Consider the following 114782-nt stretch of genomic DNA (forward strand, 5'->3'; position numbering starts at 1 on the left):
CCGTGCCGGCCGTGGCGCACCCACGGGGGATTCCGGATCGGTTCATGTTGCAGCCGGACGACCTGGGCGGTGCGGTGCCCGGCCCGGTTGAGGCGGGGCTGGCGTGGCCGCTGCTGCCACAACCGTGTGCGGACCGGCCGATCCCGCGCCCGGTGGTGAGCCGGGCACAGGCCGCCGACTACAACACCCGGTTCCGCGTCTACCAGAACGTGGCCCGGTTCCGGGGCGACGGCGCTCAGCGCTATCTCACCGAGCTGAAGTCTCAACTCGCCGAGTGTGGTGTCGGCGGCGGCGACGACGGTTTCGACCCGATCGCCGAGGACCACCTCGGCCCGGACACCGTGCTGTTCCAGGGCAACTACGACCAGGGCGACCGCTGGGTCGCCTACGTGGCGGCAGCGGTGGGCCGCCACGTCGTGGTCATCATGGTCTCCGACTCCTACCTCGGCGCCGGCGACCCGACCGTCGCGAACGGCCTCGCCCAGGCGGCGATGGCCCGCCTCCGATAGGCAGCAGCCCGGCCCGGACCGCACGGTCCGGGCCGGGTCCGGATCAGGTCGCCGGGATCGGCCGGTCGAGCATAACGCAGACGGCCGCGTCGACCACCGCCTGGTCCGCCACCGCCACCTCGGGGAACTTGGCCCCGAACTGCGTGGTCGACACCACGGTCATGGTGCGGCGGCCGGTGCTGTCGGTGTAGTTCTGGCTTCCGTATCCGGGGATGCCGCCCGTGTGGCCCCACACGGTGCCGCACGAGTTGGTGTACTCCATGACGCCCAGGCCGTACCGCATACTGCCGTCGCCGGCCGGGTCCTCCACGGTTACCCGCATCTGGGCGAGCTGCGCGGCCGGGAGCAGGCGGCCCGAGAACAGCGCACTGAGGAAACGCGTGAAGTCGCGCGGGGTGGAGACGACCGCGCCCGCGGCCCAGGCCCAGCTCGGGCTCAGGCCGGTCACGTCGGTGTGCTCGTGGCGGGTGGGCCCGGCGAAGGCGGTTCCGGCCGGGGCTCCGAACTGCTCGAGCAACGGCGCGAGGTGAGCCCCGTCCGGCTCGTACCCGCGGGCGAGCCGGTTGCCGTCACGGGAGCGTCCATCAGTCGCGAAGTAGGTGTCGCGCAGACCGAGCGGCCGGACGATCCGGTCGCGCAGAAGGACGGGAAGGCTCTTGCCGGTGGCCTGCTCCAGGATCATGCCGAGCGCGATGTAGTTCGTGTCGCTGTAGGAGAAGCGCTCTCCGGGTGCACCCTTGGCCGGATATCGCGCGGCGATGTCGAGGAGCTGCTGCGGCGTGTAGTCGCGCGGCTGCTCGCCGGTCACCGCCCGCAGCACCTCGGTGTCGAACCGCGCCTCCTCGACGTCGACGAGGTAGTCGGGCAGCCCGCTGGTGTGGTTCAGCAACATTCGTACGGTGATCCTCCGCCCGTCGGCGAGGGCGCCGGGCAGCCACCTGGCCACCGGATCGTCGAGGCGCACCCGCCGTTCCGCGACCAGCTGCATGACCAGCGTCGCGACCATGACCTTGGTGTTGGAGGCCATCCGGAACTGGTCGTCCACGGACAGCCGATGATCGGCCCGGGTCCAGGACGCCTGCCGGGCCACCTCGATCGTCCGCCCGCTGCCGTTGTCGATGCGGATGACCACTCCGGGCGCTCCGCTTCGCACTTCGCGGTCGGCCAGCGCGGCCAGTGATGTGCCGGCGACGACCGGGTGGGCGCCGAGGCCGAGCAGGCCGGCCAAGGCGACGGCGAACGCTTTCATGCGGGCACTCCTCTATGGCGATCGATATGTCAAAAAAGAACGCTACCCATGCCCGTACGGAAGGAATAGTTGCTGTCTTTGCTTTGGTGGCTAGATTATTAACGTGGATTCGATCGATCGTCAGATTCTTAACCAGCTCACCGTCAACGCCCGGACGAGCCTGACCGACATCGCCCGGACGGTCGCGTTGTCGATCCCGGCGGTGAAGCGGCGGATCGACCGCCTGGAACGCGACGGCGTGATCCGCGGCTACACCACGATCGTCGAAGAGCCGGGCACCCGGAAACTGCACGCCATCGTCGAACTGTTCTGCACCGCCCGCACGGAACGGGACGACGTCATCCGGGTCTTCGAGGGCCGGCCCGAGGTGCTGATCGCCTTCTCGGCGGCCGGCGACAGCGACGTGGTCATGCTGGTGCAGACCGACGGCACCGACCATCTGGAGTCGTTCCTGATCGATCTGCGCCGCAATCCGCACGTCGCCCAGACCCGGTCGCGAGTCATGCTCAACACCCTGATGGGACGCATCCCTCTCGGACAGAGCTGACCACGGATCGGGGTTTGCGGCGGCTGATCACCGCCCATGAGGCTCTCCAGCACCGCCTCCTGCAACCGCAATAGTGTGTGTCCGGAGGGGGACTTGAACCTCCACGTCCATCCGTGCCGACGTCCAGTGCTCCGGCTTCAGCGGGACTGCCAGGCCGACCACAAGTCGGCGTACCGGCCGCCCGCCGCCACCAGGTCGTCGTGGGTGCCGGACTCGACTACCTGGCCGTGCTCCAGGACCAGCACCCGGTCGGCCGCCGCGGCCTGGGTCAGGCGGTGAGCCACGACCAGCGTAGTGCGGCCCCGCGTCGCGGCCAAGGCAGCCTCCTCCAACCGCCGCGCACCGGAACTGCCCGCCTCAGCCGTGGCCTCGTCGAGCACCGCCACCGCCGGGTCGAGCAGCACCAACCGGGCCAGCGCCAGCTGCTGAGCCTGCGCAGCGGTCAACGGATGCCCGCCCTCGCCGACCACGGTGTCCAGACCGGACGGCAGCGCCGATGCCCACTCCAGAGCGCCGACCGTGGCCAGCGCCGCCGCCACGTCCCCATCGGGACGGGCCAGGCGCAGGTCCTCGATGAGCGGGCCGGCGAACACGTGCGTCTCCTGGCTCACGACGGCCACCGCGGACGGCGGGACTTCGTGGGACGGGACTCCGCCGACCAGGGCCTCACCGCGATCGGGACGTAGGATGCCCGCGGCCAGGGAAGCAGCAGTGGTCTTGCCCGCCCCGGTCGAACCGACCAACGCGACCCGCTCTCCCGGCTCGATGCGCAGGTCGACGTCCGTCAGTACGGGAGTCGTTCCGTCGTAGGTGAACGACACTCCGCGGAGCTCCAGCGAGCTGTCTGACGGCGTACGGGAAACCGGGGTTGGTTGTTCCAGTTGCCGGACGCCGACCAGGCGGGCCAGGCTCGCGCCGGCCGACTGGATGTCGTCGAAGGTGAACATGACCAGGGCGACCGGGTTGAACAGGCGGTGGAAGAGGACCGCGGCCGCCGCCGTCTCGCCGACCGTGACGTAGCCGCCGTCGACCAGGAAGAAACCGACGGTGAGGATGGCAGCCAGTCCCAGGAACTCGCTGCGGTTGATGCGCCAGCCGAAGCGCATGAACAGGCCGAACACGTTGCGTTCGACGTCGCGGGCGCGTTCCGACGTGGTGCGCAGGGCGTCCAGGTGCTGGTCGGAGACGCGGTAGGCGTGGACCGTACGGGCGCCCTGCAGGCTTTCGACCAGCTGCTGGGCCCGGGCGCCGACGGCTTCGCGCTGGGCGGCGTACTGGGGGCCGGAGCGGGGGAGGTACCAGCGCAGTCCCAGGACATAGGACGGAACCGCGGCCAGGCCGGCCAGGCCCAGGCGCCAGTCGAGGCCGAACATCGCGACCAGGCTCAGCGCGCCCAGCAGCAGCGCCGAGACGACCTGGGGGAGGACGCCCGAGGCGGCGCGGCCGATTGCGGCGACGTCGGCGCCGACGCGGGAGAGCAGGTCGCCGCGGCCGGTGCGGTCGAGCACGGTGGCGGGCAGGTGCAGGGCGACGGTGAGGGTGCGTTCGCGGAGGGCGGCCAGGATGCTCTCGCTGAGCCGGGCGATCAGCCACCAGGACAGGCCGGTGGTGATGCCCGCGACCGGCGCGGCGGCGACCACGACGACGGCGATCGGCACGATGGCGTCGACCCCGGCGCCGTCGCGGACGTCGTCGACGAGCAGGCCCAGGGCGTAGACGGCGATGATCGAGGCGGCGCCGGCGGCCAGGCCGGTGAGCAGAGTGAGGGCGACCTCGCCGGGGCGGGCCTTCAACTGTCCGCGCAGCCAGCGCCAGGTCTCCGTGGCAGTGGCGATGGGCAGGCCGGTCATCGCAGCACCACCGCCCGGTAGGCCTCGTTCGACGCGGTCAGTTCGGCGTGCGCCCCGGAGGCGCTCACCGCGCCGTCCCGCAGCATCACGACCCGGTCGGCCTGGGCCAGCAGCGCCGGGCTGCCGGTCAGGACCAGGGTCGCGCTGCGGGAGCCGGGGGCATGCCGCAATTCCCGTACGCCGTGGGCCACCGTGTGCTCGGTCACCGCGTCCACCGCGGTGGTCGGATCGTGCAGCACGAGCACCGGGGGAGCGGCGAACAGCGCGCGGGCCAGCGCGATCCGTTGCCGTTGCCCGCCGGAGAGGCCGGTGCCGCGTTCGGTGACCGCGCCGTCCAGGCCGTCGGGGTGGGCGGTGACGACCTCGTCGGCCGCGGATGCTTTCAGCGCGGCCTTCAGGTTCGCCGGTGATTCGCCGCCGATCGCCACGTTGGAGCGGAGCGTGCCGGTGAACAGATCGGCGTGGTGCGGTTCGACCAGCACGTGGCGTGACGGGTCGGCCAGGTCGGCCAGCGCGGTGCCACCGAGGGTGACGGTGCCCGATTCGGCCACCGTGTCGACCGCCAGTAACCGGATCAGTGCGTCGGCCTCGGCGGGCGAGCACACGACCCCGACCAGCTCGCCCGGTGCGAGATGCAGATCAAGACCTTCCAGAGCGCCCGCCCGTACGCCGTTCAGCTCCAGCCGCGCATCCGGCGCGACGCCGGTCGTGTCGCCGTGCGGGCGGGCCGGTTCGGCGGTGAGCACCCGGTTGATGCGCGCGGCCGAGGCCTTGGCGTCGGCCACCGAACCGGGCAGCCCGGCCAGCGCGCCCAGCGGCTCGATCAGGAACTGGGCCAGCCCGATCACCGTGATGAACTGGCCCACGCTGATCCGCCCGGTCAGCGCGAACCAGCCGGCGAGGATCGCGACCCCGCCCGCCAGCAGTGCGCTGACCGTGGTCGAGACGGCCCGGTAGACGCCCTGCACGCGGGCCGCGCTCAGGGTTGCGTCCAGCGAACGGCGGCTGACCTCGTGGTAGCGGCGTGCGGCCGCGTCCTGGGCGCCGATGCCCCGGATCGGCCGCAGCCCGGTGACCAGGTCGGTGGCCAGCGCGGTGGCCCGTCCGGCCTGTTCCTGCTGGTCGGCGACCCGGCGGGTGATCCGCGGGCCGATCAGCTGCAGGCCGCCGAGCAGCAGGGGAGTGGCCACCAGCACGGCCAGCGCCAGCGGCACCGAGATGAGGAACAGCGAGACGGCCGAGACGATCACGGCCACCAGCGAGCCGGCGAACCGGGGGACGTAGTCGAGCAGGTACGACGTACGGTCGGCGTCGCTCGTCGAGACGCTCAGCACCTCGCCCGCGCTCAGGCCGGTGCGGGCGCCGCGCGGGTCGAGCACCTTGGCCGCGACCTCGAGACGCAGCCGGTGCGCCTCCTCGGTGATCGCGTCGACGAGGCGGCGGGCGCCCAGCCGGTAGACCGTGTTGAGCAGGAAGAACAGCAGGGCCAGGGCGGCCACGCCGAGCGCCAGGCGGGCGAGGTTCCCGGTCGCCACCGCTTGGTCGACCAGCACCCCGATCATGATCGGGACCAGTGCCTCGCAGGCCTGGTGACCGCTGACCAGCGTGGTGCCGACGGTCAGCCGGCGGGCATTGCGCGTGACCGCGCGCCGCAGCACGCTTGTCTGTCCTCCGTTCACGGGCGCAGCTTAGGTTGGCCTTACCTGGGCGCCGCGGCAGGGCGGGCTTTACGTGGCGGAAATCATCCGGCATCGTCCGTAGGGATCGATGTTTGCCGATATCAACGGGGAGACACCATGAAAGCTCTCGTCACCGCCCTGCTACTCGTCACCGCCGGCCTCACGGTCGGGCAACCGGCCTCGGCCGCCCCGGCCTGCCGCGGGCAGATCCAGCCCAACCCGGGTTTCGAGCGGGGCACAACCGGCTGGACCGCGGGCCCGCGCATCGTGGTGCTCGGCGCGGCGCACACCGGGCGCGCCTACGCGGCCCTCGGCGGTCTGGACGTCACCCACAGCGACCTGCTCCGGACCACCGTCACCGTTCCGGCCGACTGCACCCTCACGGTCAGTTTCTGGGTGCGGGCGACGACCACCGAGACGATGCGCGGGGACTACCTGAACGTCGGCTTCTCGGTCACCGGGGTGCCGCCCAAGACCTACTACAGCTTCGCGTACGACCACCCGGCGTCCTGGACCCAGCACACCAGCCCCGTGTCGGCGGCGGCGACCGAGCGAACCGCTTCGGTGAGCTTCTACGCCGGCGAGACCGAGGGCGGTGGGTCCACGGCCTTCGACGTCGACGACGTGACGTTCACGTTGAGCTGACCTGGGCCTTTCCGGGCTGCGATGCTCGGGAGGTGCGTTTTTGCCGTACGGTCCGCGGCGCGGCGATCGCAGTGATCGCCGCGCTGACGGCCGGGTGTGGTGACGAGGCACCCGCTCCGGCCTGGGTCGCCGGTTCGCCCTCGGTGCGGCCGGCGCCCTCGCTGCTGCCGGCGCCGTCGTCACCCGGGGTGCGGAGCCTGGGGGAGCCGTGGAGCTTCTGGCGGTCGAGCACGCAGCCCGCCCCGTCCTCGGCCCCGGCCCCCGCTCAGGTCAGTGCGGGCTGGGAGATCACCGTCTACTACACCGCGGTCGAGCGCTTCCACGACGGCGACCCGGAACAGGTCACCGGCTGCCTCAAACTCGACTGCAAGAACGGCGGCGACGACCTCGGCACCTATCCGGGCGACTTCGTGCAGGCGGTGCACGACGAGGGAACCGGGCACACCACCGCCGGGAAATACCTGAACTGGTCGTACGACATCGGCTACTGGCTCGACACCGAACCGCGCAGCGCCGACGGGAAGGCGCTCACCCCGTTCGTGTCGTCGGCCGCCGATCCGGACGTGCTGGCGTACGGGAGCCGCTTTGTCATCTCGAGTTGCGGCCGCCAGGAGGACGGGTCGAGCCCGCCCGCCGCGACCTGTGCCGCGCTGCGCCGGGCCTCGTGGCGGATCACCGACGAGTTCACACCCGGGCTCGGCGGCAGCCGCCACATCGACGCCTACATCGGCCCCGAGACCGGCCCCAACTTCACCGGCTCCGACTGGTACGTGACCTTCACCGGCGCCCGCCTGACACTTGGCTGACCACGTCGCGGCTTACTTTCAGCACCTCGTCGGGGTGGGTGAGCTGCACGTTGTGGTCGGCGCCGGGCCACGACACGATCGGCGCGCCCAGGGCGGCGGCAATACGTTCGTGCGCCCGCCGGATCGGCGCCTCCGGCTTCCGGTCGGCGGTCACCACCACGGCCGGCACCCGCGGCAGATCCTGCTCCCGGAACCCGGCCGCCAGCTCGTCCAGCCCGCTCGCGGCCCTCGCCAGCTGCGCGACGTCCATCTCTTTCATGCGTTCCCAGGCTTCCCGTACGTCGGGACGGGTCGCCTGACGCAGGTGCTTGTTGACCCCGGTGGCGGCGATGAGCGTCGGGACGGCCCGGCCGAGCACCGGGAGGCGGTGCAGGGCCTCGACCGTACGCATCGTCTTCGCGATCTGCCGGCACCGGGCGACGTCGTTGACCGGCGACGCGTCGAGCAGCACCAGGCCGGCCACGTCGTCCGGGTGATCGCGCGCGAGCAGCAGCGCCACCGCGCCGCCCAGGCTCTGCCCGATCACCACCACCGGGCCGAGCCCGACTTCGGCGATCGTGGCGTGCAGATCGCTCGTGGCCCCGGCCAGGGTCGGGACCCGGTCGTACTCGATCACCCGCGCGCCCGGCTCGGCGATCAGTCCCTCGGCCAGGCCCGGGAAGAACCCCTCGACCGCAGCCGCACCGCCCGGGAGCAGGAGGACGGCGGGTCCGGTCTCACCGCGTACGCGAAGCATCGCTCCAGCCTATTCACTCGTCTTCCACTCGGCCTGCCTAGCGTTCGGCCCGGACCGACATCGAGGGGGCAGGACATGGCCGAGTTCACGACCGGGGACGGCACGCGGATCTTCTTCAAGGACTGGGGGACCGGGCAGCCGATCGTCTTCAGCCACGGCTGGCCGCTGTCGGCCGACGACTGGGACGCGCAGATGCTGTTCTTCCTGCAGCACGGCTACCGCGTGATCGCGCACGACCGCCGCGGGCACGGGCGCTCGGCCCAGGTCGGCGAGGGCAACGACATGAACCACTACGCGGACGACCTGGCCGCGCTGGCCGACCACCTCGACCTGCGCGACGCCGTGCACGTCGGGCACTCCGCGGGTGGCGGCGAGGTGGCCCGCTACCTCGGGCGCCACGGCGAGGACCGGGTGGCCAAGGCGGTGCTGATCAGCGCGGTGACCCCGTCGGTGCTGCGCACGGACGCCAACCCGGCCGGCGTACCGGCGGAAGCCTTCGCCGGCATGCACGGCGGGGTGGCCGCCCACCGCGCCGACTTCTTCCGGGCGCTGCCGTCCGGGCCGTTCTATAACTTCGACCAGCCCGGTGTAGAACCGTCGGAAGCGATCATCGAGAACTGGTGGCGTCAGGCGATGATGGGCGGCGCGAAAGGCCAGTACGACTGCGTCACCGCCTTCGTCGACGAGGACTACTCGGAAGACCTCCGCAAAATCACCGTCCCGGTCCTGGTCATGCACGGCACGGCCGACCAGATCGTCCCGTACGGCACGGCGGCGCCCCGCGCGATCGAACTGCTCAAGAACGGCGTGCTGAAGACCTACGAGGGTTTCCCGCACGGCATGCCCACCACCCAGGCCGACACGATCAACGCGGACGTGCTGGCCTTCATCCGCTCCTGACGCGACGCGGCTTGACACATCGGGGCTGACGTCTGCCCGAGCCCGGCGGCGTGGTCATTGGGGGCCGGCGGTTGCTTGGCTCGGGCGGCGTGGTCACTGAGGGCTGAGGCCCGTGACGGTCAGGGCCAGCAGCCGGTGCGCGCCGGCCGGGTCGTGCTCGGTGGCCAGGGCGATGCCGGTGACCAGGTCGAGCAGGTCGGTGATGGTCACACCGGCGGCCAATGCGGGCGCGGCCCGTCGCACCAGGGGGCGACCGGCCTCGGCCAGGCTCGCGACGGCGCCATGTTCGTGCGCGTCGCCGGGGCCGGTCGAGCGGTCGCGTTTGAGGGCCTCGGCCAGGCCGCGCGTCTCGGCGGCGACCGTCAGCACGTCGCCGAGCCATGCGAGCAGAGCGGCGCGGTTGTCCTCTCGAGCATCGGCCAGGGCCTGCGCCCGTACGGTCAAATGGTCGATCTGCTTTCGGAACACCGCCTCGAGCAGCGCGTGCCGCGTCGGGAAGTGCCGGCGCACGGTGCCCGACCCGACCCCGGCCGTCCGCCCGATCTGCTCGAGCGACGCGTCGGGCCCCTGCTCGGCGACCGCCCGCTCGGCCACGGCCAGCAGCAGCGCGTAGTTGCGGCGGGCGTCGGCACGCTGACCGGTCATCGCGTCACCTCGGCGTCGGCGAAATGGCGGGGGCCGCCATATCCTAGCGCCGGACGGTCCTCACACGATGGCCGGGTTGAGGCGGGCGAAGCCTTCCTGGCGCTGGTAGGGGAAGTACGGGTAGGGCGCGGTGCGGGTGCTGGCCGCGTCCAGGCGGGCGATCTGGTCGGGGGTCAGGGACCAGCCGGCGGCGCCCAGGTTCTGGCGCAGTTGTTCCTCGTTGCGGGCGCCGATGATGACGGTGGCGACAGTGGGGCGCTGCAGCAGCCAGTTGACGGCGATCTGCGGGATCGCCTGGCCGGTCTCGTGGGCCAGCTCGTCGAGCACGTCGACGACGGTGAACAGTTGCTGGTCGTCCACCGGTGGGCCGAAGTCGGCGGTGGCGTGCAGACGGCTGCCCGGTGGCAGGGGAGTGCCGCGGCGGATCCTGCCGGTCAGGCGTCCCCAGCCGAGCGGGCTCCACACCATCGCGCCGACGCCCTGGTCGCGGCCGAGCGGCATCAGCTCCCACTCGTAGTCGCGGCCGACCAGTGAGTAGTAGACCTGGTGGGCCACGTAGCGGCGGCGGTGCTCGCGGTCGGCGGTGGCGAGCGACTTCATCAGCTGCCAGCCGGCGAAGTTGGAGGCGCCGAGATAGCGGATCTTGCCCGCGGTCACCAGGTCGTCCAGCGTGGACACGACCTCGTCGACCGGGGTCGCGGCGTCGAAGGCGTGCAGCTGGAACAGGTCGAGGTAGTCGGTGCCGAGGCGGCGCAGCGCGGCCTCGACCGAGCGGATCAGGCGGGAGCGCGAGGTGCCGAGGTCGTCCGGGCCGTCGCCGATGGGCAGGCCCGCCTTGGTCGACAGCAGCACGGCGTCGCGGCGGCCCTTGATCGCCTGCCCGAGCACCTCCTCCGACGCGCCGCCGGAATAGACGTCGGCGGTGTCGAACATGGTCACGCCCGCGTCCAGGCAGATGTCGATCAGGCGCCGGGCCTCCCGCGCGTCGGTCGTACCCCAGTGGCCGAAGAGCGGCCCGTCGCCCCCGAAGGTGCCCGCCCCGAAGCTCAGGGCCGGCACGGTCAGCCCCGACGTCCCCAGTCGCCGATACTCCATCGCCACTCCTTTTTTAATGGAACCATGGTTCCGTTAAGATGCGGACTACGATAGCAGCGAGGAGCACTTAACGAGACTGGAGACCCGTTATGACGGTCGGCACAGTGCGGCCCGGTGGGCGGACCGCCCGGGTCCGGGCCGCAGTTCTGCAGGCCGCGGGCGATGCGCTGGTCGAGGACGGCTTCGACAAACTCGACCTGGCCGAGATCGCGCGGCGGGCCGGCGTCGGCAAGACCACGGTCTACCGCCGCTGGGGCACGGTCGCGGCCCTGGTCGCCGACATGCTCGACGACATGGCCGACCAGTCGACCCCGCGCGCCGACACCGGTTCGCTGATCGGCGACCTGCGCGCCAACGCCCACCTGGTGCTGCGCACGCTGACCGACCCGAGGCAGGGCGCACTCTTCCGCGCGATCATCGTCGCCGCTGCCTGCGACGCCCGCACAGCCACGGCGTTGCGGACCTTTTATGCCGTACGCATCGCCGAGTGGGCCCCCTGCGTAGAGCAGGCGATCTCGCGGGGCGAACTACCCGCGGGCACCGACGCCACCGAGGTGATCCGCGCGGTGTCGGCCCCGCTCTACTACCGCCTGATGATCAGCCAGGAGCCCCTCGACCCCACCGCAGCCGACCGGGCCGCCGAGGCCGCCGCCGCAGCCGCCCGCGCCGGCGCTTACGCGCAGACCGGTTGACCGGCCGGCTCCACACCGCCGTGGCGATGACTTGCCGCGTTCGCGTGCGCGACCGGCTGCACCGGGGCTGCGCCGCTCATGCGCGGAAGGCCGACTGGTGACGGCGTTGGCCGGATGATTGCGAAGAGGCGGACCGGATGCCGTTGGCCGACGACGAGATACGCGCACGTATGGGCCCGCTCGAGGTGAAGTCGATCGTCGGTGGCGGTCTCGAGGACAAGCGCTGGACCCGCGCGATCGAGTCGATGCACGGGCCGCTGACGGAGTTCCCGGGTATCTCCGACGTGCCCTTCAACGTGACGGTCACCTTCTTGGTCCCCGGGGAAGTGTGGGGTCCGAAGTTCTCCGGCATCCGCATCGGAACGTTCCTCGGCGACTACCGGTCGCTGGTTGTGCAGGTCGCCCTTCCGGCGCACCCCGAGAACGATGCCCGGGCGGAGCTCCTCGATCTCGTCGACGCGGCCATCGCGAGAGCCGAGGGTTGGGGTAGGCGGAAGAAGCTCCTGGACGGCGGCTTGGCCGAGGCACGAAAGGCGGCCGACCGCCTGCGAAAGAGCGAGTAGCGCCCGACCGCGAGATCGCCCAGCGGGGCTATCCCGTCTCGGCGGGCGAGCAGCAGCCGTCCGCGCAGGCAGTCCCGGGCCGTTCGGCGCCGACCGGGACAACGCCGACCGGGACAACGCCGACCGCAACCGGGCGGGACGCGACGGCCGGGGTGCAGCAGGTGTCGCCCCGCCACGCCTCGCGGCCCTCCTTGACCGCGACCACCGCGATGGCCAGTGCGGCCAGCGGATCGGCCCACCACCAGCCGAACAACGAGTTCACCGCGAGCCCGGCCAGCAGCACCGCCGACAGGTAGGTGCACAGCAGCGTCTGTTTGGAGTCGGCGACCGCGGAGGCCGAGCCCAGTTCGCGGCCGGTTCGGCGTTGGGCCGCTGACAGGCCCGGCATCACCAGCAGCGACACCGCTGCCAGCACCAGGCCGACCGGTGCGTGTGAAGCCCGCTCGCCGGTCACCAGGGAACGGATCGATTCGACCGACACGTAGGCCGCGAGCGCGAAGAACGACAACGCGATGATGCGCAGCGCGGTCCGCTCCCGGCGCTCGTGGTCGGGGCCGGAGAACTGCCACGCCACCGCCGCGGCCGACGACACCTCGATGATCGAGTCGAGCCCGAACCCGACCAGCGCCGTCGACGACGCGACCGTGCCCGCCGTGATCGCGATGACCGCCTCGACGACGTTGTACGTGATGGTCGCCGCGACCAGCCAGCGCACCCGTCGCATCAGGACAGCCTGTCGGCCGGGGGCCGGCGCGACCATCAGCAGCACTCCGCGTCGGGGGAGGAGGCGGAGACCGGGCACGCCGCCGGGTCGACCGCCAGCACCAGGCCGAGCAGGTCGCCCAGGGCGTGCGCGAGCCGGGCGTCGGCCAGCTCGTACCGGCTGCGCCTTCCCTCGGGCACGGCCACGACCAGGCCGCATCCGCGCAGGCAGGCCAGATGGTTGGACAGGTTCTGCCGGGTCGTGCCGAGAAGATCGGCCAGTTCGGCCGGATAACCGGGTCCGTCGCGCAGGGCGAGCAGCAACCTGGCCCGTACGGGATCAGAAATCGCATGCCCGAAGCGGGCCAGCACCTGACCGTGCGTCAACGTCTCCACGCTGACGACAGTACAGCGTCGAATGTACTAACGGAATCAGGTCGTCGCGGCGAATCTCTGCACGAGCTCGGTGCTTCCGGCCACCACCAGTTCGGCGTGCTCGGGCACCACGGTTTCCGGCGCGGCGAACCGGAAGTCGGTCCCAGAGGTCTTGATGCCGACCACGGTGACGCCGTGTTGGGTGCGCAACGCCAGCTCGGCCAGGGTGCGGCCGGCCGCGTTGTGCGGGGCCCTCGTGCGGGCGATCGCGAAACCGTCCTCCAGCTCGAAGAAGTCGAGCATCCGGGTCGCCATCAGGTGGGCCACCCGCTCGCCCATGGTGGCCTCGGGATAGATGACGTGGTGGGCGCCGACCGAGCGCAGGATCCGCCCGTGCTTGGCCGAGACCGCCTTGGCCCAGATCTCGCGCAGTCCCAGCTCGCTGAGCGTGAGAACGGTGAGCACGCTGGCCTCGATGTCGCTGCCGATGCCGACGACGGCCCGGGAGAACTCCTTGATGCCGATCTGCAGCAGCGCGTCCTCGTCGGTGGCGTCGGCCTGCACCACGTGGGTCAGCTTGTCCGACCACTGCTGCACCAGGTGTTCGCTCTCGTCGACGCCGAGCACCTCGTGGCCGAGCTGCAGCAGCGAGTCGGCCACCTGGCCGCCGAACCGGCCCAGGCCGATGACGACGATGTTCTCGTCCTTGGCGATGTCCTTCTCAGCCAACGATGGGTCGCTCCTCCGGGTAGCGGTACAGCCGATGGCGGGTGTTGAGGGCCAGCGCGGACGCGACGGCGACGGTCCCGACGCGGCCGATGAACATCATCGCACTGAGGACGAGCTGGCCGCCCTCGTGCAGTTCGGCGGTGAGCCCGGTGGTCAGCCCGGACGTGCTGAACGCGGACATCACCTCGAACAGCGCGCGGTCGGTGGTGACGCCGGAGGTGATGCCGAGCAGGACGAGCGTGCCGGTGGCGACGACGGCCACGCCGAGCAGGGCGACCGCGGTGGCCTGGCGCTGCGTGGCTTCGGCGATCCGGCGGCGCCCGATGACGACGTCGCGTTCGCCGCGCACCTCGGTCCAGATCACGTACGCGAGCAGGAAGAACGTCGTCACCTTGATGCCGCCGGCCGTGCTGGCGCTGCCGCCGCCGATGAACATCAGCCCGATCATGATGGCCGAGGTGTCCTCGTTCATCGCGCCGTAGTCGACCGTGTTGAACCCGCCCGACCGCGGGATGGTGCCTTGCACAAAGGCGGCGAGGATCTTTCCCGGTACGCCGAGGGGGCCGAGCGTTCCGGAATTGCGCCACTCGAGAGCGAGTACGGCCACGAACCCGACGGCCAGCAACACGAGCGAGCCGCCGACGGTGAGCCGCGTGTGGGTCGTCCAGGCGGCCGGCCGGCGCGACTGGCGGCCGATCTCGTGCAGGACGGGCACGCCGATGCCCCCGACGATCACCCCGAGGGTCAGCGGGACGCAGATCCACCAGTCGCTGACGAAGGTGCTCAGCCCGGTGCCGCGCAGCGAGAAGCCGCAGTTGTTGAACGCCTGCACGGCGTTGAACACGCCCTCCCACGCCGCCGCGCCCAGTGGGACGTCGTAGGTGACCCGTAGTCGTACGGTGAAGATCGCCGCGATCACCATCTCGGTGGCGAACATGACCGCCGCGGCCAGGATGACCACCTGCCGGACCTCGCCGTGGGCCAGCCCGGAGTTCGTCTCGGCCCCGGTCATCATCCGGCCGCGCAACCCGAGCCGTTGCGAGACGATCAGGCCGGCCAGGGTGGCCAGCGTGGTGATCCCGAATCCGCCGGCCTGGGTCATCACGGCCAGCAGCACGTGCCCGAAATCGGACCAGTAGGTGGACGTGTCGACGACGGTCATGCCCGAGGTGGTGATGGCCGAGGTCGCGGTGAAGAACGCGGTCAGCAGCGACGCCGACCCGCTCCCGGCCCGCGACACCGGCAGCAGCAGGAGCACCGTGCCGACGGCGATCGCGCCCAGGAACGCCACCACGACGGTCCGGGCCGGATGCGGGCGGGCCGGACGCATCCCGCAGTTATACCGCACCAATGATCATGCCCGGCGCGGGTACCGTCGATGAATGGTGCAGCGTCAGGTCCCGAAGCCGGCCGAGATCTTCGAGCTCATGCGGTTCAAGAAGCCTCAGCTCAACGGCCGCACGCGCCGGCTCGAGGCGGCGCTCACCATCGAAGACCTGCGCCTCGTCGCCAAGCGCCGGACGCCGCGGGCCGCCTTCGACTACACCGACGGCGCCGCCGAGGACGAGTTGTCGCTGGCCCGGGCCCGGCAGGCGTTCCGCGACATCGAGTTCCACCCGTCCGTGCTGCGTGACGTCGCGAAGGTCGACACCTCGGTGACGGTGTTCGGCGGCCGCTCGGCGTTGCCGTTCGGCATCGCGCCGACCGGGTTCACCCGGCTCATGCAGACCGAGGGCGAGGTGGCCGGGGCCGGTGCCGCGGCCGCCGCCGGCATCCCGTTCTGCCTGTCCACGCTCGGCACCACCAGCATCGAGACGGTCAAGGAGGTCAACCCGGCCGGCCGCAACTGGTTCCAGCTGTACGTGATGCGGCAGCGCGAGATCTCGTACGCGCTGGTCGAACGCGCCGCCAAGGCCGGCTTCGACACCCTCTTCTTCACCGTCGACACCCCGATCGCCGGGGCACGGCTCCGCGACAAGCGCAACGGCTTCTCGATCCCGCCGCAGCTGAGCCTGCGGACGATCGCCAACGCCGTGCCCCGCCCCTGGTGGTGGTACGACTTCCTGACCACCCCGAAGCTCGAGTTCGCCTCGCTGTCGTCCACCGGCGGCACGGTCGGCGAACTGCTCGACGCGGCCATGGACCCGACGATCAGCTACGAAGATCTGCGGATCATCCGGGAGATGTGGCCCGGCAAGCTGGCGGTCAAGGGCGTGCAGACCGTCGACGACGCCAGGAAGCTGGCCGGCCTCGGCGTCGACGGCATCGTCCTGTCCAACCACGGCGGCCGCCAGCTCGACCGCGCCCCGATCCCGTTCCACCTGCTGCCCAAGGTGGTGCGCGAGGTCGGCGCCGACGTCGAGGTCATGGTCGACACCGGCATCATGCACGGCGCCGACATCGTCGCCTGCATGGCTCTGGGGGCCCGGTTCACCCAGATCGGGCGCGCCTACCTGTACGGGCTGATGGCCGGCGGTCGCCCGGGCGTCGACCGGACCATCGAGATCCTGACCGAGCAGATCGTCCGTACGATGAAACTGCTCGGCGCCCACACGATCGACGAGCTGACGCCGGCGCACGTGACCCAGCTCCGGCGCCTGCTCCCGATCGACTGAAACTGATCAGCGTGGCCAGCGCTCCCGCGCCGACGGCAGGGCCGGAAGTGCAGCGGCCGGAGCGTTCTGATACCAGTACGCGGTGGTCGAGATGTCGTCCTGCCGTTCGAACAGCCCGTGGTCCCACGCGCCGATCTGCTGCAGCGTCACCCGCAGCCGCTCGTCGAAGTAGATCGGGTCGGGCACGTGGAACCGGTAGAGCCCGTGCATCGGCGCGGTCGGCGTCGAGAACGGCGACGCCTTGGTCGTGTCCGCGATCGACCGGTACGGGTAGCCGAAGTAGGGCGCGCTGAACGTCTGGACGACGGGTTCCGGGGAAGCGCGCAGTTCGTCCTGGAACGCCCACGCTCCGCCCGCGTAGTCCTCGAGACCCGTGCTGCACAGCGTCGGAAAGTCGGAGTCGCCGTCGACGTAGAACTTGACCTCGCCCTCACCCCACCAGAAGCGGGTCAGCGACGCGAGCGCCACATACGTACCGAGGTAGACGCCGCTGCCCTCGACCCCGTCCAGGATGACGTGGTCCTCACCCAGCGCAGTGGTGCCGTTGGACCGCCGCCACTGCGCGTGGAAGTAGCCGGCGTCCGCCTCCACCGGACCGGTCGTGTAGTCGATCTGGAAGAAGATGTGCTCGAGGTCGCCCGGGTGCTGGCTCTCCAGGGTGATCCGGGCGCCGGTGCGGAACGGCATCGGGATGTACGAGTTCATCCCGCCGGTCGGCGCGACCACGATCGGCACCGACGTGACGAGAGCCCGCGTCGCGAACCCGTTGCAGAAGAAGTCACCCAGCGGCACCTCGACCGACGGCGTGTCCGAGCCGTCCCAATAGGCGCGCAGCACCAGGTCGCGCAGGACAAAAGGCCCGGCTTCCGTACGGTCGGCCACCGTGATCCAGATGTGCCGGATGACGCCGGGCCCCTCGATGTCGGCCAGGGTCAGCGTCTCACCGGCCGGCAGCGGCAGATACGCCGTGCCCTTGCGCCCGGGGCCGAGCGGGGACGCGGTCCGCGCGCCCAGACCGGGGGCGCCGGTCGGGTTCTCGGCGTTGATCGACCGGCTGCGGACGCCGGGCATGAGGGTGCTCCACGAGTTGAACAAGGGGGGTCCTTACTTGATCGAGCCGGCGGTGACGCCGTGGCTCAGGGTGCGCTGGAAGATCAGGAAGAAGACGAGCGTCGGCAGCAGCGACAGCAGCGAGCCGGCGTTCAAAGTGGTGATGTCGATCGAGTGCTGACCACGCAGCGTGGACAGGGCGATCGGCACGGTCTGTGACGACGCGTCGGAGAGCAGCACGACCGGGATGTAGAACTCGTTCCACGTCCAGATGAAGAAGAAGACCACCAGCACCGAGAGGGTGGGCCGCAGCACGGGCAGGATGATCTTCCACAGGATCGTCCACCGGCCGGCGCCGTCGATCCCGGCCGCGTCCAGCAGCTCCTTCGGGACGGTGCTCATCACGCTCGACAACAGATACGTGCCGAAGGCGGCCTGCAGCACGGTGAAGATGATGATCACCGACCACACCGTGTTGAACGTGCCGGTCTCCTGGGCGCCGTAGAACAGCGGGTAGATCAGGGCTTCGTGCGGCACCATCGTGGCCAGCAGCAGGACGGCCAGGATGACCGCGCTGCCTTTGACCCGGCCGATGCCGATCGCGTACGCACTGATCAACGCGAGCCCGGTGCCGGCGAAGGCGACCACGGTCGAGATGAGGATCGAGTTCCACAGGGCGCGCGGAAAGTCGACCATCGACATGTAGTCGCGGAAGGCGTCCAGCGTGAACGATTTCGGCCACGCGACCGGGCCGCCCGACGAGTAGTCCGCGCCCGACTTGAACGCGTTGAGCACGAGCAGCAGGAACGGCGCCAGCATGACCACGGCGAACACCGCGCACAGGCCGAGAACGAGCCACTGCATCGGCGTACGGGAAACGCGGTTTTGACGTGCGGCCGCAGCCGGGGGCGCGGTTGGCGCGGACATCAGGCGCTCCTTTCCGAGCGGCGCTGCCAGATCAGCATCACCGCGGCCACCGCAAAGATCACCAGGGACATCACGGTCGCGATGGTCGAGCCGTACCCGACCTGGGAGAGCTCGAAGAAGTTCCGGTACGCGTAGTAGGACGGCACCACGGTCGAGCCCTCGGGCCCGCCCCCGGTCAGGATCAGGATCGGCGCGAACACCTTGAGAGCGCCCACGGTCGCGGTCAGCACCACGATGAACAGCTCGGGCCGGATCTGCGGGATCGTGATCGCCGCGAACTGCCGCCACCAGCCGGCCCCGTCGAGCTCGGCCGCCTCGTAGAGCTCGGGGTCGACCCGGGACAGCGCCGCGATGAAGATGACCACCGGATAGCCGATCTGCAGCCAGACCAGCATCAGCATCACCGAGTAGAGCGCCAGGTCGGGATTGCCCAGCCAGTCCGGGGGATCGGCGACCCCGACCTTCTGCAGGAACGTGTTGATCGAGCCGTTGCCGCTGTCCAGCACCCAGCTCCAGATGAAGCCGGCCACCGCGATCGGCAGGATCTGCGGCAGGTAGTACGTGGCCCGCAGGAACGCCGCGATCCGGCTGCCGAACCGCTTGCCGATGTAGTCGTAGAGCACCGCCGCGAGCAGGATGCCGATCATCGTCGGGATCACCACGATCGCGATGATCATGAAGATCGAGTTGCGGAACGACATCCAGAAGTTCTCGTCGTGCAGCAGCGCGTCGTAGTTGCCGAGCCCCTCCCAGCGGAAGGGGGCCATGCCGCCCTTCCACCGGAAGAAGCTGAACACCACGTTGACCACGAACGGGATCAACACGATGGCGGTGAAGCCGATCAGGATCGGCAGCAGGTAGAGCCACCAGCCCCTTTTGTTGCGCATTGCTACTTGCCCTTACCGTCGTCGTAGAACTTCTGCAGCGTGTCGATGTACTGGTCGGCCGTCTCGTTCTTGTTGCTCATGGCCTGCATGTGCTGCTGGATGAAGTCGAGGAAGCCGGGCACCGGGTAGTCCGGGTAGAAGGTCAGCGTGTCGGCCTGCACCAGCTCGTTGAACCGCTCGGTGAACTTCTTGGTGATCGGGTCGGTGATCACGCTCGCGTCACCGGCCAGCGGGAGTCCGCCGAGCTTGCCGATCTCGTTCTGCACCTCGGGGCTCAGCGTGGTGTCGATCCACTCGTACGCGAGTTCCTTGTTCGACGCCTTGGCCGGCACGCCCCACAGGTGGCCCGAGGAGCCCATCGTCATGTTCGCGCCCGGCATCGTGAAGTAGTCCCAGTCGAACTTGGCGTCCTTGCGGATCCGCGCGAACTCACCGTTGTTCCAGATCAGCATGGCCGCCTTGCCGCTCAGGAAGTTGACCGTGGCCTGCTCGAACGAGAGCCCGCCGAGCTTGTCGCCGACGTAGCCCTTGTCGATCCACTCCTGGAACTTCCTGGTGCCGTCGCCCCACGGCGCCGCCTTGAAGTCGACCGGCTGGCGCACGAACATGAAGTCGTCGATCTGCTGCCGGCTGGCCTGGGCCGAGACGAGCGAGTACCAGACCCACATCTGGTTGAAGCCCTGGCTGGTCGCGGCCGAGCTGGAGATCGGGATGATCTTCGCGGCGATCAGCTTGTCCATCGCGGCCTCGAACTCGGCCTGCGTGGTCGGCAGCGTGGTGATGCCGGCCTTCGTGAACAGCTCCTTGTTGTAGTAGAACATCACGTACTCGCCGATGTTCGGGATGCCGTACCACTCGCCGTCGCCCGCGTAGCCGTCCTCGCTGTACTTCGCGAACGCCGACATCGCGCCGGTGACCTTCTTGTCCCACCCGTACTTGGTGACCTGCTCGGTCAGCGGCTCGAGCAGCCCCTGGGCGGCGAGCTGACCACCGTCGGCGTTGCCCTTGTTGAACTCGACCACGTCCGGCACGTCGTTCCCGGAGAGCGTGATCTTGGCGTTCTGGCGGGCCGCGTCGAAGCTGGTCTGCTCGAACTTGACCTCGACGTCCGGGTGCTTCTGCTTGAAGATCTCCAGGGCCTTCTGCCAGCCCTGGCCCTGAGCGCTGGTCGGGTTCTCGTACTGGACGATCCGGAGGGTCTTGCCGTCACCGCTGCCGCCGTCGTCTCCGCCGCCGCAGCCGAACGTGGCGAGGGCGAGCGCGGCCACGCCGAGGAGCGCGCCGGCCTTGCGTAGTGTTGTCACAGAGATACCTCATTCTCGGGCAAAAGGGGTGTCCATCAACGTCAAAGGCTGTGTTTTCCCGTACGGGATCTCTAGCTGGGGCGTGTCACCGACGTGCGCTCGACGAGCGGGCACGGCATCAGGCAGTTCTTCGGGGCCGGATCGTCCGCGCCGCGCAGCCGGGCGATGGCCTGCCGGGCGGCCCACGCCCCCATAGCGGAGTGCGGCAGCTGCACGGTGGTCAGACCGGGCAGCAGGCTGTCGGCCACGAACTGCTGGTTGTCGAACCCGACGACCGACACGTCCTCGGGGATCCGCAGGCCGAGCCGGTGGGCGGCCTGATAGAGGCTGAACGCGAGCTGGTCGGAGAAGCAGAACACGGCGGTCGGCCGGTCCGGGCGGCTCAGCAGACGCTCGGCCGGTTCGCGGCCGGCCACCGTGCTGGGTTCGGCCGCCACCACGATCAGCTGGGGGTCGACCGGGATGCCGGCCTCGGTCAGCGCGCGCTGATAACCGGTCAGGCGCAGCTCGCGAGCCACGAAGACCGGGGTCTCGATGGTCAGGAAGGCGATCCGGCGGTGGCCGGCGTCGATCAGGTGACGGGTCGCGGCGTACGCGCCACCGGTCTCGTCCGGCACGACCCAGTCGACCCTGAGGGTGGGGTCCTTGGGACGGCCGTCGAGCAGCACGGTCGGGATCGGGGTGGACACCGGCGGCAGCTCCATCTCGCGGTGGAACTTCGAGGCGAGGATGAGCCCCTCGACGTGCCGCTGCAGCAGCGCCGTCGTGGCCGGGCGTTCCAGGTTGCGGTCGCCCGCGGTGTCGATGAGCAGCAGCAGGAAGCCCTCCTCCCACGCCGCGACCTGCGCTCCGGCCAACATCTCGCCGGCGAAGGGTATGGTCGCGACCTGGTCCGAGAGCAGCCCCAGGGTGTGTGTCTGCCGCGTCTTGAGGCCCCGCGCGAGCAGGTTGGACGCATAGCCCATCTCCTCGGCGGCGCGGCGGATGCGGTCGGCGATCTCGGGCTTGATGCGCCCCGAGTCACGGTCGTTGAGCACGAGAGAGACGCTGGAGATCGACACCCCGACTTCCCGGGCGATGTCCTTGAGCGTGATCATTTGCGCCGTCCTCCGTGCTACCCATAACGTGTGTCAAACGTTTGATGTGAAGCTAGGCACGTCAAACGTTTGACGCAACGGCGTAACGCAACCGTGATCTCCGGAGACCACCACCCGAAACGTCGATCGGCGGCCGTTGCATGGTGAGCCAAGCTATGCGTAGTGTGAAGTAACGCTACTCATTATGGAGGCCGCCGTGAGCCGGAGAGCCGAGATCGCCACCCGAGCCGCCCTGATCGGCATGGGTCTGTTCACCGCGGTGCCCGTGATCGCCGTGGTCCAGCCGGGCCAGCTCGAATCGAGCTACGGCGTCACCGACCCCGCGCCCATGGTGCTGACGCTGCTCCAGCATCGCGGCGTCTTTCAGTTGCTGGCCGGGCTGGCCCTGATCTGGGCCGCGTTCCGTCCTGCGGTACGGGTCCCGGTCGCCATCGGGGTGATCGTGGCCAAGAGCTCCGCCCTGCTGCTCACCGTCACCCGTCCCGAGGCGCAGGCCCTGGTCAGCACGCCGATCCAGGTGTTCGACGTGGCCTGCATCGCCCTGCTGGCCCTGATCGCGGGTGCGGCCCTGATCCCGGTCCGCCGCCCGGCCCCGAACCCGGCCGCGCCGTGATGCTCTCTACTATCAGCCCGGTCGGGGCATCGAGCGGGGGAGGGGAACAGCAGCGTGCGCATGGGGGAACTCAGCGAGCGGTCCGGGGTGGCCATCCCGACGATTCGCTTCTACCAGCGTGAGGGGCTGCTCCCGGCGGGCCGGCTGACCAGCCCCAACCAGGCCGTCTACGACGAATCGCACGTACGGCGGCTGGGTCTGATCCGGGCCATGGTCGAGGTCGGTGAGATGCCGATCGCCGCGGTGGGCGCCCTGTTCAAGCGGCTGCGGGAGAAGGACGCGGACGAATACGTGACGTTGGGGCTGACCCAGTACGCGCTGGTCCGTGAACCGGAACAGCCGGCCGACGAGAGCGCGGTCGACGAACTGCTGTCCGAGTTGGGCTGGGAGGTCCGGGCTCACCATCCGGCGCGGGCCGCTCTGGCGTCGACCATCGCCACCCTGCATCGGCTGGGGCGTCCGGAGCTGGTCGCGCTGCTGCGTCCGTACGCGCTGGCCGCCCACGAACTGGCCGAGCGCGAGGTCCCGATGCTGGTGAACGACGACGATCTGGACGAGAAGGCCGAGACGGTCGTGCTGATCAACGTGCTGGGCGACGCGATGCTGGGTGCCCTGCGCAAACTGGCCCAGGAAGACGTGACCACCCGCGCCCGGTCATGAAGATCGTCGAGCTGACGGGCCGGCGGTCAGGGTGAACCGCTTGCCGGGGTTCGGGCCGGGAGTGGCGGTGATCCGCAGCGGCCGGGCCGGCGTGGCCGGGCTGACGATCAGACGGCGGACCAGCATGGCCATCGTCGCCACCGACAGCACCTCGGTCATGCCGGCGCCCAGGCACGTGTGGCTGCCGACCGAGAACGGCGCGTACACCGAGGCCTTGCGCGCCGAGCCGAAATCGCGGTCGATGTCGAAGCGCTCGGGGTTGGGGAAATGCTCGGGCAGTTGGTGTGGAACCGAGGTGGCGACCAGCACCCGCCGGCCCTGAGCGATGTGGAAGCCTTCGAAGTCGAAGCCGGTCACCGCCGTACGGGCGGAACCCGGCGCGGGCGGATAGACGCGCAACGTCTCCAGGGCCAGCCCCTGCAGGGCGGGCATCCGGCGCAGACGGTCGAACGTCAGCGGCCCGTCGTTCGCCTCGGCGGTGACCCGCGCCAGCACGCCGGGGTGGGCGGACAGCGCGTACAACATGAAGCTGTACAGGTAGGCCAGCGTGTTGATGCCCGCGAAGTAGCCCTGCAACGCCATCCCCGCCCGTACGTCCATCGGGTAGGGCTCGCCGTGCTCGTCGACCGCGGCCAGCGCCCGGTCGAGCAGATCGGGGGCACGGCCGGTGGGATGGGTGGCGCGGTGATCGAGCGCCTCGCGGGCGAACGCGAGAATCGAGGCGCGCGCCCGGCGGTAGGCGGGCCACTGCAGCGTCGCCCGCGGCCACTTGCCGGCGATGGTGACGTCGAGAACCAGCTCGAACGCCGACCGCAACGTCTCGAACCGCTCGGCCGAACTCGCCCCGGTCAGCGCGATCGACAACTGGGCGGCGGCCAGGCGCTGACACCGGTCGACCACCCGCACCGTTCCCGGCCACGTGTCGAACTGCCGCTCCGTCTCGGCGGCGACGTCGTCCCAGCGCGCGGCCAGCAGATCGCGGGACAACCCCGACCCGAGAACCTTGCGCAGATGCCGGTGCGGCCGCCCGCGCAACACGTGCACCCGCATCCCGAACTCGGAGTTCAGCCCGCCGAAACTCTCCTCGCTCGTGAACACCTCGTCGCCGCGCTCGAGCAGAAACCGGTTGGCCCGCTCCCCGGCCATGATGACGAACGACTGGTTGAGCGCCCGCACCCGATAGACCGGCCCCATCTCACGATAGGTGTCCACGAAGAACTGCTGGACATCCCCCATCATCCGAAGAGCGTTTCCCAGTACGGGAATCCCGGGCGCAGCGGGCGGCGGAGTCATCCCTCCAGTCTGGACCGCGGGCGCGCCCCGATCCAGGCCCTGTCTTCGTCTGCCGGGCGGTGCCAGGCAGCGCCGGACTGTGCCGGGTGCTCGCTATTCGAGCCAGGTCACGGGGCCGGTGCGGTCGGGGGAGAGCCGGTCGCGGGCCTCGGGACGGTCGTGTGGTCCGCGGCCGATGACGTCAGTGCCGGCCGGCGTGACCAGGGACTTGTCGAAGGTGAGCACGACCAGTTCGCGGTCGTCGCTCAGGTGTGTCACGCGCCAGCGACTGGTCAGCAGGCCGAGCAGACCGTTGCCACGCCACGTGAAGACGCCGCTCGCCGGGTCGAGCCGGTCGACGCCGGTGATGCGGCGGGTCGCCCCGGACCGGGTCTGATAGCTGACGACGTCGCGCAAGGCGAGGGCCGGGGCGGGCATGACCTCGTACGAGAAAATGGGGTGAAGCCGCCGCCCGGAAAGCCACATCGGAAACGTGGTGGCGAGCACCCGCCATTGCCCGGGCAGGGTTTCGCGCAGCAGATCTTCATCCAACACCGCTTGCTTGTACGCCGTACGCGTCCCCAAGGTCAAATTACCAAGGCTAGGTTCCTAGGATGCTTAAGGCATGGTGGGCGGTGCCCTACGCGTTGCGTGGACGGCGAAGGTGCTTGCAGCTGTCTCGGTGCGGGCTGAGCGAGGCACTAGCCTGCGGTGGTGGGCGGAACCGAGTTGGACGAGTTGATCGTGGTGGATGGGGCGGCTCTGCGGGCGTGGCTGGTGGACAACCATGCGGTGTCGCCGGGGGTGTGGCTGGCCCTGGGACGCAAGGGCGGTTCGGTGACCACGCTGACCTGGCAGCAGGCGGTCGACGAGGCGTTGTGTTTCGGGTGGATCGACGGGCAGGCGCGTAAGCGGGACGACGAGAGTTCGTGGCGGCGGCTCACCCCGCGCCGGGCTCGCAGCGTCTGGTCGCAGCGCAACGTCGACAATGTGGCCCGGCTCGAGGCGGCCGGGCTGATGATGCCGGCCGGGCACGCCGCGGTGGACGCCGCCAAGGCCGACGGGCGATGGACGGCCGCCTACAAACCGCCTTCGGAGATGGAAGTGCCGGCCGATCTGCTGGCCGCGGTCGCCGCGGAACCGGCGGCGCAGGCGATGTTCGACGTGCTCACCAGGGCCAACATCTTCGCGCTGATCTACCGGGTCAACGGGGTCAAACGGGCCGAGACCCGAGCCCGCAAGATCACCGAGATCGTGGCGATGCTGGCCCGGCACGAGACGCTCCATCCGCAGAAGGCCCGCCCCTGATTCAGCCGTAGCGCTCGGTGAGCGCACGACCGATCGAGGCCAGCTTTTCCCGTACGCCGGCCGGGCCGGTCACCTGGAGCCATGCGATGTATCCGGCGACTTCGACGGCGAGCGTGTACTCGTCGTAGCCGCGGATCACGACCTCGTTGCGACCGTCGGCCGTGACGGTGCCGACCACGAGCCGGTCGCCGAGCGCCATCCGGAGCGGGCCGATCGCGTCGGGCACACACAGCGCCTGGGCCTCCAGCGGGGTCCGGCGGCGTTCGACCTCGTCGGCGATCTCCCGCCAGCTCGCGGCCAGGTCGAAGTCGGCCGGCCGGTGCACGGGATCGCCGGTCCGGTCGGCTGACGACACGCGGTCGACCCGGAAGGTCCGCAAGCCGGCGTCGGTGCAGGCGACGAGATACCACGACGAGCCTTTGGCGACGATGCCCAGTGGGTGGACGGTTCGCGCGGTCTCGGCGCCCCGGCCGTCGACGTAGCCGAGCCGCACCTGGATGCCGCGGATCACCGCGTCCTGGAGTTCGTCGAGAAAGCGCGGCGGCCGATGCTCGACGGGCCCCGAACCCCATCGTTGCGGATCCGTCACCAGCGATGACGCCGCCGCCTCGGCCTGCACGCGGAAAGGCTCAGGCAGCGCCCGTACGAGTTTGCGCAGCGCTGCTTTCACGGCCGGTGTGGCGGCCGAGGCCGGTCCGGCCACCAGGAACAGGGCGCGGGCCTCGCTCGCGGTCAACCCGGAGAGGTCGGTGCGGGCGCCGCCCATGAGCCGCCAGCCGCCACCCCGGCCCTGCAGCGAATACACCGGCACGCCGGCCATGGCCAGGGCGTCGAGGTCGCGGCGGGCGGTGCGTTCGGAGATCTCCAGTTCGCGGGCGACCTCGACGGCGGTCACCTGTTCGCGCCGTTGCAGCAGAAGGAGGATGGCCATCAGACGGTCGGCTCGCATGCCGACCAGAATGCCGGGAAAACCGGTCAGGAGATGACCGGTTCTGGTCGGCACGATGGCGCCATGACCAACGAATTTCCCGAACCCGAGATCCTCTCCGTCAACGGTGTCGAGCTCGAAGTCTTCGAAGCCGGACAGCACAACGCCGGACGGCCGATCGTGCTCTGTCACGGCTGGCCGGAGCACGCCTACTCCTGGCGTCACCAGGTGCCCGCCCTGGTCGCCGCCGGCTATCACGTGATCGTCCCGAACCAGCGGGGCTACGGACGGTCGTCGCGTCCGGCCGACGTGACCGCGTACGACATCGGGAATCTGTCGGGTGATCTCGTCGGGCTGCTCGATCACTACGGGTACTCCGACGCCACGTTCGTCGGGCACGACTGGGGTGCGTTCGTCGTCTGGGGACTGACCCTGCTGCACCCGGACCGGGTCAACCGGGTGATCAATCTGAGCCTGCCCTATCAGGAGCGGGGCGAGAAGCCGTGGATCGAGTTGATGGAAGAGGTGCTCGGCGGCGACTTCTACTTCGTCCACTTCAACCGGCAGCCGGGCGTCGCCGACGCGGTGCTGGACGGGAACACGTCCCGCTTCCTGCGCAATCTGTACCGCAGGAACGTGCCGCCCGCGCCGCCCGAGCCCATCAGCCTGGCCACGGCCGAGCCGGCGCCGGGTGAGCCGTTGATGAGCGACGAGGAGCTGGCGGTTTTCATCGCCGCCTTCGAGGAGTCGGGGTTCACGGGCGGCATCAACTGGTATCGGAACCTGGACCGCAACTGGCACCGGCTGGCCGGGGTGGACCCGATCATCCACCAGCCCACCCTGATGATCTACGGCGACCGGGACGCGGTGCGGCCGTCCGAGCGACTGGCCGACTTCGTGCCGAACGTGGAAGTCGTCAGCCTGGACTGCGGTCACTGGATCCAGCAGGAGAAGCCCGAGGAAACGAACCAGGCGATCCTGAAGTGGCTCGACCAGCAGTAAGCCGCAGGGGACGGCCGTGTGCACAGCATGATCTTGCGTAGAGTCCGGGCCATGAGTTACGACCTGACCTTCCTGATCAAGGAAGCATGGCAGTCCTGGGAAGAGGCCCTCGAGGCCTTGGAAGACGCGGAGCCGGACGGCCTGCCCGACAGTCAGGTGTGGGCCGGCGTGCTGCACCATGCGCGCGCGGTGCTCGGTGAGGTCTCCGAGCACCGCGACGACGACTATTACGAACTTGATCACGAGCCGACCGGCATCCAGCTGACTCTCTTCACCGGTGAAGCGGGCATCACCGTGCCGTACTGGTACAAGGGCGAAGACGCTCGGCGCATCGTGCGGACGATCTACCAGCTCGGCCGGATCGTGGAGGAGCAGACCGGCCTGTCCGGCTATGACGGGCAGGTTGAGCTGCCCCTGGCCGAGGCCGTGAACCGGCCTGACCTCGCCTCCGCGGTCTTCGACCAGGTCGCCGCTTCGTTCGCCCGGCGGGGCATCAGCAGTCCGAGCAACGACGATCAGTCCTGAGGCCGCGTTCACGGCGTCGGTTGCGCGAGCCGCGTGCCCGGGCTGGGCGCACACCTGCTGCTCCTGCCGTTCGCGGGCGCGGGGCGCATCGCAAAGCTTGAGCTCGTCGAATTGTCAGCCGCGCCGCCGCGGGCTGGAGGGCCGCTATCGCCAGTCGGGGGGATCGGCCGCCTCGAGCGCGGGGTCGTCGACGGGAAAGGTGCGGACCGGGCCGGGCGGTGTGTTCGGGCCCTCGAAGCGGACCGTCACCCGGCCGCGGCCGCTGCCCCACACCCAGCCGGCGCCGTGGATCTCGTGCCGGACATCCTGGCCCGGCCGCCACACGACGAGAGGAGTCGCTGACGGGTCAACGCCGACCCCCGGGGAAACAGCTTGAACAGGCATCGAGTCCGACCCGCCCCGATGATCGCCGACCGGCACGGGTGTCGAGGCAGCGCCCGCCTGATGGTCGCCGCCCCACGCGGGTGTCGAGGCAGCGCCCGCCTGATGGTCGCCGCCCCACGCGGGTGTCGAGGCAGCGCCCGCCTGATGGTCGCCGCCCCACGCGGGTGTCGAGGCAGCGCCCGCCTGATGGTCGCCGCCCCAAGCGGGTGTCGAGGCGTTGTCGGTGTGATGGTCGCCCGACGCGAGTGTCGAGTCGGCGCCCACCTGATCGCTGCTGAACAGCGAAGGCGTCGGGTCACTGCCCGCGCTGGTGGGGGAGGCGCCCGCGCTGGTGGGGGAGGCGCCCGCGAGTGCTGCGGCGAACAGGTCGTCCTGCACGAAGTCGGCCAGCGTCGTGGCGCCGACGCCCAGCAGGCGGATGCCGGCCGACGTGTCGACCTCGGCCAGCAGCCGGCGGGCCAACTGGGCGACGAGTTGCGGGTCGTCGGTCGGCTGGGGGCGGGTGGCCGAGCGGGTGATCGTCGTGAAGTCGTGGTGGCGGACCTTGATGGTCACCGTGCGGGCCGACAGCCCGCCCGAGCGCAGGCGGCCGCCGACCCGGGCCGCGAGCAGGTCGAGTTCGGTGTTGAGCCGGGCGCGGTCGGTCAGGTCGACGTCGAACGTCTCTTCGGCCGAGACCGACTTGGCCTCGCGTTCGCTGACGATCGGGCGGTCGTCGTCGGCCCGGGCCAGGCGGTAGAGCCCGGCGCCGTGGGCCTGGCCGAACCAGTCGATCAGGTCGGGCAGCGTGATCGCGAAGAGGTCGCCGATCGTATGCACACGGGCCCGGCGCAGCCGTTCGGCGGTGGCCGGCCCGACGCCGGGCAGGCGGGTCACCGGCAACGGGTGCAGCAGCGCCTGTTCCTGGCCGGCGGGGGCGACGGTCAGGCCGTCCGGCTTGTTCAGATCGGAGCCGATCTTGGCGACCAGCTTGGAGCTGCCGACGCCGATCGACGCGGTGACCCCGCCGGTGGCGTCGGCGATCGACGCCCGGATCTGCTCGGCCAGGGCGGTCACCCCGGCCGGCGACAGGTCGTGGTGGCCGGCCAGGTCGACGTAGGCCTCGTCGATCGAGACCTGCTCGACCAGCGGGGACACCTCGGCCAGCAGGGCCATGACGATCTCGCTGGTCTTGCGGTAGGCCGGGAAGCGGGGCGACAGGAAGGCCGTGCCGGGCGGGCAGCGGCGCCGGGCCTCGGCGGTCGGCATCGCTGACCGGGCGCCGTAGCGGCGCGCCTCGTAGGACGCCGTGGACACGACGCCCCGCCCGGCCACGCCGCCCACGATCACCGGACGGCCCCGGAGCGACACCTTGTCGCGTTGCTCGACGGCGGCGAACATCGCGTCGAGATCGACGTGGGCGATGCTCGCCTGCGCCCTCATCGATCCCATGAACTCATTGTCCGCCGGGGGTACGACAAGAATCCCCGTAGCGGCGGACGGCACGCCGGGCCAGGGACATCCGGTGCACCTCGGAAGGCCCGTCGTAGATGCGGAACGGCCGGATCTCCCGCGCGATCCGGGCCACCGGCAGGTCGGCCGACACGCCGGCCCCGCCGCACATCTGCACCGCCCGGTCGGCCACCCGGTGCAGCGCCTCGGCCCCGAACACCTTGGCCAGCGACGTCTCCTCCCGCCCGGGGCCGCCCGCGTCGAGTACCCGGCACGCCGTGAGCAGCAACGATCGGGTCGCCGCGAGGTCGATCTCGTTGTCGGCGATCATCAGCTCGACCATGCCCTGCCGGGCGAGGGGGCTGCCGAAGGCGGAGCGTCCGCTGACGTAGGCCACCGCGGTCTCGTGGGCGCGCTGGGCCGCGCCGAGCCATCGCATCACGTGGGTGAGCCGGGCCGGGCCGAGGCGCACCTGGGCGTACCGGAAACCCTGGTCCACCTCGCCGAGCACGTCGGCGGCGTCGACGCGTACGGCATCGAAGGAAAGCTCGCAATGCCCGCCGAGCATTGACTTGTCCATGGTCGTGACATGCCGGACAAGTCCGATCCCAGGTCGATCGGCCGGCACCAGGAACATGGTCGCGCCGCCGGAAGTGCGCGCCATCACGATCAGGAAGCCGGCCCCGTCGGCCCCGGTGATGAACTTCTTCCGGCCGTTGATGACCCAGCCGTCGCCGGTGGGAACAGCCGCGGTGAGCAGCGCCGACGGATCGGACCCGGCACCCGGTGGCGGCTCGGTCATCGCGAACGCCGAACGCACCGTTCCGTCGGCCAGCGGCGCGAGATAGCGGGCGCGCTGGGCGTCCGACGCGACCTGGTCGAGCAGGTGCAGGTTCCCCTCGTCGGGCGCGTTGATGCCGAGCGCCATCGGCCCGAACAACGAGCGCCCGGCCGCCTCGAAGATAGGCGCGCGATCGACCATGTTCAGACCCATTCCCCCGTACGCCGTGGGGGCGTGGGGCGCGAACACACCGGCGGAACGCGCGAGCGCCTGAAGCGAGGTGCGCACCGGCTCGCCCCCGGCCGCCGCGATGTCGCCGTCCGATTTGTCCTCCACGGGGATCACATGCTCGTCGATGAAGGCCCGCGTACGCGCCGTCAGATCGTCGATTCGGCTGGTCATGAGCGCCCTCGGTTCCCGTGTCGAACTGATTGCGAAAAAGTTTCCGGGAGTGTTGCTTCTCACTCCGTCGTAGGTCCACACTCTGCCTACCGAGCGATCGCTCGGGCTGTATCACTCTGATACGGACGGGAAGGGCGCGTCAATGGCGACGGAGACACATCAAGCCATGACTACCGAGGTCACGGCCGAATCCACGTTCGCCGCCTGGCTGGACAAGCTGACGGTGGCACTCGAATCGGCCGACGTCGCGGCGACCACCGCGCTGCTCGACGCCGACTGCTGGTGGCGCGACCTGCTCGCGCTGACCTGGGACCTGGGCGTCTACCACGGGCGCGACAACGTGGCGGCGATGCTGACCGGGCACCTCACCCCGGACTCGGTCACCAACCTCACGATGACCACCGAGTTCGGTCCGCGATTCGCCGGCGACGACGTCGTCGAGGGGTTCATCGGGTTCGAGACGCCGCTCGGGTACGGGCGTGGAGCCGTACGGCTGAGGAATGTCGATGGTGCCTGGGCCGCCTGGACGGTGCTCACCGAACTCGACGATCTGCGCGGCCACGAGCGCCGGATCGGCCCGCACCGGTCGAAGGGCCCGCGCCACGAGGCGACCACGCGCAACTGGCGGGACAAGCGCGAGGAGCACGTCCGCTACGAGAACTCCGACCCCGACGTCGTGGTGATCGGAGCCGGTCAGGGTGGTCTCGCCGTCGCCGCCAACCTCGGGCTGATGGGCGTCGACACGCTGATCCTGGAGAAGAGTGAACGGGTCGGCGACGGCTGGCGCAAGCGCTACCACTCGCTGGTGCTGCACGACCCGGTGTGGGCCGACGCGCTGCCCTACATGCCGTATCCGGAGTCGTGGCCGGTCTACTGCCCCAAGGACAAGATCGCCGACTGGTTCGAGTCGTACGCCTCGGCGATGGAGCTCAACGTCTGGACCTCGGCCGAAATGACGTCGAGCAGTTACGACGAGACGATCGGCCGCTGGACGCTGCATGTCTCTCTGCCCGACGGCGAGCGGGTCATCCACCCGCGTGACGTCATTCTGGCCACGGGCGCCGCGGGCGAGCCCAACGTCCCGTCCGTGCCCGGCGATTTCGAAGGCACGAGTTACCACTCCAGCCAGCACCGGAACGCCAAGGACTGGGCCGGCAAGAGGGCCGTTGTCGTCGGCGCCTGCAACAGTGGCCACGACATCGCCCAGGACCTGTACGAGGCCGGCGCCGACGTCACCCTCGTCCAGCGCTCGTCCACGCACATCATCAGCCAGCAGCACGGCATTCCGGCGATCTTCGGCAGCAACTTCGTCGAGGGCGGCCCGCCGACCAAATACGCCGACCTGCTGGCGGCCGGAACCCCGTGGCCGCTCGTGCTCGAGATGGCCAAAGAAGGCGTACGGGAAACCGCTCGTAAGGACGCTGATCTTCTGGCGGCGCTCGACGCGGTCGGCTTCAAACGCAACGACGGCCCCGACGGCACCGGCCTGATGGGCTACGCCCTCGCCTACGGCGGCGGCTACTACATCGACGTGGGCGCTTCGGGGCTCATCGCCGACGGGAAGATCAAGCTGGCCCAGGGATCCGGGCTGGCCGAGTTCACCCCCGACGGCATCCGTCTGGAGGACGGCCGCACTCTGGAGGCCGACCTCGTCGTGCTCGCGACCGGTTATCGGAACATGCGCGAGACGGCTCGCCGGCTCTTCGGTGACGAGGTCGCCGACCGGCTCCCGCTCGTCCTCGGCATCGGCGAGGACGGCGAAATCGGCGGACTCTACCGGCGCACCGGGCATCCGGCGTTCTGGTACATGGGGGGACCGCTCGCCTGGGTACGCATCTATTCCAAGCACCTGGCGCTCCAGATCACCGCCAAGCACGCGGGGATTTCGCCGGAGTAATCGCTTTTTCTGTCGCCGTTTTCATGATCGCGTTTTGGAGCAGCCACCACCTCCCCCACCCACCCGGGAGAGAGGGGCGACTCTAGACCGCGACGAGGAGACGGCGCGATCCCCCATGCCCTGTAACCGCCGAAACAGGCGGAAGAGCAGAGGAGTCACCAAATGAAACGTTCCCTCGGAGCAACCGCCATAACCTGTCTTCTCCTCCTCTCGGCCTGCGGAAGCGGCGACTCGGGCGACGGCAGCACCGCGAGCGGCGGCGGCGACGGCCCCAAGCTCGTCTACTTCATGGCCCCCAACACCACCCCGACCCGCTACATCCAGCAGGACGGCCCCGCCTTCGAGAAGGCGATCAAGGCGCTCGACCCCAGCGTCGAGGTCAAGTTCGTCAACGCCGGCGGCGACTCCAACCAGCAGCTCGCCCAGGCCAACGCGGCGATCGCGGCCGGCGCCAAGGCCCTCGTGGTGGTGGCGGCCGACCCGAACACCAGCGCCGGCCTGCTGCAACAGGCCGAGCAGGCCCAGGTGCCGGTCATCGGCTACGAGAACCCGCCGGTCAAGGGCAAGCTCTACGCCCAGGTCATCTTCGACCCCGAGAAGGTCGGCGAGCAGCAGGCCACCTACTTCGCCGAGCAGGTCAGCAGCGGCAAACTGGGCGCCAAGCCGGTCAAGATCTCCCGCCAGTACGGCAACAAGGGTGACGTCTACACCACCCAGATGCTCGCCGGGCAGAACAAGATCATCGAGCCCCTGATCGCGAGCGGCGACATCCAGGTCGTCTGCGAGGACTACATCAAGGACTGGGCGCCCGACAACGCCACCAAGGCGACCGAGCAGTGCCTCACCAAGACGCAGAACGGGGTCAACGCGTTCTTCGGCTTCTACGACGGCATCACCGCCGGGATCATCGCGGCGCTCAAGGGCAAAAACCTCAAGCTTCCCGTGTACGGGGGACAGAACCCCGAACTCACCGGCCTGCAATACATGTTGACGGGTGACCAGCAGGACAACGTTCTGAAGGCGTTCTCGGTCGAGGCGGAAGGAGCGGCCAAGGTCGCGCTCGCCGCCATGAAGGGCGAGCAGCCGCCGGCCGACCTGGTCAAGGACACGATCGACAACGGTGCGATGCAGGTGCCGACGGCCAAGCTCGAGTCGACGCTGATCCACCTCGAGGACGGCAAGGACCCCGGTGACGCCGTGCAGAAGGCGGTCGACCTCGGCATCTTCACCTGGGCGCAGATCTGCGTGGGCCCGGCCGAGGGCACCGAGACCTGCAAGACCCGCAACAAGTAGCCGCTAGGGGAGAGGTGGCCGGCCCGCGCCGGCCACCTTCCGGGGAGGACACCATGAGTCTGCTCGAGCTCACCAAGATCTCGAAACACTTCGGCGGCGTACGGGCCCTGCACGAGATCGACATGTCGGTGCACCCGGGCGAGGTCGTCGCGCTCATCGGCGACAACGGCGCCGGGAAGTCGACCCTGGTCAAGATCGTGTCCGGTGTGGAGTCGCCGGACACCGGCGAGATCCGGGTCCGCGGCGAGAGCGCCCGCCTGGTGTCACCCAAAGCGGCGGCCGACGCCGGCATCCGCACGGTGTTCCAGGACCTGTCCCTGTGCGACAACCTCGACGCCGTCCAGAATCTGTTCCTCGGCCAGGAGCGCTACGGCCCGATCTGGACGGGCCGCCGCATCCGCCGGCACGTCATGGAGGAACAGGCCCAGCGGATCCTCGAGTCGCTGTCGGTCAAACTGCGCTCGCTCAGCACCCCCGTCGTCGCCCTGTCCGGCGGCCAGCGGCAGGGCATCGCGATCTGCCGCGCGCTGATCAGCGACCCGGCCGTGGTCATCCTGGACGAGCCGACCGCCGCCCTCGGCGTCTCCCAGCGCGGCGAGGTGCTCGACCTGATCCACCGGCTGCGCGACCAGGGCCGCGGCGTGGTCGTCATCTCCCACGACATGAAGGACGTCCGCCAGGTCGCCGATCGGGTCGTGGTGCTGCGCCTGGGCACCAAGGTGGCCGAGTTCCGGCGCGGCGAATACACCCCGTCCGACCTGGTCAGCGCCATGACCGGCGCCCACGAGGAAGGTCCTGTTCAGTGAGCCTCACGACCACACCCACCTCCGCGCCGCCGGAGAGCCCCCGCAGCCCGGTCGCCCGGTTCATCGACGTGGCCGCGCGCGGGCACCGCAGCATTCCCGTGCTGGTCGTGCTGGCCATCATCTGGATCGTCTTCTACAGCCAGAGCCCGGCCTACCTGAGCTTCCGCAACATCACCAACCTGACACTGCAGATCGCCACCACCGCGATCCTCGCCCTGGGCGTGGTCTTCGTGCTGCTGGTCGGCGAGATCGACCTGTCGTCGGCCGTGCTTTCGGGTGTGTGCGCCGCCCTGGCCGCCGGCCTGGCCGTCAACAGCGGACTACCGCTGGGTCTGGCCATCGTGGTCGCGATCCTGGCCGGCATGGCCATCACCTTGATCGAGGCCCTGGTCATCACGTTCGGCGTGCCATCCCTGATCGTCACGCTCGGCGGCATGGTCATCCTCCAGGGCCTGATCCTGGTCGTGCTGCCACCCGAGTTCACCGTCAGCGTCGCCGGCACCCCGTTCGCCAAGATCGCGAGCACGGCCATCCCCGCCGGCACGAGCTACCTGCTGGCCGCCGTAGCCACCCTCGCGTTCGCCGCCTACCGCCTCTACCAGTTCCGCGAACGCCTCTCCACCGGCACCCGCACCTCCCCGATCGCGGTGCTCATCCCCGCGGTAGTGGCCGGCGTGGTCCTGTTCGGCGGCGTCTTCATCCTGACCCGCCAGCGCGGCCTGCCCATGCCGGTCCTGATCGTCGCCGTAATGCTGCTCATCGCTTGGTATTTCACGACGCAAACCCGATACGGCATTCACCTGTACGCCGTAGGTGGCGACCGGGAAGCAGCCCAAAGAGCAGGCGTTCCCGTACGCCGCATGGTCCTCTACTCCTTCCTCATCCTCGGTGCGTGCGCCGCGGTGGCCGGCATGATCGACGCCTCCCGCCAGCTGGGCGTCTCGGTGACGTCGGGCGGCGGCCCGTTGATGCTGAACGCGATCGCCGCCGCAGTGGTAGGCGGCACCAGCCTCTTCGGCGGCCGCGGCTCCATCTGGTCGGCAATCCTGGGCGCCCTGGTAATAGGTTCCATCAGCAACGGCGTGCAGCTGCTGGGCCTGACCACCGAGGTCCAGTACTTCGCCACCGGCGCCGTCCTCATCATCGCCGTAGCGGTAGACGTAGTGCTGACCCGCGGTTCCCTCTGGCCCGGGCGGCGCTGATGCCCCCCACTCCCGACCCGGCCCCTACGGCCGGCCTCCCCGCCCAGCCCCAGGAGCCCAGCGCAGCCCCCGCGGCCGAGCCGCCCGACGGCGTGCCGACGCCCAGCGCGGCAGCGGTCAGTGGGTTGCGTGACGGCGTGTCGACGTTCAGCGCGGCGGCGGTCAGTGGGTTGCCCGACGGCGTGCCGACGCCCGGCGCGGCGGCGAGTAGCGGTCTGCCCGACTGGTTGCAGGCGCCCGGCGCGGCGGCGATGAGCGGGTTGCCCGGCGGGTTGCGGCCGCCCGGCGCGGCGGCGGTCAGTGGGTTGCCCGACGGCGTGCGGGCGCCCGGCGCGGCGGCGAGTAGCGGTCTGCCCGACTGGTTGCAGGCGCCCAGCGTGGTGGCGGTCAGCGGGTTGCCCGACGGTGTGCGGGTGCCCGACTCAGCGGCAAGTAGCGGGTTGCCCGACGGGTTGCAGGCGCCCGGTGCAGCGGCGATGAGCGAGTTGCCCGACGGCGTGCCGACGCCCGGCGCGGCAGCGAAAAGCGGGCTGCCCGATGAGGCGGCGATCCCCGGCGCGACAGCGATGGCCGGTCTGCCTGATGTGGCCGGGACCTCGGACGCGGCAACGGACTCGCGGCTTGCCGAGGCGGAGCCGGCGGTCTGGCGGCCCGATCCGGTTGCGGTTCGTGGCACCCGGATCGTGCGGTTCGCTCAGTGGCTGGTCGATCAGGGGCGGGCGCCGCTGGACGATGTGAGCGACTATCGCGCGCTTCATGCGTGGTCGGTGAGCGAGCCGGGCGACTTCTGGGCGGCGGTGGCCGAGTTCTTCGCCGTCGACTGGGACGCGCAGCCGCGGACGGCGCTGGCTGAGCGAACGATGCCCGGCACGGACTGGTTTCCCGGCGGAACGCTCAACTTCGGCCACCACCTGGTGCGCGCCGGTGCCGACGACCAGAACGCGGTGGTCCTGGTCGGCGAGGGCGGCGTGCGCGAAACGCTCACCTACGCACAGTTACGCGAACAGTCGGCCGCCGTCGCCGGGCACCTGCGGGCACTCGGCGTCGAGCCGGGCGACCGGGTGGCGGCCTACTTGCCCAACTGCATCGAGGGCGTGGTCGCTTTCGTTGCCACCGCGATGGTCGGCGCCGTGTGGGCCCAGACCGGACTCGACTACGCAGCACCATCGGCCGCCGAACGGATGGCCCAGCTGTCACCGCGGATCCTGTTCGCCGGCACCGGCTACCGCTTCGGCGGCAAGGTCCACGACCGCCGCGCCGAGGCCCGCAAACTGCGCACTCTACTGCCCGGACTTGAGCACACGATAACCATCGAAACCGCCGGGCTGAGCGCAACGGACAATGCCGGAGCCGCGCGTGTGAGCGACACGGTCACTGCCGGGACTGCGGGAATGAGCGCTACGGACAATGCCCAAACCGTTCATGTGAGCGATCCGCTCACCGCGGTGACAGCGAACGCCGAGGCGAACGTCGCGCCCAATCCGGTGAGCGACGCGAACACCGCCGCGACCGATGGACTGAGCGATGCGGTCACTCATGGCGTGACCGGGTTGAGCGGCCCGAGAAGTGTTGGGTCTGCGGCGGTGAGCAGCACGGACAATCGCGGGATCGCGGGTGTGAGCGACACGGTCAATGCCGCGACTGCACGACTGAGCGTTACGGACGACGCCGATGCCGCGCATGTGAGCAAGACGGTCGCCGTCGGGTCCGCGGGATTGAGCGTTACGGACAACGCCGAAGCCGCGCACGTGGGCGACACGAGCGGGACCTGGGCGGAGGCGCTCGCGGGGGAACCCGTACGGGGGAGCCTGTCTGTGGGGTTTGGGCATCCGTTGTGGGTGTTGTTCACGTCGGGGACTACCGGTAAGCCCAAGGGCATTGTGCATGGGCACGGCGGGGTGCTGCTCGAACAGCTCGTGTCGCCTGGGCTGCATATGGATCTGCGCGCTTCCGACGTTTTCTTCTGGTACACGACGCCCAACTGGATGATGTGGAACGCGCAAGTGTGTGGGCTTCTGCACGGGGCGACCATCGTGCTGTACGACGGGCGGCCTACCTCGCCGGGGACGGATGCGCTCTGGCGGATTGTGGTCGATGAAAGCGTGACCGTTTTTGGGACCAGCCCGGGATATCTCGAAGCGTCGCAGAAGGCCGGGCTCGAACCGGGGGCCGGGGAACTGCGGATGGTCGGGGTCACCGGGTCGGTGCTGCCGGCCGGGTCGAACGCGTGGTTTCGGGCGGCGGTCAGCGATCGGGTTCAGTTGGGCTCGATGAGTGGCGGGACCGATATCTGCGGGATCTTTGTGTCCAGCGCGCCGAATACGCCGGTGTTCGACGGGGAGATCAGTGCGCCTGCGCTGGGGGCCGCGGTTGAGGTGTGGACCGTTGACGGGCAGCCGGCGGCGGACGGGGAAGCGGGGGAGATGGTGATCACCGCGCCTATGCCGTCGATGCCGCTGCGGTTCTGGGACGACGCGGATGGCACAAAGCTGCGGGAGACGTATTTCGAGACGTTCCCGGGCGTGTGGCGGCACGGCGACCTGATCGAGCGGACCACCCGGGGCACCTACGTGATCCACGGACGGTCTGACGCGACCATCAACCGGCACGGGGTTCGGCTGGGGTCGGCCGAGATCTATGCGGCTGTGGCCGATCTGCCCGAGGTGGTCGACGCGCTCGTGGTCGGGGTCGAGGAGCCGGGCGGCGGGTACTGGATGCCGCTGTTCTTGGTGACGAAAAACGATCTCGACGTGGAGAAGGTGCGCCAGGTGATCGCCGAGCGGGCCTCGCGCCGGCACGTGCCCGACGAAGTGATCGTGGTGGCGGGTTTGCCGCACACGCGTACGGGAAAGCGGCTCGAAGTTCCCGTCAAACGCATCCTGCAGGGGGCCGATCCGGCCCGGGTGATCGATCGGGGAGCCGTGGACGACTCGGCGGCCCTGGATGCGCTGATCGAGGTGGCCCGGGCACGACGGGGAGCCCTGCAACACCGCGGCACCGAGCGGGCGGGCAAGCTGTGAGCCGCCCGGGTTCCACCACGAGAGAGGTCCAGACCGAGCCGATGAACGCCGAGAACGACTGGCGGGAGTACGGGGAACTCGACTTCTCCCGGATCCTCGACGCCGCGCTGCACGCCTTCTACGAGCACGGCTACCACGGCACCACGACGCGGGATCTGGCGCGCCGGTCGGGGCTGTCCGTGCCGGGGGTCTACCACTACTATCCGTCCAAACAGGACATCCTGTTCGACCTGATGAACGTCATCATCGACGAACTGCTCGAGCGCAGCAGACAGGCTCTGGCCTCGGCCGGGACAGGTCCGCGGGCGCAGTTCGACGCGCTGGTCGAGTCGCTGCTGCGGTTCCACATGTACCGGCGTACGGGAGCAACCGTCTCCACCGCCGAACTGCGCAGCCTCGAACCGGCCAACCGCGAGCGCTACGTGGCCAAGCGCGACGAGCAGCAGCGCATGCTGGACCAGGTGATCCTCGACGGCGTACGGGAGGGGATCTTTTCGACGCCCTATCCGAAGGACGCCAGCCGGGCCATCGCGTCGCTCTGTGTGGGGGTGGCGTCGTGGTATCGGCCGGACGGGTCGCTGCCGGTCGAGGCGCTGCTCGAACGCTACCTGTCGATCGCACGGTCGATCGTCGAGCGTGCGCCGTGAGGTCGGCCCTGATCACCGGAGCCTCGCGGGGGATCGGGCGGGGCATCGCGCTCGCGCTGGCCGCCCAGGGCTGGCGATTGACTTTGGTGGCCCGCGATCCCGTACGCCTGCAGGCAGTGGCCGACGAGATCGGCGGCGCTGATCGGGTGGTAGCCGTCGACCTCGCCGATCCCGGAGCGCCGGCCGCGATCATGGAAGAACAGGGTGATCTCGACGCGCTGATCCTGGCCGCGGGAGTGGGCTCGGCGGCGCCGCTCGACGGCTATCCGATGCGGCGGTTCGACAAGCAGTTCGCGTTGAACACCCGGGCGCCGTTCGAGCTGGTCAGCCTGGCTCTCCCCAAGTTGCGGGCCGCCCGCGGCGGTGGCCGGGTCATCGCGCTCAGCTCGATCACCGGACTGCACGCGGAGCCCTCGCTGACCGCGTACGGGGCGAGCAAGGCGGCCCTCCTCGCGTTGTGCCGGGGGATCAACGCCGAGGAATCGGCACACGGAGTGACGGCGACCGCCATCGCGCCGGGTTATGTCGACACCGACATGAGCGCCTGGGTCCACGACACCGTGCCACCCGAGGCGATGATCCCGGTGGAGGACATCGCCCGGACGGTGACCACGCTGCTCGACCTGTCGGCCCGTACGGTGATCAACGAGATCGTGATGAGCCGCGCCGGCACCCCGGGATACCGGGCGTGAGCGCCCTCGACGTGCGCGGTGTGCGCGCCTTCCTCGAGAGCGCGGGCGTGCCGGTTGCCGGGCCGCTGACCAGCACGCTGGTGAGCGGCGGACGGTCCAATTTGACGTACGAGGTCACCGACGGTCCCCACCGCTGGATCGTGCGCCGCCCGCCGCTGACCGGGCTCACGCCGTCGGCCCACGACGTGGCGCGCGAATGGCGGGTCACCCAGGCCCTGCAGTACAGCGCGGTCCCGGTGCCGCCCGCGGTCGCACTGTGTGAGGACCCGTCGGTGATCGGGGCACCCTTCGCGGTGTCGGCCTTCGTCACCGGCCGTGTCGTGCGTACCCGGTCGCAGCTCGACCGGTTCACCGACCGTGAACTCGAATCGTGCGTGACCGAGCTGGTGCGGGTGCTGGCCGACCTGCACTCGCTCGACGTCCACGACGTGGGGCTGGGCGCGCTGGGCCGCCCCGACGGCTTCCTCGAACGCCAGGTGCGCCTCTGGTGGCGGCAGTGGACCGAGGTCAAGAGCCACGACCTGGCCGACGCCACGACCCTGCACGCCCGGCTGGTCTCCGCGCTGCCCGCCGCGAGCACCCACATCGGCGTGGTGCACGGCGATTTCCGGATCGACAACACGCTGCTCGACAATGCCGACATCAGCAAGGTCCTGGCGGTGGTCGACTGGGAACTGGCCACGGTCGGCGACGTGCTCACCGACATCGCGTTGATGTGCGTCTACCGCCAGCCGCAGCTCGACCCGATCCTCGGCCTCGACGCGGCCTGGGCCAGCGACCGCCTGCCCTCGGCCGACGCGATCGCCTCGGCCTATGCGCAGCGGCGCGGGATATCGCTCGACCATTGGCCGTTCTATCTGGCGCTGGCCAACTTCAAACTGGCCGTGATCGCGCAGGGGATCAGCTATCGCGCGGCCGACCGGGCCTCCGCCTCGGCCGAACAGGCCGTCCCCGAACTGCTGGCGGCCGGGCTGCGAGCGCTGGGGAAGCCGCCGGATCTTCCATCGTGACCTGACCGAAAGGTGGGCCGGGGCCGGGCGTGGCGATTCGTAGGGTGACGATTATGTCGTACGGATCCGCACCCAGCCCGGAGTTGCAGGACTATCTGAACGAGCAGCTGCAGAATCTGCGCTCGAACAATGATCCGGCCATCGCCTCCCGCATGGTGCTGCGTGGTGATACGGACGAAGTCGGATTGAACGACGGCGCGATCTTCCCACCCGACTATTACCGGCCCGGAACGCCGGCCGCGACGATCCGGAACGCGGCCGCGGCCCGGACTCCGTTGCGCGGCACCATTCGCGCCGTGGTCGTCCTCGTCGATTTCGAGGATCAGCCGATGACGGCGACCGCCGATCATTTCCGCGAACTGTTCTTCTCCACCGGCCTCCTCGAGCACGGCAGCGTCCGGGAGTACTACCGCGAGGTCAGCCACGGGCTCATCGACCTCGACGGCGAGGTGCTCGGCCCGTACCGGATGCCCGAGACCATCGCCTGGTACGCCAACGGCGACTACGGCTGCGGTGTCGGCAATCCGCTCGGCACCAAACGCGCCCGCGACATGGCCGTCTCCGCCGCCGCGGCGGCCGACCCGGACGTGGACTTCGGGCCCTACGACAACGACGGCAACGGGCTGGTCGACGCGTTCATCATCGTGCACGCCGGTCGCGGGGGCGAGACCCGGCCGTCCGACCCGGACACGCAGATCTGGTCGCACAAGTTCGCGCTGCGCGAGCCGCGCCGGACCGACGGCATCACCGTCTACGGCTACCTGACCGTCGGCGAGGACGCCAAGCTCGGCGTGTGCGCCCACGAGCTCGGTCACCTGCTGTTCGGCTTCCCCGACCTGTACGACGCCGACTACTCCTCGGCCGGCGTCGGCTCGTGGTGCCTGATGGGCGCGGGCGAGTGGAACGGCGGCGGTGACGTGCCCGCCCACCCGTCGGCCTGGTGCAAGGCCGGTCAGGGCTGGGTGTCGGTGACCAATGTGACCGCGGCCGGCGACGTGACCCTGCCCGACGTCAAGGACAGCCACAACGTGCTGCGGCTGTGGCACGACGGCGCCTCCGGGCCGGAGTACTTCCTGGCCGAGCATCGGCGGCGCACCGGCTACGACGCGAAACTGCCCGGCGACGGGATGCTGATCTGGCGGATCGACGAGGACCAGCCGGACAACCGGGACGAGAACCATTACAAGGTCGCGCTGGTGCAGGCCGACGCGGCGCTGGATCTCGAGCTCAACCGCAATCGGGGCGACGGCGGCGATCCCTATCCGGGGACGTCGGCCAACACCTCCCTCACTCCGACGTCGACGCCGAGCTCGGCCTCCCACCTCGGACAGGCGACGGGAGTGTCGCTGACCGGGATAGCCGAGCAGGGGGAGACGATCGTGGCGACGATCGCGGTCGCCGGGCCGCCGCAGCGGGTCTCCCAGGTGCCGCGCCCCTCGGCGGTCAGCAAGCCGCAGAAGGACGGCAACGATATCTGATCAACCGCGCTCAGCCGGAGATCTCGGCGTAGGGGAGCCACCGCTCGCGCGGCGACAACCGCAACCGGATGCGGCTCGGGTCGACGCGGCAGATGGCCGGCAACCTCTCCCGGATGCGTTCCTGCGCGGTCTCGGCCGCGTCGGCCAGCAAGCGTTGCACCGCGGCGTGATCGCGATGTTCCTGGGACAGCATCACGATGATTTTGGCCCGCCCCCGGACGACATCGCCCCGGCACAACCGGGACTGGGCGTACGCCACCTCGCACCGTCGCGTGTGCGGGCGTAACGCGGCCTGCACCTCGGCCAGCAGAGCGGGCGTGTCGACCGTACGGTGGGGAAGTTGCCACCACAGCCAGATCGGGTAGGGCACACGACCGGTGGTGGCGGCGCCGGTCTGGCGGCTCGACGGGGGGAAACTGCAGCGCATCGCCGGGCTCACGGCGGCCATCCAGTCGGCTATCGGGCTCTCGTCGGCCGACCGGGCCGCCGACTCGGCTTCCAGATCAGCCGCGAAACCGGCCGCCAGGTCGGCGGCGAAACCCGTGGGCGCGGCGACGAAACCGGCCGCGTCGGTGATGCGGGGCAGTGCCTCGAGCCAGCCGCCCGACCACGGCGGCAGGGTGCTCGGGGCATGGTCGGCGACCGGCACGACCAGGTTGATGAACGTCGTCTTGCGCATGCTGGAGATCGATGCGGCGAGCACCCCGATGCCGCGCGCCCGTAACGTGGCTACGGCGGCGGCGGTGGTACCCGTACGGGAAGGACCCACCACCGAGACGATCAGCGCTCGCTTCGGTGTGGACATGGGGGCGTCGGGGAAGAGCTGGGTGCGCGTCTGGCGGTAGCGTTCGCGGTCGAAGCCGCGGATGGTGAACCACTCGCCGCGTACGCGGTTGAGGCGCTGGTCGTCCAGGCGCAGGCCGAAACCGTACTCCTCGCTCAGCGCGGCCAGTTCGGTCTCGAAGTCGAGGCGGGTCTCGCTGCGGGCCGGGTCGATGCCGATCGAGAAGCGCATGCACGGGCCGATCGCGTCGCGCAGGCGTTCGTTGGAGCCGTCGCCGGGGTCGGAGCGGCCGGTCTGCGCGACCGGGGCGACCGGCGTGTGCAGGTGCAGGACGGGGACGCCGCGCTCGCCGGCCAGGTTGGTGAGCTTTTCGATCAGCAGGGCCTGCATCAGCGTCTCGCGGTAGGTCGGCGACCAGTGCGCCGTGCCCATCGTGATGAGCACCTCGACCTTGCGGGTCGAATGGTTCAGGAAGCCGGGGTTGGGCACCGAGTGACCGCCGAACGAGAAGGAGCCCCGCCGGCCGTTGCCCTCGACCCGGCCGATCCGGACCCGGCCGCTGAACGCCGACATCGCCGACGGCCAGGTCGACGTCGACATGGACAGCCCGGCCGCGGAGAAGTGGCAGAAGTCGGTCGGCCACGAGTTCGGGTCGTCCTTGTCGTCGTCGCCCGAGGTCACGTAGGCCATCGGCTGGGTGCCGTCGTATCCGGTGGCGGTGCCGTGGGTCAGCGTGAACTGCACCGAGAACGTACGCGTCCCGGCCGCCTCGGCCGCGATCCGGGCCAGCTCCGAGGACTTGGTGGAACTGGCCGTCATCCCTCACCTCGCGCGTCGAAGAAGTCGTCGGGTTCGACCGTCCGGCGGGAACTGCCCCGGGAGCTGAGAAGCCACTGCGGCACTCGGGCCGACCTCGGCACCGAGCTGCTGCGGTGCGCGCGACGGGCGTACAGCTCGCTCAGACAGCAGACCAGGATGCCGATCAGCGCGCCCAGGGCCAGCTGGAACATCCGGGTCAGGTCGTGGCTGTCCCGCACCGTGCCGACCGCGATGGCCAGCGCCGTGGTCACCACCACCGACGCGGCCGCGAGCATCCGCTGATACTTCTGCAGCGCCCACAGGACCGAGCGGGTGCTGGGCAGGTCGAGCCGGGCCAGCAGCAGGCCGGGCACCAGCAGCAGGACCGCCACCACGGCGTCGGCCTGGTCGGGGGCGAAATGGGGGTTGACCCGGGCCGAGAACAGCCAGGCCAGGCCGCCGGACAGGAACGTCCCGATGCCCAGCACGACCAGGCCCAGCCCGGCCACCATCCGGGTGATGCTCTCGATCAGCGCCGGGGCCTCGTCGGCCAGGGCCATCACGGCCGCGACGCGTACGGGCTCGGTCGACTGCGGGCTGAGCTCGGTCGGTGGCCGGCGCCAGTGTGCATGGGCGCCGTGCTCGCGGGGATCGTTGTCGATGGTCAGGTCGCGGCCGGTCTGTGTGGTGCGCAATCCGGCCGCGATGTTGAGCAGGGCCTCGCCCGGCAGCCCGCTCTTGGCCAGGTGGCGCAGCCCGTCCGACGAGTAGTGCGCGCAGAACGCGGCCAGAACGTGCAACGAGCAGTCGCCGGCGGACAGCGCGGCCAGAGTCTCGTCGGCGGTCAGGCGGCGCGGCGGCGGCGACGAACCGGGCCCGACCGGGATCGGCAGCCGGGCCAGATAGGCCTCGTAGCCGGTCAGGTCGACCAGCCGCCGCCGGCCCAGCTCGGCCAGCCGCGACGCGATGCTCTGCATCTCGAGCTCGAGCAGCTTGTGGTGGCCGCCCAGCCGCTCGGCCCGCCGGGCCACCGACTCCAGGTCCTGCGCGAGCACCTCGACGAACTCGTCGTCCACATCGCTCGACATCAGGAACCGCCGGACGCTGATCTCCTGACGGACCTCCAAGGTCAGGTGGTACGCCTTCACCGAGCGCGGGATCTCGGTCGCGTACTCGACGACGAACTCGCGATTGACCGGCAGCACGTTCTTGGCCAGATTCCGCAGCGGCGCCGGGCGGTGCCGGGCCGGCAGCAGCGGCGCGTCCCACGTCAGGAACCGCCGCGGCCGGTCCAGGCCGAGCTGCGCGACCAGGATGTACTGCCGCGTAGCCAGTTCCAGCAGCCGCGCGAAGGGCACCAGCAGGGGATCTCCGCCGTCGGCCGGGAAGAGCGAATCAAGAGCGTTCAGGGCCAGGTCCCGTACGGGATGAGCCTGCTCGACAAGCGCAGCGTGATCCAGCGGCGTGTGCAGGCGCCGGCCCAGGGGCGCCCCGACCATGACCAGTTCGGCGATCGCGGCCTCGATCAGCCAGCGCGACTTCTGATGCGTGTGCCGCACCCGGTGGATGTCACTGCCCGGCGCCGACACGTCTTCGTGGGCGTTGACCAGCATGAACAGCAGCTTCACGAAGGCCGCGGCGGTGACCCGGTTGGCGTCGCGGTGGGACAGTCGCGGCACCAGCTCGCCGCCCTCGTCGCGGATGACCATGGGCGCCAGGTCGCTCCGGCTGTACCGCGACACCGGCACCCACAGCGAGGCCCGGCGCTCGCCGTCGCCCGGCACCAGCAGGGTCTCGCGCTGCCGCCCGGAGATCTGGTCGAGGTCGACGTCGACGCTGATCGACCGGCTCATGTGGCCGCGGTCGACCAGCGTCAGGTGCTCGGACAGCCGGGGCAGATGATCGAGCCGGAACGACAGGTCCATCAGGGCCAGTCCGAGCGCCGCCTCGCGGCTCGGGAAGGTCAGCGGCGCGGTCGGCACCGGCAGCGCCCGGATCAGCGTCCGCAGATGGTCGAGCGGGCCGTCGGCCTCGATCGTGCCCCTGAGCTGGACGGTCATTCGGTCGCTCCCCGAGCCGACAAGGTCGTCACCGCCATCCTTGCCGCAAGCGGCTGCCCGATCACCCATCTGTCGTCATGACGACTGCGCTCCCGGGGCGATCGGCCTTGACGGATGCGCCGGCCGAGACCAGCAGCGCGCCCCCGATCTGCAACGGCAGCGCGAAGTGTGCCACCTCGTCGGATCCGAAGGCGACCCCCATCGCCACCAGATACACCGTGAGCAGGACAGCCGCCGCGATACCGGCCCAGCGTCGCCGCCATCCGGAGAGCAGCCAGACGGCCAGCCCGATCTCGCCCACGGTCGCCGAGACCGCCGCCGTCCCGACCAGAGAATCAGGGACGAAGGGCAAAAGCGTTCCCGTGTACGCGGTGAAGGCGTCCCACGATCGCCAAGCCGTCCCCACCGCACCCGGCCACCCGAGCCGGTCGGCGACCGCACCGGCGAAGTCCAGGGCCAGCAGCACCGCCACCACCGTGACGAACGCGCGCCGCCGGATGACGGCCGCCTCGTCCCGGGCCCGCGAGCCCACCGGCAGAGCGGCCAGCAGCAGGATCGCCGCGATCGACAGCCACGTGACGACGCCGGGCCGGGCGCGCCCGAGCATGACAATCTGGAATACCGCGCCGGCCACTACCAGGATCAGTCCGGAACGCCGCATCGCTGCCACCGCCTTAGCGTGTTGGTAAGGTGCCTTACCAACACGCTAAGGGGAGCACGACGAAATGGTCAAGCGCCTTACTAACCCGTTTCTCGGCGCCCCGACGCCTCTCGGATCGTTGATGACCGCGGCCGGGCAGCGGCTGGCGGCCGAGCTCGACGCGGCCCTGAGCGCGGCCGGGTTCCCCGATCTGCGCTCGGCCCACGCGCCGGTCTTCATGGCCATCGACCCCGAGGGCACCCGGGTGACCGAACTGGCCCGGCGCACCCGGATGACCAAACAGGCGGTGGGGGAGCTGATCCGGTATCTGGCCGGCTGCGGCTACGTGACCGTCGCCGCCGACCCCGAGGACGGCCGGGCCCGGCGCGTCAGCCTCACCGAGAGCGGCTGGCGCGCCATCGACACCGGCGAACAGGTGATCGGCGGCTTCGACCGCTGGCTGGCCGACGCCGTCGGCGCCGACGAGGTCGCTCACCTGCGCCAGGTGCTCGACCGGATCATTGCTACCGACCCGGCTGACCGGCGTGAGCCGCCGTCCACCGCCTGATCTGGTTCACGTCGATCGTGCCGCCCATCGCCAGGAAGCCGGCCCGGTTCGGGTGCAGGTGGTCACCCGCGCCGCCGACGCTGCTGTTGGTGTCGTACGCGGGAAGCAGGTGACCCGGATTCGCCGGATCCTCGGTGACGGCCGAGAAGTCGGCCACCCCGTCGAACTGCCCGCTTGTCCGGATGAAATCGTTGACCGCGCGGCGCTTGGCGTCGGTCTCGGGCGTGCCGTAGAGACCGAACGCGGTGCCGCCCGACGGTGTCAGTGTGGCGCCGATGATCTTGATGCCTCGAGCTTGGACGCGACGGATGATCTCCTGGTAGCCGGCGATCACCTGCGCCGCCGTGGCGTTGCCGCCGCCCAGGTCGTTGATGCCCTCGAGCAGGATCACGACCCGTACGGACGGCCGGCTGAGCACGTCGCGGTCGAGTCGGTCGAGCGCGGGCGGCCCGTCGCACGGCGTGCAGCCACCCGGCGTACGGCCGATGCGGGTCACCATGTTGCCGCCGATGGCCTGGGTGACCACCGCCGTGTTGCCGCCGAGCCGGCGTTGCAGCACGTCGGGCCAGCGGTCACTGCCGTTGACGGTGGCGAAGAAGCCGTCGGTGATCGAGTCGCCGAACGCCACCACCACCGGACGGCTCTGCGCCTGCACCTCGGAGACGAAGAACCACGAGGTGGTCGAGTGCGGGAACGCGGCATCGGTCACGTCGGCGGTGTGATCACCCGCGTGCTGGCCGGACAGATAGGACGTGGTGAACGCGGCCGCATGCCATGTCATCGGTCCGCTCGCCCCGGACACGTACAGACTGATCGCAAGCCTCTCGACGGCCGACAGCCGGACCGCCACCGGGTCGCTGAGCACGGTCTTCCCGGCCGGCACGGTGACCGACCGCCGACCGTCGAAGGTGAGCGCGCGGTTCGTGCCGGGAGAAACCAGAGCGCCGATCAACTGCTTTCCCGCGTACGCCCGGGCGAAGGTCACCGGCTTGGTCCCGTACTCGTTGGTCAGCCTGATGCGCCACGATGAACCCTCGACACCCGGGTGCACCATCATGCGCAGGGTCTGGTCGTTGGCCTGGTTGTCCGGGAAGGCCCCGGTGAGCAGGGGCGCGGTGTTGCCCGGCCCGGCCGGACCGACCGGGCCGGGTTGCCCGACCGAGTATCCGACCGGGTAGACGCCCTGCGCCGACCCGGCCCAGGCGCCGGCCCAGGCCCGCTGTCCGGTGGTTGGCTGAGCCACGGCCGCCGCTGGTGCGAGCAGCACCAGGGTGGCGGTGGCAACGATGGCTCGACTGATCCGGGTAACGCGCATGTCACTGCCTCGTTTCACGGCGCGGATCGATATCTATCGATAGCCATCGTTACCACCACGGCGTACGGGAAGCAATCAGACGTTGCGATAGGCCAGCCAGACCAGGGCCATCCGGACGCTCTGGCCCAAGGTGAAGCGGTCGAGACACGGGTCGTCGCCGTAGCTCATGAAGTTGTGCACCGGGTCCTTGCCGGGCGCCGGACAGGTGTCGTCGGCCTCGTTGCACTCGAAGATGTTGTCGCCGTCGGCCTGGTACGGGGTGTCGAACACCTGGTCGCCCGGAGCGGTGCAGCCGTTCTCGAAGGTGTGGTAGAGCCCCAGCCAGTGCCCGACCTCGTGGGTCAGGGTGTCGCCCTCGTTGTACGGGGCCGCCGCGCCACCGGGCAGACTGTCGTTGAGGATCACGACGCCGTCCTGGATCAGGGTCGCCTCGTTCGGGAAGTACGCGTAGCCGAGCAGGCCGTCCTCGAGCCCGGTGATATAGATGTTGAGGTCGTCGTAGCCACCCTTGTGCAGCGCGGCCTTGGCCTCCTGGTCGTCGGCCGGGTCGACGTCCGGGTCGGCCCAGGCGAACCAGTCGTCGTTGGCCGTGTAGTCGATCGACTTGGTGGCGAACCGGAAGATCGTCGGAGCGTCCTGCCGGGCCGTCTTCCCGCCGTAGCCGTCGTTGAGCACCTTGATCTGATCGGCGATCTGCTTCCTGGTCACGCCGCCGGTGCCGTCGGCCTTGGTGATCACGTGCACCCGCACGTCGATGGTGACCTTGCCTCGGTGGATCTTCGATCCCCAGTTCAGGCCCTTCGACCGGAGCTTGGCGGTCATCTGCTTCTCGGCCTTGTCGGCCTCGCTGCGGGTCAGGTCGTTCGGGTCGGACCCGTCCCGGCCGGTGCGGACGCGGTCGGCCGACACGTCGGTGCATTCCGCGACCGAGTGCACGCCCGGCGCCGCCGAAGCCGCCCCGGCCGCCGGCACCGCGAGCAGCGCGGTTCCGAGAAGGCCGGCCGCGACCAGGCTGAGGGAAGTTCGTTGCATGGATCCTCCTGGCTCAGTCGAGCTGATGTCCGATCAGAGCGCTCGGAGAGAGCCGGGAGACGTGGCCTCGGTCGGAGATCCCGCGCCCGGCCAAGGTCAGCGCACAAGGTATCAGAGACGCTGTGAGCGGACCGTCCCTGGAACGTAAAGGCTCCGCATAGACGGACGACACCATCCAAGAGGACGAATATGCCCACCCGCTCAGCGGAGGCTGCGCCGCATCCGAAGACTGTCGGCGTCTGTCGATCACGCTGCCCCGGTCGCCGTTCGGGCTGGTCAGTGAAACGTGGCGGCCACGTGCGGGGGCTGAATGTAACGACAAGGTAAACAGCTCGGCGCGGGTCTAGATCATAAGAAAATAAACTCATAATCTTTCGCGCATGACCTCGTCAGGCTCGCTGCGACCGCGCGGACTGCCCCTGTGGGAGCAGATCCGGACCCTCGTGCACGAGGAGATCCGCTCCGGCAAGTACCAGCCGGGCGACCAGATGCCGACCGAGAAGGAGTACGCCGACCGGTTCTCCGTGTCGGTCGCCCCGGTCCGGGCCGCGCTGGCCGACCTGACCAGCGCCGGCCTGATCGAGCGCCGCTCCGGCAAGGGCACCTTCGTCAGCGCCCGCACGGTCAACCACGAGATCAGCCTGCTGCGCAGCACCACCGACGCGCTCCGGGCGTCCGACGTCGCGTTCACCGTCGACGTCACCGCCTGCGGACCGGTCAAGGCCGACGCTGAGGTCGCCGAGCAACTCGGCCTCGGCCCCCGCGAGCGCGCCTTCCACCTGCGCCGCACGGTCGGGATCGGCGGTCAGGGCGCCGTCATCCTCGAGACCTGGCTGCCGCGCGACGTCGGCGACAAGCTGCCCGGGGCCGACTTCTTCGCCGGCGGCGGCTCGCTCTATCGCGCGCTCGGCGAGCACGACATCCACCTGCGCACTGCCGAGGGCACTCTGCAGGTCGTCCGGGCCGACGACGAGCAGGCGCAGCTGCTCGGAATCGACTTCGGGGCGCCCCTGCTGGCCTTGCGCTCGTTCGCGGCCGACGAGTCCGGCCGGATCGTCGAGGTCGCCCGCGCCACCTACGACTCGAATCGCTTCACCATGCGGTTGCAGATCCCTGCCACCGCCGCCACGGTGGACCGCCCGACGGCCGCCGCACCCGACCGGAAAGGCAACTCATGACCGAGCTCGAGGACCTCACCCGAGCCGTGGCCGACAACACGGTTCCCGGCGGGAGCCTGTACGGCCGGACGGTCGCGCGCATCATCGAGCTCACCCTCGAGCCGCTGCGTGACGCCGAGCCCGACGTGGCCCGGGCCGAGCTGGAGAACGTCTGCGCCTGGGCGGCCCGCACCAAGCCGTCCATGACCAGCGTCCGCAACGTCGTCGACCTCGCGCTGGCTACTGCGGCCGGCACCGACGGCTCGGCCCGTTCGGTCGTCGAGTCGGTGTCCGAGACCATGCGTATCTTCGTCACGCGTTCCGAGAAGGCGGTCGAGGCACTCGCCGACGGCATCAGCGAGATCGTGAAGCCGGGTGCCCGCGTGCTCTACCACTCGAACTCGGGCTCGCTGCGCAGCGTCATGCGCCGGGTGGTCGACACGATCCCCGAGGTCTCGATCAATGTGACCGAGTCACGCCCGTACCGGGAATCCCGGGGTCTCATCGAGGGAATCGCGGAGTCGGGCGTACCGGTGACGCTCTTCTCGGACGCCGCCATGGCCGTCGCCGTCAGCAAGTCGGACATCGTGCTCGTGGGCGCCGACGCCGTGCTCTCCGACGGCACACTGGTCAACAAGACAGGCACGCTCCCGCTCGCACTCGCCTGCAAATTCCAGGGCGTTCCCCTGTACGGCGTCACGGAGCTGTTCAAGGTCTTCGACGGCGACCCGGGTGAGGTGGCCATGGAGCTGCGCCCAGCCGGCGAGATGAGCGCCGGATGGGACCTCGTGGACAGCGGGCGGGTCGCCGTCTGGAACCAGTTCTTCGAGCCGACCCCGCCCGAGCTCGTCACCGCCTACCTGACCGAGACCGGGCTGGTGGCGCCGGAGAGCATGCTGGCGGCCTACCGAGACAGCGTCCGGCCATGACCATGGACCGGGTGCTCGGCGGGCTGGCCGGGGCGGTGATCGGGGACGCGTTCGGCGCGGCCACCGAGAACTGCTCCCGCGAGTTCCTGACCGAGCGCGGCATCTGGGTCGAGACGTTCACCGAGCCGGCCGAGGGCGCCTACGCCCACGGCCGCCCGGTCGGCGCCTTCACCGACGACTCGTCGCAGACGCTGATGCTCGCCGAACTGCTGGTCGAGCAGCGGGGCGAGCTGCGCACGAGCGACATGGTCCGGATGCTGCTGGCCTGGTCCGCGAACGAGGAACTGGCCGGGCGGTTCACCGGCCCGTCGACCAGGGCGGCGCTGCAGCGCATCGCCGGCGGCGAGGACCCGGCGGTCGTCGGCCGCGGCGACTCGCACCACCGCACCGGCGAGACCAACGGGGCCGCGATGAAGGCGGCCCCGGCCGGGTGGGTGCACCCGGGCGACCCGGAGGGCGCGGTGCGGATGGCGCAGACCATCGCCCGGGCCAGCCACAACACGACGTGCGGGATGGCCGGGGCGTGTGCGATCGCCGCCGCCGTCGCGCAGGCGTCCGTGACGGACGACTTCGACACCGTGGTCGAGGCCGCCCGCTACGGCGCCGAAGCCGGCGAACGGGCCGGTCGCTCGGGCGGCCGGGATGCCGGCGGCCCTAGCCTGGCGCGACGGATCGAATGGGCCGTGGGCCTGGCCGACCCGGAGCGCCGGATCACGGAAGTGGTCGACGACGTGGCGTATCTGGTCGGCACCGGCATGGCCGCGGTCGAGTCGGTACCCGCGGCGATCGCCTTCGCCGCCTACGGACAGGGCGATCTGCGCACGACAGTCATCGCGGCGACCAACGCCGGAAGCGACTCGGACACGGTCGCCTCGATGGCGGGGGCGATTGCCGGAACGTTTGCAGGACGTCCCGGCATCGACGCCTCCTGGCTCCAGCTCGTCAGCGAGGTCAACAAATTGGACCTTGCGAATCTCGCTGATGAATTGTCCCGCCTTTCGTAAAAGGCAGTAACCACACGGGGATCCAGGAATTCGTATCTTCGGAGGGACTTTAGCATGCGCATAAACGGATCGAGGGCCGCCGTTGCGAGCCTCGCGACGGCCGCGCTGCTGGCGCTCAGCGCCTGTGGCGGCGAATCTTTGAACACCTCGGCGAGCAGCGCGGACAGCAGCGCCGCGGCCGGTGGCAAGAGCGTCCTGATCAGCAGCCAGCCCGAGGGGGACGCGTTCGGCGACCTCGTCTTCTCGGGCCTGCAGAAGCTCAATGGCGAGACCGGCATCGAGGTCAAGCAGATCGCCGGCGTGCAGCCGAGCGCGTACGAGCAGCAGGTGCGGGCGGCCGTGCAGCAGGGCTACAACCCGGTCGTGGTGCTGTGGGACGACCTGGCCAACGTGGTCACCAGCCTGGCCCCGAGCTTCCCCGACACCAACTTCATGATCGTCGACTCGTACATCGACCCCAAGCTGGCCAACGTCGAGACCGTCGTCATCGACCCGACCCAGGCCGCCTACCTGGCCGGCATCTACGCGGGCAACGCCACCAAGACCGGCACGATCGGCTTCGTCGGCGGCGCCGAGCAGCCGGTCATCGAGAAGTACCGCTGCGGCTACCTGGCCGGGGCCGAGGCCGCCAAGCCCGGCGTGAAGCTGCTGACCAGTTACTCGGGCAGCTTCACCGACCCGACCAAGGGCCAGCAGGTGGCCAACTCGCAGATCAGCCAGGGCGCCGACGTGCTGATGCACGCGGCCAACAAGAGCGGCCTGGGCGTGCTCCAGGCGGCCGCCGCGGCCAAGAAGACCGGCATCGGCGTCGACTTCTGGCAGGGCGACGTCGCCGCGGGCTCGGTGCCGTGGTCGGCGCTCAAGGACGCGGGCACCGGCACCTACACCGCGGCCAAGAACGCCACCAGCGGCAACTTCAAGTCCGGCATCTTCACCTGGGGAGCCCAGGAGGGTGCCGAACTGTTCGACCAGCGCGACCTGGACGGCCTCCCGGCCGACCTCAAGCCCAAGATGCAGACCGCCATCGACGACCTGAAGGCCGGGAAGATCACCCTCAACTGCTGACCCAGAGACCGGCGCCCGCCCCGCGCGGGCGCCGGCCTCGACCCAGGGAGACGCGATGCCAGATCAGCAGTCCCCGGCCGTGAGCTACGTCGAACTGGCCGGCATCTCCAAGAGCTTCGGCGACGTGCGCGCCCTGGACGACGTGACCGTGACCGCGCCCCAGGGCCGGGTGACCGCGATCGTGGGCGAGAACGGCGCCGGCAAGAGCACCCTGATGAAGGTGCTGTCCGGGGTCGTGACGCCCGACCGGGGCACGGTTCGGATCGGCGGGGTGGAACGCCACTTCCGCACCACCCGGGACGCGACCCTGGCCGGGGTCGGCATGGTCTATCAGGAGACCGCCCTCGTCGCCGCGATGAGCGTGTGGGAGAACGTGGTGCTCGGCTGGGAGCCGGGTCAGCGCGGGATCCTGCGCCGCAAACACGCCCGCCGTACGGTCGGCGAGCTGGCCGAGCGCTATTCGCTGCCGGTGCCGCTGGACGCCCACGCGGGCGACCTCCCGGTGAGCATCCAGCAGCAGGTCGAGATCCTGAAAGTGCTCTACCGCAACGCCGACGTCGTGATCCTGGACGAGCCGACCAGCGTGCTCACCCCGCAGGAGCGCGAGGGTCTGTTCGCCGCGATGCTCAACCTGCAGGCCGAGGGCAAGACGCTGCTTTTCATCAGCCACAAGCTGGACGAGGTGCTCGCCTCGGCCCACCACGTCACGGTGATGCGGCACGGGCGGATCGTCTCGAGCCAGCGCAACGACGAGCTCGACCGGCGCGGCCTGGCCCGTAGCATCGTCGGCCGCGACATCGCGCCGATCGATCTGGGCACCCGTCCCGAACGCGGGGCGACCGTGCTCAGCGTCCAGCACGTCGAGCTCGGTGCGCTGCACGAGGGACCGGGCATCCGCGAGGCCTCGTTCGAGGTGGCCCGGGGCGAGGTGGTCGGCGTGGCCGGGGTTTCCGGCTCCGGCCAGCACGAGCTGCTGCAGGTCATCAGCGGGCTCGTGGCCCCGGATGCGGGAACCGTGGTGCTCGACGGGCGTACGCGCAAAGAAGTTGACTCTGCCTCTGATCCCGCGGCCACGCTGCCCGCACTGCGCAAGGCCGGCATGAGCCACATCCCGGCCGACCGCAACGCCGTCGGGACGCTGCGCCGCCGCCCGCTGTGGTTCTCGGCGCTGGTCGGCCGGCTCGACGACCCGGAATACTGCCGACGCGGGGTGATCCGCCGCCCGGCCGCCCGCGCGCTGGCCGAGCGCATCATCCGCGAGGGCGGCGTCAAGGCCTCCGGGCCGGATGCGCTGCCCGAATCGCTGTCCGGCGGCAACCTGCAGAAGTTCATCGTGCAGCGCGAGCTCCTCAGCGACCCGGTGCTGCTCGTGGCCGAGGAACCCACCCACGGCATCGACATCGGCGCCGCCCGCGACCTGCGCCAGAAACTGCGCGACGTGGCCGCCGACGGGGGAGCGGTGCTGCTCGCCTCGACCGACCTGGACGAGCTGCTCGAGACGTGCGACCGCATCATCGTGGTCTTCGACGGCCGGATCGTGCTCGACGCCGACCGCCAGGACTGCACCGAGGAGAGCCTGGGCGCCGCCTTGACCGGTCTGTCGGCGGTGCCGGCATGAGCCGTGTCCTGAGATATGTCGCCGCGGCGGCCATCGGCCTGTTCGTCGCCTCGCTCATCCTGTCGCTGCAGGGGTACTCGGCCGGCGCCTTCCTCGAGGTGCTGCGAATGGCGACGATCGGTTCCCCGTACGCGTTCCTGGACGTGCTCCGCTGGACAACGCCGCTACTCCTGTCCGGCCTGGCCTTCCTCATCGCCGCCCGGGTCGGCTACTTCAACCTGGGCGTCGAGGGCCAGATCTACGTCGGCAGCCTGTTCTCCGCGCTGATCAGCCATCTGCTCCCGCTGCCGCCGGTGCTCGCGATCCTCGCCGGCATCGTGGCCGGGATCGCCGGTGGCGTGCTGTGGGCGCTGCCCTGCGCCTGGCTGGCCAAGCGGTGGGGCGTCAACGAGGTCGTCACCACGCTGATGCTCAACTACGTGGCCGTGCTGCTGTGCACCTTCTTCGTGAAGCAGTTCTTCCTGGCCAAGGTGGCCGGCGGCGGCACCATCCAGACCATCACCACCGACAAGATCGAGGCCAACGCCGAACTGCCGGTGTTCACCCCGTTCAGCGGCCTCAATCTGGGCCTGCTGCTGGCGCTGATCGTGGCCGCCGTGGCGGCGTTCGTGCTCATGCGCACCCGTACGGGCTACGAACTCAGCGCCGTCGGCGAAGGACCGAGATTCTCGCAGTTCTCCGGAATCCCCGTACACAAACGCCGTTTCCAGGCTTTCCTGGTCTCGGGGGCGGTGGCCGGACTAGCCGGGGCCATCGAGACGCAGGGCGTCCTGCACTCCTTCATCGCCGGATCGCTCGACAACATGGGGTTCAACGGGATGCTGGTCAGCCTGGTGGCGATGAACAACCCGATCGGGCTGGCCGCGTCCGCGTTCTTCTTCGGCATTCTGCAGAACAGCCAGCTCGTCATCTCGCAGGCGACCACCGTGTCGAGCTACCTCGTCACGGTCGTCTCGGCCCTGTTCATCCTGGCCTTCGCGGCCAACCCGACCCGCTTCCTCGTCGACACCTGGAGGGCGCGCCGTGAACGGTGAGTTCGCCTCGATCGGGGCCCTGCTGCTGTTCGTCGTCGTGGCCGGCTTCCAATCGGCCACGCCCATCATGTTCGCCGCGACCGGAGGCTCGTTCTCGGCCCAGGTCAACGTCTTCAACGTGGCGCTCGAGGCGCTGCTGCTGGGCAGCGCGTTCGCCGCGTTCCTGGTGGCCGACGCGACCACGAGTGTCTGGCTCGGGCTGCTGGCCGCGATGCTGACCGGCACGCTGCTGGCCGCGCTGTTCGCCTTCCTCACCGTCACCCTCGGCGCCAACGAGATCGTCATCGGTTTCGCCATGAACATCGCCGTCGTCGGCCTGACCGCGGTGCTGCTGACCACGATCTTCGACAGCCCCGGCTCCTACCTGTCGGCCACAGCCGGCAAGTTCCCGATGCTCTACTCCGACATCGGCTGGCTGGCCGTGCTGGCCGTCGCGCTGGTGCTGCTGGGTCACCTGCACACCTTTCACACCCGGGCCGGGCTGCGGATGCGGGCGATCGGCCAGGACCCGGCGGCGGCGCTCGCGGCGGGCCTGCGGGTCAACTCCTACAAATACCGCGCGGTGCTGATGAGCGGCCTGCTGTGCGGCATCGGCGGCGCGGTGCTGCCGCTCTCCGGCCTCCAGCTGTTCAGCGTCGGCATGACCGCGGGCATCGGCTTCATCGCCATCGCGGCGGTCATCCTGGCCGACGGGCGGCCGCTGCTGGCCGGGGCCGCGGCGTTGTTCTTCGGCTTCACCTCGGCCATCGGGATCGCACTGCAGACCTATGGGTTCCCCAACGAGCTGGTTCTTTCCCTCCCGTACGTCGCCACGGTCGTCGCCTTGTTCGTGAAGGCTTACGTGACGCGCCGGCGAGCGGCCGCCGCCAAGGCCGCCCAACGCGAGCGGGGACAGGCCCGGATCCTGGTGAACGCATGAGCGGGGGACTCGAGGCGCTTGCCCGTGGCGAGCGCACGATCGGCGATGTGGTCGGCCGGGTTCGGGATCTGACGATCGTCGACAACGGCAGCACGACGATCGTCATCGCCTGCGACTCCAACGCGTCGATCGGGGTCAAGCCCATGGACGCGCTGCAGCAGGATCCGCAGGAGACCGGGTACAGCGCCGCCAAGGTGCCGCTCATGGAGGTGCTGGCGACCGGAGCGACCCCGTTTCTGCTCGTCGACAATCTTTGTTGCGAGCTGGAGCCGTACGGGAAAGAGCTCTTGATCGGGGTTCAGGCGGCGGCCGACCGCACGGGACTGCCGATCGCCATCACCGGCAGCGACGAGACGAACATGCCCACCGTGCAGACGGGCATCGGCGTCACGGTGATGGGTGTCGTCGTCCGCGCGGGGCTACGGTGCGGTTCGGCGCGTGACGGCGACCTGGTTTTCGCCGTCGGATTGCCGCGCGACGGCCGCGAAGTGCCGTTCGTCGACGGAACGGCCGGCATCGCGAGCCCGGCCGACATCATCGTCGCGCGCGATTCCCCGTACGCCTCCGAGGTGTTGCCGGTCGGCAGCCGCGGAATCGCCTACGAGGCCGGGGAGCTCGCCCGCGTCGCCGGCCTCACCTTCGCCTCTTCTGACAGTGACGTCTCGCTGACTCGATCGGCCGGGCCGTCCACCTGCTTCCTCGTCGCCGCCTCGGCGGAGTTCGGCCCGTGGATGGCCTCACGCACCGAGTGCGCTGTCGCCGTCGTCGGCCGCCTTTCTCTGCGTGGTCCGGCGGGCGGCGCCCTCCCTCCCGGAAAGGACCCCTCGTGACCCAGCTCGAGATTCCCGTCGTCGACATCTCCCGCGACCCACTTACCGTCGGCCGCGAGATCGACGAGACCCTGCGCACGGTCGGCTTCTTCCAGATCGTCGAGCACGGCGTCGACCCGGACGTCATGGACCGCTGCTGGAAGCTCACCCGCGCCTTCTTCGATCTGCCCGACGCCGACAAGCTCGAGATCGAACGGCAAACCGGTTCCTCGTACGGCTACTTCCCGATCGCCACCGAATCGCTGGCCCAGTCGCTGGGCGGCATGGGCGCGGGCGACCTCAAGGAATCGCTCAACGCCCTGGCGAGTCCGGCGCTGCGGCACACGCCGGTGGACGACGTCGAGCGGGAGCTGTTCACCCCGCCCCGCTGGCCGTCGGCCCTTCCCGGACTGAAGGGCGCCTGGGGGGCGTACGGGAGGGAAATGAATGTCCTGGCCGAGCGGCTGATGTCGATCTTCGCGCTCGGGCTGGGACTGGACGCCACCTTCTTCGCCGACAAGATCGACCAGGCGCCGCAGGCGTTGCGGGCCATCAACTATCCCGAGCAGGCCGCGCCGCCGGCCGACGGGCAGCTGCGCGCGGGTGCCCACACCGACTACGGCACGCTGACGATCCTGCGCCAGGAGATGGGCCGCGGCGGTCTCGAAGTGCACGACTCCCGCACGGATTCGTGGATCCCGGTGCCCGCGGTCGACGGTGCGTTCGTCATCAACATCGGCGACCTGATGGCACAGTGGACGAACGATCGCTGGACCTCGACCCTGCACCGGGTCGTCAACCCGGACGCCGGATCCACGGTGTCCACCCGCCGGCAGAGCATGCCGTTCTTCCACAACGCCAACTATTCACAGCTCGTCGAATGCTTGCCGACGTGCCTCGGTTCCGGTGCTCGCTACGAGCCCGTTCTGGCCGGGCCGCACCTCTCGGGCAAGTCTCGCAAGAGCGTGGTTACCGCTTAGGGAAAGGGATTTCATGGCCATCGTTCGAGCCGCCATCACCCAGACCACCTGGACTGGTGACAAGGCATCGATGCTGGACAAGCACGAGCAGTTCGCCCGGGACGCCCAGGCGCAGGGTGCGCAGGTCGTCTGCTTCCAGGAGCTGTTCTACGGCCCCTACTTCGGCATCGTGCAGGACAAGAAGTACTACCGCTACGCCGAGCCGGCCGACGGGCCGATCGTGCAGCGCTTCGCCGATCTGGCCCGCGAGCTGGGCCAGGTGATGGTGCTGCCGATCTATGAGGAGGCGCAGACGGGGGTCTACTACAACACGGCCGTCGTGGTCGACGCCGACGGCACGATCCTCGGCAAGTACCGCAAGCACCACATCCCGCACCTGGACCGGTTCTGGGAGAAGTTCTACTTCCGGCCGGGCAACCTGGGCTGGCCGGTGTTCGAGACGGCGGTCGGCAAGGTGGGCGTGACCATCTGCTACGACCGGCACTTCCCGGAGGGCTGGCGGGTGCTCGGCCTCAACGGCGCCGAGCTGGTGTTCAACCCGAACGCGTCCAAGCCGGGCCTCTCCAACCGGTTGTGGGAGCTCGAGCAGACCGGGGCGGCCGCGGCCAACGGCTACTTCGTGCTCGTGCCCAACCGGGTCGGCACCGAGGACAACGAATTCGGCGACCAGGCGGTCGACTTCTACGGCACCTCGTACGTGGCCGACCCACAGGGCAACTATGTCGGCGAACTCGGGTCGAGGCATGACGAGCAGTTGCTCGTACGGGACCTCGACCTTGATCTGATCCGGGCCACGCGCGACGACTGGCAGTTCTATCGTGATCGGCGCCCGGACGCCTACGGCCCGATTGTCGCGCCGTGAGCACGCTCATCCAGGGCGGCCTGGTCATCAGCGCGACCGGCTCGGTGCCGGCCGATGTGCTCGTCGACGGCGAGACGATCGCGGCAATCTTCGCTCCGGGGCGCGGCCCGGCCGAGGGGCCCAACGTGATCGACGCGACGGGCAAGTACGTGATCCCGGGCGGGGTCGACGCCCACACGCACATGGAGATGCCGTTCGGCGGGACCTTCGCGTCGGACACGTTCGAGACCGGCACCCGGGCCGCGGCCTGGGGTGGCACCACCACGATCGTCGACTTCGTGGTGCAGTATCCCGAGCAGCGCGTGCTCGACCAGTACCAGGCGTGGCACGCCAAGGCGGCCGGCCACTGCGCGATCGACTACGGCTTCCACCAGATCCTGTCCGACGTGCAGGACGAGTCGCTCAAGGCCATGGACGAGCTGATCGCCGAGGGCGTCACGAGTTTCAAGCTGTTCATGGCGTACAAGGGCGTCTTCCTCTCGGACGACGGGCAGATCCTGCGCGCGTTCCAGAAGGGCGCGGACAACGGCGCCATGATGATGATGCACGCCGAGAACGGCGCCATGATCGACGTGCTGGTGCAGCAGGCCCTCGCGGCCGGCAACACGTCGCCGTACTTCCACGGGCTCACCCGGCCCTGGCAGGCCGAGGCCGAGGCCACCCACCGCGCGATCATGATCGCCGACCTGACCGGGGCGCCGCTCTACGTCGTGCACGTCAGCGCCAAGCAGGCGGTCGAGCAGATCGCCGCCGCGCGTGACCGGGGCTTGAACGTGTTCGGCGAGACCTGCCCGCAGTACCTCTATCTGTCGCTCGAGGAGCAGCTCGGCGCGCCCGGCTTCGAGGGGGCCAAGTGGGTCTGCTCGACGCCGCTGCGGTCCCGGGCCGAGGGCCACCAGGACCACATGTGGCAGAGCCTGCGCACCAACGACATCCAGATGGTGTCGACCGACCACTGCCCGTTCTGCATGAAGGACCAGAAGGAGATGGGGATCGGCGACTTCTCGAAGATTCCCAACGGGATCGGCTCGGTCGAGCACCGGATGGACCTGATGTACCAGGGCGTTGTCACCGGGCAGATCACGCGCGAGCGCTGGGTCGAGATCACGTCGACGACGCCGGCCCGGATGTTCGGTCTCTACGGCCGCAAGGGTGTCATCCAGCCGGGCGCCGACGCCGACATCGTCGTATACGACCCGCAGGGGCACACGTCCATCGGCGTCGGTCGCACGCACCACATGAACATGGACTACTCGGCCTGGGAGGGCTTCGAGATCGACGGCCATGTCGACCTCGTCATGTCGCGCGGTTCGGTGATCGTCGACTCGTCGGGCTACGTCGGCCGGGCGGGACATGGTCGCTATGTCCCGCGTGGTCTCTCCCAGTACCTGGCTTAGGGGTTCTCATGGACTTTGGGGTTGTCGTGCAGGTGAACCCGCCCGCGCCGCGGATCGTCGCGCTCGCCAAACGGGCCGAGGAACACGGGTTCAGCCACTTCTGGACCTACGACTCGCACGTGCTCTGGCAGGAGCCGTACGTGGTGCACTCGCAGATCCTCGCCCAGACCACGCAACTGACCGTCGGGCCGATGGTGACCAACCCGGCCACCCGCGACTGGACGGTCACCGCGTCGACGTTCGCCACGCTCAACGCCTACTTCGGCAACCGCACGATCTGCGGGATCGGTCGAGGCGATTCGGCCGTACGCGTCACGAACGGCCGGCCGACCACGCTGAAGACGCTGCGCGAGTCGGTGCACGTCATCCGCGAACTGGCCAACTCCCGCGCCGTGGAGATCAACGGTTCGCGGATCCGGTTCCCGTGGAGCCGCGCCTCCCACCTGGAGGTCTGGGTGGCGGCGTACGGACCGATGGCCTTGAAGCTGGCGGGTGAAGTGGGTGACGGTTTCATCCTGCAGTGCGGTGACGTGGACATCGCCGAGTGGATGATCGGCGCGGTGCGCGCGGCGGCTTCGGCGGCCGGCCGGGATCCCTCGTCGCTCGCCTTCTGCGTCGCGGCACCGATGTACATCACCGACGGCACCGCATCCGGGCGGCAGCACGCGCTCGACCAGTGCCGCTGGTTCGGCGGCATGGTGGGCAACCACGTCGCCGACATCGTGGCCAAGTACGGCGCGGACGGGTCGGTGCCGACGGCCCTGACCGACTACATCCGGGGCCGCGAGGGCTACGACTACAACGAGCACGGCAAGGCCGGCAACAGCCACGTCGACTTCGTGCCCGACGACATCGTCGACCGCTTCTGCCTGATCGGCACGGCCGCCGAGCACGAGGCCAAGTTGCAACGGTTGAAGGCGCTGGGCGTGACCCAGTTCGCCGGTTACCTCGACCACGACAACAAGGAGGAAACCCTTCGCGTGTACGGGGAAACCGTGATCCCGGCCCTGACCGACCACCTCACGGCGAAGAACTGACGGTCCTCATACCCGGCTCAGCTCCTCCTCGATCTCGGTCATCGCGGAGTCACACCACAGTGTCCTTCGCCGTGTGCGTGTGAGTCTTTGATCAGAGCCAGGCGGGCGGGTCAGTCTTTGGTCACGACCAGGCGGGCGGGTCAGTCGTTGGTCGGGGCCGGGTGGGCGGGTCAGTCTTTGGTCATGGCCAGATTGGCGACCAGACGAGCGGGCGGGGACGGATCGCGGGGCATGAGGATCTCCAGCGGTACGGTGGCCGGCCGTGACAGGGGGATCGCCCGGGTGCCCGGGACGGGCCGTTGGGCAGTCGACTCGGGTACCAGAGTGAAGGCGCGGCCGTCGGAGATCAGGTAGGAGCGGGCGCCGACCAGCTGGGGCGGGCCGGCCAGCAGCAGGGGGTCGAGGCCGCGCTCCCGGCAGATGCCGACCAGGTGGTCGAAGTAGGCGGCGTGGCGCTCGCGGGGCCACAGCAGCAGGGGGAGTCCGCTGCCCTCGCTGTAGCCCCCGCGATCGCGCCTGACTCGGCCGGCGCCGCCGCGGTCATACCCGGCCCCGCTTGTGCCGTCGCGGTCGCCTGCGGCGGGGCTGCGGTCGTGCCCGGTCCGGCTTGCGCTGACGCGGTCATACGCGGCCCGGCCGGAGTCGCTGCGGTCGTGACCGGTCTTGCCTGAGCCGCCGCGGTCGTCGTAGCCGCCGCGGTCGTCGTCGGCTTCCTCGTCGGGGTCGGCCAGCTCAGCCAGGTTGAGCGTCGCGCGGCGGGCCAGGCGGTGGGTGTCGCTCAACAGGGCGAAGACCGGCTCGCGGCCGATGGTGGCGACCACGTAGCCGTCGGGGGCGGTCAGGAAACGGCCCAGTCCCAGGTCGGCGTGGCCCGCGACCAGGGCCTGCTCGACCTCGCCGGTGGGGACGGGGACGTCGGTGAGCGTGATGTCGGGCAGCTCGCGTTCGGCGCGGCGCACCAGGTCGGCCAGGAAACGGTCGAGCACGCTCGGGCTGGCCGCGATGCGCACCTCGCCGTGCGGGGTGCTGGACAGCTTTTCGGCGTGCACCGTCAGCTCGCGGACGGCGGCCAAGGTCCTTTCCGCGTACGGAAGCAACTCCCGGCCCGCCGTGGTGAGCGCGACGCTGCGGGTCGACCGGTCGAACAGGGTGGCCCCCAGCGTGCGCTCGAGGCGCTTGATCTCCTGGCTGATCACCGGCTGGGTCACGTGGATGCGGGTCGCGGCCCGGCCGAAATGCGCCTCGGCCGCGACCGCCACGAAGGCCTCCAGCTGCCGCAACGAGACACTCATTGCTTGAGGCTATCAGTCCATTTCAACTTCAATCTTGTACAGAATCAATACGCGACGTTGACTGGTACCGGTCGCTTTACGCGTCACCTTCTGGTCGATCTCGCAGGTGGCGCCCGTGCGCGCCCGCCGGGCCATCGCGCCCGTGTCGCCCCGGACCTGACGAAGGAGTTCACATGATCAAGATTTCCGACGAGGTCCGCGACGCGCTGGCGGCCGGACGGCCGGTGCTCGCGCTCGAGTCGACCATCATCACGCACGGCCTGCCCCGGCCGCGCAACCTCGATGTCGCGGTGGAGGCCGAGCAGCGCCTGCGTGACGCCGGTGTCACGCCGGCCACCATCGGTGTGATCGACGGTGTGCCGATCGTCGGGCTCAGCGCGGACGAGCTCAAGGCCCTCTCGCTCGACGACAGCGTGGTCAAGCTCAGCGTCCGCGACCTGCCGATCGCCGCGGCCAAGAAGCTCAACGGCGGCACCACGGTCGCCGCCACCGCGCTGCTCGCGCACCGGGCCGGCGTCCGCGTCTTCTCGACCGGCGGCCTGGGCGGCGTGCACGAGGGTGCGGACAAGACTTTCGACGAGTCGGCCGACCTGTTCACGCTGGCCGAGACCCCGATCGTGGTGGTCAGCGCGGGCGCCAAGTCGATCCTCGACATCGCGGCCACCCTGGAACGGCTCGAGACCCTGTCGATCCCGGTCGTCGGCTACAGGACCACGACCTACCCCGGCTTCTACATCGTCGACTCGGGCCACAGCGTGGACTACGCGGCCGACTCGCCCGAGGAGATCGCCGCCATGGCCGTCTCGCAGCAGGACCTGGGCCTCAAGGCGGCGCTGCTGGTCGCCAACCCGGTGCCGGCCGACCGTCAACTGGCCAAGGACGAACACGACGCGGTCATCGAAGAGGCCCGCGCGGCCGCCCGCGAACAGGGCATCGTCGGCCACGACACCACACCGTTCCTGCTCGACTACCTGCTCAAGGCGACCGAGGGCCGCAGCCTCGAGACGAACGTGGCCATCTACAACAACAACGTCGACCTGGGCGGCCGCATCGCCACCGCTTTGACGGCGTAGACGCGCGCTTCACGCGGTCCAGCGCGGCCACGGGTGGATGAAAGTCCTCACGTGGGCGCCGGTGGCGACGGTCTGCATCGCACCGGTGTTGACGTCCAGGCGGAAGACGCAGCCGAGGAACTCGAGGCCTCCGTCACTCGTCACGCCGGGAACCAGGAGAAGGTGATCCGGGTCCTCCCAGACCGGGCGGACGCGGTGGTCGACGCGACCCGGTGTGGGAACGTGATAGGTGCGGCGCTCCCCGTTGTCGATGACCGTGATGTCCTCGTAGCCGTCGAACGAGCGTCCGCAGTGATGTGCGGTGTAGTGCCGGTGCTCGGGGGCGAGCGGGCCCGCCCAGCTGCCCACGGGCGCCGGCCTGGTGGCCGGGACGGCCTCGGCGTGGCCGACGGTCCAGGACAGCTCTGCGGGACGGAACCGGTTGGGGCGAAACCAGACCGTGTCGTCCGAGACCCCGACGATGAAGAACTCGGGGTTCCAGTCGATCGTGAGGGCGTGCCGGGTGCCGTCGACAAGGTCGATGACGTGCAGCGCGCTGCGTCCGCGGCGACCTCGGCCCAATTCGGTGGCCGCCAGGACGGTGCCGTCCCGGCTGACCTTGAAGTCGGCGCGCAGCGCACCGAGGTCGACCGAGGTGCCGTCCTCCTTCACGTACGCGGCCTGATCGAACCTGTCGAGCTCCACGATGTGATCACCGGCCACGACGATGCCGCCCGCCACCTCGCAGGCCGTGTTCGGGTCGTTCATCGGGCACGGGGCCAACGTCACCAACTGGTCACCGCGGCGCACGACGATGTCGGTGCCGACCCAGCCGTACCTCGGTGGTGGTCCTGCGGGTGGACGTCGGCGCAGGCCCGCCAGCCGCTCTTCCTCCTGGTAGCGCCGGAGGACGTCGCGCATCTGGACGGCTTCCGGCGAGTCGTCCGGCGCCGCCTCCTCCCGGACCTCATCCTCGTCGTCGCCCGGCTCCTCGTCGTAGTACTCCTCCGCGTCCGAGATGCCGGTGATGATCAGGGCGGAGCCACGACGGTCGACGACCAGGTGATCGCAGGTCCGGACGTCGCGCCGGCCATCGCTGGGCCGGTCCTCGCCGGGCAGGGCGGCGCGGACCGTTGCCGCGTCGAGGAGCAGCGCGTCCGCCAGTTCGGCGACCGTTGTCTCCAGTCGCCCGTCCGGCGCCCAGCCCACCAGCGCGTAGATGTCGTCGCCGACACTGTCCAGCTCGTCGTCCGGGCCTCGGGTGAGCCACCGCGGCGGGCGTACGGGCTCGGGCCAGAACCGCACCACCCAGATGTCGCCCTCGTCGTCGGCCGGGCGTCGGCCGACCCGGGCCCGGTAGTGGCCGGGCGGGCCCAGTTCCAGGCCGCTGTACGGGCTCGCGTTGGTGGTCGAGGTGAACCCGACCGTGCCGGTGCCACAGAAGTACGGCATCTCGAACACGCTCGTCCAACGCTCGGTCTCCGGCGGCGGTGCTTCGTCGTGCGCCTCGAGCCGGACCCGTTGATATCCGCCCACGGCGTTGAGCTGAAGCCATCCGTCGCCGGCGCGGCCCACCGTGCCCCAGAGCGGTCCGGCGCTCTCGTCCAGCAAGGGCGCTCGCAACCACAGCGGCGTGGGCATGGTCATGGCATCCCGGATGACGATGCTGCTGAACTCCGGGCTGTACTCGTCCTCATACAGCTCGCGGACCAAAGCCATGAAGAGACGATATATCCGGCAAGGGGGTCCTCGGTACGGTGTTCGCGCGGCTCGCAGTGTTCGGAGAAAGCCCCATGGTCGGAGCAAGCTCGCGACGGTCGGAGCAAGCTCGCAACGGTCGGAAGCTCGCAACGGTCGGAAGCTCGCAACGGTCGGAGAAGGTGAGTGACGCGCCCGCGGGAACTCCGGACCGATCGGGTGTGACACTGACGCGGTGACTGGTGAGGGAACCGTGCGCGAATGGCATCCTGACGACGGTTGGGGAGTCATCGATTCCGCAATGACCCCGGGCGGATGCTGGGCCCACTTCGGTAGCGTCCTGACGGGCGGCTATCGCGCGCTCAGTCCGGGACAGGTGGTCTCGTTCGAGTTCGAGGCCGGGTGGCAGGACGGCTTCGACTACCGGGCAGTTGCCGTCTGGTCGGGTGACGAGCGACCCGCAGTCCGGGCGGACGATGCGCCGTCCGGTGCCTACCACAGCAGTCTGCATATCGAGTTCGACGACCCGGCGGACGCTGAAGGGCCCGGTAGCCCGCCGCGATAGGTCCTGAAGGTCGCTCGAAACGCCGTGCCGCCTCATCAGTGCGTCCATTCGACGACACAACGAGACGGTGAGCCGTCACCGATGTGACTGACGCGGTTCGGTGAACGGTGGGTTGGCCGCCGTCTTCCGTGCGGCGCCCATTGCCGTCGTCCGTGCGGCGCCCATTGCCGTCGTCCGTGCGGCGGCCATTGCCGTCGTCCATGCGGCGCCCAATGCCGCCGGACGGCTGTGCGTCCGGCGGCGTCGGTCTGTTCAGGACGCTGTGCAGGCGGTGCCGTTGAGCGTGAAGGTGGCGGGTCTTGGGTTGCTGCCTGTGCTGGTGGCGTTGAAACCGAACGTGACTGTCGCGCCCGCGGCCAGGCTGCCGTTCCACGACGTGTTGGTGGCGGTGACCTGTGTGCCGGACTGTGTCACCGTGGCCGACCATCCCTGGGTGACGCGCTGGCCGGCGGCGTACGGGAAAGTCAGGCTCCAACCGTTGATTGCGGTCGGGCCGTTGGTGACGGTGACCGAGGCGGTGAAGCCGCTGCCCCAGTCGCTGGTGGAGTAGGCCACGCGACAGCCGGAAGGGGCGGTCGGCGACGGGGTCGGCGTGGTGGTGGGGGACGGGGTCGGTGTCGTGGGGGACGGGGTCGGCGTTGTGGGTGTCGGCGACGGGGTCGGGTCGACAGTGCCGGGTTCTGTGCCCCACACGCGCGTGGTGCCGTCGTACAGGGGAACGCCGGTGTTGGGTCCTGCGGCGGCCTGGTAGGACGGGTCGTTGGCCGGGTTCCAGGTGCCGCCCTCGGCGACGCCGATCTTGAGTTGGACCTCCATGCGGTGGGCGGACTGGCCGGCCGGGGCGATGGTGTAGCCGGTGCAGTCGACCTCGACGTACCAGACGTTGCCGGAATACTGCTTGGCCGACGTCGGGCCGGGGCAGCCCTGGGTGTACGGCGATGACACCTGCAGCGCCGCATCGCTGTCGCGGGTGAAGTAGTAGCGGAACTTGCCGTTCGTGAGGGCGCGTGCCGGGAACGCGGACTTGTTGTAGACGACCACCTTGACACCGGTGGCACGGGTCTCGTTCTGCATGACCGTGGTCTCGACCGAGAGCTCGGGGATGTCCGGCTTCTCGGCGACCGGGAAGCCGGCGAGCGGCGCACCGCCGTACTCGCCGTACAGGCGGGCCAGCGCCGACGTGAACCCGGCGTTGTAGTCGGTCGCGACCTCGTTCATCACGTAGTCGCCGCGGCTGTCGGTGTAGGCGTCGTCCGGCGCCGACGGGCCGCCGACGAGCGCGCCGTAGAGCACGTGCCGGGTCTGCTCGGGCACCTGCTGGCTGTCCCACCACGAGCCGTGCGCCGTCCGGTGGTGCGGGTTCTTCGGGGCGTGGGATCCGAAACCGATGACGTAGCTGGAGTTCCGCGGGTTCGCACCCAGGGCATAGTCGATCTGCCGCACCGCGAAATCGTGATAGCGCTGCTTGCGGGTGGCGTCGGTCAGCCCGTCGCTGTAGACCAGCGCGACAAAGGCGGTGTTGGCGGCGTAGCGCAGCGCGCCCCACGTGTCGACGACGACCATGCCGCCGGGGGAGGTGCGCACCTTGTCACCGTTGACACCGACCGTGAACCAGTCCAGCCAACGGTTCGCGTCGTCGGCGTACTTCTGCTTGCCGGTCAACTTCGCCAGCAGCACGTAGTTGCCGTACTGCTTGTTGTCCCACGAGATCGTCCACTTGTACATCTTGGTGCTGGTCTGGTTCTCGTTGCCCTGCGCGTCGTAGCCGGCCTCGGCCTTGGCCAGATAGGTCGTGTCACCGGTGGCACGGTGCAGCCAGATCGCGCCCCACACCAGCTCGTCGGCATAGCCGCTCCACGACCGGTAGAACGATGTCGCGTCGGTGATGCACTCGTGATACTGCTTTCGCACGGTGTCGGCGAATGTGTAGAGCTGCTTGGCATGGGTCAAGAGCGTATCCGCGTACGCGGGATCGGTCGGACGGAACACCATGGAGCTCGCAGCCATCGCCGCCGCCGTCTCGGCCGCCAGTTCCGTACCGCCGCAACTGGCATCGATCTTGTAGGCGGGCCGCGCCATCGGCATGACCTCGGCCGGGCCCCACCACTTGTGGTCGTCGTCGCCCTTGCCGACCTGGCCGTAGAGCACGTTGGCCGACGGGTGCGCCTTGATGAAGTAGTCGTTGGGCACCCGCAGGTTGTTCAGCAGATGGGTGAGTTGCCCCGAGTTCGTGTAGGCGGCCCGGTTCTCGACCGCACCCCAGGCCAGCATCGTCGTCGTGAACGCCATCGGCAGGCCGAACTTGACGTGGTCGCCCGCGTCGAACCAGCCGCCGGTCAGGTCAAGCCCGACGTCCGAGCCGTCGCGCATCGCCGAGTCGCCGCGCCAGGACACCCGGTTCCAGGCCGGCTTCTTGCCCGAGACCTGAGCCTCGTAGAAGAACAGCGACTTCTGCAGGGCTTCGCCGTAGCTGTACGCGGGGGCCGCCGCCGCCCCGGCCGGCGCCGCGATCAGCGTCAGCCCGAGCGTGAGGACGGCCAGGAGAGCGCGTCTCCGCAGGGGGCGTCGCGGGCGCGCGCGGGAAGTGCCCGGATCGGGAGGGGCCGCGGCGGGGAAGGCGCGGATCTTCATGGACAACTCCTCGGGGATTGATACGGATCGTTTCATGGGAGCGCTCCCGTAACAATGGGTTGTTCACACGGTGGACGCAACGTTGTAATGGGAGCGCTCCCATGTCACGATGCTCGTCAATGTCCCTCCCCAGGCATTGAGGACCCGCCCATGCACCCGTCCCCACCTCCCCACCGCCGGCGAGCAGTCGCCCTGACCGGCCTGTTGGCCCTGCTCACATCCCCGTTGGCGGCCGTCACCCCGGCCGCCGCGAGCGGCCTGACGGCAACCGGCCCCGCAGCTGCGGCGCCAGGCGGCGCCACCTCCGCCCGGCCCGCAATCGCTGCGGCGCTGGACGGCTCCAGTGCGGCCGGGCTGGCGAGCGCGGCGCTGGGCGGCTCCAGTGCGGCCGGGCTGGCGAGCGCGGCGCTGGACGGCTCCAGTTCGGCCGGGCTGGCGAGCGCGGCGCTGAACGGCCCCAGTGCGGCCGGGCTCGCGAGTGCGGCGCTGGACGGCTCCAGTTCGGCCGGGCTCGCGAGTGCGGCTCTGAACGGCCCCAGATCGGCCGGATCTCGGAACGCCACGCTGGGTGGCTCGGCCGCGACCCGGCTCGAGGCCGCGGCGGTGCTGCCCTATCTGGACCCGGCGCTGCCCGTTGACACCCGTGTCACGGACCTGCTGAGCCGGATGAGCCTCGACGACAAGGTCGGGCAGATGACGCAGTCCGAGCGCGGCACGACCACCGCCGCCGACGTCACCTCGTTCCGAGTGGGGTCGGTGCTCTCCGGCGGCGGCTCGGCACCCTCGCCGAACACGCCCACCGGCTGGGCGGACATGGCCGACAACTACCAGCGCGGCGCGCTCGCCACCCCGCTGCAGATCCCGATCCTGTACGGGATCGACGCCGTGCACGGCAACAACAACGTGCCGGGATCGACCATCTTCCCGCACAACATCGGCCTCGGCGCGACCCGCGACCCCGCCCTGGTCGAGCGGATCGGGCGCGCCACCGCCGAGGAGGTCACCGGCGCCGGTCAGGACTGGACGTTCGCACCCTGCCTCTGCGTCGCCCGCAACGACCGCTGGGGCCGCACCTACGAGTCGTTCGGCGAGAAGCCCGAGATCGCCACCTCGATGACGACCATTGTGGACGGTCTGCAGGGCGAACGGCTGGACGGTCCAGCCTCGGTGCTCGCCACGGCCAAGCACTACATCGGCGACGGCGGCACCACCGGCGGCGTCGACCAGGGCAACACGCAGATCAGCGAGGCCGAACTGCGGTCGGTGCACCTGCCGCCGTTCACGGCCGCGATCGAGCGCGGGGTCGGCTCGGTGATGATCTCCTACAGCAGCTTCAACGGCGTGAAGCTGCACGGCAACAAATACCTGATCACCGACCTGCTCAAGGGGGAGCTGGGCTTCACCGGTTTCGTCGTCTCCGACTGGGCCGCCATCGACCAGCTCGACGGGCAGCGCGGCTTCACCCAGGCCGAGGTTGTCACCGGTGTCAACGCCGGGCTCGACATGATCATGGTGCCGACCGACTGGAAGACATTCGTCGGCTACCTCAAGGCCGCCGTGCAGGCCGGTCAGATCCCGATGACCCGGATCGACGACGCGAACCGCCGCATCCTCACCAAGAAGTTCGAGATGGGGCTGTTCGAGCACCCGTACGCGGACCGCAGTTATGCCTCGACCATCGGCAGCGCCGAGCACCGCACGCTGGCCCGGCAGGCCGTACGCCAGTCGCAGGTGCTGCTCAAGAACGCCGGCAACGTGCTGCCGCTGGCCAAGACCGGGGGCAAGCTCTTCGTGGCCGGCAAGAGCGCCGACGACCTGGGCAATCAGAGCGGCGGCTGGACGGTCAGCTGGCAGGGCGCGAGCGGCAACACGATCCCCGGCACGTCGATCCTGGCCGGCATCCGCGCGGCGGCCGGCAGCGGCACCACGGTCACCTACAACCGGGACGGCACCGGCATCGACAACACCTACCGCGCGGCGATTGCCGTGGTAGGCGAGACCCCGTACGCGGAGGGCCAGGGTGACCGCACCGGTTCGATGAGCCTGGACGCCACCGATCTGGCCACGCTCTCCCGGCTGCGCGCGTCGGGCGTGCCGGTCGTCGTGGTGCTTGTGTCGGGCCGTCCGCTCGACATCGCGGCCGAGGTCGGCAACTGGAACGCGCTGCTCGCCGCCTGGCTGCCCGGCAGCGAGGGGTCCGGCGTCGCCGACGTGCTGTTCGGCGACTACAAGCCGACCGGCAAGCTACCGGTGACATGGATGCAGTCGGTGTCCCAACAGCCGATCAACGACGGTGATGGCAAGACACCCCTTTTCCCGTACGGGTTCGGCCTGTCCTACGGTGACACGCCCCCGGCTGACACCACCCCGCCGAGCGTTCCCGCCGCCCCGACCGCCTCGGCGGTCACGGCCACCGGCTTGACCCTTTCCTGGACGCCGTCCAATGACACCGGTGGCAGCGGCCTCGCCGGCTACGACGTCTACCGCGACGGCACCCTGATCGGCTCGCCCACCACGGCCACCTACGCCGTGACCGGCTTGACGGCCTCGACCCGCTACGAATTCACCGTCGCCGCACGCGACGCGGCCGGCAACCGCTCGGCCCGCTCGCCCGCCCTTGCGGTCACCACCGCGACCGGCACTACGACACCGGTGTCGTGCCGCGTCCGCTACACCACCAACGACTGGAGCAACGGCTTCACCGGCACCGTAGCGCTGACCAACGCCGGCTCGACCGCGCTCACGCCGTGGACGCTCACGTGGTCGTTCACCGGCGGCCAGACCGTGACCCAGTCCTGGTCGGCGAAGGTCACCCAGTCCGGCTCCTCGGTCGCCGCCACCGGCGAGGCTTGGAGCTCCACCCTGGCCGCCGGCGCCACGGTCAGCTTCGGTTTCAACGGCACCCACCCCGGCACCAACCCCCGTCCCGCTTCCTTCACGTTGAACGGCGCCACATGCGCTACGGAGTAGCCGTTCCTTCGCGACGTCACCGGTGTCGTGCGTATCGGTCGGTTCTGGCCGCACGAGTCAACGGTCACGGCGCGGGTGTCGTGGCGACGGGCCGGCGGCCCGGGCGCGGAACGGCTGGGTGTCGCGCCGATGTCATGCGTGGCGTGGCCGGCCGTGGTCGGCGGTGGGACAACGGCAGACGTCAGCCGGACCGGCTCGGCGACGGGTGTCAGCAACGGACCGGTTCGCGGACGGTTGTCAGCACCCCTGCGGGCGCCCTCGACGAGGCGGCGCTCCCGCCACCATCGGCGGGCACGGCCCGCACAGCGAGGCCCTTCTGCGGCTGAACGCCAGGCAACTCCTCCAGACGGCGGCTTTGTGCCGTTGAAATGCCCATCCCCACGAAGCTAGGAGCCTGTACGTGAAGAAGAACCGACACGGCCGGTGGCGACCGGTGACCATGTTGATGACCGCGCTCGCGACGATGATCGGGCTGGGCGCGATGGCGGCGCCGGCCAGTGCGGCGGCGGCCCCGGTCAAGTCCAAGGTGTCTACCGGTTATGCGCACACCTGCGTGGTGCAGGGGACGGCCGGAACGTTGTCGTGCTGGGGAGGTAACTACAGCGGTCAGCTTGGTGACGGCACGACCATCAACCGGACGGCGCCGGCGCGGATCGGCGACGGCTGGGCCACTGTGGACGGGGGGACCAGCTACAACTGTGGGATCAAGACGAACGGCACCCTGTGGTGCTGGGGGAGCAACACCCGCGGGCAGCTCGGCGATGGAACGACCACGCGGCGAACCGCTCCGGTGCAGGTGGGCGCGGCCACCACGTGGGCCAGCGTGAGCGCGGGGGACAGTCATACGTGTGCCACGCGTACGGAGGGAACGCTTTTCTGTTGGGGTTTCAACCGGTTCGGGCAGTTGGGTGATGGGGCGGCCGTCTACACCGCGACCACGCCGCTGCAAGTGGGCACGGCTACCAACTGGGCCGGTGTCACCGCGGGATTTGCGCACACGTGTGCCACGCGTACGGAGGGAACGCTCTTCTGCTGGGGGGACAGCTCGACCGGGCAGCTCGGCACGGGGGCGCTCGGCTACAAGACGACGCCTACGCAGGTCGGCACGTCGAGCAGCTGGACCGGGGTGACCGCCGGCTATCTGTTCACCTGTGGGACGCAGACCGGCGGCACGTTGTGGTGCTGGGGCGAGAACGGGTACGGGCAGCTCGGTGTCACCGGTAGCTACCAGGCGGCGCCGGTGCAGGTCGGCACTGTCTCGACATGGACCGGGGTTCGTGCGGGCTTCGACACGGCGTGCGCCAGCCGGACCGACGGAAGCCTGTGGTGCTGGGGCAACAACGCCTTCGGGCAGCTGGCCGACGGCACGACGACCCACCGTTACGCGCCGGTGCGCATCGGAACCGCCACCGCCTGGACCAGCGACACCGCCGTCGGCTATCACAACTGCGGCATCCAGACGGGCGGCGGCCTGTGGTGCTGGGGCGGCAACGACAACGGTCAGCTGGGCGACGGCACCACCACCTCGCGCCCGGCCCCGCAGCAGGTGACCGTCCCGGCCTGATCCGCGCATCAGGACGCGCAACGCCCGCGCGGCGAACGAGCATTCGCGGGCGTTGCGCCGCGAGAAGCAGAATGGCGCGCGCCGCGAGAAGCAGCGGCCTGGGCTCGAGGTCAGATGAGCCCAGGCCGAGCGAACGGGACTCAGAAGCCGGGGAACGCCGCCCGCAGCTGGTCGAGCGACACGTTCCCGGAAACCGAAACCCCAGCCGGCGTGAAGGCGGGCTTCAGCCGGCCGTAGAGCAGCCGGATCGCGGCCTCGAGCGGCCCGTCGAAGGACGCGGTGGTGGCCGGCGACTCCGTCGTGAGCCGGACCGAGTTGTCAATCACGATGCGGTACGGAGTGTCGGCCACCGAGATGACCGCGTCCACGCCGGCCGGCTTGCCGATGAAGCCGAGCAGGAAGCCGATCCCACCGGTCAGGTGCTCGGCGAGCAGCGCGGCCGACAGGAGCTCGGCCGCCGGGTCGATGCCGGCCCGGACGTCCCAGCTGTGCGGGGCGGTCTCGCTGAGCCGCAGGCCGATGAACGTCTCCAGCGGCACCGGCTCCGGCATGAACGTCTTCACCTTGAGCTCGTCGTGCCGCTCGGCCGGAATCGCCTCGAGTGCCGAGACCAGCGCCTCGTCCGACTCGAGCATGCCGGTGGCCTGGTCTTGCGGGCTGAGCGCGTTCCACCGGTCCCAGACGCTCTGGTTGAAGCCGTCGCCGGGGGCGTCGGCCTCGCCCAGCACGGCGCGCAGGGCGGCCAGCTGGATCTCGGCGCCGCTGCCCATGTGGGAGAGGACGTCGGCCACCGTCCACTCGGAGGCGCCGGACGGGCCCGTGAGCTGGTCGGCGGTGAGCGCCGGAACGAGAGCGGCGAGGGTGTCGTGCTCACTGCGCAGGGCCGCAATCGTGCGGCCGGCAAGGGTCGTCATATGTCGAAGCCTACGGCCGGCCCCGATCAAGGGCCCGTTCAAGGACCGTGACGGACCGAACAAGCCGTGCGGAACAGATCCATGTAAGGCTGACCGCATGGCGGCGGTCGGGCGGGACGAGGAGAGCCGGATCCTCGATTCCCTGCTCACCGGCGCGGCCGGCGGCCGGGGCGCCGCGCTGGTGCTCCGCGGAGAGGCCGGAATCGGCAAGTCGCTGCTGCTCGAACAGACCATCGCCCGCGCGACCGCGATGAGAACCCTCCGTGTCACCGGTGTCCAGCAGGAGATCCTTATCCCGTACGCCGGTCTGGAGCATCTGCTCCGGCCCTTGGCCCCCGCGTGGCGCCTCCCCGATTCTCCGTACCGGGCCGCCATCGAGATCCTGGAACTGCTCGGCGCCCAGGACCGCCCGGTGCTGCTGGCGGCCGAGGACGCGCACTGGCTCGACACCGAGACGTGGGAGACCCTGGCCTTCCTCAGCCGCCGCATCGAGTCCGACCGTGTCACCGTGGTCATGGCCGCCCGCGACGGTGAGGACGTCGACCGGCGGCTGGCCGTGGCCGGGCTGCCCGAGCTGCGGCTGGAACCGTTGTCACCGGTGGACTCGGGGACGCTGCTCGACCGCGCCGCCCCCGGTCTGCTGCCCGCCCTGCGGGCCCGGGTGCTGGACGAGGCGGCCGGCAACCCGCTCGGCCTGGTCGAGCTGGGCGCGGCGGCCGCCCGGTCCGGTGGCTCGGCCCTGCTGCCGTCGTCGCTGCCGTTGAGCACCCGGGTCGAGCGCACCTTCGCCGGTCTGGTCGCCGACCTGCCGGTGCTCGCGCAGGAGCTGCTGCTGCTCGCGGCCCTCAACGACGACGGCAACCTGGACGAGATCCTGGCCGCGGCCGCCGTGCTTTCCGGCGCCGAAGTACCGCCGACGGCCGTGCAGCCCGCCGTGACGACCCGCCTGATCAGCGTGGACGAGCAGTTCGAGCTGCGCTTCCGGCATCCGCTGCTGCGGTCGGCGCTGCGCCAGCGGGCCGCACCGGGCGATCGCCGCCGGGCTCATGCGGCGCTGGCCGAGGTGCTCGCGGACCAGCCGGAACGCGCGCTCTGGCACCGCGCGTCGGCGGTGGCCGGGCCCGACGAGACGCTCGCGGCCGAGCTGATGGCCGCCGCGGCCGAGGCCGAGCAGCGGCACGCGGTCGCGTTCGCCCTGGCCGCGGCCCAGCGGGCGATCCAGCTGAGCGAGGACCCGGCCGCGCGCGGCCGCCGCCAGGTCTGGGCCTGTTTCCTGGCCTACGACCAGGGCGACGACGCGACCGTCCGGCGGTTGCTGGCCGAGCTCGACGAGACCGTCCTGCGCCCGGTCGACCGGGCCCGGCTGGCCTGCTTCCGCGAGGCCCACGACTCGCTGGCCTGGTCCGGCCCGGAGCGGCTGCTGGCCTACGCCGAGCTGATCGACACCGTGCGGCGGGACGGCGACCCGGTCCACGCCGTACGGGCGTTGGGCGAGCTCACCCTGCGCGTGTTCTACGCCAACGCGCCCCAGCCGGTCCGCGACCGCATCGTCGAGATCACGCTGGACCTCGGACTGCCCGCCGACGACCCGCTCCGGACCGGCATGCTGTTGCAGTTCGCGCCGGTCGAGCACGGCGCGGCCGGCCTCGAGCGGCTGCGACGGCTCGTGCATCGCACCGACCTGTCGGCGGACTGGCGGAGCAGCCTGGCCATCGCCGCCTGGGGGATCGGCGCCTTCGAGATCAGCGGCACGTTCGCGCTGTCGGCCGCGGCCGAGCTGCGCACCCAGGGCCGGATCGGCACCCTGGTCAAGGCGCTGAACACGGCCTCGTCGGCCTACGCGGCGCTCGGCGACACCCGGGCCGCGCTGCCGATGGCGACCGAGAGTGTCGCGCTGGCCCGGGAGGCCGGCATGGGCACGTGGGTGCTGGGCGGCGAGCTGACCGTCAGCCTGGCCGAGGCGCTGCGGGGTGACGTCGAGCCGGCCCGCCGCCGGGCCGACCAGGCCGAGCAGGTGCTGACCGCGGCCCGGCGCTTCCCGATGCTCGCGCTGGTGCAGCGGACCCGGGGCGTGGCCGCGCTGGCCGAGGGGCACGCCGACGACGCGTTCCACCAGCTGATGCGGGTCTTCGACCCGGCCGACGGCGCCTGGTTCCCGAACCACCAGCTGCAACTGCTGGGTCACCTGGCCGAGGCGGCGCTGCTCGGCGGCTTCCTCGACGAGCTGGCCCCGGTGGTGGCCGCGATGGAACCGGTGGCCGAGCAGAGCCGCTCCCCGGCGCTGCTCATCGGCCTGTCCTTCGCCCGGGCCGTGCTCACCGGCGACTACGAGAAGGCGCTGGTCGACGAGCTGACCGGGTGGCCGTTCGACCGGGCCCGGCTCCAGCTCGCGTACGGGGCCGCCCTGCGCCGTTCGTTCCGGCTGGTCGAATGCCGGCCGTTGCTGCGCGAGGCCGCCACGACGTTCGACACGCTCGGCGCGACGCCGTGGGCCGACCGGGCCCGGGCCGAGCTGCGCGCGACGGGCGAGACCCGGCGGCGACCGCGCGACACCATGGACGCGCTCACCCCGCAGGAGCAGCAGATCGCCCGGCTGGCCGCGCAGGGCCTGAGCAACCGCGAGATCGGCGAGCGGCTGTTCCTGTCGCCGCGCACGGTGAGCACCCACCTGTACCGGATCTATCCCAAGGTGAACGTGAAGTCGCGGGCCGAGCTGGCCCGGGTCATTACGTCATCCGACGTAGGTTGAGCACCGGCCGGGCGACCTAGCGTCGGGTCATGCCCGCGTTCCAGTTGCAGATCCTCGGCCCGCTGCGCCTGCGCCGGGGTGGAGCCGAGGTCGGTGCGGGCCCGCATCAGCAGCGGTGCCTGCTGGCGTTGCTGCTCGCCCACGAGGGCCACCCGGTCAGCGTCGGCGAGCTGGTCGACCTGCTCTGGGGCGCGAACCCGCCGGTCAGCGCGGTCAACGTCATCCACAAGTACGTGGGACTGCTGCGCCGCCTGCTCGAACCGGGCCTGCCGACCCGCGCGACCGGCTCCCACCTGATCCGGCACGGCAACGGTTACCGGTTCGCGGCCCGGCCCGACCTGCTCGACCTCTCCCGGTTCCGCCAGCTCGTCCGCCAGGCCCGGAGCGCCGCGCCGGACGACGCCCTTGACCTCTACGCCCAGGCTCTGCGGCTGGGCCACGGCCGGGCCGGGGACGGCCTGGCCACTACCCCGGGTGCCCGGGCCGCCTTCGCGAGCCTGGACGGGGAGTTCGGCGACGTGCTCGTGACCGCGGCCGGGCTCGCGGTCGAGCGCGGCCGGCCCACGCTGCTGCTGGCCGTGCTGCGCCGGGCGGCCGAGTTCGATCCACTTGACGAGCGGGTGCAGGCGAGCCTGATCACGACCCTTACCGCGGCCGGCCGCCGGGCGGAGGCGCTTTTCGCGTACGCCACGGTCCGTGACCGCCTCACCGACGAGCTGGGCATCGGCCCGGGGCGCCATCTGAGGGCCGCTCACCAGCTGATCCATACGCTCTGAAAGGGCAACCAGGAACAGCTAGCGTGAACACCGGTTTGTATCGGCTGTGTGAACGTGTGTGAACTCTTCCGTCGCTGCTCATCGGCTGTTCGGACGAGGTCCGGCGCGAAGTGTTTCAGTCTGGCTGTGAACAACAGTCGGCCTCTTGTTCACTCTCACGTTATCCGGTAGAACTCCGTTCACGGCCTTCTCGAAGGGTCGCCAGCCGTTCGGCTCAAGGAGGACCACCCATGGCTCCGCCAAACATTTCTCGTCGCGGCCTGCTTCAGCTCGGTGGCAGCGTGGCGCTTCTGATGACGACCGGCGCGTGTGCTGCCGGCAGCAAGGACAACCCGGACTCCAGCGCCTCGGCCGGACCCGCCGCGACGACGCTGCGGATCGCCGTCTCGAGCTACCTGTCGAGCTGGGACCAGGACTTCGTCGGCTTCGACCTGACCGCGCTGATGATGTTCAAGAACGTGTACCCCTACATGATCGACTACGGGGTCACCAAGGCCGGCGACAGCGAGATCCTGGACACCAACAACATCACGCCGACGTTCGCCGAGTCGTTCGAGCCGGACAGCACCCAGAAGATCTGGACGCTGAAGCTGCGCAAGGGCGTCATGTTCCCGAGCGGCAACGAGATGAAGGCCGCCGACGTCAAGTGGTCGAAGGACCGCGCGTTCGCCGCCCAGGCCAACGTCGCCGGCATCTACCGCACCATCGGCCTGACCAAGGCCGAGCAGGTCATCGTCAAGGACGACTACACGGTCGAGTTCCGCCAGGAGTTCCCGAGCGCCCTGACCCGGCAGATCCAGGCCATCTCCCTGTACGTGTTCGACTCGGCCGAGGCCAAGAAGCACGCCACCGACGTCGACCCGTGGGCCAAGGAGTGGTTCGCCAAGAACGCCCCGACCGGCGGCTACTTCAACGTCACCAAGGCCACCCAGGGCCAGGAGATCGAGCTCAGCGCGAACAAGGCCTACCCGGGCACGGACGGCGCCAAGACCCCGACCATCCGGCTCTCGGTCGTGCCGGCCGCGGCCAACCAGCGGCTGCAGCTGCAGGCGGGCGACATCGACATCGCGCTCGGCATCACCGGCCAGGATCTGCAGGACCTGAAGAAGGCCGAGGGCATCAAGGTGCTCTCCGCGGCCAGCAACAACCAGGTCATGATGACCATGTCGACCACCACGGCGCCGTTCGACGACGTCAACGTGCGCAAGGCCCTCGCCTTCGCGGTGCCCTACGACCAGATCATCAAGAACGTCTACGGCGGCGACGCGCGACCGGTCAAGAGCTACGTGCCGCTCGACATGCCGGGCTACGCCGACACCGGCTACCCCTTCACCTACGACATCGAGCAGGCCAAGGCGGCGCTGGCCGCCTCGGGCAAGACCGCGGTCAACTCGGAGCTGGTCTTCGAGGCCAACAACGACGAGCAGCAGAAGATCGCCGTCCAGGTGCAGGCCGAGGCGGCCAAGGCCGGCATCACGCTCAAGCTGACTCCGCTCGACCCGGCCACGCTGGGCGAGCGCCGCGGCCAGAAGAGCATCCCGCTGCAGATCACCACCGGCCAGCTCTGGGTCAACGACGTCGAGTACATGCTGGCCACGTTCTATGTGAAGGGTGCGGCGCTCAACTACGCGAACCTGAACAACGCCGAGCTCGAAGACATCTACACCAAGTCGCACACCACGGTGGACGAGGCCGCCCGCCTGCAGCTGTGGGCTCAGGTGCAGACGATCCTGGCCGCTCAGGTGCCCGCCGTGATGATCTGCCAACCCAACTTCAATCTTCCCGTACGCGAGAAGGTGTCGGGATGGGTGCAACCGATGGACGGCCTGGCCCGTCTGCGTTACCTGAGCGCATCGGCCTGAGCTCATGCGAATTCTGCGTTTCGTCGGTCGCCGCCTGCTCCAGCTGATCCCGGTCCTGCTCGGGGTGGTCGTGCTGACCTTCCTGCTGGTCCGGGTGCTGCCGGGCGACCCGATCCGCAGCATCCTCGGGCCCAACGCGACCGAGGCCGATGCGGACGCCGCACGCGCCCGCTTCGGCCTCGATCAGCCGATGTGGAAGCAGTTCCTCGACTACCTCCAGGGACTGTTCACCGGTGACTTCGGCACCTCGATCCAGAGTGGCGGGTCGGTCGGCGGCGAGATGGCGCTGCGGCTCGGCCCGACCCTGGAGCTGGTGGTCATCGCGGTGACGATCGCCGTGCTGCTGGCCATCTGGCTCGGCATCTGGTCGGCGCGCCGGGCCGACCGGGTCGGCGACCACACGGTGCGGATCTTCGCGCTGTTCGGCAACTCGATCCCGGAGTTCTGGCTGGGTCTGGTGCTGATCCTGGTCGGGTACGCCACGCTGGGCTGGTTCCCGGCGCCGAGCGGACGCGTCGACCCGGACACGAACCTGACCCCGCTGACCGGCGCCGACCTGGTCGACGCGCTGATCACGGGGAACGGGCCGGCGATCGCGTCGTCCGCCGCGCACCTGGTCCTACCCGTGCTGACGCTGGTCATCGGTGTGCTTGCGCCGCTGCTCCGGAGCGTACGGGCAAGCGCTCTGGAAGTTCTGCGATCCGAGGCGTACGCCGCGGCGGCCGCGCACGGACTGCCCGAGAAGACGCTGCTGCGCGGATATCTGCGGCGGGCCACCCTGGTGCGTCTGCCGTCGCTGGCCGCGCTGGTGTTCGGCACCGCGCTCGGCTCGACCGTGCTGATCGAGTACGTCTACTCCTGGCAGGGCTTCGGGCAGTGGGCGCTGCGCGGGCTGCTCTACCGCGACTACCCGGTCGTGCAGGCGTCCGTGCTGATCATCGCCTTCGCGTACGTGCTGGTCTTCCTCATCGCCGACGTCGTGCACGCCTGGCTCGACCCGAGAGTGAAAATCTGATGGCCGCGCTCGAGATGGTGCCCGTCGTCTCCGGTTCCCGGGACGGCCGGTTCGCCAAGATCCTGATCTGGACCGGCGGCACGATCCTGGTCGTCGTCGCGCTCGCCGCGATCTTCGCGCCGCTGCTCAGCAGCTGGGGACCGAAGGAGATCGACCCCAACGGCACGCTCGCCGCGCCCGGCGGGGAGCACCTGCTCGGCAGCGACGGCAACGGCATGGACGTGTGGAGCCGGGTGCTGCACGCGGCCCGCATCGACCTGGGCATCGCGATCTGCGCGGTCGCCCTGGCTGTCGTCGTCGGCACACTGCTCGGGATGCTGGCCGGCTATCTGGGCGGCTGGGTCGACGACGGGCTCATGCGGATCGTCGACATCTTCCAGGCGTTCCCCACGTTCATCCTCGCGCTGGCGGTGTCGGCCCTGCTCGGCGGCGGGTTCGTCAACCTGGTCATCACGATCGCCGCGGTCAACGCCCCGGCCTACGCCCGGCTCGTCCGGGCCGAGGTGCGGACGCTGCGCGAGATGCAGTACATCGACGCGGCCAAGACGTCGGGTGCGTCCACGATCGGCATCATGTGGCGGCATCTGCTGCCCAACAGCCTGACTCCCGTACGGGTGATCGCGCCCCTCAACTGCGGCTGGGCCATGCTCACGCTGGCCGGCCTGTCCTTCCTCGGCCTGGGCGTCACGGTGCCCACCGCCGAGTGGGGCTCCATGATCAGCCTCGGCACGTCGGACGTGGTGGCCGGCCGCTGGTGGACCTCGGTCCCGCCCGGCCTGGCCCTGCTCGTCTGCGTCCTCGGCTTCAGCCTGCTCGGCGAGGGCCTGCAGGAACGCGCGGAAGCGAGGCGGCGATGACGGCGCCCGCGGGAACGCCCGGACGTGAGGCGGCGATGACCGTGAGCCTGCTCGACATCCAGGACCTGTCGGTCGTCATCCACCGGCCGGGGCGCTCGGTCGCGGCGCTCAGCAACGTCAGCTTCACGGTCGCGCCGGGCGAGGTCGTCGGGCTCGTGGGGGAGAGTGGCGGCGGCAAGAGCATGGTCGCCCGTGCGATCGTGGGGATGCTGCCGAACGGCTCGCACGCCACCGGGCGGGTCGGGTTCGACGGCGCCGACGTCCTCCGCATGGACCCGGCCGATCTGGCCGCGCACCGGGGACGCGGAGCCGCGATCTGTTTCCAGAACCCTCGAGGAGCGCTCAGCCCCACCCGTACGGTGGGACGGCAGTTGATCGACCGCCTGGTCACGCACCAGAAGATGACCGGGGACCGCGCGGCCGAGTCGGCCAAGGAGTTGTTCGCCTCGGTCGGCATCCGCAATCCGGGGCGGCGCCTCGAGGCCTTCCCCCACGAGCTGTCGGGCGGCATGGCCCAGCGCGTGATGATCTCGCTGGCCACGGGGTGTGCGCCCGGGCTGCTGATCGCCGACGAGCCGACGACCGGCCTCGACGTGACGTTGACGCGGGAGATCCTGCGCCAGTTCCGGCACGCGGCCGACACCGACGGGCGGGGCGTGCTGCTGATCTCGCACGACCTGGCCTCGATCGCCGAGGTGTGCGACCGGGTCGTGGTGCTCTACGCCGGCACAGTCGTGGAGACCGGCCCGGCCGCCAAGGTGCTGCGCGAGCCGGCGCATCCCTACACGCGAGCCCTGCTGCGGTCGGTGCCCGATGTGAACGGCGGGCGCGTGGTGCCGACGGCCGGCGGCATGCCGTTGATGACCGCGGCCCCGCACGACTGCCCGTTCGCGCCACGCTGCGCCCACGCGGGGGAGGACTGCCGCACCGCACGACCCGAGACGACGTCGCTCACTGATGGCTGGTCGCTCGCGTGCTTCCACCCGCAGGAGACCGCACTCTTTGCTCCGCAGGAGGCAGCTCCAGCCAGCCCTTCCGATCCCGCCCCTCTCCCTGACCCGCAAGGCGGCAGCTCGGTCGCCCCAGGCGCGAGCGTGACGGCGGACAACGCGGAGCAGGCCGGGCGAGTGGTCCTCCGGGTGCAGGACGCGCACGTCGTCTACCGCAGCCGGTTCGGGTCGGGTGGGCATCACGCGCTGCGCGGGGTCGACCTCGAACTCCGGGCCGGCGAGACGCTCGGCGTGGTGGGGGAGAGCGGCTGCGGCAAGAGCACCCTGGCCAAACTCATCATGGGCCTGGTCGAGCCGTCGTCGGGTTCGGTGGCCGTCGCGGGTAAGACCGTCGGGAAGATGAGCCGTGTCGAGCGGACCCGGGCCCAGATGGTGTTCCAGGACCCGATCGGCTCGCTGAGCCCGCGCCGGACGGTCGCCGACTCGATCGCCGAACCACTGCGCGCGGCCAAGGTTCCGGCCGATGCACGCGCGGCGAAGACGGAGGCGGCGCTGAGCCGGATGGAGCTCGACAACTCGATCCTGACCCGCTATCCGCACGAGCTCTCCGGCGGGCAGGCCCAGCGGGTCGGCATCGCCCGGGCCCTGGTCGGCCAGCCCGACCTGATCGTCTTCGACGAGCCGACCAGCGCCCTCGACGTCACCGTGCAGGCGCAGATCCTCGACGTCATCGCCGACGTGGCCTCGGACGCCGGCCACGGATCGGTGTTCATCTCGCACGATCTGGCCACCGTCCGCGGGTTCGCCGACCGGGTCGTCGTGCTCTACCTCGGCCGGGTGGTCGAGGAGGGCCCGGTCGACGAGGTCTTCGACCGCCCGAAACACCCCTACACCCGGGCCCTGCTGGGCAGCGCGCCCCGCCTGGGTGAGAGCCGCACCGCCGAGGTGCAGCTCGTCAAGGACCTCGACGAGGCCGACGCCGCCACCGGCTGCGCCCTCGCCGCCCGTTGCCCCTTCGTCACCGACACCTGCCGGTCGCAGGAGCAGACCCTCCAGTCCTACGGCGAGAGCCGGGCCGCCTGCTGGCGTGTGCCCGAGCTGACCGCCCTGATCGGAAAGAGCGCGTAATGAGCATCAGGTTGGCCGTGGACATCGGCGGCACGTTCGTCGACGCGATGGAACTCGATACCCGTACGGGCCAGGTCCGTTTCCGCAAGGCGTCGACCACGCCCGCGAACCCGGCCGAGGGGGTGCTCAACGCGATCGCCGCGCTCGGCACCGACCTGAGCGAGGTGGAGCTGTTCATCCACGGCACCACGCTCGGCCTCAACGCCGTGCTGGAGCGGCGCGGCGGCAACACCGGGATCATCACCAACGAGGGGTTCCGCGACATCTTCCTGATCGGCCGGGGCAACGTGCCCGCCGACCACATGTACGACTTCCGCTACCAGCGCCCGGAAAGCCTGGTGCAGCGCCGGTTCACCGCGGGCGTCACCGGTCGCCTCGACTACAAGGGCAACGTGGTCGACGAGCTCTCGGCGGAGAGTGTGCGAGAAGCCGCGCGGGAGCTGGTCGAGAACCAGGGCGTCACGTCGATCGCGATCTGCTTCCTGCACTCGTTCCTCGACCCCACCCACGAGCGGGAGGCGGCCCGGATCATCCGCGACGCCTACCCGGACGTGAGCCTGTCGCTGTCGACCGACATCGTCCGCGAATACCGTGAGTACGAGCGGACCAGCACCACGGTCCTCGAGGCGTACATCCGGCCCATCTTCGAGCGCTACGTCGACCAGCTGGAGTCCGGGCTGGCCGCGCAGGGCTTCGCGGGCCGGTTCCTGATCATGCGTTCGGGCGGCGGCTCGATGACCGGCGCGGTGGCCAAGACGTCGCCCACCCACACCGTGCTCTCCGGGCCGGCCGGCGGCATCGTCGGCGCCGCCTACCTGGCCGGCGAACTGGGCCGCGACAACATGCTCACGTTCGACATCGGCGGCACCTCGCTCGACGCCTGCGTGATCGAGAAGGGCAGCGCCGTCGCCGCGTACGAGGCCCAGCTCGAGCATTTCCCGCTGCTGATCCCCACGTACGACATCCGGACGATCGGGGCCGGCGGCGGTTCGATCGCCTGGCTCGACCGGGGACTGCTCAAGGTCGGCCCGCAGAGCGCCGGCGCCGCCCCCGGCCCGGTCTGCTACGGCCGGGGCGGCACCCAGCCGACGGTCACGGATGCCGCGGTGGTGCTCGGGTTCGTCGACCCGGAGCGCTTCCTGGCCGGCACCATGGGCCTGGCCGACGAGGCCGCCCGCGACGCGATCCGCGAGCAGCTGGCCGAACCCCTCGGACTGTCCGTACCGGACGCCGCGGCCGGCATCTTCGACGTGCTGCTGGCCAAGACGGTCGGCGCGGTCCGGCAGATCACCGTCGAGCGCGGCCACGACCCGCGGGTGTTCTCGCTGCTCGCCTTTGGTGGGGCGGGCCCGCTGCTCGCGCCGCTGCTGGCTCGCGAGATGGGCATCGGCGAGGTGCTGGTGCCGTTCGCGCCGTCCGGTTTCTCGGCCTGGGGCATGCTGAGCGCCGACATCGTCAACGACTTCAGCCGTACGGTGATGACCACGCTCGACGACGCCGATCTGGCCGCCATCGAGCCGCTGTTCAAGGAGACCGAGGCCGAAGCGGTCGCCTCCCTGTCCGCGCAGGGGGTTCCGGCCGGCGAGGGCGTGCTCGAGCGGCAGTTCGAGCTGCGTTATCTGGGCCAGGAGCACAGCCTGATGGTCACGGTCGGGTCCACGTTGGACGCCACGGCCGTGCGGGACGCCTTCAACGAGCTGCACCACGCACGCTACGGCCACACCATGAGCAACCCCCTGCAGATCCTCAATTTGCGCGTACGGGGGATCGGCCGCACCTCACGTCCTTCATTGCCGACGATCGAGGCCGGCGGTGCGGCGTCACCGCGTACGCACAGGGAAGCCTTTGACTTCGGCACTCGAACCATCGTGCCGTTCGCCGTCTATGACCGCGAGGATCTGCGCGCGGGCAATACCTTCCCCGGACCGGCCCTGGTCGACGAGGGCACCTCGACCACCGTCGTGCCGAGCGGTCAGCGAGTGACCGTGGACGAGCACGGCTACCTGCACGTCACCCTCTCGGAGGTGGCCCTGTGACCACACTGGATGGTGCCCGCGTCGAGGTCGTACGCAGCTATCTGCTGTCGGCGGCCGAGGAGATGCGGGCCACGCTGATCCGCACCTCGTTCAACCCGGTCATCTACGAGGTGCACGACTTCGGTCTCTCGCTCTACGACGCCCAGATGCGGCCGGTCGCCGAGGCCACCGGGCTCACCTCGTTCCTCGGGGCCAACGACTTCTCGCTGCGCAAGGGCGTGGAGTACGTGGGCGTCGAGAACCTGCACCCGGGCGACGTGGTGCTGCTCAACTACCCGTACTGGAACGCGGCCCACGCCTCGGACGCCACCCTGTTCGCGCCGGTGTTCGACGGTGCCGACCTGATCGGCTTCCTGTGCATCCGCGCGCACTGGATGGACCTGGGCGCCAAGGACCCGGGCTACGTGCTCGACTCCACCGACATGCACCAAGAAGGCCTCATCTTCCCCGGTACGAAGGTGGTGTCCCGCGGCGAGCCGGTGCGCGACATCCTGGAGCTGCTGCGGTTCAACTCGCGCATGCCCGACGCCATCATGGGCGACCTCAACGCGCAGATCTCGGCCATCCGCACCGGCGAGCGCCGGTTGCTGGAGATCTACGCCAAGTTCGGCCGGCCGACCGTGCTGGCCGCGATCGAGCAGATCATCGCCGACGGTGAGGCCCGTACGCGGGCGGCTCTCGCGGCCCTCCCGCAGGGCAGCTGGACCGCCGAGGACTACCTGGATGACGACGGCATCAGTGACGAGCCGGTCAAGATGCGCGTCACGGTCACCATCGCCGACGGCAAGTTCCTGGTCGATTTCGCCGGTTCGTCGCCGGCCGTCCGCGGCCCGATCAACATGCCGTTCGGGGCCACCGAGGCGATCTGCAAGGTGATCCTCAAGTCGCTCACGTCGCCCGACGAGCCCTCCAACGCGGGAACCGTTGCCCCGCTGGAGGTCCGGGCCGAACCGGGCACGCTGTTCCACGCCGTCTACCCGCAGCCGACGTTCACGCTGTGGACCGGGATCGTGGCGTTCGAGCTGATCCTCAAGGCGCTCGCCCAGGGCATGCCGTCGCTGCTGCCCGCCTCGAGCGGAGGTGACGTGCCGGGCTTCATGATGGTCGGCGTCCACCCCGACACCGGCGCGATGTTCGCGGTCAGCAACAACGACTTCGTCGGCTGGGGCGGCACCGCAGACCACGACGGCAACGACGCGGCCACCCACGTCTCCGGCAGCACCGGGCGCGGCACGCCGATCGAGGTCATGGAGGCCCGGACCGGCATGTTCATGGAACGCGTCGAGATGCGCACCGACTCGGGCGGCGCCGGCAAGTTCCGCGGCGGCACCGGCGTGCGGCGCGACATCCGGTTCGTCACGCCGGGCGAGTTCCTGATGGTCATCAAGAAGACCAAGACGCAGCCGTGGGCGCTCGACGGCGGGCTGCGCCCCGACCCGAACACGATCGTCGCCTTCCCGGGCACCGACCGCGAGGAGCGGATCAGCACCAAGCGGCTGACCGTCGTGCCCGGGGATCGGGTCACGCTGCTCACCGCGGGCGGCGGCGGGCACGGGCTTCCGGCCGAGAGAGACCCTTCCGCCGTACGCCGTGACGTCGCCGAGGGCTACGTCTCGCCGGCCGCGGCCCGGGTCGTCTACGGGGTCGAGCTCGATGATTGACGGCGCCACGGTCGAGGTGATCCGCAACCACCTGGTGTCGGCGGCCGAGGAGATGCGGGCCGCGCTCGTGCGGACGGCGTTCAACCCGGTCATCTACGAGGTGCACGACTTCGGCATCTCGATCTACGACCGGTCGCTGCGGCTGGTCGCCGAGTCGACCGGGCTGTCCCGCTTCCTGGGCGCCAACGACTACTCGATCCGTAAGGGTGTCGAGTATGTGGGAGCCATGCAGCAGGGCGACATCTTCGTTCTGAACTATCCCTACTGGAACGCGGCGCACTCCTACGACGCGACGATGTTCGCGCCCGTCTTCTCGCAGGGGGAGTTGGTCGCCTACCTGTGCATCCGGGCCCACTGGATGGACCTCGGGGCCAAGGATCCGGGGTACGTGCTCGACTCCACCGACATGCATCAAGAGGGCCTGATATTTCCCGGCACAAAGGTCTATTCGGCCGGCGAACCGGTGCGCGACGTCATGGAGCTGATCCGTTTCAACTCCCGGATGCCCGCGCTCGTCCTCGGTGACTTCAACGCCCAGGTCGCCGCGCTACGGACCGGGGAGCGGCGAGTGGCCGAGCTCTTCGATCGCTACACCGAGCCGGTCGTTTCCGACGTCGTCGACCGCTTTGTTCGCGCGGCTGAAGAGTCCGCGGCCGAGGCGGTGGCGCGGCTGCCGCAGGGGAGCTGGACGGCCGAGGACTGGCTGGACGACGACGGGGTGTCCGAAGACCCGATCCTCATGCGGGCCACGGTCACCATCAAGGACGGGACGTTCACGGTCGATTTCGCCGGCTCGTCGCCGGCCGTCCCCGGGCCGGTGAACCTGCCGATCGGCTCGACCATCGCGACCTGCCGGGTGGCGTTCAAGGCCATCACGACGCCGGACGAGCAGACCAACGCCGGTCACTTCGCCCCGCTGCGGGTCCATGCCGCATCGGGCACTTTGTTCCATGCTGTCTATCCGGCCGCGACGTTCACCCAGTGGACCGGAACGGTCGCGCTCGAACTCATCTACAAGGCCTTGGCCCAGGGGATGCCCTCCCAGCTGCCGGCGTCGAGCGGCGGGGACGTGCCCGGCTTCATGATGGTCGGCGTCCACCCCGACACCGGTGACATGTTCGCGGTCAGCAACAACGATCCGGTCGGCTGGGGCGGCTCGCCCGACCACGACGGCATCGGGCCGGCCAACCACCTGTGCCAGACCCAGGCCCGCAACACTCCGGTCGAGGTGCTCGAGGCCAAGACCGGGATGTTCTTCGAACGGGTCGAGGTGCGCACCGACTCCGGGGGCGCGGGCCGGTTCCGGGGCGGCTGCGGGCTGCGGCGCGACATCCGGTTCGTGACCGACGGCGAGTTCCTGTCGGTCATCAAGAAGACGAAGAGCGCGCCGTGGGCGCTCGACGGCGGCCGCTCACCCGAGCCGAACCAGGTCGTCGTCTTCCCCGGCACCGACCGGGAACGGCGGGTCAGCACCAAGCGCACCGCGGTGCGTGCCGGTGACCGCGTGACCCTGCTGACCGCCGGTGGCGGTGGGCACGGCGACCCCGGCCGGCGGGACCCGGCCGCGGTGCGCCAGGACGTTCAGGAGGGGTACGTCTCGAGTGAGGCGGCCCGCGAGGTGTACGGGGTGATCGCGTGAATCAGCTTCTCGGCAACTGCACGGTGGTGGACGCGCGGGCGCTTCCGGTCAAGGACGCCGGCGTCTGGGTCACCGATGACCGGATCACGGCCGTGGGTCCGTACGGGAAAATCGCTCGTCAGGCCCGGGAATCGGGCCCGGTGGTGGAACGTGATCTGAACGGCGCCTTCGTGACGCCGGGTCTGGTCAACATGCACACCCACTTCTCGCTGTCGCTGCCCGGCGGGGGCGGCAACGCGGTCAAGGACATGGGCCCGCACGATCTGGCCCTGTACATGGCCGACGGTGCCCGCCGCACGCTCGACTGCGGCGTGACGACCGTGCGCAACGTGGCCGAGAAGGACCACGCCGACTTCGCGTTGCGCCGGGCCATCAAGGCCGGACGCGTGCCCGGGCCGCGGATGTACACGGCCGGACGGGCGCTGGTCTGCACCGGCGGGCATGGCCACGAGAGCGGCGACACGATGGAGTGCGACGGGCCGGTCGGCTTCCGGCACGGCGTGCGCAGCCAGATCAAGGCCGGCGCCGACCTGATCAAGGTGATGATCTCGGGCGGGCTGGCCGGTGAGCACGAGGCCATCTCGACCCCGCAGCTGTTCGCCGACGAGATGTCCGCCGTCATCGAGACCGCGCACGCATGGGGCCGCAAGGTGACCGCGCACGCCGGGCCGGCCGAGGTGATCGGGGCCGCGGTCGAGCTCGGGCTGGACTGCGTCGAACACGGCTATCAGCTCACCCCGCAGGTCGCGGCCCTGATGGCGGCTCGCGGGACCGCGTTGGTGCCGACGCTGCTGGTGACCCGGTGCAAGGAGTTCTTCGACGAACTCGGCGTACCGGAATGGATGCAGTGCCGGTCGCTCGGGGCCGGCCCGCGCCACATCGAGAGCTTCCGGATGGCCCTCGACGCCGGGGTGGAGATCCTGCTCGGCAGCGACATGCCGCCGTTCTGGTCGTTCGAGGGCACCAACGCGACCGTACGGGAACTGGAGAACCTGGCCGAGCACATCGGCCCGGAGCGGGCGTTGCACGCCGGCACCCGCGGCCCGATCCGCTGGCTGGGCCTCTCCGACGACCTCGGCACGGTCGAGGCCGGCAAGTACGCAGATTTGATCGCCATGGACGCCGACCCCCTGGACGACACCTCCGCCTTCCGCGGTGTGCGGTTCGTGATGAAGGGCGGCGTCGTCAGCCGGGAGGACCAGCGATGAGCTTTGTTGAGGTCGGGGCGGCGGCCATCGCGGCCGGCATCGACGACATGTACGCCGCGTTCCTGGCCGGCGACCGGTCGCGTTTCGACGCCCACCTGCACGAGGACGTCACGACCTGGGAGACGCACCTGCCCGGCCCGTTGCGGACCCGGCGCGAGCTGGACCAGTTCCGTGACACCCGGGACGCGGCCGGGGAACGGCCGGTGCTCGACGTGATGACCGCGGTCGAGAAGCGGATCGACGTCTGGGGTGACACCGGTGTCGCGCGCTATGTTCTGGTGACCCGCGACGCCGGCAGCGGCCTCGAGCAGCGGACGCGGGTGACCGACGTGCTGCGGTGCCTGGACGGAAGCTGGCGGATCGTGCACCACCACGCGGAGCTGGTCCGCCCGTGATCCGGCGGCTGATCGCGACCACGCACGGCGAGCCGCAGGACGTGCTGAGGCTCGCCACGCTGGAGGACGACCCGCCGCCCGGGCCGGGGCAGGTCAAGGTGGCGGTGCACGCGGTCGGCCTGAACTTCCTCGACGTGTCGTTGTGCCGGGGTGACTACCCGGTGCGGCCCGATCCGCCGATGACCCCGGGGGTGGAGGCGGCCGGCGTCGTCATCGAAGGCGACCCGGCGTGGATCGGCCGTGACGTTGTCGTCTGCCCGGCGCTTCCGCACGGTGCTCTCGGTGACACCGTGACCATCTCCTCCGATCTCGTGGTTCCTCGTCCCTCCGATGTGGACGTGATTTCGGCGGCGGCGCTGCCGGTCACTTATCAGACCGCCTGGTTCGCGTTGGAGCGGGCGCGACTGCGGGCCGGGGAGACCGTGCTGGTGCATGCGGGTGCGGGTGGGGTCGGTATCGCCACCATTCAGCTCGCGGTGGCTCGGGGGGCTCGGGTGATCGCTACTGCCGGGTCGGTTGAGAAGCGCGCTGTCTGTCTTTCTCATGGGGCGGCTGACGTCCGGCCCTACGACGATTTCGCTTGTTCCGCCGATGTCGTCATCGATCCTGTGGGGGGAGATCTGCTGAGCCGGTCCCTCGACTGCCTCGCCTTCGAGGGGCGCCTCGTCAGCGTCGGCATGGCGGCGGGCGCGCCACCGCCGGTCGACCCGGCCCGGCTGATCGCCCGCAACGCCGACCTGATCGGCCTGTCGTGGGGATCGCGGTATCCGTGGGCCCGCCCATCCGAGGTGCGCGCGGCCTACGACGAATTGTTCCGCCGGTGTGCCGCTGGGGAGTTGCGGCCGCCGGTCACCCGGGTTTCTTCACTCGAGGAGGCGCCGTCGGCTCTGGCCGACCTGGCCGCCCGTCGTACCACCGGCAAGGTCGTCGTGCGTGTGTCAGAGGAGGCGTCATGAGCGAGATGGACATCTACGACCTGCGGGTCAGCGTCGACCGGATCGAGGGCCGGTCGGTCTGCGGCATGGCCGTCGGCGACCACTTCGACCTGACCAACAGCGCGCACCTGACCATCCCCGAGGGCAAACACTTCTGCGTGTACGCCCTGGCGTCGGTGCTCCCGTTCCTCGCGGCCAAGCAGCGCGACCTCGCCGCCGGCGACTGGCTGGCCCAGGACTCGCACTTCATCTGTCCCGACCCCGAGGAGCGCCTCGTCATGAAGGTCGAGCGGACCTGCCGGCGCACCATGAACTCCGAGGACCTGACCTGATGCCTGCCTTACGCTGCGAGATCGGCCTCGGCCTGCAGAGCGACAAACCGGCCGGCACGTATGCCCGGCTGGCGCGCTCGGCCGAGGCGGCCGGATTCGACGTGCTGACGGTGTTCGGCGACCTGATGTACCAGCCGCCGATCTTCCCGCTGCTGGAGATGGCCGGGGCGACTTCCCGCGTACGCCTCGGGCCGGCCTGCCTGAACCCGTTCTCGATGGCGCCGTACGAGATCGCCGGGCAGATCGCCGCCCTCGACCTCGCTTCGCACGGGCGGGCCTATCTCGGGCTGGCGCGGGGCACCTGGCTCGGCGCTGTGGGTTTGGACCAACCACGCCCGCTGACCGCTCTGGAGGAAACCGCCGCGGTGGTTTCGCACCTCCTCCGCGGTGACCCCGGCGCTTATGCCGGACGGGTCTTCTCTCTCGCCGCCGGCACCCTGCTGCGCTACGAGCGTCAGCGGCCCGCGGTGCCGCTGCTGATCGGGGCTTGGGGTGCTCAGGGCGCCGCTCTGGCCGGCCGGATCGCCGACGAGATCAAGGTGGGCGGCAGCGCCAATCCCGACATGGTCCCGGTGATCCGCTCGCGCGTGCAGGTGGGATCGGATGCCGTCGGACGCGACGTCGACGAGGTCGGCATCGTGCTCGGCGCGGTGACGGTCGTCGACACCGACGGCGAGGCCGCCCGGGCCAAGGCCCGCACCGAGGTGGCCATGTACCTGGCCGTGGTCGCCGACCTCGATCCCACGGTGACGCTGCCCGACGGCTTGGTGGCCGAGGTCGGCAAGCTGGTCGCCGCCGGTGAGGACGCCGCCGCCGGCAAGCTGATCCCGGATGATGTGCTGGACCGGTTCGCCTTCTCGGGCACCCCTGAGCAGGTCGCGGCCCAGGCGCAGAAACTGATCGACGCCGGCGTGCGCCGAGTCGAGTTCGGCACACCACACGGCCTGACCGACGACCGCGGCGTGGAGTTGCTGGGCGCCGAGGTGCTGCCGTTGTTGTCCCGCTAGCACGGTCGGCCGCGCGCGACGCGTTTTCCACAGCGCGCGGCTTGTCCACAGATCATGGGCCGGCGCCCTCCAAAGATCAGCATTTCTCGTCACAATTGCTGGTGGTGGAGGTCCCCCCCTCTGGGAGGGTGGGTTCTGGCCGGGGCCACGACGCATGATCAACAGAGCTTTGAGGAGCGCCTCCATGGATGTTCTGCTTGTGCTCGGGCCGGATCTGAACGCCGACCGTGACCTGCTGATCTCGCTGGCCGAGAGCACAGCCGACGAGCTGGGCGTCGGCCTGCGCGTGGCCGGCCAGCACGAGGCGCACGACGGTCCGATCGTGGTCGTGCCGGCCGATTCGAGTGTGACGGGCGCGGTTCTCTACGACCTGACCGTGGCCGCGGAACCGATCGGGCCGCACCACCTGCACGGTCGCGGCGTCTGGGGGCTGGCCTGGGCCATCCGCCACGCCGTGCACAGCTTCCGCGCGCCCGCCGAGCGCGTGTCCTACGGAGCCCACCCCGAGCAGTGGGCCGACGAGCGGACCCCGACCGACGCCGCGGCCGCCCCCGCCGTGGCGCCGGTCGGGGTTCTCATTCACGGCGGGTTCTGGCGGTCGATCTGGGCCGCCGACCTGATGGACGCGCTCGCCATCGATCTGGCCGGACGGGGCTGGGTCAGCTGGAACCTGGAATATCGGCGACCCGACCGCAACGGCTGGGACGCCACCACGGCCGACATCGCGGCCGGTGTGGCCAAGGCCCGGGAACGCCACCCGGGGGCGCCGATCGTGCTGTTCGGGCATTCGGCGGGTGGACAGCTCGCGTTGCGCCTGGCCGCCGACGACCCGGATCTGGCACTCGCGGTCTCGCTGGCCGGGGTGCTCGACCTGCACGAGGGTCAGCGGCGGTTCCTCGGCGAAGGGGCGATCACGACCGCGCTGGGCGGGACGCCGGACGAGCGGCCCGAGGTCTATGCGGCGAGCGACCCGATGGCGCGGCTGCCGCTGGCCTCGGAGGCGCTGCTGGTGCAGGGGAGCGGGGACGGGCTCGACCTGGTCGACATCAACCGGCGGTTCGCGAAAGCCTCGAACATCACGTTGCTCGAGCTGCCGGGCGACCACTTCGACGTGATCGCGCCGGCCTCGCCGATCTGGGCGGCCACGATGGCCGAGGTGGAGCGCCAGATTTCACGCTCGTGAACAGCCCAGCGAGGAGCGCATTGCCGCGCGGTTAAGTTCGACCGTCGGACGACGTCGGCGAAGCCGCTGTTGTCCGCCGGTCGAACTTAACCGCCTGTAGCGGCGTATGCGCGATCGAGCGCATTAGAAGAGTCGCGGGGTCACTACCGAGACGACGGTGGTGACCTCTTCGGTGTCGTTGTACATGGCGTGCGGCACGGACGAGCGCAGATGCACGCTGTCACCGGGGTGCAGCCGGTGCTCGACCCCGTCGACCTCGTAGAGAAGCTCGCCGGAGATCACGTAAGCGAATTCCTCGCCCGCATGCCCGTACGCGTTCTCCCGCCGCCCGCCGGGCGCGATGTGCACGACCATCGGCTCGAGCACCAGGCCCGCCCCACGCTCGGACAGCATGCGGTAGGTCTGCTGGCCCGACACGTATTGCACGGCGGCGTTCTCGCCCCGGGTCAGCGTGAAGTGCCGCGGCATCGGGACCACTACAGGGTCGGTGACGGGGGCGTCGTCAAAGAAGTCGGCGACCGAATGGCCGAGCGCGCTCGCCACACTGCCCAGGGCGGTCAGCCCGATCGACGAGATGCCCCGCTCGACCTGGGACAGGAACCCGATCGACAACCCGGCGCGAGCGGCGAGACTACGCAGCGTCAACCCGCGCTGCTTGCGGAACTCGCGGATGCGCGGACCGACCTGCGCGGAAGGAGTCTCCTCGAGCGGCTCCGTCACGCCTACCTCCCCGTAGACCATTTTGTTCGATCCTACTAAAAACGCGCGATGGGCTGCCAGCCCAGCGGGGTGGCCAGAATCATCGTGCTGGACGGCGTCCCGTAGTTGCCGAGCCGGTCGGTGACCTCGGCGAACGCGTCCATCGAAGCGGCCGCCACCTTGAGCACGCAGCAGGTGTCGCCGGTGACCCGGTTGATCTCCAGAACCTCGGGCCAGGTGGCCACCTTGTCGTCGCGCAGCACGCAGGTCGGGCCGTAGCACGACATCCGGATCAGCCCGAGCACCCGGCGCCCGGCCTTGGCCAGGTCGACGTGGGCGTGATAGCCGGTGATGACGCCGGTCTCCTCGAGCCGGCGGACGCGTTCGGCCACGGCCGGTGGCGACAGGTGCACCCGCCGGGACAGCTCGCTGAAGGACAGCCGCGCATCGTCCTGCAATTCGCCCAGCAGGGCCCAATCCATCGCGTCCATCCGGCCCACCTTCCGATCGTTAAGCGATTTCTCAAATCTAGCCACCATTGCCACGGTCAACGAGGTCAGAGCCGTTAATTCGGCATTCCGAACGGGCCCCGGGCAGCGAAATCATGGAGCGGTTCGCCCGTCAGAGGAGAGATCGTGGATACGGTTCGTCCGACCACCGCCGAGGAGCGCGACGCCCGGGTGGCGCGCAACGGCGGGGCACCCACGCTGGAGTTCGGACGGCGGGTGCCTTACGACTCGTACGTGCACGCCAGCACCCTGCACACCCTGCAGCGCCCGCTCAGCGGCGACCCCGGCGAGATGTCGTTCCTGGTGGTCAGCCAGATCATGGAGCTCTACTTCAAGCTCGTCCGGCACGAGTTGGAGCTGGCCCGCGACCACGTCCGCGCGGACGAGATCTGGCCCGCCCTGGCCCCGCTGCGCCGCGCCGCCCTGCACCTCGAGGGCCTGAACGCGGCCTGGCAGACGCTGCGCTGGATGACCCCGGCCGACTTCAACAAGTTCCGCGATCTGCTCGGTGAGGGCTCCGGCTTCCAGTCGGCGATGTACCGTCACGTGGAGTTCCTTCTCGGGCTGCGCACCGCGTCGCTGATCCGGCCGTTCCGCGGCAGCGACGCCTTCGACGACCTGACCGCGGCCCTGCACCGGTCGAGCCTCTGGGACGAGGTGATCCTGCTGCTGGCCCGCCAGGGGCACGACCTCAAGCCCGAGCTGCTCGACCGGGACGTGGCGGTCGAGCACGAGGCCGACCCGTCGGTGGCCGAGGCCTGGGTGCGCGTCTACCGCGATCCCGGCCCGGGCAACCACATGCGGATGCTCGGCGAGGCGCTGACCGAGGTCGCCGACCGGTTCGGCGACTGGCGTTACCTGCACCTCAAGGCGGTGCAGCGCACGATGGGCGCGAAGAGCGGGTCGGGCGGCTCCAACGGGCTGGCCTTCCTGCAGCGCAGCATGAGCCGCCCGGTGTTCCCGGAGCTCTGGACCTCGCGGACGGAAATGTGATGAACGACCAGCAGGATCCCGGCCACCGCCATCTGTTCCACATCCCGCCGGCCGAGGGCGGTGACTTCCCCGAGGTCGCCTACTTCGCCGGGAACTCGCTCGGGTTGCAGCCCAAGGCGACCCGCGTCGAGCTGAACGAGGACCTCGACGACTGGGCCCGGCTCGGGGTCGAGGGCCACCTGGACGCGAACCGGCCGTGGCTGCCCTACCACGAGCTGTTGACCGAGCCCGCGGCCCGGCTCGTCGGTGCGCTGCCGTCCGAAGTCGTGGTGATGAACTCGCTCACCGTCGACCTGCACCTGCTGATGGTGTCGTTCTACCGCCCGTCGGGCTCCCGCACCCGCATCGTCATCGAGGACGCGGCTTTCCCGTCCGATTCCTATGCCGTACGCAGTCAGGCCCGGTTCCACGGTCTCGACCCGGACGACGCCGTGGTCCGTCTGCGTCCGCGCGACGGCGAGGACAACCTTCGTACGGAAGACGTCCTGGAATTCCTCGCCACCGAGGGGGACACGGTCGCGCTGCTGATGCTGGGTGGCGTCAACTACCTGACCGGCGAGCTGATGGACATGGCCACGATCACGGCGGCCGGACGAGAAACCGGCGCGGTCGTCGGCTGGGACCTCGCGCACGCGGCCGGCAACGTGCCCCTCGCCCTGCACGAGTGGGGAGCCGACTTCGCCGCCTGGTGCTCGTACAAATACCTGAACTCGGGGCCGGGCGCGCTGGCCGGTGTCTTCATCCACGAGCGCCACCACGGCCGGCCTGACCTGCAGCGCTTCGAGGGCTGGTGGAGCACCGAGGCGACCACCCGGTTCGAGATGACACCGGAGTCACGGCCGCCGCGCAGTGCCGACGCCTGGCAGGTGTCGAACCCGCCGATCTTCGCGATGGGTCCCGTCCGTACGTCGCTACGCCTCTTCGACGAGGTCGGCATGCCCGCCCTCCGCGAGCGCAGCCTGCGACTCACCTCGTATCTGCGCGACCTTCTGGACGAGGTGGTGGCGACCCGGCCGCTGTCGATCATCACGCCGCGCGAGCCGGAACGGCACGGCTGTCAGCTTTCCGTACGCCTCCACGAAGGCGACGCCGGTGCGCTCACCAAGCGGCTGCGCTTCGAGTACGGCGTGATCGCCGACGCCCGGCAGCCGGACGTGGTCCGGTTCGCGCCCGTCCCGCTGTATTCGTCCTATCAGGACTGTGACCGGGCCGCGGCGGCGCTGGCGGCCTGCATCGGGGAGACCAAATGAAGCACGTCGCGATCGTCGGCGCCGGACTGACCGGCAGCCTGCTCGCCTGCTATCTGGGCCGGCGCGGTTACACCGTCGACCTGTACGAGCGCCGCTCCGACCCGCGGGTCACCGGGGCCGAGCGGGGTCGTTCGATCAACCTGGCCCTCTCCGAGCGGGGCATCGACGCGCTGCGCCGGATCGGCCTCGAGGAGCAGGTGCTGGCGGACGCGCTGCCGATGCGCGGCCGGATGGTGCACCCGCTCGGCGGCGAGGCCAACTTCCAGGCGTACAGCCTCTCGGGTGATCGGGCCATCAACTCGATCGGCCGGGGCGCGCTCAACGACGCGTTGCTCGACGCGGCGGCCGGCACCGCGGGCGTGACCATCCACTTCGATCACCCGCTGACCGAGCTCGATCCGGCGCTCGGCACGCTCGGGTTCGCCGACGGCAGCCAGGCCAAGGCCGACATCATCCTGGGTGCCGACGGGGCCGGATCCGCGACGCGGGGACTCCTGATGGCGTACGCGGGAGAAGGTTTTGCCGAGTCGGTCAGCTTCCTCGACTACGGCTACAAGGAGCTGACGATCCCGGCCCGCGACGGTGAGTTCGCGCTCGACCCGGGCGCGCTGCACATCTGGCCCCGCGGTACCTCGATGATGATCGCGCTGCCCAACCCGGACCGCTCGTTCACCGGAACCCTGTTCTGGCCCAACGCCGGCACCGGCAGCTTCGCCTCGCTGGGCAGCCCGGCCGCGGTCGAACGCCACTTCCGCACCAACTACCCCGACCTGATGGAGCTGATCCCGAACCTGGCCGACGACTACCGGCACAACCCGGTCGGCCTGCTCGGCACGGTGAAGTGCGGCCCCTGGCAGATGCTGGGCCGGGTCGCGCTGATCGGCGACGCCGCGCACGCCATCGTCCCGTTCTACGGCCAGGGCGCCAACGCCGCCTTCGAGGACGTGGTCGAGCTCGACCGCTGCCTCGACGCGACCGGCGACGACTGGCCTTCGGCCCTTCCCCTGTACGAGCGTGGGCGTCGCGAGAACTCCGAGGCGATCGCCGAGATGGCCCTCGCGAACTTCGTCGAGATGCGCGACAAGGTGGCCGACCCGTTCTTCAAGGCGGGCAAGAACGTCGAGCACACCCTCGAACGCTGGCTGCCCGGCAAGTATGTGTCGCGCTACGAGCTGGTGTCGTTCTCGACGACCCCGTACGCCGAGGTCCGCCGCCGGGTGAAACGACAGCACCAGGTGCTCGGGGCCGCGGCGCTCGGCGTGGCGGCGTTCGCGGCGGCCGCCCTGCTGCGGCGGGTGGTCCGATGAACTGGGACCCCGCCCTGGCGACCGGGAAGGCCGGCGACCCGCCCCTGCTGCGCAACTTCGTGGCCGGCGAGTTCCGGCCGGCGGTGAACACGTTCGCCAAGGCCTCCCCGGTCACCGGCGAGACCGTCTTCACGGTGACGGAGTCCGACCGGTCCACCGTGGATGATGCGGTCGCGGCCGCCCGAGCCGCGGTCCGCGGGCCGTGGGGGCGCACGACCGAACAGGAACGCGCCAACGTGCTGCGCCGGATCGCCGACGAGCTCGAGCGGCGCTTCGACGACCTGGTCACGGCCGAGGTCGCCGACACCGGCAAGACCCTGACCCAGGCCCGTACGCTCGACATCCCACGCGGCGCGGCCAACTTCCGGGCCTTCGCTGACATCGTGGCCGCCACCGGCACCGAATCGTTCACCACGGCCACCGCGGGCGGCGGCCGGGCCCTGAACTACGCGGTCCGCAAGCCGGTCGGCGTCGTCGCCATCATCGTGCCCTGGAACCTGCCGCTGCTGCTGCTCACCTGGAAGGTCGCGCCCGCGCTGGCCTGCGGCAACGCCGTCGTGGTCAAGCCCAGCGAGGAGACCCCGGCCTCGGCCACCGTGCTGGCCGAGGTGATGGCCGCGGCCGGCGTGCCCGAGGGCGTCTTCAACCTGGTGCACGGCCACGGCCCGGACGCGGCCGGCGAATGGCTGACCACCCACCCGGACGTCGATGCGATCACCTTCACCGGCGAGTCGGCCACCGGGTCCGCCATCATGCGGGCGGCCGCCCCGGGCGTGAAGCCGGTCTCGTTCGAGCTCGGCGGCAAGAACGCCGGACTGGTCTTCGCCGACGCCGACCTCGACGCGGCGGTGGCCGGCAGCGTGCGGTCCAGCTTCACCAACGGCGGGCAGGTCTGCCTCTGCACCGAGCGCCTGTACGTGCAGCGGTCGGTCTTCGACGAGTTCGCGTCGCGGCTGGCCGAGCGGGCCAAGCAGCTCACGTACGGCTGGCCGACCGACGAGACGACCGGCACGATGCCGCTCATCTCCAAGGCCCACCGCGACAAGGTGCTCGGCTATTACGACCTGGCCCGCAGCGAGGGCGCGACCGTACTCGCGGGCGGGGGAGTGCCGCATTTCGGCGACGAGCGCGACGGCGGCTCCTACATCGAGCCCACCGTCATCACCGGGCTCGGCCAGGACGCCCGGACCGTACGGGAAGAGATCTTCGGTCCGATCTGTCACATCGCGCCGTTCGACGACGAGGACGAGGCGTTCGCGCTGGCCAACGACAGCGCGTATGGGCTGGCCGGGACGGTCTGGACCCGGGACGTGGGCCGCGCGCTGCGGGCCGGCGCGCAACTCGACGTCGGTCTGGTCTGGGTCAACACCTGGTTCCTGCGCGACCTGCGTACCCCGTTCGGCGGGATGAGAGCCTCGGGGGTGGGCCGCGAAGGTGGCCGCCACTCGCTCGACTTCTATTCCGAGTACACCAACGTCTGTTTGGACATGTCGTGACCTCACTCGCGGTTGCCCTCGACAACGCGCTCACCACCGCCACCGAGCTTCCGGGTGGCACGTATCCGGTGGGTGACCCCTACGCCGTACAGCGGGAAGTCGTTGATCTGCGGCTGGCTCGTGGCGAGACCGTCGTCGGAGTCAAGCTCGGCCTCACCAGCAAGGCCAAGATGCAGCAGATGGGCGTCGACTCGGTCATCTGGGGATGGCTCACCGACGCCATGCGGATCGACGACGGCGGGGTGCTCGATCGGGGTCCGCGCATCCATCCCAAGGTCGAGCCCGAGGTTGCTTTTCTCGTACGCGGTGGGGCGATCTCGGCCGTCGCCCCCGCCCTCGAGGTGATCGATTCGCGGTGGCTCGACTTCAAGTTCACGCTCGACGAGGTGATCGCCGACAACACGTCGGCGGCCGGATTCGTGGTCGGCGCCTGGCAACCCGTGCCGGACAACGTGGACAGCCTCGGCGTCCAGCTGATCGTCGACGGCGAGGTGGCGGAATCCGGCTCCACGGCGGCGATCCTGGGCGATCCGCGGGAGGCGTTCCGCGAGGCGCTGCGGCTCGCCGGCACACTCGAGGACGACTGGATCGTGCTCGCCGGAGCGGCCACCGCCGCCGTGCCGGTGGGGCCCGGTCAGACCGTACGGGTGGAAGTGGAAAGCCTGGGCAGTGCCTCGCTGAAGGCGTCGTCGTGACCGGTCACCTGGTCTCCGGCAAGGCCACCCCGCGGGGGAAATTCCCGCACGTCAAGGTGGCCAACGGGTTCGCCTTCGTCAGCGGGACGAGCAGCCGCCGGCCGGACAACACGATCGCCGGTGCCTCGGTCGACGCCATGGGGACCACGTCGCTCGACATCGCCGAGCAGACACGCGCGGTGCTCGACAACATCGCCGACATCCTGGCCTCGGTCGGGGCGTCGCTGGCCGACGTCGTGCAGATCACGACCTACCTGGTCAACATGAACGACTTCGGCGGCTACAACGCTGTCTACGCCTCATATTTCGACACTTCCGGCCCATCCCGTACGACCGTGGCCGTGCACCAGTTGCCGCATCCGCACCTCCTGATCGAAATCCAAGCCGTCGCCGCTCTGCCTGTTCCGTCGTCTTCTGAGGAGGGGTCATGACCGACCCGATCAACTTTCCGGGCTGGATCGAGGACAACAAGCACCTGCTCAAGCCGCCGGTCGGCAACAAGCAGATGTTCCCGACCGGCGACGACTTCATCGTCATGGTGGTCGGCGGGCCCAACTCGCGGACGGACTTCCACGTGGATCCGTACGAGGAGTTCTTCTACCAGGTCAAGGGCAACATGCACGTCAAGACGATGACCCCGGACGGGCCGGTGGACGTGCACATCCGCGAAGGCGAGATGTGGGTGCTGCCCGGTAACACGCCGCACTCGCCGCAGCGGCCCGAGGTGGGCTCGATCGGCCTGGTCGTCGAGCGGGTGCGCGAGGAGGGCACGCTCGAGAAGTTCCAGTGGTACTGCTTCGAGTGCGACCACCTGGTGCACGAGGTCGAACTGCAGGTGCGGGACATCGTCGAGGACCTGCCGCCCGTGTTCACGGCTTTCTACTCCGACGAGAAGGCCCGTACGTGCGGGAACTGCGGCGCACTGCACCCCGGTAAGGGCTGACCGTTGCCGGACGTCATCGACGTACACACGCACGTCGTTCCGAAGGGGTGGCCGGATCTCGCCGCCGAGTGCGGCGGGTCCGGCTGGCCCTGGCTCCGCGTCTCGTCGGAACGCGAAGCGATCATCATGATCCGGGACACCGAGTTCCGCCGGATCGACTCGTCCTGCTGGGATCCGGCGGTGCGGCTGGCCGACATGGACGCCGACGGCATCGACCGTCAGGTGGTGTCGCCGACCCCGGTCTTCTTCGGCTACGACCGCACCCCGGCCCAGGCGGCCGGTCTGGCCCGCATCTTCAACGACCTGACCCTGGACATCACCGGCGGCGACCCGCGGCTGATCCCGTTCTGCCAGGTGCCGTTGCAGGACCCGGCCGCGGCCTGCGCCGAGCTGGACCGCTCGATGGCGGCCGGCCACGTCGGCGTCGAGATCGGCAACCACGTCGGCGACCAGGACCTGGACTCGGCCGGCGTGGTCGAGTTCCTGCAGCACTGCGCGTCGGTGGGGGCTCCGGTCTTCGTGCACCCGTGGGACATGCCGGAGGGACCGCGCCTCGACCGGTGGATGGCGCGCTGGCTGACCGGCATGCCCGCCGAGACGCACCTGTCGGCGCTGGCCCTGATCCTCGGCGGCGTGCTCGACCAGGTGCCGGCGACACTGCGGTTGTGCTTCGCCCACGGCGGCGGCAGTTTCCCGTACTGGCTGGGCCGCGCCGACAATGCCTGGACCCACCGCGGTGATGTGGTGCGCGGCCGCTCGACCCGGCCACCGAGCGCCTACGTGGATCGCTTCTACGTCGACTCGGTGGTGTTCAGCGAGCCGTCCCTGCGCCTTCTGGTCGACACCATGGGCGAGGACCGGGTCGTGGTCGGCAGCGACTACCCCTATCCGCTGGGCGAGCGCCCGGCCGGCAACGTGGTCCGCACGGCCTCGTTCCTCACCGAGCCGCAACGAGCCAAACTGCTGTCGGCCAACGCGTTCCGCTTCCTGTTCGGCTGACTGTCTGGATCATCGCGTCAGCGGTGGACGGCCAGGGAGCCGAAGCCGGCGGTGGCGATGACGTCGAGGCCGGTGCCGGTGCCGGCGGTGACTGTGGTGTCGGGGGCTATGCCGCTCTGCCTGCGGCCGTACAGGGTCACCTCGCCTGCGCCGTGCTGCGCTTGGACGCGTACGGGAAGCTGGGTCTCGGTTTTGATCGTCCATTCGCGGATGCCGCCGGACATGTGGATCGGCAGGGGACGCGCCGGTAGCGCCAGGGAGACCGCGTCGGCGCCGCCGTCGAGGTCTACGGCGCGGATGTTGCCGCCGGTGAGGGCGAAAGTGGCGGTGCGGACGCCGCCGGTCATCCGGATCGTCCACGTGATGCGGTCGTCGAGCATGACGTCGAGGCGGCCGTTGCCCGGTGTTCCGGTGTTGTGTGTGGTGATGCGCAGGTCGGTGCCGGTGGTCGTGGTCGACGGGGTGATGCCGCTGCCGGGTGGGGTGGTGACCCGGACCGGACCGCGGGGGCGGCCCAGCGTGAGGTTCAGTTCGGTGACGTTGCTGGCCAGTTCGAACGTGCCGGCCTCGAACGCCCGTGGGCCGGTGGCGCCGTGTGCCGGTCCGTCGGTCGGAGGTGGCGCGGCGGCCGGGTCACTCGGGTTGCCGGTCAGGGCGACCGCGACGAGAACGCCGGTGCCGCTGAGGATGGCCAGCACGATGAGGACGGCGGCGGTTCTGGAGCGGCGGCGGGGCGGCACGGTGGCTTCCGGCAGCGCGGGAACCGGAGGGAACTCCTCGGTGGGCGGCTCGTCGACGGGTTCGGGCTCGGGCGCGGGCTCCGGTTGGCCCGGACGGTAGGCGTAGCCGGCTGCCCCGGAGAGCAGAGGGTAGGTATCGCCGGAATCCATCGCGGTCTCCTCCGTCGGCTCGGGACACCGGGGGATACGCGGTCGGCCGTCCGGCGGTTCAGGTCGCTCGCTCACTTCACGTCTTGCGCCCCTCTTCTTTGACCCCCTCTTCTTTGACCCCCTCTTCTTTGACCCCCTGCTCTTTGACGCAACCGCACGATTGCTATAGCTTGGATGGCAACCACATGGTTGCTATCTGAGGAGGCGGGAATGCCGAGCCTGATCCTGGCCACGCTGTTCGCCGGCATGTTCGTGATGGGCAGCACCGAGCTGCTCGTGGTCGGCGTGCTCGACCTGATGGCCGCCGACCTGGGCGTGTCGGTTCCGGCGGCGGGAGCGCTGGTGACGGCGTACGCCCTCGGCCTGGCCCTCGGCGGTCCGGTGCTCACCGCGCTGACCATCCGGCTCGACCGGCGCACGGTGCTGGCCGGAACGCTCGCGCTGTTCGTGGTGACCATCGTGGTCGCGCTGGTGACGACGAACTTCGCGCTGATGCTCGTGACCCGCACCCTGACCGGCACGCTTCAGGGGGCCTTCATCGCCGCGTCGTTCGCGGCCGCGGCGGCGGCGGTCCCGCCTTCACGGGCCGGGCGGGCCATGGCCGTGGTCATCTCCGGCACCGCGGTCTCCGGCGCACTGGGCGTCCCGCTCGGCACGCTGGTCGGGCAGCTGCTCGGCTGGCGCGGGACGTTCGTGGCGGCCGCCGTGCTCGGGCTGCTGGCGCTGGTCGCGACGCTCGCCGTCGTCCCCCCGGTGCCGGCCACCGCGGGTGGAACCACTGCCCAGCTGCGCCACGCGTTCGCTCCGCGGGTGCTGGCCGTGCTCGGGCTGGCCGTTCTGACGTTCACCGCGATCTACGCCGGACTGACCTACATCGTGCCCTTCCTGCAATCTGTCACCGGTGTCACAGGTGGGGTGGTCAGTGTGTTCCTCCTGGCGTACGGGGTAGCGACCGCAATCGGCTCGTACGGAGGCGGCCGTTTCGCCGACTCCAACGCGAGCCGAGCCATGGTCATCGGTACCGCGGGTCTGGCGCTGTCGTTGCTGATGCTCTATCTGACCGGCGCGGTCGCCGTTCTGGTCGCGGTCGCGCTTCTCGCGTGCGGACTGTTCGCGATGGGCATGGCGCCGTCGATGCAATATCGCGTGGTCAGCCTGGCCGGTCCGGGCGGGGTGCTCGCGCAGTCGCTACCCGCCTCCGCGGCCAATGTCGGTATCGCGCTGGGCGCCTTGATCGGCGGGGTGGCGGTCGACGCGTTCAACGAGCGCGCCGCGGTGCTGGCCGGAGTGGTCGTCGCTGCCGTGGCCATCCCGGTGGCTGCCATTACCGCCCTGTTCAAGCCGCCGACCGCCGGGCACGCGACGGTCGCTGAACAGAACGACCATCCACCGGTTCACCAGTCGGTCGCGTCCGAGAAGTGCGCCATGGGGTGAGCGGTGCGCGCATCTGGTCGAGCGATGACGGCGACGATGTGCGCATCGAGCGATCGATCCGCACGTTGAACAGGCGTTCCAGCTGTTCCGCCGGCTGCACCCGGAGGCCGCCCTTTGGTGGGTTCGGTGAGCGAGGCGCTCATCGACGGCGGGGCGGGGATGAGCGAATTGCGCATCGAGTTGCGCGTGCAGATGAGCGGTCCGCGCATCGAGTTGTGTGGCGGGGGATGAGCGAGCTGCGCATCGAGTTGCGCGTGCAGATGAGCGGTCCGCGCATCGAGTTGCGTGCAGCAGGAAGAACACGGCGGGCATGACGAAGGGCGGGGATGAGCGAGCTGCGCATCGAGTTGCGCGTGCAGATGAGCGGTCCGCGCATCGAGTTGCGTGCAGCAGGAAGAACACGGCGGGCATGACGAAGGGCGGGGATGAGTGAACTGCGCATCGAGTTGCGCGCGCAGATGAGCGGTCCGCGCATCTAGTTGCGTGGCGCGGGGGATGAGCGAACTGCGCATCGAACTGCGCGGGCGACTGAGCGGTTCGCGCATCGGTTGCTGGGCGTGACGAGCGATCCGTGGACCTTCCGTTGTCCGCTTCCGTTCGTGTCCGGGCGCCGTTGGAGTAAGCGGTCCGGAGCGGACTGCGGAAGTGTGAGAACGGAGGAGATGTCATGACGGACGAGATGAACGAATACGACGGGCATTGCTGCGGGCCGGACGCCGACCAGGGTGGGGCTCCAGGTCTCGCGGGCCGGAGCGGGGCGCAGGGCCCTGTGGACGGGAGCGCGGCGCTGGGGAGTTCTGCTAGGAGTGCGGCGCTGGGGAGTTCTGCTGGGAGCGCGGCGGCGGGGAGTTCTGCTGGGAGTGCGGCGGCGGGGAGTTCTGCTGGGAGTGCGGCGGCGGGGAGTTCTGCTGGGAGTGCGGCGCCGGGGGTTCCGGATGGGGTTGCCCTGCCCGTGGTGGCGAGCCGGGCCGAATTTGAGGCTGAGATCGAGCGGCTCCGGGTGCGGGAGAAGGCCCACACCCGCGAGAGCGACGCGATTGCCGCTGCCCGGCGCCGGCTGCCGATGGTCGAGGTCGACGGCGGCACGCCGATCGTCGGGGCGCAGGGGGCGACCACATTGCTCGATGCGTTCGAGGGGCGGCGGCAGCTGCTCGCGTACTACTTCATGTGGTATCCGGGGCGGCCCGCAGCCGAGCAGTGTGAGGGCTGCACGTGGAACAACACCGAGGTCACGAACCTGCCCTACCTGCACTCCCGGGACATCTCGTATGCCGTCTTCTGCTTGAAAAAAAAAAGGGAAAGCCGCCGTTACCACGATTTCATGGGTTGGCGGATGCCGTGGTATTCGGCCCAGGACTCGCTCGACGTGCTGCTGGTCGGGCGGCGGATCGGGATGATGCACCTGGTCGCCTATGTGCGTGATGGTGATCGGGTTTTCGAGACGTATTGGACGACGGTGCGCGGGGTCGAGGTGGCCGACTGCAGTCTGGCGCTGATGGATCTGACCGTCTTCGGGCGGCAGGAGCCGTGGGAGGACTCTCCGCCCGGGCGGCCGCAGGGATGGCCGGTCGACGGCAGCAATTCCCGGCTCGGCGGGCGGCCGATTCCGCAGTGGCCCCGCATCGAGGCCGGCTTCTCCGACGACCTGACCGCGACTCCCTGATCGATGTCAGACCGGTGGTCTCGAGGTCTTGGTGGAGACCTTTCTGAGGTCGTATCCCTTGCAGGGCTCGGCCAGACGGCCGGTGAGGTGTCCCTTGGACGAGGTGGGAACGGCGCCCGCCACGTCGACCATGCCGTAACCGCTGGGCTGATCGACCCAGTAGTCGCCGCGCAGGTCGAATCCGCTGTCGGAGTAGGCGCCGGCCATGGCGTAGCGGCCGCTCGGCACGCCGCGGTTGGAGCGGACCTCGTAGAAGTTGAACGTGCCCAGCAGGGTGCCGTCGCCGGTCGGGTAGAGGACCAGCTTGAGGCCGGTCAACCCCTGTGAACACCGGTAGGTGCCCTGCCACGTGCCGGACAGGACCTTGGACGCGGCGGTCAGGTCGACGGCCGGCTCCGGTGCGGGCGGACGATGGGTGGGAGCGACCTGCGTGTCACTGCCCACGATCTCGATGGTGGCGGTGGACGGCGGCTGCACGGTGACGACCGTCTGCTTGCCGTCGCCGGTGATCTCGACACGGCCGTCGACCTGGGAGACCGCGATTGCCTTGGCGTCGTCGATCGCGTATGTGGCCGTCGCCGGTCGTCCTGAGCTGTCCTGGTAATTGATCATTACTGTGGGGCGGTCGTCGGCGCCGCTGATCAGCTGGTGGACCAGGTCGGCGCCGGCCGTCACCAGCACCTCCTGGGCGATCTTCATGACCACCCGCACCGCGACCCGTCCCAGGACCGCGGTGCACCCCGACAGCAACAGCGTCATGGCGAGCGCAGCCCCGAGAACCGGGCGACCCAGGAAAGACTTGACAGCCATGCTCGGTACTGACGGACACGTTCGGGGGCCGCGTCAGACCGCAGGTCAGGACGGGTGCGTCATGAGTCGCGGCCGGCGTCAGGAATCACCTGGGGACGGACACGGGGGACAGCGCGGCGAACCGGGTGCCGATGAGCCGGTGCGCCTCGGGACCCGGGTGCAGGGCGTCGGGCAGCGGCAGCTCGGCGGCGTCGGCCTCGCCGAACAGGTCGAGACCGTCCACGTAGTGCAGGTTCTTGTCGTCGCGGCGTTCGGCCAGTTCGCGCATCTCGGCGCGGATCTTCCGCAGGGTCAGGTGGTCGCCGGCGGGGTCACCAGTGGCGATGAACTTGATCTGACCGGTGCCGAACGAGGCCGGGTCGAAGGCGCCGGGACCGGGCGTGTCCTCGTGGATGCCGCAGAACACCGGCGACACCAGCAGCAGCGGCGTTTCCGGGTGGCCGTCGCGGATCGTGTCGAGGAACCCGTGCACGAGCGGCACGAAGATCCGTCGGTGCATGGCGTCGAGGTTGACCACGTTGATGCCGAGCTTGACGCTGATCACGTCGGCCGGCGCGTCCCGGATCACCCGGGCCGCGAACGGGTCGACCATGGCGCTGCCGCCGAAGCCGAGGTTGCGCAGCTCGAGACCGGCCCGGCGGGCGGCCACGGCGGGCCAGATCTCGCTCGGGGCCAGGGCGTTCGAGCCCTGACTGATCGAGCTGCCGTAGTGGACCCACTGGGGCGCGCTCTCCGTGACGGGCGTGACCGGGGCGTCGGCGCGCACGTCGACCAGCTCGACGGATTCGTTGTGGGGCAACCAGAACTCGACCCGCTTGGGCCCGGACGACAGCCCGGCGACCGTGGTCGAATGAGCCGCGCCGGGGTGCATCGTCGTCTGTCCGGTGGACAGGTCGATCTCGAGGCGGTCGCCGCCAGTGAGCTCGTCGCTCAGCTCCGGCGAGCCGTTCACCAGCACGTCGACTCGTCCGCGGGGCCGCTCGGCACCCACGTAGGACATGCGGGTCGAGTGCAGGACCAGGGAGACGGTGGTCGCGGCGGTGTCCAGAGCGACCCGTACGCCGGACGGTTGCGCCTCCATCGCGAGGAGTTGCCCGTCGGGGAACTGCTGCCGGACCCAGGACGGCAACCGGTGCGGACGCAGGCCACGCTCCGTGGTCTCGAGCTCGGCGGCGCCGCGGATCAGGGACTTGTCGATCATGTGGAACTCCAGGAGTGGAAAACAGTGTCGAGGGCATCGAGCGCGCGCCCCCACGAGACGTCGGGGGAGGGGTCGCGGTGGGCGAAACCGTTGCCCTCCAGGGCGATCCAGCCGTTCACGGTGGCGCCGAGCAGGCGGGTGGCGTGCACGAGGTCGTCGTCGGACAGGTGGTAGCCACGCAGTACCGCCCAGGTCAGCGACACGAGCCGGGCCGACGCGGGGGACGGTGCTGACCCACGTTGCAGCGCGGTCCAGCGGCCTGGTGACTGTCGTGCGTAGTCGCGCTGGGCCTCGGCCAGGGCGACCAGCGCGTCACGGCCCGACCGCCCGGCCGTGGCCATGGCTATGCGGTCGGACAACTCGGCCATCGCCAGCTCGTGCACGCCGGCGAGCAGGGCGGCCCTGTCCCGTACGTGGGAATAGAGGCTCGCGGTCTGCACGCCGAAATGGCGCGCCAGGGCGGACAGGGTGACCGCCTCGAAGCCGTCGCGATCGGCCATCTCGGCCGCCGCGGCGACAACGACCGCGGGGGACAGGTTCGCTCGCGCCATGCCCCAAACCTAACACCTATAGGTTTCCACCTACAAGCTATCGGAACGAAGGGCGTCAGCGAATGGGGAGCGGCGTCGCGCGCAGGGCGTCAGCAAGTGGGGAGCGGGCGAGGCCGCCTACAGGGCGTCGGCGAACGGGGAACGGCCGATCAGCAGGCGGGCGTCCAGGGCGGCCGGGCTCAGCACATGGTCGCGTACCAGGTAGCCGGCCCCCGCGATCCCGGCCCGCGCCTTGTACTTGGTGACGACGATCCGCAGCTGCCGGGTCGCGAGGGGCAGCGAGCGCTGATAGACCACCTGCCGGATCCCGGCCAGCAGGTCGTCGCCGGTGGTTGCGAGCAGCCCCCCGAGCACGATCACGTCGGGGTTGAGCAGGCTGGTGGCGTAGGCGACCGACTCGCCCATGATGCGTCCGGCCTTGCGCAGGCTGGTCACCGCGGCCGAGTCACCCCGGCGGATGCGTTCGGCCACGTCGCGGGCGTCGTGCCCCTCGCCCAGGTCGCGCGCGAGCGCCCACCCGCCGGCCAGCGACTCGAGGCAGCCGAGGTTGCCGCAGCGGCACTGCGGGTCGCCGAACCCGGCGATGTGCGCGTGCCCGATGTCGCCCGCCGCGCCCTGCGCGCCCCGGTTGACGGCGCCGTCGATGACCATGCCGCTGCCGATGCCCGTGCCCGCCTTGACGAAGAACAGGTGCCGCTGGTCGGCGAAGTGCCGGCGGTGCTCGGCCAGGGTGAGCAGGTTGACGTCATTGTCGATGAGGATCGGCACTGGCCAGCTGCGGCGCAGGTGGCGCCGGATGTCGTAGCCCTCCCAGCCGCTCATGATCGACCAGCCCTGCACCCGGCCCGCCTCGTAGTCGACCGGCGCCGGCAGGCCGAGGCCGAACCCGGCCACCGCGGACTGGTCGAGCCCGATCTGGCCGATCAGCTCGCGCAGGATCGCGGTGATCCGGTCGAGCAGCACCTCGGGGCCGTCGCCGAGGGCCAGCCGGGCCACCCGGTCGCCGAGGATGGCCAGGTTGAGGTCGAGCACGGCGATCCGGGTCCGTTCCTCGCCGACGTCGACCGAGATGAGCACGCCGGCCCGCGGGTTGAGTTCGAGGCCGCGCGACGGCCGGCCCCGGGACGGCACGTTCTCCGTGCTCTCGAAGATGAGCTGGGCGGCGAACAGCGTGTCCAGCCGCTGGCCCACGGTCGACCGGGACAGGCCGGTGACGTGGGCGATCTCTGAGCGGGTGCGGGCCGAGCCGGTGGTGATGAGCTCGAGAACGCGACCCGGGCCGTCTTCGATCATGGTGCTCCCCGTGGCCTCGCCGGTTTCCGGCGATGACGTGTAAGTGCGATTCGGGCGTCAGTCAACCACAGCACTTATGTCGACGACAACGCATAAGTGTGAACTTGATGGTTGACAGTCGACGTAACGAAACACACGATGAGCCGTAACGAGCTGGACTTACGCAGCGCCCTCGATCAAACAATCGGAGGACACAGATATGAACACCACTCGCCGACTCGCCGCCGCCGGGATAGCCATGACGCTGCTGACCGGGGCCGCGGCCTGTGGCAGCAAGGACGAAGCCGCCTCGGGCGGAAGCGGAGGCGACGTCACCATCGGCATCGTCGAGCTGAACCTGTCGAACCCGTTCTTCGGCACGCTCGAGAAGGCCACCGAGGCCGCCGCCACCGCCAAGGGCTGGAAGGTCATGAAGGCCGAGGCCAAGGTGCCCGGCGACTCGGCCACCCAGGTGACCGCGATCGAGAACATGATCGCCCGCAACGTGAAGGCCATCGTGCTCGACCCGGCCAACCCGACCGCGCTCGTCGACGTGGTCAAGAAGGCCCGGGACAAGGGCATCCTGGTCGTCACCGTGAACGCGACGCTCACCCCGATCGACGCCGCCGACGCCACCTTCGCCACCGACAACACCAACGCCGGCAAGCTGATCGGCCAGTGGGCCAAGGGGACGGTGACGTCGAACCCGCGGATCGCGATGCTCGACTTCGACCTGTCCGACGGCCCGGCCGGTGGGCGGCACAACGGGTTCCTCGAGGGCTACGGCATCGCCGAGGGCGCCCCGGAGATCGCCGGCTCGGCGCTCACCAAGGGCACCGTCGAGACCGGCCAGTCGGCGATGGAGAACCTGCTGTCGGCCCACTCCGACATCAACCTCGTCTACACGATCAACGAGCCGGTCGCCCACGGTGCGTACACGGCCATGAAGAACAAGGGTGTCGAGAGCAAGGTGACCACGGTGTCGGTCGACGGCGCCTGCTCCGGCGTACAGGACGTCAAGGACGGCATCATCGGCGCCACCGCGATGCAGTTCCCCAGCAAGATGGGTGAGATGGCGGTGGCCGCCGCGGCCGAGTACATCGCGAACGGCACCAAGCCCAAGTCCGGCCTGACCGACTCCGGCACGGTCCTGATCACCGACAAGCCGGTGGCCGGACTCGAGTCCCAGACCTCCGAGTGGGGGCTGCAGAACTGCTGGGGCGAGAAGTGACGGACACCAAGCCGGCCGACGCGGCCCTCCTCGAACAGGGGGAGGACCGCGGCGGTCCGGTCCGCGCCTTCGTCAGCAGCCAGGTGGCCGGCCCGCTGGCCGCGCTCGTCCTGGCCGTGCTGGTCTTCTCGCTGACCACCAGCACGTTCCTCAACGCCGGCAACCTGTCGCTGATCGCCACCCAGTCGGTGGTGGTCGGCACGCTCGCCCTGGGTCAGACGCTCATCATCCTGACCGCGGGCATCGACCTGGCCAACGGCGCCATCATGGTGATGGCCGCGGTGGTCATCGGCAAGCTCGCCACCGACGGCAACGCGTTGTGGGCGCTGGTCGCCGGGCTGGTCGTCTGCCTCGTGCTGGGTGGCCTCAACGGCGTGCTCATCTCGCGGTTCTCGCTGCCGCCGTTCATCGTCACGCTGGGCGTGCTGTCGGTGCTGACCGCGGCGGCCCGGCTCTACACCGACTCGCAGTCCTACCCGATCAGCTCCGACCTGCTGACCATCCTCAACGACGGTCCGTCGATCGGGGGCGTCGACATCACGTACGGCGTCATGCTCTGGATCGGTCTGACCGCGGTGCTCGGTTATGCGTTGACCCAGACCGCTTGGGGTGTACGCGTCTACGCCGTCGGCGACAATCGTGCGGCCGCCGCCCTCACGGGTATCAAGGTCAAACGCGTGCTGCTCAGCGTCTACCTGACCGCGGCCGTGGTCTACGCGTTCGCCGCCTGGCAGGCGCTCGGCCGCACCCCGACGGCCGACCCGAGCGGCTACGGGACCGCCAACCTCGACAGCATCACCGCCGTCGTGATCGGCGGGACCAGCCTGTTCGGCGGTCGCGGCGGCGTGGTCGGCACGTTCATCGGCGCGCTGATCGTGACCGTGCTGGCCAACGGGCTCACCCAGGCCGGCATCGACTCGCTCTATCAGCAGGTGGCGACGGGCGTGCTGGTCGTGATCGCCGTCGCCGTCGACCACTTCGTCCGGACGAGGCAGACGCGATGACCACAGTTCTGCAGGCCCGCGGCCTGACCAAGCACTACGGCCACGTGGTGGCGATGGACAACACCGACTTCGACCTGCGGGCCGGCGAGATCCTGGCGGTCATCGGCGACAACGGGGCCGGCAAGTCCACCCTCATCAAGGCGCTGACCGGTGCGGTCATCCCCGACTCGGGCACCATCTCGCTCAAGGGCGAGGAGGTGCACTTCCGCGACGCCCTCGACGCCCGCAAGGCCGGCATCGAGACCGTCTATCAGGAACTCGGCGTGGCCCCCGCGCTCGACATCACCCAGAACCTCTATCTGGGGCGGGAGCAACGGCGCAAAGGCTTTCTCGGTACGGTCTTCCGCAAGCTCGACAAGCCCGCCATGCGCCGCGGTTCGGCCCGTCAGATGGCCGACCTCGGCATTCGCGTCCAGTCGATCCGGCAGAAGGTCGAGACCCTGTCCGGCGGTCAG

At 70.0% G+C, this 114782-nt stretch carries 103 protein-coding genes (2 of these 103 only partly in view); 67 read left to right on the forward strand and 36 right to left on the reverse strand.

Annotated features, from left to right (window positions below):
* A protein-coding gene (locus KOI35_RS09420) for a hypothetical protein (protein ID WP_215785704.1) crosses the window boundary here: on the forward strand, positions 1 to 509 show its 3' portion. It extends 34 nt beyond the left edge of the window; the window shows 509 of its 543 coding nt (coding positions 35-543); its start codon lies beyond the left edge, outside the window; its stop codon occupies positions 507 to 509.
* Positions 510 to 552: 43 nt separating this feature from the next.
* Here the strand turns inward: KOI35_RS09420 and KOI35_RS09425 are convergent, their stop codons facing one another.
* Positions 553 to 1758: a serine hydrolase domain-containing protein gene (locus KOI35_RS09425; protein ID WP_215785705.1), complete on the reverse strand. Its 1206-nt coding sequence runs from the start codon at positions 1756 to 1758 to the stop codon at positions 553 to 555.
* Positions 1759 to 1861: 103 nt separating this feature from the next.
* On the opposite strand from KOI35_RS09425, the gene KOI35_RS48825 reads away from it, so the two are divergent.
* The gene (locus KOI35_RS48825; RefSeq protein ID WP_215785706.1) at positions 1862 to 2305 is read left to right on the forward strand and encodes an Lrp/AsnC family transcriptional regulator; all 444 of its coding nucleotides are present in this window, start codon (positions 1862 to 1864) and stop codon (positions 2303 to 2305) included.
* Positions 2306 to 2442: 137 nt separating this feature from the next.
* On the opposite strand, the gene KOI35_RS09435 is transcribed toward KOI35_RS48825, so the two are convergent.
* Both KOI35_RS09435 and KOI35_RS09440 read right to left on the reverse strand, forming a co-directional pair.
* Complete coding sequence (locus KOI35_RS09435; RefSeq protein ID WP_215785707.1) at positions 2443 to 4155, reverse strand: ABC transporter ATP-binding protein; 1713 nt, start codon at positions 4153 to 4155, stop codon at positions 2443 to 2445.
* Positions 4152 to 5834 (reverse strand): ABC transporter ATP-binding protein, encoded by a 1683-nt coding sequence (locus tag KOI35_RS09440; RefSeq protein ID WP_215785708.1) that lies wholly within the window; start codon positions 5832 to 5834, stop codon positions 4152 to 4154. Before KOI35_RS09440 ends, KOI35_RS09435 begins: the two co-directional genes overlap by 4 nt.
* Positions 5835 to 5951: 117 nt before the next feature.
* On the opposite strand from KOI35_RS09440, the gene KOI35_RS09445 reads away from it, so the two are divergent.
* Positions 5952 to 6479 (forward strand): hypothetical protein, encoded by a 528-nt coding sequence (locus tag KOI35_RS09445; protein ID WP_215785709.1) that lies wholly within the window; start codon positions 5952 to 5954, stop codon positions 6477 to 6479.
* Between the two features lie 32 nt (positions 6480 to 6511).
* A complete protein-coding gene (locus tag KOI35_RS09450) occupies positions 6512 to 7285 on the forward strand; it encodes an RlpA-like double-psi beta-barrel domain-containing protein (RefSeq protein ID WP_215785710.1) in 774 nt (257 codons plus the stop codon).
* Here KOI35_RS09450 and KOI35_RS09455 read toward each other — a convergent pair.
* Complete coding sequence (locus tag KOI35_RS09455; protein WP_215785711.1) at positions 7257 to 8021, reverse strand: alpha/beta fold hydrolase; 765 nt, start codon at positions 8019 to 8021, stop codon at positions 7257 to 7259. The two genes, KOI35_RS09450 and KOI35_RS09455, sit on opposite strands and share 29 nt — an antisense overlap.
* Before the next feature lie 75 nt (positions 8022 to 8096).
* Here KOI35_RS09455 and KOI35_RS09460 point away from each other — a divergent pair, with 75 nt between their 5' ends.
* On the forward strand, positions 8097 to 8921 hold the full coding sequence (locus tag KOI35_RS09460) for an alpha/beta fold hydrolase (RefSeq protein ID WP_215785712.1): 825 nt from the start codon (positions 8097 to 8099) through the stop codon (positions 8919 to 8921).
* A 93-nt stretch (positions 8922 to 9014) separates the two neighbouring features.
* Here KOI35_RS09460 and KOI35_RS09465 read toward each other — a convergent pair whose 3' ends face one another.
* The gene (locus KOI35_RS09465; protein ID WP_215785713.1) at positions 9015 to 9566 is read right to left on the reverse strand and encodes a TetR/AcrR family transcriptional regulator; all 552 of its coding nucleotides are present in this window, start codon (positions 9564 to 9566) and stop codon (positions 9015 to 9017) included.
* 60 nt (positions 9567 to 9626) lie between these two features.
* Positions 9627 to 10661 carry an aldo/keto reductase gene (locus KOI35_RS09470; protein ID WP_215785714.1) on the reverse strand — a complete coding sequence of 345 codons (1035 nt, stop codon included), beginning with the start codon at positions 10659 to 10661 and terminating at the stop codon, positions 9627 to 9629.
* Between the two features lie 89 nt (positions 10662 to 10750).
* Here KOI35_RS09470 and KOI35_RS09475 point away from each other — a divergent pair, with 89 nt between their 5' ends.
* Both KOI35_RS09475 and KOI35_RS09480 read left to right on the forward strand, forming a co-directional pair.
* Positions 10751 to 11353 (forward strand): TetR/AcrR family transcriptional regulator, encoded by a 603-nt coding sequence (locus KOI35_RS09475; protein ID WP_215785715.1) that lies wholly within the window; start codon positions 10751 to 10753, stop codon positions 11351 to 11353.
* A gap of 143 nt (positions 11354 to 11496) precedes the next feature.
* The gene (locus tag KOI35_RS09480; RefSeq protein ID WP_215785716.1) at positions 11497 to 11916 is read left to right on the forward strand and encodes a hypothetical protein; all 420 of its coding nucleotides are present in this window, start codon (positions 11497 to 11499) and stop codon (positions 11914 to 11916) included.
* A 28-nt stretch (positions 11917 to 11944) separates the two neighbouring features.
* On the opposite strand, the gene KOI35_RS09485 is transcribed toward KOI35_RS09480, so the two are convergent.
* The 4 genes from KOI35_RS09485 to KOI35_RS09500 are packed head-to-tail and all read right to left on the reverse strand — an operon-like array spanning position 11945 to position 15052.
* A complete protein-coding gene (locus tag KOI35_RS09485) occupies positions 11945 to 12676 on the reverse strand; it encodes a cation efflux transmembrane domain-containing protein (protein ID WP_215785717.1) in 732 nt (243 codons plus the stop codon).
* A complete protein-coding gene (locus KOI35_RS09490) occupies positions 12676 to 13014 on the reverse strand; it encodes an ArsR/SmtB family transcription factor (RefSeq protein WP_215785718.1) in 339 nt (112 codons plus the stop codon). The genes KOI35_RS09485 and KOI35_RS09490 overlap by 1 nt, the downstream gene beginning before the upstream one ends.
* Before the next feature lie 36 nt (positions 13015 to 13050).
* On the reverse strand, positions 13051 to 13722 hold the full coding sequence (locus tag KOI35_RS09495) for a potassium channel family protein (protein ID WP_246612860.1): 672 nt from the start codon (positions 13720 to 13722) through the stop codon (positions 13051 to 13053).
* The gene (locus KOI35_RS09500; RefSeq protein ID WP_215785719.1) at positions 13715 to 15052 is read right to left on the reverse strand and encodes a TrkH family potassium uptake protein; all 1338 of its coding nucleotides are present in this window, start codon (positions 15050 to 15052) and stop codon (positions 13715 to 13717) included. Before KOI35_RS09500 ends, KOI35_RS09495 begins: the two co-directional genes overlap by 8 nt.
* 52 nt (positions 15053 to 15104) lie before the next feature.
* Here KOI35_RS09500 and KOI35_RS09505 point away from each other — a divergent pair, with 52 nt between their 5' ends.
* Entirely contained in the window at positions 15105 to 16337 is a 1233-nt protein-coding gene (locus KOI35_RS09505) for an alpha-hydroxy acid oxidase (protein ID WP_215785720.1), read from the forward strand.
* Between the two features lie 6 nt (positions 16338 to 16343).
* Here KOI35_RS09505 and KOI35_RS09510 read toward each other — a convergent pair whose 3' ends face one another.
* From KOI35_RS09510 to KOI35_RS09530, 5 genes are all read right to left on the reverse strand, one after another.
* Positions 16344 to 17432, reverse strand: a complete 1089-nt coding sequence (locus KOI35_RS09510; RefSeq protein ID WP_215785721.1) for a glycoside hydrolase family 172 protein — start codon at positions 17430 to 17432, stop codon at positions 16344 to 16346.
* A gap of 9 nt (positions 17433 to 17441) precedes the next feature.
* Entirely contained in the window at positions 17442 to 18314 is an 873-nt protein-coding gene (locus KOI35_RS09515) for a carbohydrate ABC transporter permease (protein ID WP_215785722.1), read from the reverse strand.
* Positions 18314 to 19201 carry a carbohydrate ABC transporter permease gene (locus KOI35_RS09520; RefSeq protein WP_215785723.1) on the reverse strand — a complete coding sequence of 296 codons (888 nt, stop codon included), beginning with the start codon at positions 19199 to 19201 and terminating at the stop codon, positions 18314 to 18316. Before KOI35_RS09520 ends, KOI35_RS09515 begins: the two co-directional genes overlap by 1 nt.
* A 2-nt stretch (positions 19202 to 19203) precedes the next feature.
* Positions 19204 to 20505 (reverse strand): ABC transporter substrate-binding protein, encoded by a 1302-nt coding sequence (locus KOI35_RS09525; protein WP_215785724.1) that lies wholly within the window; start codon positions 20503 to 20505, stop codon positions 19204 to 19206.
* A 71-nt stretch (positions 20506 to 20576) separates the two neighbouring features.
* The gene (locus tag KOI35_RS09530; RefSeq protein ID WP_215785725.1) at positions 20577 to 21602 is read right to left on the reverse strand and encodes a LacI family DNA-binding transcriptional regulator; all 1026 of its coding nucleotides are present in this window, start codon (positions 21600 to 21602) and stop codon (positions 20577 to 20579) included.
* Between the two features lie 196 nt (positions 21603 to 21798).
* Between KOI35_RS09530 and KOI35_RS09535 the strand changes: the two genes are divergently transcribed.
* Both KOI35_RS09535 and KOI35_RS09540 read left to right on the forward strand, forming a co-directional pair.
* On the forward strand, positions 21799 to 22215 hold the full coding sequence (locus tag KOI35_RS09535; protein ID WP_215785726.1) for a hypothetical protein: 417 nt from the start codon (positions 21799 to 21801) through the stop codon (positions 22213 to 22215).
* A gap of 60 nt (positions 22216 to 22275) precedes the next feature.
* Positions 22276 to 22875, forward strand: a complete 600-nt coding sequence (locus tag KOI35_RS09540; protein ID WP_215785727.1) for a MerR family transcriptional regulator — start codon at positions 22276 to 22278, stop codon at positions 22873 to 22875.
* On the opposite strand, the gene KOI35_RS09545 is transcribed toward KOI35_RS09540, so the two are convergent.
* Positions 22870 to 24114, reverse strand: coding sequence for a cytochrome P450 (locus KOI35_RS09545; RefSeq protein ID WP_215785728.1), 1245 nt, complete (start codon positions 24112 to 24114; stop codon positions 22870 to 22872). The two genes, KOI35_RS09540 and KOI35_RS09545, sit on opposite strands and share 6 nt — an antisense overlap.
* Before the next feature lie 147 nt (positions 24115 to 24261).
* Positions 24262 to 24702 (reverse strand): hypothetical protein, encoded by a 441-nt coding sequence (locus tag KOI35_RS09550; RefSeq protein ID WP_215785729.1) that lies wholly within the window; start codon positions 24700 to 24702, stop codon positions 24262 to 24264.
* Positions 24703 to 24861: 159 nt separating this feature from the next.
* Between KOI35_RS09550 and KOI35_RS09555 the strand changes: the two genes are divergently transcribed.
* A complete protein-coding gene (locus tag KOI35_RS09555; RefSeq protein WP_215785730.1) occupies positions 24862 to 25455 on the forward strand; it encodes a YdeI/OmpD-associated family protein in 594 nt (197 codons plus the stop codon).
* Position 25456: 1 nt separating this feature from the next.
* On the opposite strand, the gene KOI35_RS09560 is transcribed toward KOI35_RS09555, so the two are convergent.
* Positions 25457 to 26404, reverse strand: coding sequence for a helix-turn-helix transcriptional regulator (locus KOI35_RS09560; protein WP_246612861.1), 948 nt, complete (start codon positions 26402 to 26404; stop codon positions 25457 to 25459).
* A gap of 63 nt (positions 26405 to 26467) precedes the next feature.
* Here KOI35_RS09560 and KOI35_RS09565 point away from each other — a divergent pair, with 63 nt between their 5' ends.
* Both KOI35_RS09565 and KOI35_RS09570 read left to right on the forward strand, forming a co-directional pair.
* Entirely contained in the window at positions 26468 to 27385 is a 918-nt protein-coding gene (locus KOI35_RS09565; RefSeq protein ID WP_246612862.1) for an alpha/beta fold hydrolase, read from the forward strand.
* Between the two features lie 51 nt (positions 27386 to 27436).
* Complete coding sequence (locus KOI35_RS09570; RefSeq protein WP_215785733.1) at positions 27437 to 27910, forward strand: endoplasmic reticulum oxidoreductin family protein; 474 nt, start codon at positions 27437 to 27439, stop codon at positions 27908 to 27910.
* A gap of 144 nt (positions 27911 to 28054) precedes the next feature.
* Here the strand turns inward: KOI35_RS09570 and KOI35_RS09575 are convergent, their stop codons facing one another.
* Positions 28055 to 29725 (reverse strand): DNA polymerase IV, encoded by a 1671-nt coding sequence (locus KOI35_RS09575; protein WP_246612863.1) that lies wholly within the window; start codon positions 29723 to 29725, stop codon positions 28055 to 28057.
* A 4-nt stretch (positions 29726 to 29729) separates the two neighbouring features.
* Entirely contained in the window at positions 29730 to 30908 is a 1179-nt protein-coding gene (locus KOI35_RS09580) for an acyl-CoA dehydrogenase family protein (RefSeq protein WP_215785734.1), read from the reverse strand.
* A 166-nt stretch (positions 30909 to 31074) separates the two neighbouring features.
* On the opposite strand from KOI35_RS09580, the gene KOI35_RS09585 reads away from it, so the two are divergent.
* The 9 genes from KOI35_RS09585 to KOI35_RS09625 all read left to right on the forward strand — a co-directional run bounded on the left by KOI35_RS09585 (position 31075) and on the right by KOI35_RS09625 (position 42953).
* Positions 31075 to 32805 (forward strand): flavin-containing monooxygenase, encoded by a 1731-nt coding sequence (locus KOI35_RS09585; protein ID WP_215785735.1) that lies wholly within the window; start codon positions 31075 to 31077, stop codon positions 32803 to 32805.
* A 162-nt stretch (positions 32806 to 32967) separates the two neighbouring features.
* Positions 32968 to 34098: a substrate-binding domain-containing protein gene (locus KOI35_RS09590; protein ID WP_215785736.1), complete on the forward strand. Its 1131-nt coding sequence runs from the start codon at positions 32968 to 32970 to the stop codon at positions 34096 to 34098.
* A 53-nt stretch (positions 34099 to 34151) separates the two neighbouring features.
* Complete coding sequence (locus KOI35_RS09595) at positions 34152 to 34904, forward strand: ATP-binding cassette domain-containing protein (protein ID WP_215785737.1); 753 nt, start codon at positions 34152 to 34154, stop codon at positions 34902 to 34904.
* Positions 34901 to 36106: a sugar ABC transporter permease gene (locus KOI35_RS09600; RefSeq protein WP_215785738.1), complete on the forward strand. Its 1206-nt coding sequence runs from the start codon at positions 34901 to 34903 to the stop codon at positions 36104 to 36106. Before KOI35_RS09595 ends, KOI35_RS09600 begins: the two co-directional genes overlap by 4 nt.
* Before the next feature lie 137 nt (positions 36107 to 36243).
* The gene (locus KOI35_RS09605) at positions 36244 to 39126 is read left to right on the forward strand and encodes an AMP-binding protein (RefSeq protein WP_215785739.1); all 2883 of its coding nucleotides are present in this window, start codon (positions 36244 to 36246) and stop codon (positions 39124 to 39126) included.
* Positions 39127 to 39167: 41 nt separating this feature from the next.
* The gene (locus tag KOI35_RS09610) at positions 39168 to 39773 is read left to right on the forward strand and encodes a TetR/AcrR family transcriptional regulator (protein ID WP_215785740.1); all 606 of its coding nucleotides are present in this window, start codon (positions 39168 to 39170) and stop codon (positions 39771 to 39773) included.
* Positions 39770 to 40465 carry an SDR family oxidoreductase gene (locus tag KOI35_RS09615; RefSeq protein WP_215785741.1) on the forward strand — a complete coding sequence of 232 codons (696 nt, stop codon included), beginning with the start codon at positions 39770 to 39772 and terminating at the stop codon, positions 40463 to 40465. Before KOI35_RS09610 ends, KOI35_RS09615 begins: the two co-directional genes overlap by 4 nt.
* Positions 40462 to 41475, forward strand: a complete 1014-nt coding sequence (locus KOI35_RS09620; protein WP_215785742.1) for a phosphotransferase family protein — start codon at positions 40462 to 40464, stop codon at positions 41473 to 41475. Before KOI35_RS09615 ends, KOI35_RS09620 begins: the two co-directional genes overlap by 4 nt.
* Positions 41476 to 41528: 53 nt before the next feature.
* Entirely contained in the window at positions 41529 to 42953 is a 1425-nt protein-coding gene (locus KOI35_RS09625; RefSeq protein ID WP_215785743.1) for a M6 family metalloprotease domain-containing protein, read from the forward strand.
* Positions 42954 to 42963: 10 nt separating this feature from the next.
* Here KOI35_RS09625 and KOI35_RS09630 read toward each other — a convergent pair whose 3' ends face one another.
* From KOI35_RS09630 to KOI35_RS09640, 3 genes are all read right to left on the reverse strand, one after another.
* Entirely contained in the window at positions 42964 to 44556 is a 1593-nt protein-coding gene (locus KOI35_RS09630) for a hypothetical protein (RefSeq protein ID WP_215785744.1), read from the reverse strand.
* Positions 44553 to 46595 carry a hypothetical protein gene (locus tag KOI35_RS09635; RefSeq protein ID WP_215785745.1) on the reverse strand — a complete coding sequence of 681 codons (2043 nt, stop codon included), beginning with the start codon at positions 46593 to 46595 and terminating at the stop codon, positions 44553 to 44555. The genes KOI35_RS09630 and KOI35_RS09635 overlap by 4 nt, the downstream gene beginning before the upstream one ends.
* 61 nt (positions 46596 to 46656) lie before the next feature.
* Positions 46657 to 47256, reverse strand: coding sequence for a MauE/DoxX family redox-associated membrane protein (locus KOI35_RS09640; RefSeq protein ID WP_215785746.1), 600 nt, complete (start codon positions 47254 to 47256; stop codon positions 46657 to 46659).
* Positions 47257 to 47377: 121 nt separating this feature from the next.
* On the opposite strand from KOI35_RS09640, the gene KOI35_RS09645 reads away from it, so the two are divergent.
* Positions 47378 to 47803, forward strand: coding sequence for a MarR family winged helix-turn-helix transcriptional regulator (locus KOI35_RS09645; RefSeq protein ID WP_215785747.1), 426 nt, complete (start codon positions 47378 to 47380; stop codon positions 47801 to 47803).
* Here the strand turns inward: KOI35_RS09645 and KOI35_RS09650 are convergent.
* Both KOI35_RS09650 and KOI35_RS09655 read right to left on the reverse strand, forming a co-directional pair.
* Complete coding sequence (locus KOI35_RS09650; RefSeq protein ID WP_215785748.1) at positions 47760 to 49118, reverse strand: SGNH/GDSL hydrolase family protein; 1359 nt, start codon at positions 49116 to 49118, stop codon at positions 47760 to 47762. The genes KOI35_RS09645 and KOI35_RS09650 overlap by 44 nt on opposite strands.
* A gap of 75 nt (positions 49119 to 49193) precedes the next feature.
* Entirely contained in the window at positions 49194 to 50150 is a 957-nt protein-coding gene (locus KOI35_RS09655) for a zinc metalloprotease (RefSeq protein ID WP_215785749.1), read from the reverse strand.
* Positions 50151 to 50530: 380 nt separating this feature from the next.
* On the opposite strand from KOI35_RS09655, the gene KOI35_RS09660 reads away from it, so the two are divergent.
* Genes KOI35_RS09660 through KOI35_RS09715 form a run of 12 tightly spaced genes read left to right on the forward strand, consistent with a single transcriptional unit; the run spans position 50531 to position 62961 of the window.
* A complete protein-coding gene (locus KOI35_RS09660; RefSeq protein ID WP_215785750.1) occupies positions 50531 to 51328 on the forward strand; it encodes a GntR family transcriptional regulator in 798 nt (265 codons plus the stop codon).
* A complete protein-coding gene (locus tag KOI35_RS09665; protein WP_215785751.1) occupies positions 51325 to 52236 on the forward strand; it encodes an eIF2B alpha/beta/delta subunit family protein in 912 nt (303 codons plus the stop codon). Before KOI35_RS09660 ends, KOI35_RS09665 begins: the two co-directional genes overlap by 4 nt.
* The gene (locus KOI35_RS09670; RefSeq protein WP_215785752.1) at positions 52233 to 53240 is read left to right on the forward strand and encodes an ADP-ribosylglycohydrolase family protein; all 1008 of its coding nucleotides are present in this window, start codon (positions 52233 to 52235) and stop codon (positions 53238 to 53240) included. The genes KOI35_RS09665 and KOI35_RS09670 overlap by 4 nt, the downstream gene beginning before the upstream one ends.
* 54 nt (positions 53241 to 53294) lie before the next feature.
* Entirely contained in the window at positions 53295 to 54305 is a 1011-nt protein-coding gene (locus KOI35_RS09675) for a BMP family ABC transporter substrate-binding protein (RefSeq protein WP_215785753.1), read from the forward strand.
* A 55-nt stretch (positions 54306 to 54360) separates the two neighbouring features.
* Positions 54361 to 55923 (forward strand): ABC transporter ATP-binding protein, encoded by a 1563-nt coding sequence (locus tag KOI35_RS09680; protein WP_215785754.1) that lies wholly within the window; start codon positions 54361 to 54363, stop codon positions 55921 to 55923.
* Positions 55920 to 56957 (forward strand): ABC transporter permease, encoded by a 1038-nt coding sequence (locus tag KOI35_RS09685; protein ID WP_215785755.1) that lies wholly within the window; start codon positions 55920 to 55922, stop codon positions 56955 to 56957. The genes KOI35_RS09680 and KOI35_RS09685 overlap by 4 nt, the downstream gene beginning before the upstream one ends.
* Entirely contained in the window at positions 56947 to 57876 is a 930-nt protein-coding gene (locus KOI35_RS09690) for an ABC transporter permease (RefSeq protein ID WP_215785756.1), read from the forward strand. The genes KOI35_RS09685 and KOI35_RS09690 overlap by 11 nt, the downstream gene beginning before the upstream one ends.
* Entirely contained in the window at positions 57873 to 58706 is an 834-nt protein-coding gene (locus KOI35_RS09695; protein ID WP_215785757.1) for an AIR synthase related protein, read from the forward strand. The genes KOI35_RS09690 and KOI35_RS09695 overlap by 4 nt, the downstream gene beginning before the upstream one ends.
* Positions 58703 to 59665 (forward strand): isopenicillin N synthase family dioxygenase, encoded by a 963-nt coding sequence (locus KOI35_RS48830; protein WP_215785758.1) that lies wholly within the window; start codon positions 58703 to 58705, stop codon positions 59663 to 59665. The genes KOI35_RS09695 and KOI35_RS48830 overlap by 4 nt, the downstream gene beginning before the upstream one ends.
* A gap of 13 nt (positions 59666 to 59678) precedes the next feature.
* Positions 59679 to 60527, forward strand: a complete 849-nt coding sequence (locus KOI35_RS09705) for a nitrilase-related carbon-nitrogen hydrolase (protein ID WP_215785759.1) — start codon at positions 59679 to 59681, stop codon at positions 60525 to 60527.
* Positions 60524 to 61924 (forward strand): dihydropyrimidinase, encoded by a 1401-nt coding sequence (hydA, locus tag KOI35_RS09710; RefSeq protein WP_215785760.1) that lies wholly within the window; start codon positions 60524 to 60526, stop codon positions 61922 to 61924. Before KOI35_RS09705 ends, hydA begins: the two co-directional genes overlap by 4 nt.
* Positions 61925 to 61932: 8 nt before the next feature.
* Positions 61933 to 62961: a TIGR03842 family LLM class F420-dependent oxidoreductase gene (locus KOI35_RS09715; protein WP_215785761.1), complete on the forward strand. Its 1029-nt coding sequence runs from the start codon at positions 61933 to 61935 to the stop codon at positions 62959 to 62961.
* Positions 62962 to 63131: 170 nt separating this feature from the next.
* Here KOI35_RS09715 and KOI35_RS09720 read toward each other — a convergent pair whose 3' ends face one another.
* Positions 63132 to 64253 (reverse strand): LysR family transcriptional regulator, encoded by a 1122-nt coding sequence (locus KOI35_RS09720; RefSeq protein WP_215785762.1) that lies wholly within the window; start codon positions 64251 to 64253, stop codon positions 63132 to 63134.
* 173 nt (positions 64254 to 64426) lie between these two features.
* Here KOI35_RS09720 and KOI35_RS09725 point away from each other — a divergent pair, with 173 nt between their 5' ends.
* Complete coding sequence (locus KOI35_RS09725; RefSeq protein ID WP_215785763.1) at positions 64427 to 65326, forward strand: pseudouridine-5'-phosphate glycosidase; 900 nt, start codon at positions 64427 to 64429, stop codon at positions 65324 to 65326.
* Positions 65327 to 65335: 9 nt separating this feature from the next.
* On the opposite strand, the gene KOI35_RS09730 is transcribed toward KOI35_RS09725, so the two are convergent.
* Entirely contained in the window at positions 65336 to 67024 is a 1689-nt protein-coding gene (locus tag KOI35_RS09730) for a hypothetical protein (RefSeq protein ID WP_215785764.1), read from the reverse strand.
* Between the two features lie 214 nt (positions 67025 to 67238).
* Between KOI35_RS09730 and KOI35_RS09735 the strand changes: the two genes are divergently transcribed.
* The gene (locus tag KOI35_RS09735) at positions 67239 to 67568 is read left to right on the forward strand and encodes a cold-shock protein (protein WP_215785765.1); all 330 of its coding nucleotides are present in this window, start codon (positions 67239 to 67241) and stop codon (positions 67566 to 67568) included.
* A gap of 252 nt (positions 67569 to 67820) precedes the next feature.
* Here the strand turns inward: KOI35_RS09735 and KOI35_RS09740 are convergent, their stop codons facing one another.
* Entirely contained in the window at positions 67821 to 70199 is a 2379-nt protein-coding gene (locus KOI35_RS09740; RefSeq protein WP_215785766.1) for a glycoside hydrolase family 9 protein, read from the reverse strand.
* A gap of 150 nt (positions 70200 to 70349) precedes the next feature.
* Here KOI35_RS09740 and KOI35_RS47160 point away from each other — a divergent pair, with 150 nt between their 5' ends.
* Positions 70350 to 73169, forward strand: coding sequence for a glycoside hydrolase family 3 N-terminal domain-containing protein (locus tag KOI35_RS47160; RefSeq protein ID WP_246612864.1), 2820 nt, complete (start codon positions 70350 to 70352; stop codon positions 73167 to 73169).
* 439 nt (positions 73170 to 73608) lie between these two features.
* Positions 73609 to 74733 (forward strand): RCC1 domain-containing protein, encoded by a 1125-nt coding sequence (locus KOI35_RS09750; protein ID WP_215786530.1) that lies wholly within the window; start codon positions 73609 to 73611, stop codon positions 74731 to 74733.
* A 140-nt stretch (positions 74734 to 74873) separates the two neighbouring features.
* On the opposite strand, the gene KOI35_RS09755 is transcribed toward KOI35_RS09750, so the two are convergent.
* Complete coding sequence (locus KOI35_RS09755) at positions 74874 to 75647, reverse strand: maleylpyruvate isomerase family mycothiol-dependent enzyme (protein ID WP_215785767.1); 774 nt, start codon at positions 75645 to 75647, stop codon at positions 74874 to 74876.
* Positions 75648 to 75744: 97 nt separating this feature from the next.
* On the opposite strand from KOI35_RS09755, the gene KOI35_RS48330 reads away from it, so the two are divergent.
* The 15 genes from KOI35_RS48330 (at position 75745) to KOI35_RS09830 (ending at position 95380) form a co-directional block, all read left to right on the forward strand.
* Complete coding sequence (locus tag KOI35_RS48330) at positions 75745 to 78396, forward strand: helix-turn-helix transcriptional regulator (protein ID WP_215785768.1); 2652 nt, start codon at positions 75745 to 75747, stop codon at positions 78394 to 78396.
* Between the two features lie 29 nt (positions 78397 to 78425).
* The gene (locus KOI35_RS09765) at positions 78426 to 79172 is read left to right on the forward strand and encodes an AfsR/SARP family transcriptional regulator (RefSeq protein ID WP_215785769.1); all 747 of its coding nucleotides are present in this window, start codon (positions 78426 to 78428) and stop codon (positions 79170 to 79172) included.
* A gap of 230 nt (positions 79173 to 79402) precedes the next feature.
* Entirely contained in the window at positions 79403 to 81034 is a 1632-nt protein-coding gene (locus KOI35_RS09770; protein WP_215785770.1) for an ABC transporter substrate-binding protein, read from the forward strand.
* Positions 81035 to 81038: 4 nt separating this feature from the next.
* A complete protein-coding gene (locus KOI35_RS09775; RefSeq protein ID WP_215785771.1) occupies positions 81039 to 82049 on the forward strand; it encodes an ABC transporter permease in 1011 nt (336 codons plus the stop codon).
* Positions 82049 to 82906 (forward strand): ABC transporter permease, encoded by an 858-nt coding sequence (locus KOI35_RS09780; RefSeq protein ID WP_215785773.1) that lies wholly within the window; start codon positions 82049 to 82051, stop codon positions 82904 to 82906. Before KOI35_RS09775 ends, KOI35_RS09780 begins: the two co-directional genes overlap by 1 nt.
* Complete coding sequence (locus tag KOI35_RS09785) at positions 82903 to 84984, forward strand: dipeptide ABC transporter ATP-binding protein (RefSeq protein WP_246612865.1); 2082 nt, start codon at positions 82903 to 82905, stop codon at positions 84982 to 84984. The genes KOI35_RS09780 and KOI35_RS09785 overlap by 4 nt, the downstream gene beginning before the upstream one ends.
* Positions 84984 to 87020 (forward strand): hydantoinase/oxoprolinase family protein, encoded by a 2037-nt coding sequence (locus KOI35_RS09790; protein WP_215785775.1) that lies wholly within the window; start codon positions 84984 to 84986, stop codon positions 87018 to 87020. Before KOI35_RS09785 ends, KOI35_RS09790 begins: the two co-directional genes overlap by 1 nt.
* Positions 87017 to 88681 carry a hydantoinase B/oxoprolinase family protein gene (locus KOI35_RS09795; protein ID WP_215785777.1) on the forward strand — a complete coding sequence of 555 codons (1665 nt, stop codon included), beginning with the start codon at positions 87017 to 87019 and terminating at the stop codon, positions 88679 to 88681. Before KOI35_RS09790 ends, KOI35_RS09795 begins: the two co-directional genes overlap by 4 nt.
* Complete coding sequence (locus tag KOI35_RS09800; RefSeq protein WP_215785778.1) at positions 88674 to 90320, forward strand: hydantoinase B/oxoprolinase family protein; 1647 nt, start codon at positions 88674 to 88676, stop codon at positions 90318 to 90320. The genes KOI35_RS09795 and KOI35_RS09800 overlap by 8 nt, the downstream gene beginning before the upstream one ends.
* Positions 90317 to 91528, forward strand: a complete 1212-nt coding sequence (locus KOI35_RS09805; protein WP_215785780.1) for an amidohydrolase family protein — start codon at positions 90317 to 90319, stop codon at positions 91526 to 91528. The genes KOI35_RS09800 and KOI35_RS09805 overlap by 4 nt, the downstream gene beginning before the upstream one ends.
* On the forward strand, positions 91525 to 91923 hold the full coding sequence (locus KOI35_RS09810; RefSeq protein WP_215785781.1) for a nuclear transport factor 2 family protein: 399 nt from the start codon (positions 91525 to 91527) through the stop codon (positions 91921 to 91923). The genes KOI35_RS09805 and KOI35_RS09810 overlap by 4 nt, the downstream gene beginning before the upstream one ends.
* Entirely contained in the window at positions 91920 to 92879 is a 960-nt protein-coding gene (locus tag KOI35_RS09815) for an NADPH:quinone oxidoreductase family protein (RefSeq protein ID WP_215785783.1), read from the forward strand. The genes KOI35_RS09810 and KOI35_RS09815 overlap by 4 nt, the downstream gene beginning before the upstream one ends.
* Complete coding sequence (locus KOI35_RS09820; RefSeq protein ID WP_215785785.1) at positions 92876 to 93190, forward strand: TIGR04076 family protein; 315 nt, start codon at positions 92876 to 92878, stop codon at positions 93188 to 93190. The genes KOI35_RS09815 and KOI35_RS09820 overlap by 4 nt, the downstream gene beginning before the upstream one ends.
* Positions 93190 to 94197, forward strand: a complete 1008-nt coding sequence (locus KOI35_RS09825) for an LLM class flavin-dependent oxidoreductase (RefSeq protein ID WP_215785787.1) — start codon at positions 93190 to 93192, stop codon at positions 94195 to 94197. Before KOI35_RS09820 ends, KOI35_RS09825 begins: the two co-directional genes overlap by 1 nt.
* A gap of 184 nt (positions 94198 to 94381) precedes the next feature.
* On the forward strand, positions 94382 to 95380 hold the full coding sequence (locus KOI35_RS09830; protein ID WP_246612866.1) for an alpha/beta hydrolase family protein: 999 nt from the start codon (positions 94382 to 94384) through the stop codon (positions 95378 to 95380).
* Between the two features lie 123 nt (positions 95381 to 95503).
* Here the strand turns inward: KOI35_RS09830 and KOI35_RS09835 are convergent, their stop codons facing one another.
* Complete coding sequence (locus KOI35_RS09835) at positions 95504 to 96100, reverse strand: helix-turn-helix domain-containing protein (RefSeq protein WP_308120880.1); 597 nt, start codon at positions 96098 to 96100, stop codon at positions 95504 to 95506.
* 35 nt (positions 96101 to 96135) lie between these two features.
* Entirely contained in the window at positions 96136 to 96570 is a 435-nt protein-coding gene (locus tag KOI35_RS09840; protein WP_215785791.1) for an Lrp/AsnC family transcriptional regulator, read from the reverse strand.
* 141 nt (positions 96571 to 96711) lie between these two features.
* Between KOI35_RS09840 and KOI35_RS09845 the strand changes: the two genes are divergently transcribed.
* Genes KOI35_RS09845 through KOI35_RS09875 form a run of 8 tightly spaced genes read left to right on the forward strand, consistent with a single transcriptional unit; the run spans position 96712 to position 104271 of the window.
* Entirely contained in the window at positions 96712 to 97581 is an 870-nt protein-coding gene (locus KOI35_RS09845) for a tryptophan 2,3-dioxygenase (RefSeq protein WP_215786533.1), read from the forward strand.
* A complete protein-coding gene (kynU, locus tag KOI35_RS09850) occupies positions 97581 to 98831 on the forward strand; it encodes a kynureninase (RefSeq protein WP_215785793.1) in 1251 nt (416 codons plus the stop codon). The genes KOI35_RS09845 and kynU overlap by 1 nt, the downstream gene beginning before the upstream one ends.
* The gene (locus KOI35_RS09855; protein ID WP_215785795.1) at positions 98828 to 100138 is read left to right on the forward strand and encodes an FAD-dependent oxidoreductase; all 1311 of its coding nucleotides are present in this window, start codon (positions 98828 to 98830) and stop codon (positions 100136 to 100138) included. Before kynU ends, KOI35_RS09855 begins: the two co-directional genes overlap by 4 nt.
* Positions 100135 to 101634: a 2-hydroxymuconic semialdehyde dehydrogenase gene (locus tag KOI35_RS09860; RefSeq protein ID WP_215785797.1), complete on the forward strand. Its 1500-nt coding sequence runs from the start codon at positions 100135 to 100137 to the stop codon at positions 101632 to 101634. Before KOI35_RS09855 ends, KOI35_RS09860 begins: the two co-directional genes overlap by 4 nt.
* Positions 101616 to 102329, forward strand: a complete 714-nt coding sequence (locus KOI35_RS47180) for a 2-keto-4-pentenoate hydratase (RefSeq protein WP_438870597.1) — start codon at positions 101616 to 101618, stop codon at positions 102327 to 102329. The genes KOI35_RS09860 and KOI35_RS47180 overlap by 19 nt, the downstream gene beginning before the upstream one ends.
* Entirely contained in the window at positions 102326 to 102760 is a 435-nt protein-coding gene (locus KOI35_RS47185; RefSeq protein ID WP_308120882.1) for a RidA family protein, read from the forward strand. Before KOI35_RS47180 ends, KOI35_RS47185 begins: the two co-directional genes overlap by 4 nt.
* Entirely contained in the window at positions 102757 to 103272 is a 516-nt protein-coding gene (locus KOI35_RS09870) for a 3-hydroxyanthranilate 3,4-dioxygenase (RefSeq protein ID WP_215785799.1), read from the forward strand. The genes KOI35_RS47185 and KOI35_RS09870 overlap by 4 nt, the downstream gene beginning before the upstream one ends.
* 3 nt (positions 103273 to 103275) lie before the next feature.
* Positions 103276 to 104271 (forward strand): amidohydrolase family protein, encoded by a 996-nt coding sequence (locus tag KOI35_RS09875; RefSeq protein WP_215785801.1) that lies wholly within the window; start codon positions 103276 to 103278, stop codon positions 104269 to 104271.
* A 17-nt stretch (positions 104272 to 104288) separates the two neighbouring features.
* Here the strand turns inward: KOI35_RS09875 and KOI35_RS09880 are convergent, their stop codons facing one another.
* Positions 104289 to 105161 carry a hypothetical protein gene (locus KOI35_RS09880; protein WP_215785803.1) on the reverse strand — a complete coding sequence of 291 codons (873 nt, stop codon included), beginning with the start codon at positions 105159 to 105161 and terminating at the stop codon, positions 104289 to 104291.
* Between the two features lie 210 nt (positions 105162 to 105371).
* Between KOI35_RS09880 and KOI35_RS09885 the strand changes: the two genes are divergently transcribed.
* The gene (locus KOI35_RS09885; RefSeq protein ID WP_215785805.1) at positions 105372 to 106595 is read left to right on the forward strand and encodes an MFS transporter; all 1224 of its coding nucleotides are present in this window, start codon (positions 105372 to 105374) and stop codon (positions 106593 to 106595) included.
* Between the two features lie 955 nt (positions 106596 to 107550).
* The gene (locus tag KOI35_RS09890; protein WP_308120883.1) at positions 107551 to 108258 is read left to right on the forward strand and encodes a DUF899 family protein; all 708 of its coding nucleotides are present in this window, start codon (positions 107551 to 107553) and stop codon (positions 108256 to 108258) included.
* A gap of 6 nt (positions 108259 to 108264) precedes the next feature.
* Here the strand turns inward: KOI35_RS09890 and KOI35_RS09895 are convergent, their stop codons facing one another.
* The 4 genes from KOI35_RS09895 to KOI35_RS09910 form a co-directional block, all read right to left on the reverse strand.
* Entirely contained in the window at positions 108265 to 109068 is an 804-nt protein-coding gene (locus tag KOI35_RS09895) for a hypothetical protein (protein ID WP_215785807.1), read from the reverse strand.
* Positions 109069 to 109153: 85 nt separating this feature from the next.
* Entirely contained in the window at positions 109154 to 110269 is a 1116-nt protein-coding gene (locus KOI35_RS09900) for a GDSL-type esterase/lipase family protein (protein ID WP_215785809.1), read from the reverse strand.
* Entirely contained in the window at positions 110266 to 110820 is a 555-nt protein-coding gene (locus KOI35_RS09905) for a TetR/AcrR family transcriptional regulator (RefSeq protein WP_215785812.1), read from the reverse strand. Before KOI35_RS09905 ends, KOI35_RS09900 begins: the two co-directional genes overlap by 4 nt.
* Positions 110821 to 110937: 117 nt before the next feature.
* A complete protein-coding gene (locus tag KOI35_RS09910; protein WP_215785814.1) occupies positions 110938 to 112113 on the reverse strand; it encodes an ROK family transcriptional regulator in 1176 nt (391 codons plus the stop codon).
* Between the two features lie 199 nt (positions 112114 to 112312).
* Here KOI35_RS09910 and KOI35_RS09915 point away from each other — a divergent pair, with 199 nt between their 5' ends.
* The 3 genes in view from KOI35_RS09915 to KOI35_RS09925 are tightly spaced (each overlapping or abutting the next) and all read left to right on the forward strand, a layout consistent with a single transcriptional unit that may run on beyond the window.
* Positions 112313 to 113323: a substrate-binding domain-containing protein gene (locus KOI35_RS09915; protein WP_215785816.1), complete on the forward strand. Its 1011-nt coding sequence runs from the start codon at positions 112313 to 112315 to the stop codon at positions 113321 to 113323.
* Positions 113320 to 114327, forward strand: a complete 1008-nt coding sequence (locus KOI35_RS09920) for an ABC transporter permease (protein ID WP_215785818.1) — start codon at positions 113320 to 113322, stop codon at positions 114325 to 114327. Before KOI35_RS09915 ends, KOI35_RS09920 begins: the two co-directional genes overlap by 4 nt.
* A protein-coding gene (locus KOI35_RS09925; protein WP_215785820.1) for an ATP-binding cassette domain-containing protein crosses the window boundary here: on the forward strand, positions 114324 to 114782 show its 5' portion. 315 nt of this gene lie beyond the right edge of the window; only the first 459 of its 774 coding nucleotides appear in the window; it begins with the start codon at positions 114324 to 114326; its stop codon lies beyond the right edge, outside the window. The genes KOI35_RS09920 and KOI35_RS09925 overlap by 4 nt, the downstream gene beginning before the upstream one ends.

This window comes from Paractinoplanes bogorensis, from assembly GCF_018829635.1.
GTDB classification, from domain to species: Bacteria; Actinomycetota; Actinomycetes; order Mycobacteriales; family Micromonosporaceae; genus Actinoplanes; species Actinoplanes bogorensis.

Bases quoted from the DNA above. Each gene is read 5' to 3' on its own strand.
- KOI35_RS09540 (WP_215785727.1), top strand. From the start codon at position 22,276: ATGGGGGAACTCAGCGAGCGGTCCGGGGTGGCCATCCCGACGATTCGC.
- KOI35_RS09635 (WP_215785745.1), bottom strand. From the start codon at position 46,595: ATGACCGTCCAGCTCAGGGGCACGATCGAGGCCGACGGCCCGCTCGAC.
- KOI35_RS09575 (WP_246612863.1), bottom strand. From the start codon at position 29,725: ATGGGATCGATGAGGGCGCAGGCGAGCATCGCCCACGTCGATCTCGAC.
- KOI35_RS09770 (WP_215785770.1), top strand. From the start codon at position 79,403: ATGGCTCCGCCAAACATTTCTCGTCGCGGCCTGCTTCAGCTCGGTGGC.
- KOI35_RS09640 (WP_215785746.1), bottom strand. From the start codon at position 47,256: ATGCGGCGTTCCGGACTGATCCTGGTAGTGGCCGGCGCGGTATTCCAG.
- KOI35_RS09545 (WP_215785728.1), bottom strand. From the start codon at position 24,114: ATGATGGGGGATGTCCAGCAGTTCTTCGTGGACACCTATCGTGAGATG.
- KOI35_RS09820 (WP_215785785.1), top strand. From the start codon at position 92,876: ATGAGCGAGATGGACATCTACGACCTGCGGGTCAGCGTCGACCGGATC.
- KOI35_RS09895 (WP_215785807.1), bottom strand. From the start codon at position 109,068: ATGGCTGTCAAGTCTTTCCTGGGTCGCCCGGTTCTCGGGGCTGCGCTC.
- KOI35_RS09755 (WP_215785767.1), bottom strand. From the start codon at position 75,647: ATGACGACCCTTGCCGGCCGCACGATTGCGGCCCTGCGCAGTGAGCAC.
- KOI35_RS09590 (WP_215785736.1), top strand. From the start codon at position 32,968: ATGAAACGTTCCCTCGGAGCAACCGCCATAACCTGTCTTCTCCTCCTC.
- KOI35_RS09765 (WP_215785769.1), top strand. From the start codon at position 78,426: ATGCCCGCGTTCCAGTTGCAGATCCTCGGCCCGCTGCGCCTGCGCCGG.
- KOI35_RS09625 (WP_215785743.1), top strand. From the start codon at position 41,529: ATGTCGTACGGATCCGCACCCAGCCCGGAGTTGCAGGACTATCTGAAC.
- KOI35_RS09475 (WP_215785715.1), top strand. From the start codon at position 10,751: ATGACGGTCGGCACAGTGCGGCCCGGTGGGCGGACCGCCCGGGTCCGG.
- KOI35_RS09680 (WP_215785754.1), top strand. From the start codon at position 54,361: ATGCCAGATCAGCAGTCCCCGGCCGTGAGCTACGTCGAACTGGCCGGC.
- KOI35_RS09460 (WP_215785712.1), top strand. From the start codon at position 8,097: ATGGCCGAGTTCACGACCGGGGACGGCACGCGGATCTTCTTCAAGGAC.
- KOI35_RS48330 (WP_215785768.1), top strand. From the start codon at position 75,745: ATGGCGGCGGTCGGGCGGGACGAGGAGAGCCGGATCCTCGATTCCCTG.
- KOI35_RS09515 (WP_215785722.1), bottom strand. From the start codon at position 18,314: ATGTCCGCGCCAACCGCGCCCCCGGCTGCGGCCGCACGTCAAAACCGC.
- KOI35_RS47160 (WP_246612864.1), top strand. From the start codon at position 70,350: ATGCACCCGTCCCCACCTCCCCACCGCCGGCGAGCAGTCGCCCTGACC.
- KOI35_RS09740 (WP_215785766.1), bottom strand. From the start codon at position 70,199: ATGAAGATCCGCGCCTTCCCCGCCGCGGCCCCTCCCGATCCGGGCACT.
- KOI35_RS09800 (WP_215785778.1), top strand. From the start codon at position 88,674: ATGATTGACGGCGCCACGGTCGAGGTGATCCGCAACCACCTGGTGTCG.
- KOI35_RS09580 (WP_215785734.1), bottom strand. From the start codon at position 30,908: ATGACCAGCCGAATCGACGATCTGACGGCGCGTACGCGGGCCTTCATC.
- KOI35_RS09455 (WP_215785711.1), bottom strand. From the start codon at position 8,021: ATGCTTCGCGTACGCGGTGAGACCGGACCCGCCGTCCTCCTGCTCCCG.
- KOI35_RS09570 (WP_215785733.1), top strand. From the start codon at position 27,437: ATGAGTTACGACCTGACCTTCCTGATCAAGGAAGCATGGCAGTCCTGG.
- KOI35_RS09675 (WP_215785753.1), top strand. From the start codon at position 53,295: ATGCGCATAAACGGATCGAGGGCCGCCGTTGCGAGCCTCGCGACGGCC.
- KOI35_RS09650 (WP_215785748.1), bottom strand. From the start codon at position 49,118: ATGCGCGTTACCCGGATCAGTCGAGCCATCGTTGCCACCGCCACCCTG.
- KOI35_RS09585 (WP_215785735.1), top strand. From the start codon at position 31,075: ATGACTACCGAGGTCACGGCCGAATCCACGTTCGCCGCCTGGCTGGAC.
- KOI35_RS09505 (WP_215785720.1), top strand. From the start codon at position 15,105: ATGGTGCAGCGTCAGGTCCCGAAGCCGGCCGAGATCTTCGAGCTCATG.
- KOI35_RS09830 (WP_246612866.1), top strand. From the start codon at position 94,382: ATGGATGTTCTGCTTGTGCTCGGGCCGGATCTGAACGCCGACCGTGAC.
- KOI35_RS09775 (WP_215785771.1), top strand. From the start codon at position 81,039: ATGCGAATTCTGCGTTTCGTCGGTCGCCGCCTGCTCCAGCTGATCCCG.
- KOI35_RS09885 (WP_215785805.1), top strand. From the start codon at position 105,372: ATGCCGAGCCTGATCCTGGCCACGCTGTTCGCCGGCATGTTCGTGATG.
- KOI35_RS09790 (WP_215785775.1), top strand. From the start codon at position 84,984: ATGAGCATCAGGTTGGCCGTGGACATCGGCGGCACGTTCGTCGACGCG.
- KOI35_RS09730 (WP_215785764.1), bottom strand. From the start codon at position 67,024: ATGGCTTTGGTCCGCGAGCTGTATGAGGACGAGTACAGCCCGGAGTTC.
- KOI35_RS09485 (WP_215785717.1), bottom strand. From the start codon at position 12,676: ATGGTCGCGCCGGCCCCCGGCCGACAGGCTGTCCTGATGCGACGGGTG.
- KOI35_RS09750 (WP_215786530.1), top strand. From the start codon at position 73,609: ATGTTGATGACCGCGCTCGCGACGATGATCGGGCTGGGCGCGATGGCG.
- KOI35_RS09670 (WP_215785752.1), top strand. From the start codon at position 52,233: ATGACCATGGACCGGGTGCTCGGCGGGCTGGCCGGGGCGGTGATCGGG.
- KOI35_RS09655 (WP_215785749.1), bottom strand. From the start codon at position 50,150: ATGCAACGAACTTCCCTCAGCCTGGTCGCGGCCGGCCTTCTCGGAACC.
- KOI35_RS09900 (WP_215785809.1), bottom strand. From the start codon at position 110,269: ATGATCGACAAGTCCCTGATCCGCGGCGCCGCCGAGCTCGAGACCACG.
- KOI35_RS09910 (WP_215785814.1), bottom strand. From the start codon at position 112,113: ATGATCGAAGACGGCCCGGGTCGCGTTCTCGAGCTCATCACCACCGGC.
- KOI35_RS09685 (WP_215785755.1), top strand. From the start codon at position 55,920: ATGAGCCGTGTCCTGAGATATGTCGCCGCGGCGGCCATCGGCCTGTTC.
- KOI35_RS09785 (WP_246612865.1), top strand. From the start codon at position 82,903: ATGACGGCGCCCGCGGGAACGCCCGGACGTGAGGCGGCGATGACCGTG.
- KOI35_RS09810 (WP_215785781.1), top strand. From the start codon at position 91,525: ATGAGCTTTGTTGAGGTCGGGGCGGCGGCCATCGCGGCCGGCATCGAC.
- kynU (WP_215785793.1), top strand. From the start codon at position 97,581: ATGAACGACCAGCAGGATCCCGGCCACCGCCATCTGTTCCACATCCCG.
- KOI35_RS09915 (WP_215785816.1), top strand. From the start codon at position 112,313: ATGAACACCACTCGCCGACTCGCCGCCGCCGGGATAGCCATGACGCTG.
- KOI35_RS09500 (WP_215785719.1), bottom strand. From the start codon at position 15,052: ATGCGTCCGGCCCGCCCGCATCCGGCCCGGACCGTCGTGGTGGCGTTC.
- KOI35_RS09780 (WP_215785773.1), top strand. From the start codon at position 82,049: ATGGCCGCGCTCGAGATGGTGCCCGTCGTCTCCGGTTCCCGGGACGGC.
- KOI35_RS09630 (WP_215785744.1), bottom strand. From the start codon at position 44,556: ATGACGGCCAGTTCCACCAAGTCCTCGGAGCTGGCCCGGATCGCGGCC.
- KOI35_RS09860 (WP_215785797.1), top strand. From the start codon at position 100,135: ATGAACTGGGACCCCGCCCTGGCGACCGGGAAGGCCGGCGACCCGCCC.
- KOI35_RS09705 (WP_215785759.1), top strand. From the start codon at position 59,679: ATGGCCATCGTTCGAGCCGCCATCACCCAGACCACCTGGACTGGTGAC.
- KOI35_RS09435 (WP_215785707.1), bottom strand. From the start codon at position 4,155: ATGACCGGCCTGCCCATCGCCACTGCCACGGAGACCTGGCGCTGGCTG.
- KOI35_RS09725 (WP_215785763.1), top strand. From the start codon at position 64,427: ATGATCAAGATTTCCGACGAGGTCCGCGACGCGCTGGCGGCCGGACGG.
- KOI35_RS09520 (WP_215785723.1), bottom strand. From the start codon at position 19,201: ATGCGCAACAAAAGGGGCTGGTGGCTCTACCTGCTGCCGATCCTGATC.
- KOI35_RS09695 (WP_215785757.1), top strand. From the start codon at position 57,873: ATGAGCGGGGGACTCGAGGCGCTTGCCCGTGGCGAGCGCACGATCGGC.
- KOI35_RS09715 (WP_215785761.1), top strand. From the start codon at position 61,933: ATGGACTTTGGGGTTGTCGTGCAGGTGAACCCGCCCGCGCCGCGGATC.
- KOI35_RS09595 (WP_215785737.1), top strand. From the start codon at position 34,152: ATGAGTCTGCTCGAGCTCACCAAGATCTCGAAACACTTCGGCGGCGTA.
- KOI35_RS09530 (WP_215785725.1), bottom strand. From the start codon at position 21,602: ATGATCACGCTCAAGGACATCGCCCGGGAAGTCGGGGTGTCGATCTCC.
- KOI35_RS09425 (WP_215785705.1), bottom strand. From the start codon at position 1,758: ATGAAAGCGTTCGCCGTCGCCTTGGCCGGCCTGCTCGGCCTCGGCGCC.
- KOI35_RS09720 (WP_215785762.1), bottom strand. From the start codon at position 64,253: ATGAGTGTCTCGTTGCGGCAGCTGGAGGCCTTCGTGGCGGTCGCGGCC.
- KOI35_RS09880 (WP_215785803.1), bottom strand. From the start codon at position 105,161: ATGGATTCCGGCGATACCTACCCTCTGCTCTCCGGGGCAGCCGGCTAC.
- KOI35_RS09660 (WP_215785750.1), top strand. From the start codon at position 50,531: ATGACCTCGTCAGGCTCGCTGCGACCGCGCGGACTGCCCCTGTGGGAG.
- KOI35_RS09560 (WP_246612861.1), bottom strand. From the start codon at position 26,404: ATGCGAGCCGACCGTCTGATGGCCATCCTCCTTCTGCTGCAACGGCGC.
- KOI35_RS09645 (WP_215785747.1), top strand. From the start codon at position 47,378: ATGACCGCGGCCGGGCAGCGGCTGGCGGCCGAGCTCGACGCGGCCCTG.
- KOI35_RS09565 (WP_246612862.1), top strand. From the start codon at position 26,468: ATGACCAACGAATTTCCCGAACCCGAGATCCTCTCCGTCAACGGTGTC.
- KOI35_RS09465 (WP_215785713.1), bottom strand. From the start codon at position 9,566: ATGACCGGTCAGCGTGCCGACGCCCGCCGCAACTACGCGCTGCTGCTG.
- KOI35_RS09825 (WP_215785787.1), top strand. From the start codon at position 93,190: ATGCCTGCCTTACGCTGCGAGATCGGCCTCGGCCTGCAGAGCGACAAA.
- KOI35_RS09445 (WP_215785709.1), top strand. From the start codon at position 5,952: ATGAAAGCTCTCGTCACCGCCCTGCTACTCGTCACCGCCGGCCTCACG.
- KOI35_RS09855 (WP_215785795.1), top strand. From the start codon at position 98,828: ATGAAGCACGTCGCGATCGTCGGCGCCGGACTGACCGGCAGCCTGCTC.
- KOI35_RS09665 (WP_215785751.1), top strand. From the start codon at position 51,325: ATGACCGAGCTCGAGGACCTCACCCGAGCCGTGGCCGACAACACGGTT.
- KOI35_RS09870 (WP_215785799.1), top strand. From the start codon at position 102,757: ATGACCGACCCGATCAACTTTCCGGGCTGGATCGAGGACAACAAGCAC.
- KOI35_RS09610 (WP_215785740.1), top strand. From the start codon at position 39,168: ATGAACGCCGAGAACGACTGGCGGGAGTACGGGGAACTCGACTTCTCC.
- KOI35_RS09470 (WP_215785714.1), bottom strand. From the start codon at position 10,661: ATGGAGTATCGGCGACTGGGGACGTCGGGGCTGACCGTGCCGGCCCTG.
- KOI35_RS09840 (WP_215785791.1), bottom strand. From the start codon at position 96,570: ATGGACGCGATGGATTGGGCCCTGCTGGGCGAATTGCAGGACGATGCG.
- KOI35_RS09905 (WP_215785812.1), bottom strand. From the start codon at position 110,820: ATGGCGCGAGCGAACCTGTCCCCCGCGGTCGTTGTCGCCGCGGCGGCC.